Source organism: Actinokineospora sp. NBRC 105648, from assembly GCF_030269645.1.
Classification (GTDB): domain Bacteria; phylum Actinomycetota; class Actinomycetes; order Mycobacteriales; family Pseudonocardiaceae; genus Actinokineospora.
On the sequence record NZ_BSTR01000030.1, the window covers coordinates 1 to 92798 of the forward strand.

The 92798-nt window shown below is 69.4% G+C and carries 84 protein-coding genes; 37 read left to right on the plus strand and 47 right to left on the minus strand.

The features are described 5' to 3' along the window. Positions 1–244: 244 nt before the first annotated feature. Complete coding sequence (locus QSK30_RS23470; protein WP_285505827.1) at positions 245–784, minus strand: LOG family protein; 540 nt, start codon at positions 782–784, stop codon at positions 245–247. Further along, positions 781–1560, minus strand: a complete 780-nt coding sequence (locus QSK30_RS23475; protein ID WP_285505828.1) for an LOG family protein — start codon at positions 1558–1560, stop codon at positions 781–783. Before QSK30_RS23475 ends, QSK30_RS23470 begins: the two co-directional genes overlap by 4 nt. 52 nt (positions 1561–1612) lie before the next feature. Between QSK30_RS23475 and QSK30_RS23480 the strand changes: the two genes are divergently transcribed. Beyond that, positions 1613–2086: a hypothetical protein gene (locus QSK30_RS23480; RefSeq protein ID WP_285505829.1), complete on the plus strand. Its 474-nt coding sequence runs from the start codon at positions 1613–1615 to the stop codon at positions 2084–2086. 90 nt (positions 2087–2176) lie between these two features. Continuing rightward, positions 2177–2653 (plus strand): hypothetical protein, encoded by a 477-nt coding sequence (locus QSK30_RS23485; RefSeq protein ID WP_285505831.1) that lies wholly within the window; start codon positions 2177–2179, stop codon positions 2651–2653. 7 nt (positions 2654–2660) lie between these two features. On the opposite strand, the gene dapE is transcribed toward QSK30_RS23485, so the two are convergent. After that, complete coding sequence (gene dapE / locus QSK30_RS23490; RefSeq protein WP_285505832.1) at positions 2661–3728, minus strand: succinyl-diaminopimelate desuccinylase; 1068 nt, start codon at positions 3726–3728, stop codon at positions 2661–2663. A 45-nt stretch (positions 3729–3773) separates the two neighbouring features. Between dapE and dapD the strand changes: the two genes are divergently transcribed. Then, a complete protein-coding gene (gene dapD, locus QSK30_RS23495) occupies positions 3774–4760 on the plus strand; it encodes a 2,3,4,5-tetrahydropyridine-2,6-dicarboxylate N-succinyltransferase (protein ID WP_502871873.1) in 987 nt (328 codons plus the stop codon). Between the two features lie 27 nt (positions 4761–4787). After that, on the plus strand, positions 4788–5654 hold the full coding sequence (locus QSK30_RS23500; protein WP_285505836.1) for a CHAD domain-containing protein: 867 nt from the start codon (positions 4788–4790) through the stop codon (positions 5652–5654). A 10-nt stretch (positions 5655–5664) separates the two neighbouring features. On the opposite strand, the gene QSK30_RS23505 is transcribed toward QSK30_RS23500, so the two are convergent. The 8 genes from QSK30_RS23505 to QSK30_RS23540 all read right to left on the minus strand — a co-directional run bounded on the left by QSK30_RS23505 (position 5665) and on the right by QSK30_RS23540 (position 26709). Beyond that, positions 5665–7764 (minus strand): DEAD/DEAH box helicase, encoded by a 2100-nt coding sequence (locus QSK30_RS23505; protein WP_285505837.1) that lies wholly within the window; start codon positions 7762–7764, stop codon positions 5665–5667. After that, positions 7761–9083 (minus strand): BREX system ATP-binding protein BrxD, encoded by a 1323-nt coding sequence (gene brxD, locus QSK30_RS23510; RefSeq protein ID WP_285505838.1) that lies wholly within the window; start codon positions 9081–9083, stop codon positions 7761–7763. The genes QSK30_RS23505 and brxD overlap by 4 nt, the downstream gene beginning before the upstream one ends. Beyond that, a complete protein-coding gene (gene pglZ / locus QSK30_RS23515) occupies positions 9080–11749 on the minus strand; it encodes a BREX-2 system phosphatase PglZ (RefSeq protein ID WP_285505839.1) in 2670 nt (889 codons plus the stop codon). Before pglZ ends, brxD begins: the two co-directional genes overlap by 4 nt. After that, positions 11746–15534 (minus strand): DUF6079 family protein, encoded by a 3789-nt coding sequence (locus QSK30_RS23520; protein WP_285505841.1) that lies wholly within the window; start codon positions 15532–15534, stop codon positions 11746–11748. The genes pglZ and QSK30_RS23520 overlap by 4 nt, the downstream gene beginning before the upstream one ends. Then, positions 15531–19184: a BREX-2 system adenine-specific DNA-methyltransferase PglX gene (pglX, locus tag QSK30_RS23525; RefSeq protein ID WP_285505843.1), complete on the minus strand. Its 3654-nt coding sequence runs from the start codon at positions 19182–19184 to the stop codon at positions 15531–15533. Before pglX ends, QSK30_RS23520 begins: the two co-directional genes overlap by 4 nt. 19 nt (positions 19185–19203) lie before the next feature. Next, the gene (pglW, locus tag QSK30_RS23530; RefSeq protein WP_285505844.1) at positions 19204–23547 is read right to left on the minus strand and encodes a BREX system serine/threonine kinase PglW; all 4344 of its coding nucleotides are present in this window, start codon (positions 23545–23547) and stop codon (positions 19204–19206) included. 254 nt (positions 23548–23801) lie between these two features. Next, positions 23802–25028, minus strand: a complete 1227-nt coding sequence (locus QSK30_RS23535) for a type II toxin-antitoxin system HipA family toxin (RefSeq protein WP_285505845.1) — start codon at positions 25026–25028, stop codon at positions 23802–23804. After that, the gene (locus tag QSK30_RS23540; protein ID WP_285505846.1) at positions 25012–26709 is read right to left on the minus strand and encodes a DUF262 domain-containing protein; all 1698 of its coding nucleotides are present in this window, start codon (positions 26707–26709) and stop codon (positions 25012–25014) included. Before QSK30_RS23540 ends, QSK30_RS23535 begins: the two co-directional genes overlap by 17 nt. Positions 26710–26929: 220 nt before the next feature. Between QSK30_RS23540 and QSK30_RS23545 the strand changes: the two genes are divergently transcribed. The 3 genes from QSK30_RS23545 to QSK30_RS23555 all read left to right on the plus strand — a co-directional run bounded on the left by QSK30_RS23545 (position 26930) and on the right by QSK30_RS23555 (position 28255). After that, positions 26930–27148, plus strand: coding sequence for a hypothetical protein (locus tag QSK30_RS23545; RefSeq protein ID WP_285505847.1), 219 nt, complete (start codon positions 26930–26932; stop codon positions 27146–27148). A 150-nt stretch (positions 27149–27298) separates the two neighbouring features. After that, entirely contained in the window at positions 27299–27661 is a 363-nt protein-coding gene (locus tag QSK30_RS23550; protein WP_285505848.1) for an HPF/RaiA family ribosome-associated protein, read from the plus strand. Positions 27662–27790: 129 nt separating this feature from the next. Continuing rightward, complete coding sequence (locus QSK30_RS23555; RefSeq protein WP_285505849.1) at positions 27791–28255, plus strand: SET domain-containing protein-lysine N-methyltransferase; 465 nt, start codon at positions 27791–27793, stop codon at positions 28253–28255. A gap of 36 nt (positions 28256–28291) precedes the next feature. Here QSK30_RS23555 and dapC read toward each other — a convergent pair whose 3' ends face one another. Together dapC and fdxA are read right to left on the minus strand one after the other, a co-directional pair. Then, on the minus strand, positions 28292–29398 hold the full coding sequence (gene dapC / locus QSK30_RS23560; protein ID WP_285505850.1) for a succinyldiaminopimelate transaminase: 1107 nt from the start codon (positions 29396–29398) through the stop codon (positions 28292–28294). After that, a complete protein-coding gene (gene fdxA, locus QSK30_RS23565) occupies positions 29395–29715 on the minus strand; it encodes a ferredoxin (RefSeq protein ID WP_285505851.1) in 321 nt (106 codons plus the stop codon). Before fdxA ends, dapC begins: the two co-directional genes overlap by 4 nt. A 45-nt stretch (positions 29716–29760) precedes the next feature. Here fdxA and QSK30_RS23570 point away from each other — a divergent pair, with 45 nt between their 5' ends. Continuing rightward, entirely contained in the window at positions 29761–30585 is an 825-nt protein-coding gene (locus QSK30_RS23570) for a GNAT family N-acetyltransferase (protein ID WP_502871874.1), read from the plus strand. Here the strand turns inward: QSK30_RS23570 and QSK30_RS23575 are convergent. The 10 genes from QSK30_RS23575 to QSK30_RS23620 all read right to left on the minus strand — a co-directional run bounded on the left by QSK30_RS23575 (position 30570) and on the right by QSK30_RS23620 (position 41179). Next, positions 30570–31394, minus strand: coding sequence for a hypothetical protein (locus tag QSK30_RS23575; RefSeq protein WP_285505853.1), 825 nt, complete (start codon positions 31392–31394; stop codon positions 30570–30572). The genes QSK30_RS23570 and QSK30_RS23575 overlap by 16 nt on opposite strands. Next, complete coding sequence (locus tag QSK30_RS23580; RefSeq protein ID WP_285505854.1) at positions 31387–31791, minus strand: hypothetical protein; 405 nt, start codon at positions 31789–31791, stop codon at positions 31387–31389. The genes QSK30_RS23575 and QSK30_RS23580 overlap by 8 nt, the downstream gene beginning before the upstream one ends. Continuing rightward, positions 31788–32663 carry an N-acetyl-1-D-myo-inositol-2-amino-2-deoxy-alpha-D-glucopyranoside deacetylase gene (gene mshB / locus QSK30_RS23585; RefSeq protein WP_285505855.1) on the minus strand — a complete coding sequence of 292 codons (876 nt, stop codon included), beginning with the start codon at positions 32661–32663 and terminating at the stop codon, positions 31788–31790. The genes QSK30_RS23580 and mshB overlap by 4 nt, the downstream gene beginning before the upstream one ends. Before the next feature lie 129 nt (positions 32664–32792). Next, positions 32793–33839, minus strand: a complete 1047-nt coding sequence (locus tag QSK30_RS23590; protein ID WP_285505856.1) for an ABC transporter ATP-binding protein — start codon at positions 33837–33839, stop codon at positions 32793–32795. Continuing rightward, the gene (locus tag QSK30_RS23595; protein ID WP_285505857.1) at positions 33836–34987 is read right to left on the minus strand and encodes an ABC transporter ATP-binding protein; all 1152 of its coding nucleotides are present in this window, start codon (positions 34985–34987) and stop codon (positions 33836–33838) included. Before QSK30_RS23595 ends, QSK30_RS23590 begins: the two co-directional genes overlap by 4 nt. Continuing rightward, a complete protein-coding gene (locus QSK30_RS23600) occupies positions 34987–35916 on the minus strand; it encodes an ABC transporter permease (RefSeq protein ID WP_502871876.1) in 930 nt (309 codons plus the stop codon). Before QSK30_RS23600 ends, QSK30_RS23595 begins: the two co-directional genes overlap by 1 nt. A 16-nt stretch (positions 35917–35932) precedes the next feature. Beyond that, positions 35933–36931: an ABC transporter permease gene (locus QSK30_RS23605; RefSeq protein ID WP_285505859.1), complete on the minus strand. Its 999-nt coding sequence runs from the start codon at positions 36929–36931 to the stop codon at positions 35933–35935. A gap of 165 nt (positions 36932–37096) precedes the next feature. Then, positions 37097–38908, minus strand: coding sequence for an ABC transporter family substrate-binding protein (locus QSK30_RS23610; RefSeq protein ID WP_352231607.1), 1812 nt, complete (start codon positions 38906–38908; stop codon positions 37097–37099). A 240-nt stretch (positions 38909–39148) separates the two neighbouring features. Next, positions 39149–40837: an ABC transporter family substrate-binding protein gene (locus tag QSK30_RS23615; protein WP_285505860.1), complete on the minus strand. Its 1689-nt coding sequence runs from the start codon at positions 40835–40837 to the stop codon at positions 39149–39151. 132 nt (positions 40838–40969) lie between these two features. Then, on the minus strand, positions 40970–41179 hold the full coding sequence (locus QSK30_RS23620; protein ID WP_285505861.1) for a hypothetical protein: 210 nt from the start codon (positions 41177–41179) through the stop codon (positions 40970–40972). A 188-nt stretch (positions 41180–41367) separates the two neighbouring features. On the opposite strand from QSK30_RS23620, the gene QSK30_RS23625 reads away from it, so the two are divergent. Then, the gene (locus QSK30_RS23625; protein ID WP_285505862.1) at positions 41368–42243 is read left to right on the plus strand and encodes a helix-turn-helix domain-containing protein; all 876 of its coding nucleotides are present in this window, start codon (positions 41368–41370) and stop codon (positions 42241–42243) included. Then, a complete protein-coding gene (locus QSK30_RS23630; RefSeq protein WP_285505863.1) occupies positions 42240–42533 on the plus strand; it encodes a DUF397 domain-containing protein in 294 nt (97 codons plus the stop codon). Before QSK30_RS23625 ends, QSK30_RS23630 begins: the two co-directional genes overlap by 4 nt. 117 nt (positions 42534–42650) lie before the next feature. Here the strand turns inward: QSK30_RS23630 and typA are convergent, their stop codons facing one another. Beyond that, entirely contained in the window at positions 42651–44570 is a 1920-nt protein-coding gene (gene typA, locus QSK30_RS23635; protein WP_285505864.1) for a translational GTPase TypA, read from the minus strand. Between the two features lie 202 nt (positions 44571–44772). Here typA and QSK30_RS23640 point away from each other — a divergent pair, with 202 nt between their 5' ends. Both QSK30_RS23640 and trpS read left to right on the plus strand, forming a co-directional pair. Further along, positions 44773–44916 carry a hypothetical protein gene (locus QSK30_RS23640; RefSeq protein WP_285505865.1) on the plus strand — a complete coding sequence of 48 codons (144 nt, stop codon included), beginning with the start codon at positions 44773–44775 and terminating at the stop codon, positions 44914–44916. Positions 44917–45075: 159 nt separating this feature from the next. Next, positions 45076–46041 (plus strand): tryptophan--tRNA ligase, encoded by a 966-nt coding sequence (gene trpS / locus QSK30_RS23645; RefSeq protein WP_285505866.1) that lies wholly within the window; start codon positions 45076–45078, stop codon positions 46039–46041. Between the two features lie 291 nt (positions 46042–46332). On the opposite strand, the gene QSK30_RS36980 is transcribed toward trpS, so the two are convergent. Genes QSK30_RS36980 through QSK30_RS23660 form a run of 3 tightly spaced genes read right to left on the minus strand, consistent with a single transcriptional unit; the run spans position 46333 to position 49070 of the window. Next, positions 46333–46974 carry a (deoxy)nucleoside triphosphate pyrophosphohydrolase gene (locus QSK30_RS36980; RefSeq protein ID WP_352231608.1) on the minus strand — a complete coding sequence of 214 codons (642 nt, stop codon included), beginning with the start codon at positions 46972–46974 and terminating at the stop codon, positions 46333–46335. A 15-nt stretch (positions 46975–46989) separates the two neighbouring features. Beyond that, positions 46990–48339, minus strand: a complete 1350-nt coding sequence (locus QSK30_RS23655) for a sensor histidine kinase (RefSeq protein ID WP_285505867.1) — start codon at positions 48337–48339, stop codon at positions 46990–46992. Beyond that, positions 48336–49070: a response regulator transcription factor gene (locus tag QSK30_RS23660; protein ID WP_285505868.1), complete on the minus strand. Its 735-nt coding sequence runs from the start codon at positions 49068–49070 to the stop codon at positions 48336–48338. The genes QSK30_RS23655 and QSK30_RS23660 overlap by 4 nt, the downstream gene beginning before the upstream one ends. Positions 49071–49202: 132 nt before the next feature. On the opposite strand from QSK30_RS23660, the gene QSK30_RS23665 reads away from it, so the two are divergent. Genes QSK30_RS23665 through QSK30_RS23675 form a run of 3 tightly spaced genes read left to right on the plus strand, consistent with a single transcriptional unit; the run spans position 49203 to position 52152 of the window. Then, a complete protein-coding gene (locus QSK30_RS23665) occupies positions 49203–50276 on the plus strand; it encodes a LolA family protein (protein ID WP_285505869.1) in 1074 nt (357 codons plus the stop codon). Continuing rightward, on the plus strand, positions 50273–51283 hold the full coding sequence (locus QSK30_RS23670) for an ABC transporter ATP-binding protein (RefSeq protein ID WP_285505871.1): 1011 nt from the start codon (positions 50273–50275) through the stop codon (positions 51281–51283). The genes QSK30_RS23665 and QSK30_RS23670 overlap by 4 nt, the downstream gene beginning before the upstream one ends. Beyond that, entirely contained in the window at positions 51280–52152 is an 873-nt protein-coding gene (locus tag QSK30_RS23675) for an ABC transporter permease (RefSeq protein WP_285505873.1), read from the plus strand. The genes QSK30_RS23670 and QSK30_RS23675 overlap by 4 nt, the downstream gene beginning before the upstream one ends. 77 nt (positions 52153–52229) lie before the next feature. On the opposite strand, the gene QSK30_RS23680 is transcribed toward QSK30_RS23675, so the two are convergent. Beyond that, entirely contained in the window at positions 52230–53231 is a 1002-nt protein-coding gene (locus tag QSK30_RS23680; RefSeq protein ID WP_285505874.1) for an ABC transporter ATP-binding protein, read from the minus strand. Between the two features lie 25 nt (positions 53232–53256). On the opposite strand from QSK30_RS23680, the gene QSK30_RS23685 reads away from it, so the two are divergent. After that, a complete protein-coding gene (locus tag QSK30_RS23685) occupies positions 53257–53754 on the plus strand; it encodes an alpha/beta fold hydrolase (protein WP_285505876.1) in 498 nt (165 codons plus the stop codon). A 5-nt stretch (positions 53755–53759) separates the two neighbouring features. Here the strand turns inward: QSK30_RS23685 and QSK30_RS23690 are convergent, their stop codons facing one another. Together QSK30_RS23690 and QSK30_RS23695 are read right to left on the minus strand one after the other, a co-directional pair. Further along, positions 53760–55373, minus strand: coding sequence for an ABC transporter permease (locus QSK30_RS23690; RefSeq protein WP_285505878.1), 1614 nt, complete (start codon positions 55371–55373; stop codon positions 53760–53762). Continuing rightward, positions 55337–56386, minus strand: coding sequence for a thiamine ABC transporter substrate-binding protein (locus tag QSK30_RS23695; protein ID WP_285505879.1), 1050 nt, complete (start codon positions 56384–56386; stop codon positions 55337–55339). Before QSK30_RS23695 ends, QSK30_RS23690 begins: the two co-directional genes overlap by 37 nt. A 169-nt stretch (positions 56387–56555) precedes the next feature. Between QSK30_RS23695 and QSK30_RS23700 the strand changes: the two genes are divergently transcribed. After that, positions 56556–56852, plus strand: a complete 297-nt coding sequence (locus tag QSK30_RS23700) for a 4a-hydroxytetrahydrobiopterin dehydratase (protein WP_285505881.1) — start codon at positions 56556–56558, stop codon at positions 56850–56852. 353 nt (positions 56853–57205) lie between these two features. Here QSK30_RS23700 and QSK30_RS23705 read toward each other — a convergent pair whose 3' ends face one another. Both QSK30_RS23705 and QSK30_RS23710 read right to left on the minus strand, forming a co-directional pair. Beyond that, the gene (locus QSK30_RS23705; RefSeq protein ID WP_285505883.1) at positions 57206–57871 is read right to left on the minus strand and encodes a Clp protease N-terminal domain-containing protein; all 666 of its coding nucleotides are present in this window, start codon (positions 57869–57871) and stop codon (positions 57206–57208) included. Positions 57872–57903: 32 nt separating this feature from the next. Continuing rightward, entirely contained in the window at positions 57904–58725 is an 822-nt protein-coding gene (locus QSK30_RS23710) for an ATP-grasp domain-containing protein (RefSeq protein ID WP_285505884.1), read from the minus strand. Positions 58726–58838: 113 nt separating this feature from the next. On the opposite strand from QSK30_RS23710, the gene QSK30_RS23715 reads away from it, so the two are divergent. Together QSK30_RS23715 and QSK30_RS23720 are read left to right on the plus strand one after the other, a co-directional pair. Then, positions 58839–59141: a hypothetical protein gene (locus QSK30_RS23715; RefSeq protein ID WP_285505885.1), complete on the plus strand. Its 303-nt coding sequence runs from the start codon at positions 58839–58841 to the stop codon at positions 59139–59141. 38 nt (positions 59142–59179) lie between these two features. Further along, positions 59180–59338, plus strand: a complete 159-nt coding sequence (locus tag QSK30_RS23720) for a hypothetical protein (RefSeq protein WP_285505887.1) — start codon at positions 59180–59182, stop codon at positions 59336–59338. Between the two features lie 39 nt (positions 59339–59377). On the opposite strand, the gene ychF is transcribed toward QSK30_RS23720, so the two are convergent. Next, positions 59378–60457 (minus strand): redox-regulated ATPase YchF, encoded by a 1080-nt coding sequence (ychF, locus tag QSK30_RS23725; RefSeq protein WP_285505888.1) that lies wholly within the window; start codon positions 60455–60457, stop codon positions 59378–59380. A gap of 394 nt (positions 60458–60851) precedes the next feature. Here ychF and QSK30_RS23730 point away from each other — a divergent pair, with 394 nt between their 5' ends. Together QSK30_RS23730 and QSK30_RS23735 are read left to right on the plus strand one after the other, a co-directional pair. Further along, on the plus strand, positions 60852–64079 hold the full coding sequence (locus tag QSK30_RS23730) for a S8 family serine peptidase (RefSeq protein WP_285505889.1): 3228 nt from the start codon (positions 60852–60854) through the stop codon (positions 64077–64079). A gap of 133 nt (positions 64080–64212) precedes the next feature. Then, complete coding sequence (locus QSK30_RS23735; protein WP_285505890.1) at positions 64213–65682, plus strand: AlkA N-terminal domain-containing protein; 1470 nt, start codon at positions 64213–64215, stop codon at positions 65680–65682. A gap of 481 nt (positions 65683–66163) precedes the next feature. Here QSK30_RS23735 and QSK30_RS23740 read toward each other — a convergent pair whose 3' ends face one another. The 4 genes from QSK30_RS23740 to lanKC all read right to left on the minus strand — a co-directional run bounded on the left by QSK30_RS23740 (position 66164) and on the right by lanKC (position 72924). Continuing rightward, positions 66164–69127, minus strand: coding sequence for an AAA family ATPase (locus QSK30_RS23740; protein WP_285505892.1), 2964 nt, complete (start codon positions 69125–69127; stop codon positions 66164–66166). Beyond that, positions 69124–70266, minus strand: a complete 1143-nt coding sequence (locus tag QSK30_RS23745) for an exonuclease SbcCD subunit D (protein ID WP_285505893.1) — start codon at positions 70264–70266, stop codon at positions 69124–69126. The genes QSK30_RS23740 and QSK30_RS23745 overlap by 4 nt, the downstream gene beginning before the upstream one ends. Positions 70267–70355: 89 nt before the next feature. Then, positions 70356–70487, minus strand: coding sequence for a SapB/AmfS family lanthipeptide (locus QSK30_RS23750; protein WP_285505894.1), 132 nt, complete (start codon positions 70485–70487; stop codon positions 70356–70358). A 25-nt stretch (positions 70488–70512) separates the two neighbouring features. Then, positions 70513–72924: a class III lanthionine synthetase LanKC gene (gene lanKC / locus QSK30_RS23755; RefSeq protein ID WP_285505895.1), complete on the minus strand. Its 2412-nt coding sequence runs from the start codon at positions 72922–72924 to the stop codon at positions 70513–70515. A 140-nt stretch (positions 72925–73064) separates the two neighbouring features. Here lanKC and rmuC point away from each other — a divergent pair, with 140 nt between their 5' ends. After that, positions 73065–74009, plus strand: coding sequence for a DNA recombination protein RmuC (rmuC, locus tag QSK30_RS23760; RefSeq protein ID WP_285505896.1), 945 nt, complete (start codon positions 73065–73067; stop codon positions 74007–74009). Between the two features lie 465 nt (positions 74010–74474). Here the strand turns inward: rmuC and QSK30_RS23765 are convergent, their stop codons facing one another. After that, positions 74475–74603, minus strand: a complete 129-nt coding sequence (locus tag QSK30_RS23765; RefSeq protein WP_285505898.1) for a hypothetical protein — start codon at positions 74601–74603, stop codon at positions 74475–74477. 573 nt (positions 74604–75176) lie between these two features. Between QSK30_RS23765 and QSK30_RS23770 the strand changes: the two genes are divergently transcribed. Beyond that, on the plus strand, positions 75177–76379 hold the full coding sequence (locus tag QSK30_RS23770; RefSeq protein ID WP_285505899.1) for an MFS transporter: 1203 nt from the start codon (positions 75177–75179) through the stop codon (positions 76377–76379). Between the two features lie 165 nt (positions 76380–76544). Next, a complete protein-coding gene (locus QSK30_RS23775; protein ID WP_285505902.1) occupies positions 76545–77306 on the plus strand; it encodes a DUF6542 domain-containing protein in 762 nt (253 codons plus the stop codon). Between the two features lie 561 nt (positions 77307–77867). Here QSK30_RS23775 and QSK30_RS23780 read toward each other — a convergent pair. Beyond that, positions 77868–78839 (minus strand): 4-hydroxy-3-methylbut-2-enyl diphosphate reductase, encoded by a 972-nt coding sequence (locus tag QSK30_RS23780; RefSeq protein WP_285505904.1) that lies wholly within the window; start codon positions 78837–78839, stop codon positions 77868–77870. Between the two features lie 78 nt (positions 78840–78917). On the opposite strand from QSK30_RS23780, the gene QSK30_RS23785 reads away from it, so the two are divergent. The 7 genes from QSK30_RS23785 to QSK30_RS23810 all read left to right on the plus strand — a co-directional run bounded on the left by QSK30_RS23785 (position 78918) and on the right by QSK30_RS23810 (position 82656). Continuing rightward, entirely contained in the window at positions 78918–79604 is a 687-nt protein-coding gene (locus QSK30_RS23785; RefSeq protein WP_285505905.1) for a lipid droplet-associated protein, read from the plus strand. Next, entirely contained in the window at positions 79601–80845 is a 1245-nt protein-coding gene (xseA, locus tag QSK30_RS23790) for an exodeoxyribonuclease VII large subunit (protein WP_285505907.1), read from the plus strand. Before QSK30_RS23785 ends, xseA begins: the two co-directional genes overlap by 4 nt. Before the next feature lies 1 nt (position 80846). Next, the gene (locus tag QSK30_RS23795; RefSeq protein WP_285505909.1) at positions 80847–81257 is read left to right on the plus strand and encodes a sugar ABC transporter substrate-binding protein; all 411 of its coding nucleotides are present in this window, start codon (positions 80847–80849) and stop codon (positions 81255–81257) included. Continuing rightward, positions 81254–81454, plus strand: a complete 201-nt coding sequence (locus QSK30_RS23800; protein ID WP_285505911.1) for an exodeoxyribonuclease VII small subunit — start codon at positions 81254–81256, stop codon at positions 81452–81454. The genes QSK30_RS23795 and QSK30_RS23800 overlap by 4 nt, the downstream gene beginning before the upstream one ends. A 234-nt stretch (positions 81455–81688) precedes the next feature. After that, positions 81689–81856, plus strand: a complete 168-nt coding sequence (locus tag QSK30_RS23805) for a hypothetical protein (protein WP_285505912.1) — start codon at positions 81689–81691, stop codon at positions 81854–81856. 244 nt (positions 81857–82100) lie between these two features. Further along, positions 82101–82337: a DUF4258 domain-containing protein gene (locus tag QSK30_RS36985; RefSeq protein ID WP_352231609.1), complete on the plus strand. Its 237-nt coding sequence runs from the start codon at positions 82101–82103 to the stop codon at positions 82335–82337. Continuing rightward, positions 82327–82656, plus strand: coding sequence for a DUF2283 domain-containing protein (locus QSK30_RS23810; RefSeq protein WP_285505914.1), 330 nt, complete (start codon positions 82327–82329; stop codon positions 82654–82656). The genes QSK30_RS36985 and QSK30_RS23810 overlap by 11 nt, the downstream gene beginning before the upstream one ends. A 223-nt stretch (positions 82657–82879) precedes the next feature. Here the strand turns inward: QSK30_RS23810 and QSK30_RS23815 are convergent, their stop codons facing one another. Next, positions 82880–83443: a DUF4245 domain-containing protein gene (locus tag QSK30_RS23815; RefSeq protein WP_285505915.1), complete on the minus strand. Its 564-nt coding sequence runs from the start codon at positions 83441–83443 to the stop codon at positions 82880–82882. 133 nt (positions 83444–83576) lie between these two features. On the opposite strand from QSK30_RS23815, the gene glpX reads away from it, so the two are divergent. The 4 genes from glpX to QSK30_RS23835 all read left to right on the plus strand — a co-directional run bounded on the left by glpX (position 83577) and on the right by QSK30_RS23835 (position 86421). Beyond that, positions 83577–84638 (plus strand): class II fructose-bisphosphatase, encoded by a 1062-nt coding sequence (gene glpX, locus QSK30_RS23820; protein ID WP_285505916.1) that lies wholly within the window; start codon positions 83577–83579, stop codon positions 84636–84638. Positions 84639–84730: 92 nt separating this feature from the next. Next, entirely contained in the window at positions 84731–85399 is a 669-nt protein-coding gene (locus QSK30_RS23825) for a L,D-transpeptidase (RefSeq protein WP_285505917.1), read from the plus strand. Positions 85400–85579: 180 nt separating this feature from the next. Continuing rightward, positions 85580–86068, plus strand: a complete 489-nt coding sequence (locus tag QSK30_RS23830) for a hypothetical protein (RefSeq protein ID WP_285505919.1) — start codon at positions 85580–85582, stop codon at positions 86066–86068. Next, positions 86065–86421, plus strand: coding sequence for a hypothetical protein (locus QSK30_RS23835; RefSeq protein WP_285505920.1), 357 nt, complete (start codon positions 86065–86067; stop codon positions 86419–86421). The genes QSK30_RS23830 and QSK30_RS23835 overlap by 4 nt, the downstream gene beginning before the upstream one ends. Positions 86422–86462: 41 nt before the next feature. Here the strand turns inward: QSK30_RS23835 and QSK30_RS23840 are convergent, their stop codons facing one another. Next, on the minus strand, positions 86463–87854 hold the full coding sequence (locus tag QSK30_RS23840; protein WP_502871875.1) for a class II fumarate hydratase: 1392 nt from the start codon (positions 87852–87854) through the stop codon (positions 86463–86465). A 98-nt stretch (positions 87855–87952) separates the two neighbouring features. Between QSK30_RS23840 and QSK30_RS23845 the strand changes: the two genes are divergently transcribed. Further along, complete coding sequence (locus QSK30_RS23845) at positions 87953–88927, plus strand: NAD(P)/FAD-dependent oxidoreductase (protein WP_285505922.1); 975 nt, start codon at positions 87953–87955, stop codon at positions 88925–88927. Between the two features lie 53 nt (positions 88928–88980). Here QSK30_RS23845 and QSK30_RS23850 read toward each other — a convergent pair whose 3' ends face one another. The 5 genes from QSK30_RS23850 to QSK30_RS23870 all read right to left on the minus strand — a co-directional run bounded on the left by QSK30_RS23850 (position 88981) and on the right by QSK30_RS23870 (position 91961). Further along, on the minus strand, positions 88981–89619 hold the full coding sequence (locus QSK30_RS23850) for a PIN domain-containing protein (protein WP_285505924.1): 639 nt from the start codon (positions 89617–89619) through the stop codon (positions 88981–88983). Next, positions 89616–90434: an ImmA/IrrE family metallo-endopeptidase gene (locus tag QSK30_RS23855; protein WP_285505926.1), complete on the minus strand. Its 819-nt coding sequence runs from the start codon at positions 90432–90434 to the stop codon at positions 89616–89618. Before QSK30_RS23855 ends, QSK30_RS23850 begins: the two co-directional genes overlap by 4 nt. Further along, positions 90431–90769, minus strand: a complete 339-nt coding sequence (locus QSK30_RS23860) for a helix-turn-helix domain-containing protein (protein ID WP_285505928.1) — start codon at positions 90767–90769, stop codon at positions 90431–90433. The genes QSK30_RS23855 and QSK30_RS23860 overlap by 4 nt, the downstream gene beginning before the upstream one ends. 106 nt (positions 90770–90875) lie before the next feature. Continuing rightward, a complete protein-coding gene (locus QSK30_RS23865) occupies positions 90876–91133 on the minus strand; it encodes a DUF397 domain-containing protein (RefSeq protein WP_285505931.1) in 258 nt (85 codons plus the stop codon). Between the two features lie 15 nt (positions 91134–91148). After that, on the minus strand, positions 91149–91961 hold the full coding sequence (locus tag QSK30_RS23870) for a helix-turn-helix domain-containing protein (RefSeq protein WP_285505932.1): 813 nt from the start codon (positions 91959–91961) through the stop codon (positions 91149–91151). Between the two features lie 149 nt (positions 91962–92110). Here QSK30_RS23870 and QSK30_RS23875 point away from each other — a divergent pair, with 149 nt between their 5' ends. After that, a complete protein-coding gene (locus QSK30_RS23875) occupies positions 92111–92356 on the plus strand; it encodes a response regulator (protein WP_285505934.1) in 246 nt (81 codons plus the stop codon). On the opposite strand, the gene QSK30_RS23880 is transcribed toward QSK30_RS23875, so the two are convergent. Further along, entirely contained in the window at positions 92268–92693 is a 426-nt protein-coding gene (locus QSK30_RS23880; protein WP_285505936.1) for an EamA family transporter, read from the minus strand. The two genes, QSK30_RS23875 and QSK30_RS23880, sit on opposite strands and share 89 nt — an antisense overlap. Between the last annotated feature and the right edge of the window lie 105 nt (positions 92694–92798).

The window sequence follows — 92798 nt, forward strand, 5'->3', positions numbered from 1 at the left end:
TTCGTGCGGGGCCCCTAGAGCACCGCGGTGGAGAGAAAAGGGCAGGGTAAGGGCATCCCCACCCACGGCAAGTTTAGCGGCACTCTCCCCCCACACGAAGCGAGTCCACTAGATCGAGCATCCGTAGTGGGCGTTGCGTACCAGCGGGGTCGGCCTATCCGCTGCGGGAAGGGAAGGGAAGGGAAGGGAAGGGAAGGGAAGGGAAGGGAAGGGAAGGGAAGGGCCCCGCCGCTATGCTCGGTCCCTAACCCGCGCAAGCGTCCAAGGCCTCAGTCACAGTTCGGGCCACCACAAGACTGTCCACAGCGGCCTGGGTCGCGAACCCCCGGGACGCCAACTCCCGGACCCAGTTCAACATCCCCTCCCAGTGGTCGTCCGGGTCCAGCAGCACCACTGGCTTCGCGTGCATGCCCAGGTACCGCGAAGTCCACACCTCGAACAGTTCCTCGCAGGTCCCCAGTCCGCCCGGCAGCGCCAGGAAGGCGTCCGCGCGGTCGTCCATCTCGCGTTTTCGGTCGCGCATCGTGTCCACGACGATGAGTTCGTCTGCGTCTGGGTCGGCGTGCTCCAGCTCTACCAGTCCACGTGGGATGACGCCCAGGGTCCTGGCTCCCCCGCGTCGGGCCGCTCTGGCGACCGAGCCCATCATCGCCGCCGCTGAGCCGCCCCAGACCAGGGACCAGTCGCGGGCGGCCAGTTCTGCGCCGACCTCGTCCGCCAGGTCCAGGTAGCCGCGTGGGACGGCCGAGTTCGATCCACAGTAGACACACAGGGCCCGGCTCAATGTGCGTCGCTCCAAGCCTGGTAGGCGTTCTCCACGACGCTGACCGCCTCGTCGACGTCGTCGGTGAGGTGCAGCAGGCTCATGTCCTTCTCGCCGATCTTGCCGCCGGCGAGCACCGAGCTGCGCAGCCAGTCGTAGAGGCCGCCCCAGTAGGACGTGCCGAACAGGACGACCGGGAACTTCGTGACCTTCTTGGTCTGCACCAGGGTCAGCGCCTCGAAGAGTTCATCCAGCGTTCCGAAGCCGCCGGGGAGGCAGATGAACGCCTGCGAGTACTTGATGAACATCGTCTTGCGCGCGAAGAAGTAGCGGAAGTTGACACCCAGGTCGACCCACGGGTTCAGGCCCTGCTCGAACGGCAGCTCGATCCCCAGCCCGATGGACAGCCCGCCCGCCTCGGAGGCGCCGCGGTTGACCGCCTCCATCGCGCCCGGGCCGCCGCCGGTGATGGTGGCGAAGCCCGCGTTGGCCAGGGCGGCGCCGATGTCGCGGCCCAGCTGGTACTCGGCGTCCTCGCGCTTGGTGCGCGCCGACCCGAACACGGTGACCGCGCGCGGTACCTCGGCCAGGGCACCGAATCCCTCGACGAACTCCGCCTGGATCCGCAGGACCCGCCACGGGTCGGTGTGCACCCAGTCGGACGGTCCCCTGGAGTCCAGGAGGCGCTGGTCGGTGGTGCTGGTCTCGTCGCTGCGCTCCCGGCGGAGGGTGACCGGCCCGCGCTGGCGCTCGCGGGGGTTCTCGTCGGGTGTGTCCAAAGTGCGGTCGGTCGTCACGCCGCGAGTCTAGGGTGATCGCCGAGCGCGCGTCGGGACGAAGGAGCCGTCGATGACCGAGCCGGACCCGACCGAGGCGGCCTTGAACCGGCTGCGCAGGCGGATCGAGCGCCTGGAGGCCGACCGGCTCAGGACCAGGTCGAGCCTGGGGAACACGCTCTGGCTGGTCGCGCTGTCCGCGGTGCTGCTCACCCTGACGTGCGCCACCTGGTTCACCAGGGGTTCGGCGTCGCCCTACACCCTGTGGGAGCTGGTGGACCCGGTCGGCGGGCCCGCGCTGTTCGCGCTGGGGTCGGTGCTGGCGGTCGGGTTCGGGACGATCGGGCTGGCGACGTCGGAGTCGAAGTGGGCGAACCGGGCGATGGCCCTCGTCAGCGCGGCGGTCGTCGTGGCGGTGGGGGTGCTGGACTCCGGCGCGGGCAAGAACGAGGAGGTCGCCCCAGCCGGGTGGGCCGCGCTCGTGGTCGCCGGCGCGATCGGGTGCCTGCACATCGCCCGCACCCTGGACAAGCGCGCCTGGGCCTGAACCGTTGCCCGGTATCGCCAAACTCCCCTCGGCCCGCGCGCCGCGCCCCTATGGTGATCTTCGTTCGCACTTCTGGCGGAGGAGGACCCGGTGACCGACCCCGATCTCGTCGAGGCGAGACTGCGCTCCCTGCAGGTCCAGGTGGAGCGCATGGACGCCGAGCGGGCCGAGACCGCCAGGCGCCTGCGCGGCACGCTCCTGGTCACCGCCCTGTCCGGCGCCCTGCTCGCCCTCACCTGCGGCACGTGGCGCGAGAACTCCCGCGAGGTGCGCTTCACGCTGTGGGGGATGGTGGACAGCGTCGGGTTCGAGGCGGTGCTGGTCCTGGTGCTGGTGGTGGGGGTCGCGCTCGGGTCGGTCCTGCTCGCGGCGAGCCCGGCCAGAGCCACCGGGCTGCGCCAGCTCATGGGCGGGATCGCCGTGGCGACCACGGCCCCGATCCTCTACCTGAACGCTGTCCTGTTCGAGGGCACCCTGGACACGGCGGCCTGGGTGAGCCTGGTCCTGGTGGTCTTGGTGGGCTGCCTGAACATCGGCCGCACGCTGAAACCGGTCGACTGGACGTGACCGGGGGCTACGCCCCGACGAAGCGGCGCAGGACCTCGACGCAGCGGTGGATGTCGGCGATCGGGACGTTCTCCTGCTGGGTGTGCGCCAGCGTCGGGTCGCCCGGGCCGAAGTTGACCGCCGGGATGCCCAGCGCGGCGAAGCGGGCCACGTCGGTCCACCCGAGCTTGGCCACCGGCTCGCCGCCCGCGGCCTCGACCAGCTCGCGCGCGGCGGGCGCGCCGAGCCCGGGCAGGGCACCCGCGCTCGCGTCGGCCACCCGCACGTCGTAGTCGCTGAACACCTCGCGCAGGTAGGCCTCGGCGTCGGCGGGCGACCGGTCCGGGGCGAACCGGAAGTTGACCTTGAGCAGTGCCTCGTCCGGGACGACGTTGCCCGCGACGCCCCCGGAGACGTGCACCGCCAGCAGGCTCTCGCGGTAGTGGCAGCCGTCGATGTCCACCGAGCGCGACTCGTAGGCGGCCAAGATCGCCAACGCCGGGGCCAGGGCGTGGATCGCGTTGACGCCCATCCAGGCGCGCGCCGGGTGGGCGCGCTTGCCCGTGGTGCGCAGCTCGACCCGCATGGTGCCCTGGCAGCCCGCCTCGACCACCGCGTTGGACGGCTCGCAGACAACCGCGAGGTCGCCGCGCATCCAGTCGGGCAGCTCGCGCTCGACCCGGCCCAGGCCGTTGCGCGCGGCGTCGACCTCTTCGCAGTCGTAGAACAGGAAAGTGAGGTCGTGCCGGGGTTCGGTGACCGCGGCGGCGAGGTGCAGCATGACCGCGTCGCCGCCCTTCATGTCCACTGTGCCCAGTCCGTGCAGCACGCCGTCGGCGCGCCGGGACGGCAGGTTCCGGTTCTCCGGCACGGTGTCCAGGTGCCCGGCGAACACGACCCGGCTGGGACGCCCCAGGTTCGTCCGCGCCAGCACCGAGTTGCCCGAGCGCACCACCTCCAGGTGCGGGGCCTGCGACCGCAGCGCCCGCTCGACGGCGTCGGCGAGCACGGCCTCGTCGCCGGACTCGCTGGGCACGTCCACCAGCACGGCGGTCAGGTCGACGGGATCGGCGGTGAGATCGAGCTCAACGGTCACGGCCCGTAAGGCTACCCTCGGCCCGCATTGGCTACCGTGTCGGCTGTGAGCAGCGCAGAGACCACACAGAGCCGGGGCGCGCACGGCGTCGGGCTGGCGACCGTGACCCCCGACGGCACCGTCCTGGACACCTGGTTCCCCAGCCCCCGCCTCGGCGCGGCGGCGACCCCGGCGGGCACCCGGCGGCTGTCGGAGAACGAGGCGACCGAGGAGCTCGGCGCGGGCGTGTCCGCCCTGCTGGGCCCGGACACCGCGCGCGGGGTCGAGGTGATCGCGGTGCGCACCAGCGTCGACGACCTGGCGAGCCCGCCCGCCGACGCGCACGACGTCTACCTGCGGCTGCACCTGCTGTCCAGCAGGCTGGTGCGCCCGCACGGGCAGAACCTGGACGGGGTCTTCGGCCTGCTGGCCAACGTCGTGTGGACCAACCACGGCCCGTGCCCGGTCGAGGGCTTCGAGGTCACCCGGCTGCGGCTGCGGGCGCGCGGCCAGGTCACCGTGTTCGGTGTGGACAAGTTCCCGCGGATGGTCGACTACGTGCTGCCGACCGGGGTCCGGATCGCCGAGGCCGACCGGGTCCGGCTGGGCGCGCACCTGGCGGCGGGCACCACGGTGATGCACGAGGGCTTCGTGAACTTCAACGCGGGCACGCTCGGCGCGTCCATGGTGGAGGGTCGCATCTCGGCGGGCGTCGCGGTCGGCGACGGCTCCGACGTCGGCGGCGGCGCGTCGATCATGGGCACGCTCTCCGGCGGCGGCAAGGAGACGATCAGCATCGGCGAGCGCTGCCTGCTGGGGGCGAACGCGGGCATCGGCATCTCGCTCGGCGACGACTGCGTGGTCGAGGCGGGCCTCTACGTCACCGCGGGCACGAAGGTGACCCTGGCCGACGGCACGCTGGTCAAGGCGCGCGACCTGTCCGGGCAGTCCGGCCTGCTGTTCCGGCGCAACTCGGCCACCGGCCGGGTGGAGGTCGTCTCCCGCGACGGCTCCGGCATCGAGCTCAACACCGCGCTGCACGCGAACGACTGACGACGGGGCGGCGCGCGGGCCAATATGATGGCCGGCGTGACTGACCTCGGCGAACACATCCGGGCCCGGCTCGCCGCGCAGGCGGACGAGCTGGCCGACCGCACCGACGGCGCCCGCGAGGGCACCGATCCCGAGCACGTGCACCAGATGCGGGTGGCGGTGCGGCGGGCGCGGGCGGCGCTCAAGGCCGGGATGCCGTTGCCGGAGCTGGACGCCGAGCTCAAGTGGCTCGGCGCCTCCCTCGGCGCGGTCCGCGACCTCGATGTCCAGCTCGACAGCCTGCGCGAGCGCGCGGCGGGCTTCTCCGCCGAGGAGCTGGCCGCGGTCGAGAAGCTGTTGAACGCCCTGGTGGTCGAACGCCGAACAGCCCGCCGCAAGATGCTGGGTGTGTTGCGCAGCAAGCGGTACAAGGCCACACTGCGCGCCCTGCGGGCGGCTGCGGAATCGGGCACCATCGAGGTGGCCGAGGACGAGGAACCGCCCGCCCTGGTCAGCGTCGTGCACAAGCCGCACCGCCGGTTGATGAAGGCGGCCGCGGCCCTGGGCGAGGACCCGCCGGACGACGACCTGCACGAGCTCCGCATCCACGGCAAGCGCTTGCGCTACGCCGCGGAGATGGCCGAGGTAGCGGCGAAGAAGAAGGTCCGCGCCCTGGTCACGGCCACCAAGGCCTTCCAGGACATCCTCGGCGACCACCAGGACGCCTGCTTCGCCGAGGACACCATCCGCCGACTCGTGGCGGACCTGGGCGACGGCGTCGAGGTCGACGTGGTCTTCGTCGCGGGCAGGCTGGTGGAACGCGAACGGGCCCGCAAGGTCGTGTGCCGCGCCCAGTGGCGCCCCGCCCTGGCCGATGTCGACTCCGCGGCGGCGGTCCTCTTCAGCGACAGCTGACCCCGGTCGCCTATGCCTGGCGCTGAACGTGGACGAAGCTGTGCGGCTCCCGTAGCACGCGCTCAGCCCCGGGCAGATCCGCAAGTCGGGCCGCCAGCGTGGCCTCGGCGAGTCGCGGGGGCAAAGCGGCACTGAACTTGAGCCCCGCCAGAGCGCGGTCATCGACGTCAGGCAGGCACAGTCGACCCTCCAGCGCACGGATGCCCTTCGACCAGTGCGCCGGTGTCAGGTCGGATCGCAGCCTGATCGAGTGGTCGTCGACCTGTTGGCCCTGATCACCGAGATCACCGATGGAGGTCAGCAACGTCGCGTTGGCGCGGTGACCTGCCCAAGTCCACCATCGCAGGTCCGCACCGTCGACAGCCACCACATTCGCAGCCGGGTGCACTTGCCCGCGCCGCAAATCGCGGATGTCGGAGAGTGCGGCGGTCGCTCGCGGGGTCATGGACACCGGTGGTTCTTCACCCAACACGACCGCACGCATGGACCGGCACAACTCGAACGTCGCCCCACCGGTACCTGCAGACAGCCACAAGGCCTTGCCGACGCCGTCCGCGGGCTCGACAAAGCACCGCCGCCGTTTCCAGTCGACCCAGGTGACCCGCCAGGTACGACCGGCCAGCAGGATCAGTCGAGGACCCGCACAGGGTGCGACGAGCAGCATCGGATCGGTCCGTCCAACCTCCGCCCGCCCTGAGATCACCACGAACTGCGGGGGTGCGGTGAACACCGCCGTGAGATCCATGAAGTGGCGGTGGCCATAGCGCCGCTCTGCCTCAGGCCCGACGAAGAGCATTCCGTCATCCTGATCGAGAAACCCGTGCTCGACGAGGTGCCGAAAAATGGGATTCGCCGACGCGAACGGCCCCAACCCGTGCCACCAGTCCTGCCACGTCCGATCGCCTATAGTGCTTTCCTGGAGGCACAGGGCCAACAGCTGCTGGGCGACGATGTGCCGTGGATCGGGCGGAGGTATGACCGCCTCGACAAAGCCCCGCGACCACAGCAGCAACAGGCCCGCGGCAGCAAGGAGCTCGTCCTTGCGCACGGCGAGGAACAAGCAGTTGCGGGTGCCACCTGGCCTGCGCCCGGTCCGGCCCAGACGTTGCAGGAACGAGGCAACAGTGCCTGGCGCACCGATCTGGATCACCCGGTCGAGATCGCCGACATCAATGCCGAGTTCGAGGGTGGAAGTGGACACGATCACGCAATCGCGCGCTTCGGCGAAGGCCGTCTCGGCACGTCGCCGTTCGTCGATGGAGAGCGACGCGTGGGACAGGAACGTCGTCACCCCGTAGGCGCGCAGTGCCGCGCCGATCTCCTCGACGCGTGCGCGGGAGTCGCAGAACACAAGCCGTTTCTCCCCGCGGTGCAGAGCGGAGATCACACGGGCTGCGTTGTCGATCGTGCCGACGTAGTCGAGGTCGATCTCCGGCACGACGACGGCGGCATCGCTCACTGGAGCGACGACGCGGGCCGGGCGACGCCCAGCGCCCGAGCCCTGCAACCACGTCAGCAGGTCATCGGGGTTGCCCACCGTGGCCGACAGCCCGATCCGCTGGATCGGCCCGCCTGCGATCTCGGTGAGCCGCTCGAGCACCGCGAGCAGGTGCCAGCCCCGGTCGTCGGCCGCGAACGCGTGAACCTCGTCGATGACGATTGCCCGGAGGTCGGCGAAGAGCCTGCGGTGGTCGACCTTGGTGGAGACGAGCATGGACTCGATCGACTCTGGGGTGGTGAGCAGGATGTCCGGAGGATCGCGCAGGATGGCCTGCCTGCGCGGTTGGCTGACATCGCCATGCCACAGCGCCACCCGGCGACCAGTCCACCCGGCGTACGACTCCAGCCGGGGAAGCAAGTTGTTGAGCAGTGCCTTGAGCGGGCAGACATAGAGCACTGAGAGCCCACGGGAATGGCTCGCCTCCATGGCCGTGAGCAGTGGAAACACGGCGGCTTCGGTCTTGCCACCCGCGGTCGGGGCCAGGAGCACGGCGTCGTCACCGGCCAACAGGGGGGCTACGGACTCCTGCTGCAAGGGGCGCAGCGAGCGCCACCCCAGGGTGTTCACGATGTGGTGGGCCAGCACCGGGTTGAGCAGGTCGATGCTCACGGCAGATCCAGGTCGACGTCCTCGGCACGGGTAGCGGCGTTGCGCTCGACGTCAGTCATCTCCGTCGCGTTGACTGTGAGCGCGTAGTCGACGCGGGGATCGAAATCACCGAACTCGTCGACCCGGTCGAGTACGTCCTGCACCAGCTTGCGCAGGAACAGCCGAGGCGCGATCCCCACCTTCCCGCCGAGCCCACCGGTGACCGCGGTAGCCAGCTGGGCGATGTAAGCGTCGTCGACCACAGACTTGATCCGGTCGGGGTGGCGAGCCGCGCCCGCGTAGAGATCCCGTACAGCCCGGCCCAGCTCCCCCAGCTTCGCGAGGTCGAATCCGGTCAGACGCAGCTGCACGGCCTTGGGCGAGTCGAACCGCGGATCTGTCGACAGATCGGTCGCGAGGCGCTGTGCCAGCGGCGGCAGGCGCTGGACACCCTGCTGGCCGTCGAAGAACGCCGGTGTGCCGGTGATGACGAGGAACAGCCCGGGGAAGCGACCAGCGTCGATCTCGTCGAGCAGTTGACGGAGCGCGTTGAGCCCTTTCTCGCGCACATCCCCGCGGACTCGCTGCAGGGTTTCGATCTCGTCGAGCACGACGAGCAGGCCGGGATGGCCACAGTCGCGCAGCACCGTCAACAGACCCTGCAGAAAGCCGAGAGCACCGAAGTGGTCGAGGTCACCACGGACACCAGCGAGTCGGCGCGCACTCGCGGCCACCGACTTCTGGCCGCCCAACCAGGCGATTATGCCCTCTGAGTTGGCTGCGTCCCCAGCGGCTCGCGCGCGCCGGTATCCCCGCAGGGCCGCGGAAAAAGCCGGGGTGCTGCGGGCGACGCCCGCCAAGCGCTGCTCCATAAGCACGTCGACCGCTTCGGCGAGGGCTTCTTGGTCGGTCTCGTCGACCTCGCCCGCCTCGAGGGTTTCCTCCTCAAGGGTGTAGATCCAGGAATCGACCACGGCGCGCAGTGCGCTCGGCTGGTGCGTGGCCGTGGTGAGCCGCTCGGTCAACCTCCGGTAGACAGTCTCCAGCCGGTGCAGGGGTGTCTCGGTCTCGGAGATCTGGATCTCGGTGACGGCGAGGCCCGCGCGCTTGGCGCGCTCAGCCAGCCAACGCGCGAAGAAGGTCTTGCCGGAACCGTAGTCGCCGCGGATGGCGTGGAAGGCGGCACCGCCACCCGCGGCGGTCGCGATATCGTCGTCCATGGCCCGGGTGAAGCGATCCAACCCCACAGCGAAGAGGTCCAGGCCGCTGTGCGGCACGGTGCCCCGACGTAGTGCGTCGATCACCTCGCGTCTGCGAACCGCGCTGACCGAGGCAGTCATGGCATCTTCAAGGCGAACTGCTCGACGAGGAGAGCCTTGTCGAGTTGCACAGTCCGGCCCCCGTCGATCACGTTGAGCACCGGGTAGCCCTCTACGTTGAGGAGCCGTTGCAGCGTCGCGACGTAGCCCTCGGGATTGCGCCGCGCACGGCTATCGAACTCGGCCAGGGCGACTAGCGGAGTGGTCCCGCCGCTCGACAGGAGGGCATCGATGATGTCCGCCACGACCTTGTTCTCCGGTGGCTTGCGGACGAACGCCCGCTGTCCGCGGTACCCGTCCGTCGCGACCACCCGGACGCCCACGGAACCCGCGGCTTCGGCTACGTCCTCGAAGAGCGGCACCGCGTCGTTCGTGGGCTGCTCACGCCTGCGGGATGGTTTGCGAACGGCCGGAGCGGACGCGATGACCTGCTCCGCGTTCCACCAGCGGGGGGTGACGGCATCAACCGAAAGCACCCGCCAGCCCGCGGGCAGCAGATCCAATCCAGGCAGCAAGACCAAGACCGGCACGGTCATCTCCGCGAGCGCGGCACCACCGTGGTAGCCGGCGTGCCGGTTCACGTAGCGGATGTCTTCACGCCATGGCACGACGACACGGCCATCACCGTAGAGCACTCGTGGGCCTGCCAACTCCACTTCACCATCCGCCGCGGTGCCCGTCCGCCACCGAGCGGATTCCGTGCCCTCGGCCCGTCTAGGTCCGTCTCCTGGTGTCGACCGGTCGAGCACGTGGCCGTGGTCGGAGACCAGCACCACCGGCCGCCCGTACATCCTGGCTGAGTCGAGGAGTTCGGTCAGGTAGGTCACATCGCCGACTCGCCAGCCCGCCCGGTCGCCTTCCCTGCCGTGGTCGAGCGCGTCGTCGATGGTGTTGAGAACAACCCCGAGAACGTCTACTTCAGCCAGTGCTGCCACCGCGTCCGTGGAGAGCCGGTGCCCGCCCGCACCTGCCAAGTCCGCGCTGTGCAGCAGGCGCGCGGTACGCCGACGCGCAACCCAGAACGATTCGAACTGTGTTCGCTCGAACGCCTGGCGCCCCGTCGTCGGCTCGCCGCTCAGCAGGCTGGCCCGACTCCCGTTGGTCACCGATGGGACTGTCGCCACGGCGGCCAATCGCCCTTGGCCCTGCGGGGCGGCTTCGATCCAGCCCGCCCGGTTGAGTTCCGCGCCCAACTCCACCGCGACGGCGGCACTCATCCCATCCAACACGACGAGTAGTGGTTTCGCGTCCGCCAGCGGCTGCACGACTTGGTGCATGACCTCTTCGATCAGCAGACAGCCTGCGGGGGCCGCGGCCGAGGCGCCCACGGTCCACACCCTGAGCCGGTCCGCGAATGCCTCGTCAATGGCCTCCCGGCGATCGCGCGCGCTCTGGTGGACCCTGCGGTACGCGTCCGCGACGACCGGGTCAGGTGTCGGGTCGCCCGCCCACAGCAGGGTGCAAGCCCGATCGACCCAGCCCCATTGCGCCATCTGATCGCGCACGCCCTCCGCCACACTCGTGACCTGGGCCGGGGCCTCGCCGAGCCAGCGGTAGAGCCGCGCTGCCGCGTCGGCCACCCTGACTCGGTGGGGCAGCAACTGTGCCAGGGCGTGCTCGCGTACTCGAACGAGTGACGCTTCCATCCGTTCAGCGGACTTGGCACGACGCGGAGCGACCAAGCTCGCCGCGAGAGCACGCAGTCTGAATTGGAACGACGACAGCAGAAAGTCGCTGTCCACCAGTGCTTCCGGCAATGCCGGTTTGGTCGCGGCGATGGCATCGGCGCGGGTGGCGACCGCTAGTACGACATCTCGATTGGCCGGCTCAGTCGCCCATCGCCGCAGTGTCGCCTCCACGGCTTTGCCGAGCAGTTCCACGTCGGTGGACTTGACGATTCCGGCGAACAAGCCGCCGACGTCGATGATGACGTTGCTGGAGACACCGGGCCGTGTCGCCACCGCACCGAGCAAGCCCAACGGCAACACGTCCTCCGCGCGACCCGCCGCCGCGAGCGCCAGCACCGCGGGAGCGGCTCCGTCGACCGTCTCGCCGAGCCAACCCGCGATGCCCGAGCGCTCGGCTTCAGGCAGGTCGACGTAGCCTGCCGCACCCGGGGTACGAGTCCACGCCAGCAGAGCGGGCAGGTCGAGCGCGCCCTCACGAACCGTTCGGGTGCTCAGCCTGGCTCCGATGAGCGCGGCCACGGCCGCGTCGCGGGTGAGGACGCCGCCGACCCCCGGCCACCCGCCGACCGGCTCAGCGTCGATCAACGCGTCCAGCAACCAACCCTCACCACGCACCCGCGGGTCGAGGCCGATCGCCCCGAACCGCTGTCGGACGATCTCACCCCGGTCGATGTCGACGACCCGACCCGCGACGGTGTGCGCCCGCACGTCCCAGCCGAGGTCGTCCGTGGTCAGTGGCGTGGTGATCACGAGCAGGTCCTCGGCCCGGTCCGGGTCTTGCTCGTGTTCACGCCAGGCGTCGACCACGCCGAGCACGGATGCCACCTGGCGGATCCGGACCTGGCGCTTGCCCGCGGTCGTGCGGAGTGCGAACTTCGGGTCAACACCGTCGAAACGACCGTGCACCAACGCCAGCCGCGCGCCCCTGCGGTCGGGCAGGAGCCCGCCGAGCAGGGCCTCGATCATCCGGCGGTTGACCGACGGCGGCGCTGCCATCATCCCTCCGAGTCCTCATGGGCCGGTCCGGCCGGCCGCCACCGCACGTCGATCTCGATCCGCGAGTCCGGGTTGGCCGCGGTGTATGTCGCGATGTCGCGAGAGTAGTCGCGCAGGGCATCGATCACCGCACTCTCCACTCCGGACGCGGTAACCGTGCGAGTTCCACGCGATCGTGGCAGGTTCTCGAGCCCACCTTGCACCGGCGTATTCTCGGCCGCGGGCACCGGGTCGACAACCTCCACCGGACTCCGCGGCAGGGGATTGGCCCCGCCACCGGCTTGGGTGGCGGTCTTGGCGACATCGGTGATGAGCTCGATGACGCTCGCCCGGGCGCGATCGAGCACGGGTGCCAGCGCCCGGGTGAACTCGTGCGCGTTGGCCGCCGTACCGATCTCGTCGGTGAGGCGCTGCGCGCGGTCGCCGAAGCTGTCGGTTCGGGCGCGGTACCCGCGAACCGTGGTGAGTAGAGCCCACTCCACCCGGTCCAGCGCAGCCAGGACCGCGGGTGCCTGGGTCGAGGCCGAGGCCAACTCGGCGTCCGACGAGCCGTACTCGGCACCGGCCAACTCGTCGAGCAGTGCGGTGGGGTCGGCGTGGTCGACCAGGCCAGCGAGCAAGTCTGCCGCGTCCGTGGTGCTGGCGACCCGGTCGGCGTCCTCAGCGAGACCCAGCGCCGCCGCGTGGTTGTGCAAGGACTGGCGCACCCCGAGCACGGCGGGCTCCAGCTCCACCGCTTTGGCGCGCACTTCATCGGCGAGCCGGGCGACGTTGCGAGCCAGCAGAGCATCAGGCGCGTGCAGGCCGAAGATCGCTCCGGCGCGGGTCCTGGCCAGCTCGTAGCGTTGGGGCGTAGGCAGACGTTGGGCGCGCAGCGACCAACCGGTACCGATCTTTTCCAGCACGGGCGGCTCGGCGTTCGAGCTCTGGTAGAGCCACGCACGGTCCGCGAGCAGCGCGTAGACGGCGATGATGAGATTGCCGATGGACTTGTCGAGACCGGTGTAGCCGAGTTCCTCGATCCAGCGACGGATGTCCTCCACGCCGTAGTCGCCGGTGACGTCGTGTGCCGCGGCCTGCCGGTCGATGCGCCTGCGCCATTCCGGGCTCAGGATCAGCGGCCCGTCGTGCACCTCGCCGAGTTCAAGCGGGTGCACCACCCGCTTGACCAGGGCCAAGTCCTTGCGGTCGACCACCTCTCGGTTGCTGTTCTCCGCAGCCTTGGTGATCCAGCTCAACACCACCCGCAGCTCAGTCGGGCTGAGTGGCTTGCGGCTGCCCGACGGGTCGAAGTCAGGGTGTTTGGGGTAGAGCACCGCGTAGAGCTCGTCGGCGAGCGAGAGCATGTTGTACTCGAAGTCCGCACCGCCTTGCAGCCGTGGCCGGTGGCCCGGCTGCAGCGACATGACGTGCTCGCCGTCGGGCACCTCGGGCCCGACCTCATCGACCTGGGCGATGCCGTAGAGCTGGCGAAGGTACGCGATCAGTTGCGAGGTCAGGTTGTCGCGCTGGGCCTCCAACTGGTGGCGCACCCGGATGCGGTCATCCGCGGACAGGTGGCTGCCGTAGTCGTCGAGCCGGTCGCGCTCCAGCAGGTGCTGAATCTTGAGCAACCTGCCCAGCTGGGCGGACTTGCGCGAGTTGAGGAAATGCGGCAACCAAACGATGGTCGCCGCGCGGTGACCGGCACGCATCAGGCCGCGCACACGGTTAGCATCGTCGCTGGGGCCTCTGTCGTGCTCAGCATCGAACGGGTAGTCCAAGACGAACCGGATGCGGCCCTCGACGCTGGGTGTGAACTGCGCGTCCGCGAGCGCGTGGGAGTCGCGCACGTTGTCGAACACGAACTCCGCGACCCGACGGGTCCCCCGCCAGATAATCTCCCGCTCACACACGAACGAGCCGGTGTCGGTCACGTTCAACTCGGTCCACAGCTGGTTCTTGACCCAGATCCGCCGCGCACCGAGCCGGTCGATCTCGCCGACGGCGTCGAGCAGCGGCTCGATGTCCAGGTCGGACAGGTGCAATGCGAAGACCGGGTCCTCGGCACCGTCCGCACGCAGCTCGCCGAACTCTGCCTGCAGCTCGCGCAGCCTGCTGACCACCACGGCGCCCTCGGACGTGGTGCGCGAGCGGATCGAACCGTAGTTGAGTGCGGCCAACCGGGCTCCGGTGAGCCGAGCGAGTGCGGGGACGGTCGGCGCGAGCGCGGCCAGCATGAGTGTCTTGACGAGGCGGTCGTCAGCCTTGAACCGAGCGTCGTCGGCGCTCTCGTACTTGGCCAGCAGGTGTGCTTGGACCTTGGTGTGGAAGCGGGCCGCGGCTTCGGACTCGCGGCGCAGCTTGTCGGTGAAGGCCTCACCGGTCCCGTCGACGAGGACGTCCCACAGGTCGCCGAGCGGGAAGAGTTGCCCGAGGGTGAAGTCCGCACGCCGCCGGTAGAGCATCTCCTCCAGCAATTTGAGTCCTGTGCGCTCGCGCTGCAACGCGCCGGAGAGCGCGACCAGCACGTTGAGCAAGGCAGGCGAGAGCGGGTAGACCGAGCGGAAGTCATCCCAGTCCGCGCCGGTCACACCATTGGCGTCGAGCAGCACGTCCTTGACCGAACCCTTGGTCGAGTCGATGCTCGCAAACGCTTGCCTGAGCAGATCTTCCTTCCCCGGGAACGGTTTGAGGATCCGCTCCTTGATGATCGCGGGCAGGTTGCGGTCCTCCAGGCTGATCACGTCGACCCGACCCGCGAGGTAATTGACCTGCGTCTCGAGGTTCTTCACATCCGCGCCGGTGACGTCCTCGCCGACGAGCTTCGACAGGTCGCGCTGACGGGAGATGAACGACACGATCGGGACCGGCCGATCGGCCACACCGGACTCGATCAACTTGACCAGCTTGCTGACCTGCGTGTTGACGAACCGCTGGTTGGTGATATTGGCCTGCAGCCACAGGATCAGCTCGTCGAGGAACAACACCACGCCGTCATAGCCGAGGTCGCGAGCGTGGGTGCTGATGATCGACAGTCCGTCTTCGAGCGGCAGGAATGCCTTCGTGTCGCCGATCGCACCGCGCACGTAGCTCGACATCGGTCCGGACAACAACGCCGAGATCAGGGCGTCGCGGACCGGGTCCCCGGCAGGCGCGGCGAACGCGCGGTCGAGTTCAGTCGTGGTCCACGCCGACACGGCCGCGCCATCGATCGGCGCGAGGTCGTCTGGATCATGCACCGTGGGAAGGTCAGCGCCGGTACCGAGCCAGTCGGCGAACTTGGCATCGCTGCCCAGGAACTCGCGCTGTCGGCGCGCGTCGACCAGCATCGCGTCCGCCCGGTAGACAGGCGGCGTAGGCGAGTCCGGGTGCAACGCGCGAACGGTGGCAACGTACCCGCCGAGCAGTGCCGAGTCGAGGTCGGCTGCACCGACGAGGTGAAACGGAACCATGAGGAACCGCTTGTTGCGCAACCACTCGTCGTGCTCGGCGATCACGGGTTGCAATCGCGGCTTCGCCCGCGCGGCCGGATCGTTGTTGAGGATGGCGTGCAGAACGGTCAAGAAGTGGCTCTTACCGGCACCGTACGAACCGTGCAGGTAGGCAGCTTGCGAGTTGCCGTCTTTCAGTGCCGCACGCACCAACCGCATGGCCTTGCCCAGGGCGGTCTTGATCTGATCAGTGACGACGTACTCGGAGACCCGGGCGGCGGTGTCGGTGAACCCGCCGGACAACTCGATCTTGAAGTTGCCGGAGTGCACCGATTCCGGGATGTGGATGACATCCCGCAGGAACACCTCACTCACGAGCCCGCCTCCGTCATGTCGATCTGCTCGGCTTCGACCGTGCTCTTCCGGCTCCTGACTGCGGCCTTGCGACCCCGACTCACCTGGGGCCGCCACCCAGCGAGTTCGCCATCGGTGAGCCGGTGCAGGGCCTGCTGGTCGCGCAGGAACGCCTGGTACTCCTCAGCCGGGTCACCGTCCCACTCCGCGTCGTAGCCGGAGTGCCACTGCACCACCCAGGGCATCACCTCGGCCAGACCAGCCACCAATGGGGTCAGCCGCGCGGCGTCCCAACCGGACTGCTCGGTGCGCTCGTTGATCGTGTTGACCAAGGCCTGGGCCTGGTCCTTGTGGTCCCACCCTGCCCAACCGAGCAACAGCGTCGGATCGGACTCGGGACCCGCGTCGGGGTAGGAGATGAACCGCTCCTTGGGCACGTCGAGCTTGCCGCGGTGGCTCCAGTAGCTGACCTTGCGGAAGTCCGCGGTCGTGTACTTAGGCGGCACCGCGATGGCGAGCCTCTTGCCGGTGCGGTCTTCCTCGCGCTGCTGCTCCCAAACACGCTCCCACTGCGCCCGCTTGCGCAGGCCAGTGTCCTTATAGCGGAGAGCGGCCAGGTACGGCACGTGCTGATCGGCGACGATCACCTCCAGCACCTGGGCGAGCGTGACATCGCGCCGGTTGAGGTGATCGGCCGCGTAGAGCTGGGCGACGGAGTTGATGTCCTCGTCGTCGCGGAGCTGGTCAGCGAGCTGGTTCACGGTCAGCGTGCGGGGCTGCTTGAGGCCATCCCGCAGCGCGAACCAGAGGTCTTCACGCTCACAGCGGTCGAGCAGCCAGGACCGCAGGGCCCGCTCTTCCTTCTTCTCCCAAGACTCAGCCGACCAACGCCGCTTGCACTCCGGCCGTTCGATCAGCGCGATGTCCTTGCGCTTCTCAATGATGTCGATCCGCGCTTGAACGATGTCCTGATACCACTGCGGCCAGTGCGAGGGAATCTCAGTAATCGGCGTCGAGCCGTGTCGCGCAAACCAGGTAGTCTCCAAATCACCGGCCGCGATCTTGCGCGCGAGCACAATCTCAAACGCCCGCTCGCCAAGCGCGATCCCTGGAACTTCGTCCCGCTCCTTCACAACCAGGCGATCAGCCTCAGCAGTGGCGATCAGACCGTAGAGCCGGTAGGTGTCCCAGTCAAGTTCTTCTTGCAGGACAATCATGCGCGCCCTGATCCGCTCATGCTCAGACTTGGCCGCGTCCAACCGCGCTCTGGTCGGCACCGCCTGTTTTTCAACTGCAGCAGGCTCACACTTCGCCAGAGCTTGCGCTAAGCCGTCCAAAGCACGCCCATACTTCAACGGGAATTCTTCAGGCAACGGAAACTCTTGCAGCTTGGTACCGGTGAACTCGTAGAATTTTTCCCAATCTTCACTTGCTATCCCGCCTCCAATGCCTCCATTTCCCTTATCGTGACAGACTTGCTTAAGCCAGAAACTCGCCGTGGACGAGTTGAGCACCCCCAACAACGCGAGATGCTCGTCCTCGTCCACCGTGTCGGCCAATTTGATTACTGGCGCCGTTCGATTGAAGACCCGATTTCCTCTGTCCAACACGAAATGATTGCTCGTCGCCACAAACGGGAAGGCTATAGACAACTCAGAACGATAGGCCGAGGCGGTGTGTTGCATGTATTCCCACCAATGCAGACCAGAAGCTCTCATATCGCCTTGAAATGTTCGACGAGCCGCGAGCATTGTACGCCAAACCCATAGTTCATTCTCAAGAAGATCGGTATCTAGGTCACTGCGATACGGGTACCAGATTGCAACCGACGACCGGGTTTGCCAATCTCTAACATCCTCGCCAATCAGCAAAGGCATTATGGGGCGGGACGGAATACGGTTCTCCAGAAAGCGCGTTGGACGCGTGAAAGCCTCGTCCGCACCGGCCCGAATTCCTCGCCCAACCGAACCTTCCAGAAGTTGGCGGAGCTTGCACCTCTTGGTATCAACGATCTCGAAAACAGCGCTCGCCTCTCCACCACTAAGCGACCAAGGATGCTGTCGAAAGTCGGCAGACTGCACATCTCTAACCGAGACCCAGGGCGTATCCACAGGGTTCTTGTCCCAGTTGTCGACAATAGCCGACCACACGAGACCAGCCGACGGTACGTCGGGCTCGAACGGCTCACCTTGAACACCCAGAATGGCCCGTAGCACATCGGCGGTTCGCCCTGCACAGTTTCTTCCAGCTAGAATAACGGTCGGAGTTCCGTGGCCAGGAATATAGACACCTGACGTGTCGATCACATGAGTCAGAGAAACTGTATGGAAAAAGTCTTCCACAAGCTTCTTGCCAAACTCACGCTTCATGAACGAGTTGGCGGTGAGCTGTCCGACGAATCCAGAGTTGCGATCCTCCCCCTGATTTCGCTGAGCCAGTTTGAATGAACACTCAACGAACGGGACAGACAGTGCGTAGGTTCCCGAACAGGAATCATAGCCAGTGCGGTAGTTCTCGTTGTCTTGCTTGTCCTTAGGCGTGATATATGGCGGGTTGCCGACTACAACATGGTACGAGCTACGCCCCAGGAGGTCACATTTGGAGATGTAGTTATCGACGTCTTCCGTGCGATAAGTGAAGGGGTCTTCGTCTGCAAATAGTTCGCCCTGTTGCCACACAGGTGCGCCTCGCCCATGTAACAGCGAGTCCCCCACCGCGACGTTGATTGGGAACTTCTGAGCATGCAGGGTCTTGACCTCAGCAGCCTTGAGGGCCGCGATGAGCAGGCGGAAGCGGGCGATGGAGGCTGCAAAGGGGTTCTTGTCGCAGCCGTGGACGGACTCCAGGGAGCGTCGGATCAGGTCCCAACGTTCCGCCGCCGGGGACTTCTTCTGCCAGGCTTCGAACAGGCGGTGGAAGATGCCCAACAAGAAGTGGCCCGAGCCGCAGGCAGGGTCGATGGTGCGCAGGCCGTCGAGGCCGAACTCCTCGATGGCAGGCGTCAGCGTCAGATCGAGGATGAACTCCTCGACGAACTCCGGTGTCTGCAGCAGGGCGTACGTCTTCCGGGCCGCCTCAGACAGGTCCTGGTAGAGGTCACCGAGAAACCGAGTGTCCAACTTCGGGTCAGTGAAGTCGTGCACGATGACGCCGTCGGCACCGCGCCTGCGCCAGAAGCCGATCAATGCTGTGGCGGTCTCGAACGATGGAGTGATCTCCCACAATGGGTTGTATCGCGCATCAAACAAACCTGCGACGGTGTCGTTGGACTCTGCCAAGTGGTTGAACGCCTCGACGATCCAGTCGCGGTCGTTCTTGGCTGGGTTGGCGCGGAAGTACGCCTCATGCCGGTCTTCGGCGTCGGTCAGCCGCTCCCCCGGCCCAGCGAGGTACGGGTCATCGATCAGCCGGTTGTCCTCGCAGAACCGGACGAACACCGTCCCCAGTACCCAGGCGACCGCCACCTGGGTCACCCGCTCATCACGCCACGACTCGTACGTCGCCGCCGTTCGCTTGGCATCGAACGCGGTCTTGTACTCCTTAACCAACGGCTCCGCGAACTCGGCTTCCTCGCTGCGCCCGCGCAGGTCGTCCTCCAGTAGGACGACCTGTTTGCGCAGGTCCGCCAGCAACGCCCGCTGGTCGACTCCGCTCGGTACCGCCTCGGTCACGTTCCACCCTCTCCGACCGCTATGCGGCCGATGTCGCGCTCTTGAGCTGATCCATGAACCCGCGACCAAGCACCACCTGCTCGGCGGTGTCCTCGATCTCGACGATCCGACCGTCCAGGCGGGGAGTGGTGTTTGCCGCTTCGCCGGGGCACAGCAGCCACAGGCCGTGCGGCCGGTCGGGTGCGCGTCGCGCCGCTTTCTGCAGACGGACCAGCAGTTCCCGGCCGCCTGCCTCGAAGTACCTGGCCAGCAGGCCCGCATCGTGCACGAGCAGGACCTGGCGCTCGGCCGCGCGGGCGAGCAGCGCGGATTCCACTCGCTGCCATGTGTGGTCCACGTAGGACCGCAAGCCCTGGCTGAGGCGACCGGTCTCGGTGAACCGGGCGTCGATGGTGAGCACCTTCTCCCAGTCAGTTCCCTGCTCGGCCGCCAAGGCACGGAACTCGGTCAGGAACAGGGTGTTGAAGTCCACCGGGGACACCTCGTAGACCTGCGCCAGGGTCGCCGCGAGACCAGGCAGGTGGCGGCCGTGCAGGGTTAGCGCGCGGAATCCGCCGCGTTCGACGGCCAGCGCGAGTTTGCGGTAGGACGCGTCACCCAGCTCGGTGCTCATGATGGACAAGCTGGTATTGCTGAACTGCGATGATGAAGAGCGGGGTACTTCCGGCGCGGGAGCGCGGAAGACTCGCAACACCGTGTCGTACTCCAGTTCGAACCCGGCGGCGCGCAGTGCGTCCCCCAGCACCACGTGGGTTAGCCTGCTGGGCACGTTCAGATCCGGGAACCTGGCTCGCACCTTGGCGATCAGGTCGTGTGGACTGATGCCGGGATCACGTCGGACACCAGCGGCAGCCTGGGACAGGCGAAGCGCGCGGGCCAAGTCCAGCTCTCGGGGGTAGAGCTCCAACCTCGGCGACCCGGCCGCGTTCTTCGACATCCGGGCCGCGAGGCCGACCAGCCTGGTGTCGGCGAGCGCGGGCAGTCCTTCGGGCGGCGCGACCGCACGCAGTTCCCGAACCACGGCCACCGCACCTGGCAACGAGTCTTGGTCGGCGACCAACTGATCCGCGCGCTTGCCGAGCGCGACGGCGTAATCCGCCATCTCCTGAGCGCTAGGTACGTCGGTACCGTGCAGTGATTCCAAGGCGACCAGCACCCGACCCGCTCGGCGCAGTACCGCCAGTCGGGGATCGGACACCTCGTCGGCGTTCGCTTTGACCTCGGCTGCGGTCTCCGCTTCCACCGCGGCTCGGACCACGGCCAAGGCTCGCGCCATGACGAGTTCGCGAGCCGCGTCGGAGGCGCCGTGGCGGACGCGGATGGCGACCGCCAACTCGTCCACGGTGCACACCCGACCACGGGACTCTAGGACCCCGACCAGTTCGTCGCGCACGCCCACGAGCCAGTCGGTCCCCGCCCACTCCTTGGCCGCCGCGCGGTGGTGGGTGGACACGGTCGCCTGGGTGACGCCCAGCCGGTTGGCTACCTCGGCCTGGGTCGGCCACGTGGGTGGGATCTCGCCTTCGGACTCCGCGGGCAGCCCCAGTGTCAGCCGCACCGCGTCCGTCTTCTTAGACCTGCGCTTGGCCTCGGGCAAGAGCTGGGCAGCCATGTCGTCCACACTCATCGCGGCAGTGGAACTCGGTACTTCCTGCCGCCCGCGACCGCCGCCCAGCATGGTCGTCCACTGTTTGTGCCTGCGATTCAGTTCACGCCGTACCGAGGCGCCCGCACCTCGAACCCGCGGAATCTCGTAGGGGGGCACGTCGAGCAGTTCGCCCACGGTGTAGGCGTTCAGCGTCGCGGCAACGGACTGCGCCCGGGGCGACAGACCTGCGGCAACGAGAAGTGTGCCAGGGGTGACCGCCTGCGCGGCTGTGTCGCGCTGCTCCTCCAACGACTCGTCCGAGCCGTGATCGGTCTCCGGGGAAGAGGCAGGCGCTGTGGCATCCGCGACCCGGAAGACCCCTCGCCACGCCTCCTCCATCTGCTTGAGCGTGTCGAACCGCCGGTTGACATCGCGGTGCAGTGCTCGGTGGAAGAACGACGACAGGCCTTCGCGCAACGCGGGCTCGAACAGCTCGTCGACGATCTTGGGGGTCTCGTCGTCGATGGTCTTGGGGTCGGCGATGTCGTCGCCCCACCGGGGCAGCTCCCCGGCCGCCATCTGGTAGAGCGTCACCGCGACGGCGTACCACTCGGCGTGGTCGTCGAAGACCGGCCTGCGCCGGTCGCCCAGGAACGGGTCGAGGTAGCGGTGGGTACCGGCCTTGATGTCCTTGTCCGACACACCGGCGAGGGAGAAGTCGAAGAGCTTGAGCTGCCGGGAGCGGTCTGCCCTGCGCAGCACACCGAGGTTGTCCGGCTTGATGTCGCGGTGCCGGATCCCCTTGCCCGCCAACTGGTCCAGCGCGGTGAACAGGTCGCCACCGAACCGCTCGAGATCGTGGTAGCTCAGCCTGCCCTCGGCGCGCAACTGCATGCCGAGCGACTGTTCGCCGACGAACTCCAGGTCGAGCAGCATCCGCTCGCCCAGTTCGCGGAGCGGGCCGAGCAGCTTCACCACGATCCCGCCGCCGACCTGCTCCAACGCGCGGGCTTCGGCCGTCAGCCGAGCGTTGCGCGTGGCGTCGAGAGCGATCTTGAGGACCTTGCGTTCGACGCTGTCGGCGCCGTCGTCGTCAACACCCTGCTGGGTGACCAGCAGGGCACGAGCGGTCGCACCGGTGCCCAGCACGCGGTCGACCATCCAGTCACCGTCGATCAGCTGCCCGGGCGTGGCGGTCAGGGGATCGATGACGTGCGCCGATCGAAGCGGCTCGGTCAGTTCCTTCTCGATCTCGTCGAGGCCGTGCAGGAACTCCTCGACGCTGGGGAGCCGCTCGTTCCAGTCCGAGCGGGTCGCCTCGAAGACGAGGTGGTCCAGTGAGTCGACTATCCCGTCCGCGATCACCGAGGGGTGCAGACCACCGTCCCGAGCCACTCGCTCAGTCAGTTCGGTGCGCAGCGCCGCAGGCGGCTGACCGGTGAGGATCAGGTACGCGACCGCCCCGACACCGAAGACGTCGAGAGCGACCGGGTCGGCGAACTCCTGGAACTCCGGCGCCAGGTAGACCTGTGCTGAGGCTTCGATGTGGGCGTTGGTCAGCGGTTCATTGAGCGAGGTATGACCCGTGGTCTCGAAGTCACGGGCTGCGGCCTGCCAGTCGATGATCCGGATCTCGGCGGCCTCAGGTGCCGCCCCCGGGGAGACGTAGATCGAACGGGCAGCCAGCGCACGGTGGTAGAGCGCACGGTCATGCGCGTAGCGCACGGCTTCGGCGACCTGTCGGACCAGGTCGAGCCTGATCTGCGGGGTCAGGTCGGCAGCCCGCGCGGCGAGGTAGTCGTCGAGCCGGAGGTCTTCCGCTCGGTGCCGGAACAGGATGGCGGGACCACTCTGGTGGTCGCGGATCTGCACTGCTTGTGCGATCCCGCGGTGGGTGATGCCCTGGAGCACCTCGTACTCGCGGCGGGCGGCGCGCTCAACGGTCTGCTGCCGCTGCGGCGTGGCTTGGCGCTCGGTGAGGTAGAGCCTGACCCGACCTTGTTCCTTGACCGGGCCACTGGTGCGCCGGGCCAGCCGGTCCTGCCAGGTCGGGCCCTCGTCCAGTACGTCGTCCCGCATCCGCCAGTCATCGGCGAAGTCCAGGTGCGCCGTGGACGCCCGGACACCGATCTTCTCCAGCCACTTCGGCAGCAGACGAGCGAACTCGGCGGTGATGCGGTGCGAGTCGTGCTGCGGCGGCCTGCCGAGCAGATCGGCCCAGATGGCGGGCAGGCCGGTGTCGAGCCCGTCGCGGCCATACACGTGCGCGGCTTGCACGTGGTCGAGCTCCGAGGTCAAGTTCGGCGCCGAGAGGAACACCGCGGGCTGGATCCAGGGGAAACGGCGGTCGCGGGACCCGTAGCCGTCGGCACGGGCCGCCTGCTCGAGCCTGGACTTGAGCTCCTTGGTCTTGCGGTCGGTGAGGTGCAGCGGGTTGCGCAGGGTTCGCACCCGGCCGCTGTCCGGGTCGCGGAACGACCAGGTCTCGCCACTGTTGACGACGTGGCCGGGGTGTCCCTTGAGCTCCAGCAGGTAGAGCCCTGCCGGAACCGCCACGAACAGGTCGCACTCGTTGATCCGACCCGAGTTGGCGGTGAACGAGAAGGTCGCCCACGCGCGGAACGGCTCGACGTCGGGCAGCTGGGCCCGGACGTGGTCCAGCCCGGCCTGCTCCCACGGGTACTCCGAGACCTCGGCCTGGAACCAGCGTTTGACCGGGGACTTGCGCGGCGGTGGCGCGGGCTTGGGTACGGGCTTGCCTGCACTCTCCGACACTGCGATCCCCTCTCCCACGCCTGCTAGGCCACCTCCAGCGACAACCATGCTACGAGCGGGTGTTTTCCGACCAACCAGACGTCGCGGTCGCGCACCGTGACGTTACGCCATCCGGTAGGTCACCCCGAGCTTGGTCGAGTTGGTGAAACGCGTTCGCCGGTCCACGATCGGGTGGTTGTCCGACCCACGAGCGTACGACGGCCTAGCTCAGGTCGGCCCTCAGGACCGCGTCGCCTGCGGATCAGTCGTGCCCACTATCCGAGCAGTGTCGCGGCGCGGGCGCGGATGCTCCGGTCGATGCCGTCGACCAGGTGAGGGTGGCCCGCGATCGAGTCCGCCACCTCCGGCCACGCGGAGACCGCACGCCGGACCGTGTTGGCCACCGCCTCGTCCAGCCTCGCCCCCGTGGCACCCAGGCGCTCCTGCAACCGGGTGAACGAACCAACGGAGACACGGTCGAAGCGCTTGGTCCCGTTGAACCGAAGTCCAAGCGTCTCCAGGTCGCCGGTCTCCCGGTACACCTCGGTGGACACCAGGTCGTACGCCGGGGCGAGAGTGGGGATGCGGTGGTCGCGGTAGATGAGCGACCAGTTCTTCAGGTGCGCGTCACCGTTGGTGATCAGGACGTCGAAGGCCAACCTCCGGGCGAACTCGCGCAGGGCCGCCACGTCACGCCGCCGGTAGACGAGCGCGGCGGCTGTCTCGTAGGTGCCGTTGTACTTGTCATCAGGCCAGAAGCCACGTACCTGCGCCAAGTCCTCGATGTGGATGAGGCCGCGATCGGCACCTCGATCGAAACGCCGGACCGCAAAGGCCCACGACTCTGATTCCGGCCACGCGGTGGCGGGCAGGTCCGGCAGCTCGTCGCGGTGGACAAGCCGGATGTCCGGTACGTCGATCCCCGCCTTCGCGGCGAGGGACATCATCGCGTACTCGTTGTGCGGCACCCCGGCATGCAGGCGATCGGGCAGCTTGACGATCCAGTCGCCGCCCCTGCCGAATGCGGGGAGTGTCAACCGGTCACCTTGCTGGAGCATCGAGAACTTGAGCTGCACCCCCGCAAGTGAAAACCGCCACTCAAGTGCACCCGGTTTGCCCCTGTCCGCGGAAATCGCTTCCGCTACCGGTGTTTCTCCCGGCTCTGTATCCGCAGGCAGCACTCGAACGGCACCGGGAAGATCGTGCCCGACCTGGGCCAACAGCTCCATCTCGCGGTCCGCGGAAACACCCTTACCGTCGGCGATCCACTCGCGCAGGCGCCCCTCCAGCAGCAGGTTGGAAAACCACGGGTGCACGCGCATGTGCGAGGCATGACGCAGCAACAGTCTGTCCTCGAACCACAATCCAAGAACAGCGCGGTCTGGGTCCCGCCTATAGTCTTCACTGAACTCGAACCAGGTGTAGTCCCCGCGCTGGTTCAGCGTGCCGACTCGATCGTCGTAGAGCCAGACGCCGTAGGCGGCCTCACGCGGCGAAGTCATCGGGATCTTCCGACTCGTCGTCGAGGTCGAGTTCAGAAAGCGCGGGAGTGTCTTCGAAGCCCCACTCACACATGAGTTCCAGGAAGATTCTCAACCGCTCACGTAGCAGGCCATGTCGCTCGATCAGGAACTCGCGGTAGTTCCCAACGCGCAACATCGCCAACATCTGGTTGCTCAGGGCGTGCGAGTCGAGCACTTTGTCCAATTCATGTCCAACCAAGCCGTCCGGTGGCGCCAACAAGATTGGGGCAACCTCACTGTCAGCGGTCAACAGCGGCGGCATCAGCACGCGGTTCGCCGCGTACTGCCGCAGCTCCTCCGGGGTGTCGCGCCGCACAATTACACTGCGTACGGCCCCGGACGCGGTCCAGGCGTCCGTGAGGCAATCTGCCAGTGCCGCTTGGTCGAACACATCCCCGGTCTCCACTGAGCGCGGTTCCGCATACCACCAAGCACACAGAGTGATCTTCGTCCGCGCCTCGTTCGCTCGGAACCGGCGCAGGTCCGGGATGGGATGTGCGGTCGAGTCGACCAACGCGAGCATCCCAGCCAGAGACGCGGTCACCGCTCCGGGAATGACCGCGGCGCACAAAGCCCGGATCGCACCTGTGGTTCCACCCTTGAACCTCTCCGGACCGATGACCGCAGCGCGCCAGAACCATCGGCGCAGCAACCGTAGATTGTGGTGGCCAGGGTCCGGGTGATGTGCGAAGAACCTAGCGAGCACGATCAGCAAGTTGCGGTACGGCAGCATCGCGACGTGCGGGACATATGCGTGCTCCTGGAGGAACTCGACCGCGAGCAACAGAGCGTCCTGAGCTCGCTCGTAGGCGGTGTCGCGATCCTCATCGGGAAACTCGATACCAGCCCGGCCAGCGAATTCGTTTCGAATGTCACGCAACACGTCCGAATTTCGACGAGCGAGAATCGCCTTGAGGATGGAGTCCCCATCCAAGACTCCAAAGGCGCGTTCCGCACTGACATTTTCGGCGATGAGCGGAATGGTTAGCTTTCCATCTGCGGTGTCCTCAGCGCCCGCGTTGAGCGCGGTGAAGATCTCAGCTTTACTCAGCCGTTTGCCATAGTTGTTCAGACGGTCGAAGATGTCTTGCAAGACCGCCACGTCGTTCTGCTCGACCTGGTAGGCGGGCACCTTGAACTGGCGAATCGTCCTGGCGACGGACGTAGCGTGCTTGAGCTGTGGAGCCATCTCGGGCCGATCGTGAAACCACTCGATGAGCCGCTCCAAGTCGAAGAGCACCGGAAGCGGGACCACGGCTGGATCAGCGGCCGTGGTGAGGCGATTGAAAGCCTTGTTCTCCAGGTCGTACCCGAGCGCGAACTTGGGATCAGTGGCCGCTTTCGGATGCAGGGCATTGGCCAGACTCGTGATGCGCTGCTGGCCGTCGACAACCCACAACGCGCGCTCGACTTTCGGCGCGTCGATGTGCAGGTTACCCAACACGAGGCGCTGAGCAGGAGCCGATCTCAGCCACAACAGCACGCTGCCGATCGGATACCCCTTCAGGACACTGTCGAACAGCCTGGCCACATCGTCCCGTCCCCATCTGAACGGGCGCTGGAAGTGCGGGATCCGGATGTGACCGACCCAAGCCTGCTCGACCAAGTCCTCCAGGTCGAAGGTGACGGCGTTGGGCTTGGTGTCCAGGCCGGCGCTCATCAGGTCGTCCTCACCTTCCAGTTGACCCAGCTGTGCAGATCCACGACGTCACCTCCAGCTACATTGTCGGCCACCGGCGGCTGCCGCCACCGACCGCCACGCGGTTCGCCGATACAGCGACTCGCGCCCGACGGGGCGGAGCCGCTCAACAGGCCGACCGGAGTGCCCGCGCGTAGCGTGCGTGATCCACTGCATCGTTGAAGATCGTTGGAGGGCGCACATGCGGATCCAGGTCAACACCGACCACGACGACGGCGAACGGCAGGCCCCGCCCGCCACGCCCGAGCCGGACTCCGGCCAGTCGCGGTTCGAGCGGTGGTTGACCAGGGTCGAGGTGCACTTCAGCGCGGAAGCCTTGGGCGTCAAGGATTCCCGCGCGCACGACCTCGACACCCGCCTGCCCGCGGCTGTCGAGGTCGGCCCAGAACTACCGGCCTAGTCCACAAGGGACAATGCAGCCCGTTGACGTTTCCATAGAATTGATGTGACCCCCACTCACCAGGCACAACGCACCGTGTACGGGTCGTGCGGCGCCGGGGTGAAGATCGTCGACAGGCAGCGGCGGGCGGGTGGACGTACGGTGGCTGGCATGCAGATCCTGGTCAACACCGATCACAACATCCACGGCAGCGCGAAGCTGGTCGAGCACGTCGAGGCCGAGGTCTCCTCGGCCCTGGAGCGGTTCGGCGACCGGCTCACCCGGGTCGAGGTGCACCTCAGTGACGAGAACGCCGATCGCGAGGTGGGCGAGGACAAGCGCTGCGTCATGGAGGCTCGGGGGGCTGGGGCGGCGCCGGTGGCGGTCACCCACCACGCCGGGTCGGTGGAGGACGCGTTCACCGGGGCGGCGCACAAGCTCGCGCACCTGCTCGACAGCAAGTTCACCAAGGCCGCCAACCACAAGGGCGCCGAGACCATCCGGCGGATGGCGGCGGACACCGGGCTGGTCTGAGGGGGGTCGCTGGGCTGTTCGCCGGGTCCCGCGCGTGTGCGACACTGCGCCTGCGACGACCCGGCGGCAGGACCATCCGCACCGCTGGGCCTCCACTGAGAGGCGCACACAAAATTGCATAACGACGGCGTGGAACTACTACTGAGCACCGCGGGCATGGGTGACGGCGTACGGGCCGTCCGGCACTTCCGGTTCCGGGAGGTGGTGGTGCGGGGGCACATCGAGGCCGAGCTCGCCGCCAACCACTCGCACGCCTCCCAGATCGGTGAGCACCGGTTCGTGCTGCACGGCGGGCTCAGCTCCAAGGTCAACCACTCGTGCGAGCCCAACTGCGGGATCAGCGTCAACCTCACCGGGGCGCACGACCTGGTGGCCCGGCGCGACATCGAGCCCGGCGAGCAGATCTCGTTCGACTACGCGATGCGCAACCACACGGTCGACCACTTCACCGAGTCGTGCCAGTGCGGTCACCCCGACTGCCGCGGCCTGATCACCGGGTGGAAAGACCTGCCCGCCCAGCGCAAGACCGACTACACCGGGTTCATCGCCCCGTACCTGCTCGACATCGACACCAGGTTGACCAGTCCCCGCTAGGACCCCGGCGCGGTCACGGACCCGCTCAGCCTGGACCTAGCTGACGGGCACCGGGGCGTCGCGGTCGCGCAGCCGCTCGACGGCGGCGTCGATCCGCTCGTCGGTGGCGGTGAGCGCGATGCGGACGTGGCGATCGCCCGTCGGACCGTAGAACGTCCCCGGAGCGGCCAGGATCCCCCGCTCGGCCAGCCAGCGCACGGTGTCCCACGCCGACTCGTCGCGGGTGGCCCACAGGTACAGCCCCGCCTCGGAGTGGTCGATCCGGAACCCCGCCTCCAGCAGCGCCGGGCGCAGGACCGCGCGCCGGGCCCCGAAACGGGCCTTCTGCTCGGCCACGTGCGCGTCGTCGGCCAGCGCCGCGGTCATCGCCGCCTGGACCGGCCGGGGGACGATCATCCCGGCGTGCTTGCGCACCTCCAGCAGGCCCCGGACCAGCGCCGGGTCGCCCACCACGTAGCCCGCGCGGTAGCCCGCCAGGCTCGAGGACTTCGACAGCGAGTGCACCGCCAGCAGCCCGGTGACGTCCCCGCCGCTGACCGAGGGGTGCAGCACCGACACCGGGGCGGTCTCCCAGCCCAGCGTCAGGTAGCACTCGTCGGACACCACGATGGTGCCGCGTTCGCGGGCCCACTCGACCACCTTGCGCAGGTGTTCCACGGGGAGCACGCGCCCGGTCGGGTTCGACGGCGAGTTGAGCCAGATCAGCGACGGCGCCGCTGGCCCGAGGGCCACCAGCCCGTCCGAGCGCACCAGCGTGGCCTTGGCCAGCCGGGCGCCGACCTCGTAGGTCGGGTACGCCAGCTCCGGGATCACCAGCGACGTGGCACCCAGCAGCGTCGGCAGCCAGGCCACCAGCTCCTTGGAGCCGATCGTCGGCAAGACCGCGTCCTGGTCTATGCCGACGACACCGTGGCGCCGCTCCAGCGCCGCCACCGCGGCGGCGCGCAGCTCCGGGATGCCGTGCGTGGTGGGGTAGCCCGGCATCTCCGCGGCCGCCCCCAAGGCCGCCTGGACGAGCGGCGGCACCGGGTCGACCGGGGTGCCGACCGACAGGTCGACGACGCCGCCCGGGTGCGAGCGCGCCCGGGCGGCGTGGTCGGCCAACAGGTCCCAGGGGAAGTCCGGCAGGTCGGGGAAGGTCATTCGCCCCGCGGGTCGAGCGCCTTCACCCAGTCCGGGTCGGCGCTGACCTTGCCCGCCTTCGACGCGCCACCGGGCGAACCGAGGTCGTTGAAGAAGTCCACGTTGGCCTTGGTGTAGGCCGACCACTGCTCGGGGACGTCGTCCTCGTAGTAGATGGCCTCCACCGGGCAGACCGGTTCGCAGGCACCGCAGTCCACGCACTCGTCGGGGTGGATGTAGAGCATCCGGTCGCCCTCGTAGATGCAGTCGACGGGGCACTCCTCGATGCAGGCCTTGTCGAGAAGATCGACGCAGGGCTCGGCGATCACGTAGGTCACTGCGCTCTCCTGCTCCTTCATGGTGTTCGGCGCGCACTCGGGAAGATGCGCGACAGCCACCAGTATCGCCCGTCCGCTCTGGGGGCACGCACCCGGTGCCGCATAGCTCACATACCGGTACGGCCTGATAGGGGGTGTCGGCAGACTCCGGGGGTGGGCAGTGTTGACGTTCTGGAGCAGGTGTGTGCGGACGCGTGGCCGCCAGTGGTCCAGCGCGCGCTCGGCGGGTGGCGGTTGCGCGCGTCGGGAGGCTACACCGGTCGCGCGAACAGTGCGCTGACCAGCGGGGATCCTGGTCTGCCCGGCCCGGCGGCGCTGGCCGAGGTGATCCACTTCGCGCGGCGGCACGAGATCCGGCCGTACGCGCAGGTCGTCGTTGGTTCACCCTGGGAGAGCGTGCTGTCGCAGGCGGGTTGGTCGGTGAATCTGGCACACCCCAAAGGCGCAGAGTCGGCAGTGCTGTCGGCGCCTCTTAGCGCTGACGGCTGCGGGGCGACCGTCTACGACAATCCGCCGCCGGGCTGGCTCGAAGTAGCGGTGCGCGGTCCGGTTTCGGAGAACCAGCGCCAGATCCTCACCGGAGGTCCGAAGGTGGGGTTCGCGTCGATCGCTTGCGGCGGTGAGATCGCGGGAGTCGCGCGCGGATGCGTGGTCGGTACCTGGCTGCACATCGCGGTGTTGGAAGTACGGCAGGAGTACCGCCGCCGGGGTCTTGGCCGTCAACTGCTCTCGGACCTGGACACCTGGGCAGCGCAAGAGGGCGCTACCGACAGGGTCTTGCAGGTGTCCGTGGACAACGAGGTAGCGCTAGGGATCTACCAAGACCTCGGTTACGCGGAGTCGCACCGGTACCGCTACTGGGCTCCGTGAGCGTCCAGCCACTTGCGGCCCTTCTTGGCTGCGCGCTTCAACGCGCTGCGCTCGCCGAAGTAGTCCGCGGCCATCCCGACGACCGGCAGCACACCGATCGCCTTGTGGTAGAAGCGACCCTGCGGCCGCTTGTCCAGTTCCTCGCCCAGGCCCCACAGGGTGCGGCCGAAGCGCAGCAGCGTGCGGCCCGCGGCCTTGACGGTGATCTTCCCGTGCCGCTTCTCCGACTCGTCGAGCTCGGCCGTCAGCTCCGCGGTGGCGGCGTCCTCCTGCTCGTCGGTGAGGTCGTCGCCGTGGCCCGAGGCCAGCCGCAGGTCGATGTCGCGGTCGAAGAGCACCTTGGCGATCAACTGCACCCGAACGGCGTTGTCGGTGACACCGTGCTCGGCGGCCAGCGCGGAGAGCACGAGGCCCTGACCCGCGGTGGCCAGCGTGTCCTGGATCGGCAGCCGGTCGGCGAGCGCGCCGCCGAGGCCGGGCACCGAGGCCAGCAGCACGGTGAACCGGCCGACCCGGTTGACCCACCAGTCGTCCCGGGCGGCGACGCTCATCGAGTTCCACGCCGTGGTGCCCGGGACCTTGACGCTCTCCAGCCCGTCGAGCAGCTTCTCGCGCAGCGACCGGTCGACCTTGGCCAGCTCGACCGCGTCCTCGGTCTCGGCGGGCGACTTGTCCGCGTGCGCCGGCAGCACCCGCCGGACCAGGCCGAACGGGTCGGACGTGCGCAGCGCGCCGAGCATCGGCGTGGTGGCCCGCACGAACGGGCGCAGCACGGTCACCACCTGCCGGTCGGTGATCGACTCAGCCATCCTGGCCCTCCTCGGCGGTCAACGAGCGGGCCAGCACGTCGCCGATCTTGACCGTCGCCGGGAACGCCCCGGCGGCGAGCAGCAGCAGCGTGCGCCAGTCCGCGATCACGACCACGTCCCCGCCGGGCCCGACCACGACGAAGACGAACAGCGTCGCGAGCCACACGTACAGCGGTCCGCCCGCGAAGGCGGCCTTGGCCTTGATCCGCCCTGCTCTTACCACCAGCCAGGGGAGGGTGAAACCGGCGAGCAGCACGGTGATCGGGAACTGGATGTCGCCGAGCTTGGGCAGCACCGTCCCGTCCAGGCGCAGCGGCAGGTAGAACAGCTCGACCAGGGCGAGCGCCACGCTCGTCGCCAGCAGCCCGGCGTAGCGCAGGCGCTCGCTGGGCGTCACCGGTCAGCGCCCACGTGCTCGACCGGGGCGAGGCCGCCGAAGACGTCCGACTCGATCGACTCCGCGGGGCGCTCGCCCGCGAGCACGTAGTACTCGTGGTCGACCACCGGTTGGGCGATGCCGTTGGACAGCGCGTAGCTGTGCCGCCCGTCCTGGCCCTGCCAGACGGTGACCTGGGTGGCGTGCGCGCGCAGCGCCCGCAGCTTGGCGGGCAGGTGGTCGCCAATGGCGACCGAGGTGGTGATCCCGCCGTCGTCGACCACCGGCAGCTCACCCGGCGTGGGCAGCCGCCAGGGCAGCCCGGCGGTGTGCGCGAGGTCGGCGACGCCCGCCTCGACGGCCTGCTTGGAGACCACGGCGTAGTAGAGCCGGGCGACCTCGGGGACGCGCGTGACCGCGGCGGCGGTGATCTCGTGCGCGCGGATGTGGTCGGGGTGGCCGTAGCCGCCGTCGGGGCCGTAGGTGACCACGACCTGCGGGCGGACGTCGTGCAGGATCGCGGCGAGCGCGTCGGTCTGCTCGGCGAGCGAACCCGAGGCGAACGCGCGCGGGTGGGCGTTGGCGGCGGTGTCGACCATGCCGGAGTCGCGCCAGCGGCCCATGCCGCCCAGGTAGCGGTGGTCGGAGACGCCGAGCGCGGCGCACGCGGCGCGCAGCTCGCCCACCCGGTAGCCGCCGAGCTGGTCGGCCGCGGCCGCGCCGAGCTGGGCCAGCGAGTCGGGGATGATCTCGCCCTCCTCGCCCAGGGTGCAGGTGACCAGGGTCACCTGGACACCGGCGGCGGCGTAGCGGGCGATCGTCCCGCCGGTCCAGAGGCTCTCGTCGTCCGGGTGGGCGTGCACGAGCAGCAGTCGTGGTGGGGCTGTCAGCATCTCGGGTTCAGCCTAAGCACGAGTAGGGCGATGCCGGTGCGCGGGCCAGGCCGCGCACCGGCATCGTCAGGTCCATGACGGGGCACGGGCCCCTGGCGGACGAACCCTACTACGACGCGGATCACACCTTTACGGCAGAACGCTGCGCTCCTCGGCGAAGTGGCACGCCGAGGCCGTCGCGCCGTGGCGCACCAGCGGGGGCTCCTGCACCGCGCAGATCTCCTGCGCCTTCCAGCACCGCGTGCGGAACCGGCACCCCGACGGCGGGGACACCGGGCTGGGCACGTCGCCGGTCAGCACGATGCGCTTGCGCTGCCGCTCCTGCCGCGGGTCGGGCACCGGCACCGCGGACAGCAGCGCCTGGGTGTACGGGTGGCTGGGCCGGTTGTAGATGGCCTCCCGCTCGCCGATCTCGACGATCTTGCCCAGGTACATCACCGCGACCCGGTGCGAGATGTGCCGCACCACCGACAGGTCGTGCGCGACGAACAGGTACGCCAGACCCAGCCGCTGCTGCAGCTCCTCGAGCAGGTTGACCACGCCCGCCTGCACCGAGACGTCCAGCGCGGACACCGGCTCGTCGAGCACGATCATCTTCGGGTCCAGCGCGAGCGCCCGGGCGATGCCGATGCGCTGGCGCTGACCGCCGGAGAACTCGTGCGGGTAGCGGTTGCGGTGCTCGGGGTTGAGCCCGACCAGCTCCAGCAGCTGGTCGACCCGGTGCTGCACGGCCTTGTCGTTCTCGCCGACGCCGTGGATCCGCAGCGGCTCGGCGACCACGTCGTTGACCTGCCAGCGCGGGTCGAGCGAGGCGTACGGGTCCTGGAAGACGATCTGCAGGTCGCGCCGCAGCGGGCGCATCTGGTTCGCCGAGAGCTTGGTCAGCTCGCGGCCCTCGAACCGCACCGAGCCCGAGGTGGGCTTGTGCAGCTGCAGGATGGCCCGGCCGGTGGTGGACTTGCCGCAGCCGGACTCGCCGACCAGGCCGAGCGTCTCGCCGCGGCGCAGCTCGAAGCTGACCCCGGACACCGCCTGGACCTGCCCGACGGTCCGCGGGATGATCCCGCCGCCGCGCACCGGGAACTCCTTGACCAGCTCCTCCACGGCGAGCAGCGGGACGTCCCGCTCGGGGGCGGCGTGCCGCCCCGGCTCGGGCGCGGTGTGGGTGTTCGTCATGAGTGGGGGCCTTCCTGCACACGCAGCTCGACCGTGTGCGCGTCGGCGGCGACCGGCATGTCCGGGTCCGCCTCGACCAGCGCGGCCGGGTTCTCGATGACGCCGATCTCCTCGTGCTCGAACAGCGACTGCGGCCTGCGCAGACCGGCCAGGTGCTGCCAGCGGTGGCACCGGGTGGTGTGGTCGCCGCGCTCGGCGGCCAGCAGCGGCGGCTCCGCGGTGCGGCACTGGTCGACCACCAGCGGGCAGCGCGGGGAGAACGCGCAGCCGGTCGGCAGGTTGATCAGCGACGGCGGCGTCCCGGTGATCGGGGTGAGCCGCTTGCCCAGGCTGGCCGGGTTGGGCAGCGAGCCGAGCAGGCCGACGGTGTAGGGCATCCGGGGGTGGTCGAAGACCTCCTCGACCGGGCCGGACTCGACCACGGTGCCGCCGTACATGACCTGCACCCGGTCGACCATGCCCGCCACCACGCCGAGGTCGTGGGTGATCATGATGATCCCCGCGTCGGTCTCGTCGCGGATGGTCAGCAGGGTCTCCAGGATCTGCGCCTGCACGGTGACGTCGAGCGCGGTGGTCGGCTCGTCGGCGATGATCACGTCCGGGTCGTTGATGATCGCCATCGCGATCACCACCCGCTGCCGCATGCCGCCGGAGAACTCGTGCGGGTACTGCGAGGCGCGCCGGTCGGGCTGCGGGATGCCGACCAGCTCGAGGGCCTCGATCGCCTTGGCCCAGGCCGCCTTCTTGGAGACGGCGTGGTGCGCCCGGTAGGCCTCGGAGAGCTGCCAACCGATCGTGTAGACCGGGTTCAGCGAGGTCATCGGGTCCTGGAAGATCATCGCCACGCCGTTGTTGCGCACCGACATCATGTCCTTGTAGGACAGCCCGACGAGCTCGCGGTCGCGGTAGCGGATCGAGCCGGTGACCTTGGCGCTGCCGGGCAGCAGGCCCATCACCGCCATCGAGGACACCGACTTGCCGGAGCCGGACTCGCCGACGATGCCGAGCACCTCGCGCGGGCGCAGGACGTAGGAGACCTCGCGGACGGCGCGCACGTTGCCGTCGTCGGTCGGGAAGGTCACCGAGAGGTTCTCGACCGAGAGCACGGCGTCGGTGCGCACGGGCCGCTGCTGGATCGCACTGCTCATCAGGCACGCACCTTCGTCTGCCTCGGGTCGAACGCGTCGCGCAGGCCGTCACCGATGAAGTTCACCGCGAGCGAGAGCAGCACGATGATCACGAACGGGCCCCAGAACAGCCACGGCCGGTTGGTGATCTGCGAGTAGTTCTCGTTGATGATCAACCCGAGCGAGGTGTCCGGCGACTGCACGCCGAGCCCGATGAACGAGAGCGCGGCCTCCGAGAGCACCGCGGTGGCCACCGCGAGCGTGGTGTTCACGGTGATCGTGCCGACCATGTTGGGCACCAGGTGCCGGAAGATGATCCACCGGGTCTTGGCGCCCGCGGCCCGGGCAGCCTCGATGAACTCGCGCTGGGCCAGCGAGAGCGTCTCGCCGCGGGTGATCCGGGCGATGGTCATCCAGGCGAACGCGGCGAGGATGAACGCCACGGTGTACCAGCTGCCGCTGAGCGCGCGGACCAGGATGGCGGCCACCGCGATCTGCGGGATGATCAGCATCAGGTCGGTGAACCGGCTGATCACGCTGTCCACCGCGCCGCGCAGGTAGCCCGCGAGCGCGCCCAGCACGACCCCGACCAGGGTCGAGCCCAGGGCCACGACCAGCGCGATCTGCACCGACAGGCGGGTGCCCACGATGAGCTGGGCGAGCATGTCCTTGCCGGTCTGGATGGTGCCCAGCGGGTGCGCCCCGCTCGGCGGCAGGTAGCCGCGGCTGCGGGTGTCCTCGACCGAGACGGTCCAGAACAGCGGGCCGAGGAAGCCGAACGCGCAGATCAGCAGGAACACGACCAGCGCGGCGACGGCGAGCCGGTGCCGGAAGAACCGGCGCAGGATCAGCGTGCTCTGCTTGCGGGCCTTGGTGGCGTCGAACTCGCTGCCCTTGGCGACGGTGGGGGATCCCGCGGCGGGCAGCCCGGTGGGCTGCAGCGGGTTCAGTACGGGGGACGGGTCGCTAGGCAAGGCGGATCCTCGGGTCGAGGAAGCCGTACATGATGTCGGCCACCAGGTTGAACACGACGACCAGCGAGGCGGTGACCATCAGCCAGCCCATCAGCATGTACGGGTCGAAGGTGCGGATGGACTGCACCAGCAGGTTGCCCATGCCCTTCCAGCCGAAGACCGTCTCGGTGATGATCGCCCCGGAGAACAGCGCCGCGGCGTTGATCGAGAACAGCGTGCTCACCGGGATCAGCGCGTTGCGGAACGCGTGCCGGAAGATGACCCGCCGCTGCGAGATGCCCTTGGCCCGCGCGGTGCGCACGTAGTCGGAGTTCAGCGTCTCCAGCATCGAGGCGCGCTGGAAGCGGCTGTAGGCGGCGAAGCTGATCAGGGTGAGGCTCAACGTCGGGAGCAGGTAGGTCCCGGTGTACTGGAACACCTGCTCGCCGAAGGAGCCCTTGAACCCGCCCGCGGCCGGGCTCACGGTGCTCAGCCACCGGTCCAGGCCCATGCTCTCGAGCAGGTTGTTGAACTTGATGCCGTAGGTCTTGAGGATGACCGCGACGCACACGATGGGCATCGAGAACATCAGGAAGGCCGTCGAGGTGGCCAGGTAGTCGAAGATCGAGTACTGCTTGACCGCGGCCAGCACGCCGACCGAGACGCCCAGCACGATGGCCAGCAGCTCGGCGCCGACGACCAGCCGGGCGGTGATCCACAGCGCCCGCATGACCGAGTCGAAGATGTCCACCTTGGCCTGGCCGAGCGCGATGCTCTGGCCCCAGTCGCCCTGCAGGAAGTCGACCAGCCACTTCCAGTACCGGACGATGATGGGCTGGTCCAGCCCCAGGCTGATCTCCAGGTCGCGGATCTGCTGGGCGGTCACGCCCGGCTTGGCCCGCAGCTCGCCGATCGGGTTGCCCGCGGCGGCGACGAGGAAGAACGCGGCGATGCTGCCGATCAGCAGGATCGGTATCGAGATCAGCAGCCGTCGAATGATGTAGCGAATCACGAAGAGCTCCTCGGTGGGGTCCCAGGCTGCCTGGTGGGCGGCGCGGTGTTCCCTGATCCCGCCAGTGTGCCTCCGGCGTGCTCAGGTACCCAAGCGAAGGGGCCGGACTCCTGGTCCGGCCCCTTCGCTTGTCGACCAGTCAGCCGCCTGGCGCGGCAGGGCCGATCAAGAGGTCTTGACCCACTCGTTGGCGTTCCAGAGTGCGCCGTTGTAGGACTGGAAGAAGACCTTGTCGATGCCCTTGAACGCCCACATGTTGGGCAGCTGGTAGAGCGGCAGCGAGTAGTTGTCCTCAGCCATCAGCTTGTCGGCCTCCTGGAAGGACTTGCGGGCCGCCGCCTCGTCGAGGTTGCTGACCGCGTCCTTGTAGGCCGCGTCGACCTTCGGGTTGCCGTAGTTCGACCAGTTCTGGCCGCCACCGGTCGAGTAGATCGACTGCTGGCTGGACTTGAACGGCGCCGAGGACCAGGCGAACAGCGCGATGTCGTAGTCGCCCTGGCTCACCCGGGTGTCGAGGAAGTTCGGGTCGGTGTCGTCGACGATCTCGATGCCCGCGCCCTTGCACTGCGACTGGATGAGCTCGACGGTCTGCTTGCGCCGCGGGATGTCGGTGTGGCTGATCTTGATGGTCAGCTTGGCACCGCCCTTGGTCGCGAACCCGTCGCCACCGATGGTGTAGCCGGCGCCCTCGAGGGTCTTCTTGGCCTCGGCGGCGTCGCCCTTGTACTGGACGTAGTTGTCGTTGTAGCCCTCTTCGGCCTGGAAGAACACCAGCGAGCCGAGCGGCTTGGCCGTGTCGAGCACCGGCCGGATCAGCTTGTCGGCGAGCTCGTCGCGGTTCACGCACTGCATGAACGCCTTGCGGACCGCGGCGTCGGAGAGGAACTTGTTCTTGAAGTTCAGGTCGAGGTGCTCGTAGGACAGGCCGTTGGAGGCACCGAAGGTCACGCCCTGCGAGGACAGGCCGCGCAGCCGCTCGGCGGCGTTGGCGTCGGGCTGGGCCATCGAGTTGACCTGGACCTCGCCGTTCTCCAGCGCCTGGGCCTGGGCAACCTGGTCGGAGATGCCGCGCAGCACGATCTTGGCCGGGCCGCCGGGCTTGCCCGCCCACTTCGGGTTGCGCTCCAGGGTCACCGAGTTGTTCTGCTCGAACGCGGTGAGCTGGTACTGGGCCGAGGACGGCATCAGCTTCGCGTCGAAGCCGTTCCACTTGGTCTTCCAGAACTCGGCGACCTTGGCCAGCGCGGCCTGGTCACCACCGGTCGGCGTCAGCTTGGTGACGTCGGCGACCCCGGTCTCCTTCTCCAGGATGTGCGCGGGGAGCACGTCGCTGGAGACGCCGAAGAGGCCCTTGTAGTCCGGGTACGGCGTGCCGAAGGTGGTCACGACCTGGGTCGGGGTCTTGCACTCGACCTTGTCGATGAGCTCGTAGCCGGTGGTGCTCGCGGCGGTGAACAGGTCCTTGCCGTCGGCGCCCTTGGCCTTGCCGGTGGAGCTGAGCCAGTCCAGGTAGAAGTCGTCGCAGTCCCACGGCTCGCCGTCGGACCAGGAGATGCCCTGCTTGATGTTCCAGGTGACGACCTGCGGGGACTTGCTGGTCACCTCGACGGAGTCCATCACGTCCTTGTTGAGCAGGACCTTGTTGTTGCCGTCGAGCTTGTAGGCGCCCGAGAGCACCTGGCCGAGCGCGAACGTGTTGTACGAGTTGTTCGCGTCCGAGGTCTGGTTGTTGTACGCGGTGAAGGGGTTGTCGGTGGACACCACGAAGGTGTCGTTCGACTGGGTCACCTCGGGCGAGGTGTAGTTGTCGCCCGATTCGCCCTTCGCGATCGCCATGGCCGCGATGTCGCCGGTGGGCTCCTTGGCACCCGTGCTGCCGCCGCCGCCGTCGCCAGTGGAGCCGCCACAGGCGCTCAGCACGAGCGACATCCCGGCGATTGCCGCGATTGCCGTCAGTGAGCTCTTCTTAATTGACACGTGCCCTCCTAGCACAGGGCGTGCCGCAGCCGATCCGGCTGGGACTGCACCCGTTACCCATCACGCCCCCAACGACCGTTGGGTGGCGCACTAGGTGGGCACGCTAGGAACGAAGCGGCGTCCCGGTCACCTCTGACAGGTCGATCGTGACCAAAGGGTGACAAGCAGGCAGCCACAAGCAACGCGACTGTTACCAGCAGGTACTCGACGGTGATGATCGCTAACGGAGAGTGATCCAGCTCACCCGGCCATCCGCCGCCACTGGGTGGCCCCGGCGAACGGCCCCGCCCACGGCGGCCCGACGGACACACCGGACATCTCGCGCCGCACCACCAGGGTGTCGGCCTCCTGGTAGAGCGGGATCGCCACCGCCTTGCCCCACAGCGCGGGCTCGACCGAGGTCAGCGCGTCGGCGAACGCGGACTGCCCGGTGAGCGCGGCGTCGATCGACTGCTGGACCGACTGGTCGCAGAACCCCAGCGGGTTGGCCGCGGTGGTGACCGCCCCGTCGGTGGTCTCCTGGGCGCAGCCGAAGCGACTGGCCAGCACCGTGGCCGGGTCGCCCGCGGCGGGCTCGGGGGCGACCACCAGGTCGATCTGCTCGGCCGGGGCGGCGGCGTCGGGCGGGCGGGGCGCGAGCAGCGAGGTGAACAGCTCGTCGGCGGCCGGGGTGAGCAGGCGCGACTGCACGCCCCCCGCGGAGAGCTGGCGCTGCAGCTCGCGGGCCATCTCGAGGTAGGCGGTGCGGCCCGCGGGGGCGGCGATGACGAGGTTGAGCGGGACGTCGGCGAGCTGCCAGCTGCCGTTGGGCCGGGTGTAGCCGGCCTGGGTGAGCAGGTTCTCGGCGAGCGGCAGGTTCGGCGTGACGCCCGAGGGCGCGGACGGCGCGTACCCCGGCGCGCTCGGCGCCAGGACCTGCGCGTTGGCGGGCAGCGTCGCGCCGGGACCGCCGCCGGTACCCGCCTTGACCAGCGAGTCCCGGTCGACCAGGGCCGCGACCGCGGAGCGGATGCGCGGGTCGGTCATCGCGGTGCCGACCGGGCGCAGCAGGACGGTGGCCACGGTGGGGCGCGGCACGGTCTTGGTGGTGGTCGTCTGCCCGAGCGCGGTCAGGGCGGTGAGACCGGTCGAGTCGGGCGCGGTGAGCGCGAGCTGGTTGTGGCCGGAGCGCAGGGCACCGGCGATGCCGTCGGCGTCGCCGCGGCGCAGGATGATCCGGTCCAGCGGGACGGGGGCGGCCCAGTAGCGGTCGTTGCGCTCCAGGACGACCTCGCCGCGGTCGCGGTCGAGCCCCTTGACCGAGAACGGGCCGCCGGTGACCGGGAAGGTCTCCTTCAGGACGCTGGCCCAGCCGCCGGGGATGTCCTTGAGCAGGTGCGCGGGCAGCAGGTCGGCGAACAGCGAGCGCCACCCGGGGTAGGGCTTGCTGAAGTTCACCTCGACGACCCGGCCCGCCTCGCGGGCGGAGATCTTGGAGATCAGCCGGTAGCCGGGGCCGTCGAGGACGCCGGGCTCCTGGCGCAGCTGCTCCCAGAGGTAGACGAAGTCCTCGGCGGCGATGGGGGCGCCGTCGGACCAGGACGCCTCGGGGCGGATCCGGTAGGTGACGGTGTAGGGCTCGGCGTTGGTGACCTCGGCGGAGACCATCAGGGTGCGGTCGAGCGCGGGGGTGCCGTCGGGCGCGGGCCGGAAGACCGAGGGCAGCAGGACCTCGGCGAGCGCGGTGGTGATGGTCGACTGGTCGGCGAGCTTGTGCGGGTTGTAGCCGCCCAGGACGCTGTCCACGCCGACGACGGCCTCACCGAGGTCCATCGGGCGGGTGGACTCGGTCCGGGCGACCTCCGTGGTCACCAGGGGTGGCGGCGGGGCGTTGGTGCAGCCGGTGAGGACGGCGACCGCGAGTAGGGCGCATCCCAGCCTTGCCTTCACGCACACCTCCCCAGGCGATTCGGTTGGCACATGCTGTCAGAGCGGGCGGCACTGGTTTGACACACCCAACCGCATGACGCACGGGCCGTACCGAAGGTTCCGGACACGGCCCGTGTGATCCTGCTCCCCCGTTCAGGGGTGGGTGGCGAGCTCGGCTTGGCAGAGCTCGACGAACTCGGTGAGGGCCTCGCGGGAGAAGAGCATGGTGAGGAGGTCGTGGGCACCGGCCCCGTCGAAGAACACCTCGAGGTCCGCGCTGTCGTCGTCTACCTTCCGAACGCGCACGGACGCCCCATCGCGGACGTTCACCCATGCTCCGACCTGCAGATTGTCACTGGCCATGGTTCGCTCCCAACCCTTGTCAAGCCCCTGTGGACAACTTCGCGCACCCAACCCCACCCAGTGACTAATCTGTCACCGCAAGCAAGAATGAATGGGTACCTGTAGGTCATAGATTCTGACTTACATGTATCCCTGCCGAGTAGTCCCCCGATCGAGGGAACTCGGCTGAACTCAGGAGGCGAGCGCGCATGGGCAAGGGCGTGGCGACCATGCCGCGGGTGTTCCTCGGGGAGGCCCTGCGGCAGCTGCGGGCGGACTCCGGGCACTCCCTGGAGGTGGTGGCGGCCCACATCGGCAAGTCCAGACAGCGGGTGATGACCCTGCTGGAGGGCCGGGCCACGCTCACCGCCGAGGAGCTGACCTCGGTGGCGACCTTCCTGGGCGCGGGCGGCGAGCGCCTGCGCGAGCTCGAGGCACTGGGCGCCGAGGCCCGCAAACCACCGACCGGCGACCCCTACACCGACCTCGGCCCGGAGTCCTGGCGCCGCGTCGCCTACCTGGAAGCCAAGGCCACCACCATCCAGTCGTACGAGAACGGCGTCTTCCCCGCGCTCATCCAGAGCGCGGACTACGCGGAGGCCCTGATCAAGGCCACCGAGGGCATCTGGCAGGACCCACTCGACGATCACGTCCGGACTAACCGGGCCGCGTTCCGACTCAGCAGGCAGAGCCACGTCTACGAGTCGGCGGAGCACAAGACGGTGCGCCTGTTCTTCACCGAGGACACCTTCAACGCGCCGGTCGGCACGCGGCGGGTCATGTGGACCCAGTGCCTGCACATGCTCGATCTAGCCAACCGGTTCGCCCACCTTGAGGTCAGGATCGTGCCAACACCCACGTGGGACAACCCTGCGCAGAATGGCGCGCTCGCGTTGTTCGGTTTTGGCGAACTGATCCGGCCGATCGGCTTCCTGCCGGTGCTCTACGGCCCCTCGACCTACCTCGACACGCCAGAAGACACCGCTCGGATGGCCCGCGCCTTCGATCGACTCAGCAACCTCGCTCTGCCTCAAGATGAATCTCTGGCGATGATCGCCGCACGACTGGAAGGGTTCGGCACATGACAAGGGGTCCCCGGGATACCGGCTGGTTCAAGAGCAGTTTCAGTGGCGGGGCCAACGACAACTGCGTTGAGGTGCGCTGGACCAAGAGCACCTTCAGCGGTGCCGCCAACGACAACTGCGTTGAGGTTGGGTGGGTCAAGAGCAGCTTCAGTGGTGCCGCCAATGACGACTGCGTTGAGGTGCGCTTCTCCGAGAGCACCATCGCGGTGCGGGACTCCAAGAACCCGGGGCCCCGCTTCTCGGTCTCCCCCACCGCCTGGTCCCAGCTGATGGCCGCCATCACCCGCTGAACGCCCGCTGGAACACCCCTGCAACACGGATGGGGCACCGGCCGCGGCCGGTGCCCCATCCATCACAGCTCAGTTCAGCTCAAGCCCAGTGCAGCTCGAGCTCAGTTCAGCTCAAGCTCACTTCTGGTCGCGGGCCTTGTCGCGGGAGCGCTGGCGGCCGCGGGTGGTCGCGTCCAGGATCACCTTGCGGACCCGGACGACCTCCGGGGCCACCTCGACGCACTCGTCGTTGGCGCAGAACTCCAGGGCCTCTTCCAGGCTCAGCTTGCGCGGCCTGGCCAGCGTCTCGAACACGTCGGCCGAGGAGGACCGCATGTTCGTGAGCTTCTTCTCCTTGGTGACGTTCACGTCCAGGTCCTCGGCGCGCGGGTTCTCGCCCACGACCATGCCCTCGTAGACGTCCGCGCCCGGGTCGACGAAGAACGTGCCGCGGTCGGCCAGCTGGGTCAGCGCGTACGCGGTGACCGGACCGGTGCGGTCGGCGACCAGGGAACCGGTGTGCCTGCCGCGGATCTCGCCCGCCCACGGGTGGTAGCCCTCGAAGATCGCGTTGGCGATGCCGGTGCCGCGGGTCTCGGTCAGGAAGTCCGTGCGGAAGCCGATCAGGCCGCGCGACGGGACGATGTACTCGACCTTGATCCGGCCGCTGCCGTGCCCGCCCATGTGCTCCAGGCGGCCCTTGCGGCCCGCGAGCAGCTGGGTGATCGCGCCGAGGAACTCCTCCGGGGCGTCGACGGTCAGCCGCTCGAACGGCTCGCACAGCTTGCCGTCGATGTGCCGGGTGACGACCTCGGGCTTGCCGACGGTCAGCTCGAAGCCCTCGCGGCGCATCTGCTCGACCAGGATGGCCAGCGCCAGCTCACCGCGGCCCTGCACCTCCCAGGCGTCCGGGCGCTCGGTGGGCAGCACCCGCACGCTGACGTTGCCGACCAGCTCGCTGTCCAGGCGGCCCTTGAGCATCCGCGCGGTCAGCTTCGTGCCGCCGTTGCGGCCGGCGAGCGGGCCGGTGTTGACGCCGACGGTCATCGAGATCGCGGGCTCGTCCACGGTGAGCCGGGGCAGCGCGACCGGATTCTCCAGGTCGGCCAGCGTGTCGCCGATGGTGATCTCCGGGATGCCTGCGATGGCGACCAGCTCGCCCGCGCTCGCCTCCTCGGCGGGGACGCGGTCGAGGGCCTCGGTGACCAGCAGCTCGGTGATCCGGACGTTGGACACCGTGCCGTCCTCGCGCATCCAGGCCACGGTCTGGCCCTTGCGGATGCGGCCGGTGTGGATGCGGCAGAGCGCGATGCGGCCCAGGAAGCTGGACGCGTCGAGGTTGGTGACCAGGGCGCCGAGCGGGGCCGAGGCGTCGGCCAGCGGCGCCGGGACCTTCTCCATCAGCAGGTCGAACAGCGGGTCGAGGTTCTCGCTGTCCGGCAGGCCGCCGTCCTCGGGCTGGTTCAGGCTGGCCCGGCCGGCGCGCGCGGAGGCGTAGACGACCGGCAGGTCGAGCACCGACTCGTCCAGGTCGTCGAGCTCGGAGGCCAGGTCGAGCAGCAGGTCGTGGGTCTCCTCGACGACCTCGGCGATCCGGGCGTCCGGGCGGTCGACCTTGTTGACCACGAGGACGACCGGCAGGCCGGAGGCGAGCGCCTTGCGCAGCACGAACCGGGTCTGCGGGAGCGGGCCCTCGCTGGCGTCGACCAGCAGCAGCACGCCGTCGACCATGGACAGGCCGCGCTCGACCTCGCCGCCGAAGTCGGCGTGGCCGGGGGTGTCGACGACGTTGATGACGATCGGGCCGTCCGGGGTCTGCCTGCGGACGGCGGTGTTCTTGGCCAGGATGGTGATGCCCTTTTCGCGCTCGAGCTCACCGGAGTCCATGACCCGGTCGACGAGCTCGGCGCGGGCGGCGAACGCCCCTGACTGGCGCAGCATGGCGTCGACCAGGGTGGTCTTGCCGTGGTCGACGTGCGCGACGATGGCAACATTGCGCAGGTCGTTGCGGCGTAGCTGGGTCGTGGCCTGCTCGGCGGTGGCGGTCGCTGTGGGCACGCGCGTGCTCCCGGTTCCTTCTCTGTCGGTGAGGGCAGCCCGGCGGAGTCGACGCTGTGGGGCGCCCATTGCAGCTCAAGCGCTGCTGATGGCTCGTTCAGGATACCTGGACCCATCGTGTGACCAGCACCACGCAGGGTATTCGGCGAGGTTAACCTCCCTAAGTCCAATATTCATCAGCCGGATCGCGGGACGGGGTGGCATGGGCGGCAAGGGGAAGCGGACACCTGCCGAGGCGGTCCAGCGGCTGATGAAGAAGGGCAAGGTCAAGAAGAAGTGCTGCAAGTCCAAGCCGCTCTGCGGCAAGTGCCCGGTGCTGGCCTTCAAACGATTGAAGGCGGCCTGACCGGTGCGCTACCGTTCGCCGTGATGCTTACCCGCAACGTCACCCAGTGGTGGGCCGCCGACCGGCGGTCCTGACGTAGCGCGTCCACAGGCCGCCCCACCCCGGGCGGCCTGCACTGTGTCCGGGGACGGCGGCCCCGAACCCAGGAGCACACCAGCGATGACCCGTCTGTCGGCCATCACCCCGTCCGGCCACGCCCACATCGGCAACCACCTCGGCGCCATCCGGCGCTGGGCGCGCGAGGGCGGCCCGGGGGACCTGTACTTCGTCAGCGACCTGCACGCGATGACGGTCTCCTACAACCCCACCAGACTCCGCAAGCTCTCCCGCGAGCTGCTGGCCGTGCTGGTCGCCGCGGGCATCGCCCCGGACCGTGTGTTCGTCCAGTCCGACCTCGTACGCGAACTGGGGGCGCTGAGCTGGTTGCTGGAGTGCGCCTGCTCGTTCGGCGAGGCGTCCCGGATGACCCAGTTCAAGCAGAAGGCCGAGGGCCAGGGCGTGGTCCGGCTCGGGCTGCTGACCTACCCGGTGCTGATGGCGGCGGACATCCTGCTGCAGCGGGCGACCGAGGTGCCGGTCGGCCACGACCAGACCCAGCACGTGGAACTGGCCAGGAGCCTGGCCCGGCGGTTCAACTCGACCTACGGCGAGGTGTTCGCGGTGCCCCGGGCGGTGGTGGCACCGATGGCGTCGCGGGTGATGGACCTTTCGGATCCCTCGCGAAAGATGTCGAAGTCGACTCAAGGGGCGGCCGGGACAGTGTTCGTCTTGGACGATCCGGATCTGGTTCGGCGGAAGATCCGGTCGGCGGTGACGGACGGGGATGCCCGGTTGGAATACCGGGTTGCGGAGCAGCCTGGATTGGCGAACCTGTTGGAGATATTGGCCGGGTGCACGGGGAAGTCGCCGGTGGAGCTGGCGGAGTCCTTTGATTCTTATGGGGCGGTGAAAGAGGCGGTGGCGGAGGCTTTGATTGAGGAGCTTCGGCCGTTGCGAGCGCGGGCGCTGTCGTTGCTGGCTGACCCTGCGGAGCTGGACGCTGTTCGTGCTGCTGGGGCCGCGTTGGCGCGGTCTCGGTCTGAGCACACGTTGGCTTCTGCGCTGCGGATGGCCGGGGTGGGGTGAGGTGACGTCTTCGGCTTCGGCTTCGTCTTCGGCTTCGGCTTCGTCTTCGGCTTCGGCTTCGTCTTCGGCTTTGGCTGGGTTGGGTGGGCGGGGCTGGATTGGGTGAACCTGTTTTGTCTGGGACCCCTAAGAAAAGAGGCGCGGTGGGTAGGGCGGGTGGGAAAGGGATACCCACCGCCGGACTAGGCTAGCGCCTCTTTTCTCCCCAGACAAAACAGGTTCACCCAATCCAGCACTTCCAGCGCTATCTGCACTGCGACTGCTTTTCTCTTCCTTAACAGCCCTGGCCGTTTAGAGAATCCTGCTCAGGTGGGGTAGCAGGATGCGGTCTGCTGGGAGCCACGGGACTGTGGACAGGGCGTCGTTCTCCAGCCAGCGGGTGGTTCGGTGGTCGTTGGCCTCCGGTTCGCCTGCGGTGAGGGTGGCGGTGTAGGTGCGCAGGACCATGTGGTCGGAGAGCGGGACGTCCGGACCGACTGGTTCCTTGGCGATGACCGTGCAGCCGAGTTCTTCCTGGCACTCCCTGGCTACCGCGTCCACATCGGACTCCCCCGGTTCCACCCGGCCGCCGGGGAGTTCCCACAGGCCTGCCGCCTCCGTCGGATAGGCGCGTTCCTGGGCCAGTACCTTGCCGTCCCGGACTATCGCCGCTGCTACGACCACTCGGGCCTTGGCGAGTTGGGTCGCGCGCTTGTCGAGGCGTTCCAGGAGTCCTGGTGGGACTGGGCCGGTGCAGGTCACCAGGGTTTCCAGGCCCTGAGGGGTGGCAGTGATCGTCAGGTCGCCGATGTGCAGACCGTGTTCGTCCGCTGAGGTGACGATGCCCCAGGACGTCTCGTCGCCGATGGCCAGCAGTGGGCAGGGGGCGTCGACGCCCAGGACAGCGGACTCGACCAGGGCAGCCGTGACGGCGCGTGGTGGGGCGGGGATCACGGGGAGGATCCTGCCTCAGGTCAGGCTCGACGGTGTCGCCGTGGTGCGCCAGGCGACCAGGAGGCGGGCGCCGCCCTCGGGGGACTCGCCGACGCGGACCGTGCCGCCCCGGCGGCGGACCACCTCGGCGACCAGGGCCAGGCCCAGGCCGGTGCCGCCGCTGCTGCGGGCCCGGTCGTCCTGGACCCGGTAGAACCGGTCGAAGACCTTGGCGCGGTGTTCGGCGGGGATGCCGTCGCCGTCGTCGTCGACCACGAGCCTGCCGACGGTGCCGCCCGCCAGGACCGTGACCGTCACCCGGGTCCTGGTGTGCCGGAAGGCGTTGCGCAGCAGGTTGTCCAGCACCAAGTCCACTTCGGACGGTGCGGCCAGCACCCAGCACGAGCCCGCCGGGGCGTGCACCACGACCGCCGGGCCGTCGTCGGGGCAGCGGGCGGCGGCGTCCACGGCGGCGGCGCTGAGGTCGACCGGTTCGGCGGTCGGCAGCTCTCCGGCGTCCGACCTCGCGAGCGTCAGCAGGCCGTCCACCAGGGCGGACAACCGCTCCGACTCGCGCATGACGTCGGTGAGGACCTCCTGGGCCAGGTCCGGGTCGGGGTGGGCGACGGCGACCTCGGCCTGCACCCGGATCGAGGCGACCGGCGAGCGCAGTTCGTGGGCGGCGTCGCCGGTGAACCGGCGCAGCCGGTCGGCGGCCTCGTCGCGGCGGGCCAGCAGGGCGTTGAGGGCGCCCGCCAGCGAGCGGAGCTCGTCGTGGGACTCCGGCAGCGGCAGGCGCTTGCCCGCGCCGAGTTGGGCGGCGGCGGTGCGCATGCGCTCGACCGGGCGCAGGGCCGAGCGGACGGCCAGGTAAGTGGCCAGGGCCGCCGCCAGCGCGGCGATGCCCGCCGCGACCAGGAGCCAGCGCAGGGCGTGGCCCTGGGCGGCGGTGTAACCGGCCAAACCGGTTCCGACGACCACGAGCCGCTGGGAGCCGTCCGGGGCGGTGACCACCGTGCCCTGCCAGCGCGCGGGTGGTGAGTCCCCGACCCGCAGCACCGGCGTGCCCGCCTTCAGGACCCGCACGTCAGCGGGCGCGAGTTGCGGCGCTAGGCCGCCGTCGACTGGGGCGCCCGCCGTGTCGAGGACGTGCACCTGGATGTTCGGTGAGCCGGACACGGTCACCACACCCCGGGTGACCTGCGCCGTCGCGGCGGAGAGGGCCGGGCCCAGCTCGTCGTCGGCGGACTGGACCAGCAGGCCCGCGATCATCCGGCTGCTGAGCAGGGCGATGCCGAGCAGCACCGCGAGCGTCACGGCGGTGGCGATCGTGGTGATCCGGAAGCGCATCGTGCGCCGCAGCCAGAGGCCGCGCGGTCGGATCACCTCGGTGGCACGCCCGCCGGGTCGAGCGCGGCGTCTATCTCGTTGGTCGACGCCAGGTACCCGTGCCCCCGCACGGTGCGCACGATCCCGTCGGCGCCGGCCGCGTCGAGCTTGCGCCGCAGGTAGCCGACGTAGACCTCGACGGCGTTGCGCGTCGCCGCCTGCTCGTCGCCCCACACCGCGCGCAGCAGCTCGTCCTTGGTGACCACCGCGCCCGCACGGCCCGCGAGGGTGTCCAGCACCGCGAACTCGCGCGGGCTCAGCGCCACCGGCACCCCGCCGAAGCTCACCTCGCGGGTCCCCCGGTCGACCACCAGCTGACCGAGCCGCAGCCGCCTGCCGCTGCCCTCGTCGGCGCCCCGGCGCAGCACGGCGCGCACCTGGGCCACCAGCACCACGAACGAGAACGGCTTGACCAGGTAGCCGTCGGCGCCCAGGTCCAGGCCGTCGGCCTGGTCGACCTCGCCGTCCTTGGCCGAGACCAGCAGCACCGGGGTGCGCACACCCTCGCCGCGCAGCCGCTCCAGCACCCGGTAGCCGGACAGGCCGGGCAGCATGATGTCGAGCAGGATCACGTCGAAGGTGCCGGTCAGCGCGATGCGCAGGGCGCTGGGCCCGTCACCGGCGACCACGACGTCCATCCCCTCGGCGGTCAGCCCGCGCTGCAGTGCCCGGCGCACGCCGAGCTCGTCGTCGACCACCAGCACCCGAGGCTTCACGAGTGCCATCATGGCGCCACCGGCAGTCCCGTGGGGGTCACTCTCAGCCGACTCTCAGCAGCGGCGCCGCTCTCAGCGCCATCTCAGGTCGTGGGGAGCAGTGTTCTCGGTGCGGGAACGACGACGGTGACACAGGGGAGAACAATGAACAGGAAGCGGACGGCACTGGCCGTCGCAGCGGCGGGGACGGCCACCGGGGTGGTCGGGCTGGTCCTGATCGCGAGTCCGGCGGGGGCCAACGAGCCGCCGCCCGCACTGCCGCCGATCAGCTCCGAGGCGCTGGTCCAGTCGGTGCTGGACAGCAAGGTCCCGGCGCTCTCCGGCGCGGTGGCGCTGCAGAACAACCTCGGCCTGCCGGTGCCCGGCCTGCCGCAGAGCTCGGGCAAGGAGGCCTTCGCCCGGGTCTACAGCGACGGCACCGGCCGCGCCCGGCTCTCACTGGGCCAGGGCACCGCGGGCGAGCGCACGATCGTGCACGACAACGGGACCACCTGGTTCTGGAACTCCGCCGACCGCTCGGTGGTCAAGTACACCGGCGGCGCCGAGCACGAGTCGGTCGAGGACAAGCTGGCCGACCCGGCCACCGCCTCGCGCACCTTCATCGAGGCGATCAAGCAGGACAGCGTGGTGACCGTCGACGGCACGGCCCGGGTGGCCAACCGCCCGGTCTACCAGCTGGTGCTGACCCCCAAGCCCACCGAGCGCACGCTGCTGCGCGAGGTCCGGGTGTCGGTGGACGAGGCCACCCGGCTGCCGCTGCAGGTCGAGGTGCTGGCCAACGGCCAGTCCGAGCCCGCGCTCAAGCTCGGCTTCACCGAGTTCAGCACCGGCGCGCAGGACGCGTCGCTGTTCAGCTTCACCCCGCCCGCCGGGGCGAAGGTGACCGAGCCCGAGGTCGGCGACAAGCCGACCGAGAAGCAGCGCGACGACCTGTTCGCCGCGCTGGACCTCAAGGTCGTCGGCGAGGGCTGGGACACCGTGCTGACCGGCAAGATCCCGGCGGGCGCGCTCGACCAGCAGATCCCGCAGGGCCAGGGTCGCGGCGGGGTCGACATCACCAGCGTGCTCAAGCAGCTGGGCAAGCCGGTCAGCGGACCGTTCGGCACCGGCTACGCCATCTCGACGAACGTGGGCACCGCACTGGTCACCACCGACGGCCGGGTCGCCGTCGGCGCGGTGCCGCAGCAGGTGCTCGTCGACGCGCTCGGGCAGAAGTGACCGGGTTCTCCGAGCAGCGGGCGGTCGCGGCCTCAGCCGCGACCGCCCCGCCCGCGGCCCGCACGCGGGGTCTGCGCAAGGTCTACCGGGGCACGGTCGCGGTGGACAACGTGGACCTCGAGGTGCCGATGGGCTCGGTGCTGGGGATGCTCGGCCCCAACGGATCCGGCAAGACCACCACCATCCGGATGCTGCTCGGCCTGGTCACGCCCACCGCGGGCGAGGTCGAGCTGCTCGGCCACAAGATGCCCGACGGCGCGGCGCTGGCGCTGCCCGACGTGGGCGCGCTGGTGGAGGGACCGGGGTTCCACCCGTTCCTCTCCGGCCGGGAGAACCTGATGCGCTTCGCCGCGGCCGAGCCGCTGCTGGCCACCTCGGCGATCACGACAGCCGTGGGTGAGGCGATCGAACGGGTCGGGCTCACCAAGGCGGCGAACCGGCGGTACCGGGGGTACTCGCTGGGGATGAAGCAGCGGCTCGGGCTGGCGTCCGCGCTGCTGGTGCCCCGCCGCTTCGTCGTGCTCGACGAGCCGACCAACGGCCTGGACCCGGCGGGCACCCGCGAGGTCCGCACCGTCATCGCCGACCTGCACGCGGCGGGCACCACCGTCCTGGTGTCGTCCCACCTGCTGGCCGAGGTCGAGGCCACCTGCACGCACGTGGCGGTGCTCAACCAGGGCAACGTCGTCGCCCAGGGCGAGCTGGCCGCGCTGCTGGAGGCGGGTTCGGCGAACCTGCTGGTCAGCACGCCGGAGACCACGCTGGGCCTGGACGCGCTGCGCGAGCGCCGGATCCCGGCCCGCCCGGTGCCCGACGGCCTGCTGGTCGACCTGACCGCCAGCACCGCACCCGCCGTGGTGGAGGTCCTGGTGCGCGCCGGGGTGCCGGTGCACGAGGTGCGCAGGCAGCGCACCGGCCTGGAGGACCTGTTCGCCCGGCTCACCGAGGACAGCGCGGTCACCGAGCTGCCCGACCTCGACACCCTGATCCCCGAGGAAGCCCGATGACCACCACGGCGGACCTGCCCGCGACCACCACCACGTCATCCCGCCCCCGGCGCGCGCCGCTGACCCGGCTGCTGCGCTCGGAGCTGCGGATGGTCCTGCGCCGCCCGCGCACGCTGATCGGCCTGGGCCTGCTGGGCCTGGTGCCGGTGGTCATCGGCATCGGCATCGCGATCGCGACCAGCTCGTCGGACGGCCAGCCGATCGGCGAGGGCATCGCCGCGCTGGTCGCGGGCAACGGGCTGCTGCTGCCGATCTTCGCGCTGGTGGTGGCGCTGAACATGCTGCTCCCGCTCACCGGGGCGATGCTGGCCGCCGACGCGCTGGCGGGCGAGGCCTCGCACGGCACCCTGCGCGGGCTGCTGATGGCCCCGGTCGGCCGGGCCAGGCTGCTGGCGGTGAAGGCGTTCGGGGTGGCCACGGTCAGCCTGATCGCGGTGACGCTGATGGCGGTCACCGGCATCATCACCGGCACCGCGCTGCTGGGCGGCGACGGCATGCTGACCTCGTCCGGCACCTCGCTGTCCTTTGTGGATGGACTGGGCCGGGTGGGGCTGACCGTCCTGCTGGTGACGATCCAGATCTGGGCGCTCGCGGCGATCGCGCTGGCGGTCTCGGCCTACACCGAGCACCCGCTGATCGTCGTGGTGGTCGCACTCGGCCTGGTGATCGTCTCCGGCGTGCTGAGCGTGATCCCGGCGCTGGACTGGCTGCAGCCCGCGCTGATCACCACCAGCTGGGAGTCGGTGGCCGATGTCATCCAGGACCCGCTCTCCTGGGACCCGTTGGTGAACGGGGTACTGCGGGCCGCCTGCTACCTGGTCATCGGCTACTCGATCGCGCTGGCCCGCACCCTGACCAGGGACGGCTGAGCCAGGTCGGCGGGCTGGGGGAGGTCCGCCGATCCGCACAACGCCCCCCGACGGCCGTCGGGGGGCGTTGTGGCGTTTCAGGGGGTGGGACCGACCACCGCGATGCCAGCGGGGTCTAGTCGAAGCGAAACCCCAGCCCCCACAACGGGTGCGTCTCCGACGCCGGACACCGCGTCCACCGTTCGGGAGTCCACCTCGACGCTCAACCGCACGTGGTCCCGTCGGTGCACCCGCGCCACCACCGTCCCGCGCACCGGCCCCTCCCCGACGACCAACGCGGTGGGCCGCAAGGCCAAGACCACGTCTCCTTCCGGCGCCCAGGGCAGTGCGGCGACACCGAACTCCGTGGTCACCACCCCGTCGGCCACCGCGGCCGGTACAACAAGACTCGCCCCCAGGAAGTGGGCCGTCTCGGCGTCCACCGGCCGCCGCCAGACCTCCTCCGGGCGCCCCACCTGCACGATCCTGCCCGCCGACATGATCGCCACGCGATCGGCCAGCGTGAACGCCTCGTCGTGGTCGTGGGTCACCACCAGCGCGGTGGCCCCGGACGCGCGCAGCACCCGGGACAGGTCCACGGCCAACTGCTCGCGCAGCGCGCGGTCCAAAGCGGACAGTGGCTCGTCCAGCAGCAGCAACCGGGGATTGGGCGCCAGCGCGCGGGCCAACGCCACCCGCTGCTGCTCACCGCCGGAGAGCTCGGTGACCCGCCGGGCGCCGTAGCCCGCGAGCCCCACCAGGGACAACAGCTCGTCGACCCGGTCGAGCGGCTTGCCCGCCATCCGCAGCCCGAAGGCCACGTTGCCCCGCACGTCCCGGTGCGGGAAGAGCTGCCCGTCCTGGAACACCAGGCCGAAACCGCGCTTGTGCACCGGCACGTCGCCCAGGTCGCGCCCGTCCCAGGACACCGTGCCCGCGTCCGGTCGCTCCAGGCCCGCGACCGCGCGCAGCAGGGTCGACTTGCCGCAGCCCGAGGGCCCGAGCAGCGCGACCACCTCGCCGTCGGCGACCTGGATGTCCACATCGGACACCGCGGTCACCCCGCGGTAGCGCACGGTGAGCCCGTCAACAGCCAGCATGGCCGCTCCTTGGATACTGGGTGCTGTGCTGACTGTGCTGCTTCCCGGGCGTGCGTACCCGGCCACCGGTCCCCTGCTCGCCTACGCGGGCGAGGCCGCCCGCAGGCACGGCGCCGAGGTGCGGGCCGTGACCTGGCCCGAGGGGACGACGTCCGAGCAGGTGGTCGCGGTGGTCCGGGAGGTGATCGGCGCCGACCGGCCGGTGCTGATCGGCAAGTCGCTGGGCAGTTTCGCCGCGCCGCTGGCCGCTGAGCTGTCGCTGCCCGCCGTGTGGCTGACCCCGGTGCTCACCGATCCCGCTGTCGCCAGCGCCCTGCGCGCGGCCACCGCGCCGTTCCTGCTGGTCGGCGGCACCGCGGACAAGCTGTGGGACAGCCTGCTCGCCGAGTCCCTGACCCCGGACGTGCTGGAGATCCCCGAGGCTGACCACAGCCTGCTGGTGCCCGGCCCGCTCGGCCTGTCGGCCGGGGTGCTCGGCACGGTGGCGACCGCCGTCGAGTCGTTCCTGGCGCGGGTCGGCTAGCCGCATCAGAACTCCCCCACCGAGGCGACGCGCAGCCGTTCGATCAGCGCCACGACGGCGATGGTCACCAGCATCAGCAGCGTGCACGCGGCGTAGGCCATCTGGTTGTTCAGCTCGCCGGGGCGGGCGACGAGCCTGCCGATGACCACCGGCAGGGTGGCCGAGTCCGGGCGGGCGAGGAAGCTGGTGGCGCCGAACTCGCCGAGGGCCACCACGTAGCCGAAGGCCGCCGCGGCCAGCAGCGACCGGCCCGCGAGCGGGATGTCGATCTCCCGCCAGACCCGCCACGGCGAGGCGCCCAGGGTCGCCGCGGCTTGGCGGAGGCGGTCGTCGATCGAGCGCAGGACGGGTAGCAGCATGCGGATCACCAGCGGTGTGACCACGAGCGCCTGGGCCAGTGGCACGAGGGTGGCGGAGGTGCGCAGGTCGCCGGGCAGCGCGTCGAGGGTGATCAGGTAGCCGAAGCCGACCGTGACGGCGGAAACACCCAGGGGCAGCATGAACGCTGTGTCCAGGGCGTCGACCAGCCCAGGTCTTGCCTTGGTCCGCGCCAGTGACACCAACGCGACGGAGGCCAAGACGCCCAGCACCAAGGCGAGCAGCGTCGCGTCGGTCGCCGCCCGGAGCGAGTTCTCCGCCGCTTCCCAGCCCGATACCTGCAACGAGCCCCGGTAGCCGGTGCCCGCGAGCGCGCGGTAACCCGCCAGCCCCCAACCATCCACAGTGGACAGCGAGCGGACCACCAACGCCGCGATCGGCACCAAGAGCAGCGCCACCACGGCGTAGGCAACCGCAACCACGGCCCACTCACCACCGACCGGACGGCGCGCCGTCTCCGCGGTGCCGCGCATCCGCGCGGCGGCCTGTCTGCGGCGGGTCACCGCACCGATCACCAGGACGGCGAACACCGCCGCGACCTGGAGCAACGACAACGCCGCCGCGCCGGGCAGGTCGAGCAGCTGCACGGTGCGCAGGTAGATCTCGGTCTCCAGCGTCGAGTACTCGCCGCCGCCGAGCAACAGCACCACACCGAAGCTGGTGGCGCAGAACAGGAACACCACCGACGCGGCCGACCCGATCGCGGGTCGCAGCACCGGCAAGGTCACCGACAGGAACGTCCGCAGCCGTGACGCGCCGAGCACCCGCGCGGCGTCCTCGGCTCGTCTGTCCACATGCGACCATACGCCCGCGACCGACCGCGCGACCACCGCGACGTTGAAGAACGCGTTGGCCAGCACGATCGCGACCACACCACCCTCGGGCAGCAGCGACCGGAACGCCAGCCCCACCACGACCGTCGGCAGCACGAACGGCACCAGCACCGCCGCGCGGATGAAACCGTTGCCGCGCAACGAGGTCCGGGCGAGCAGGAACGCCACCGGCAGACCCGCGACGACCGCGACGGCGGTCGCCGCGGCCGCCTGGCCGACGGTGAAGCCGACCAGGCCCCAGGTGTCCGCCGAGGCCAGCACCGCGCCGACCCCGTCGCCCAGCAGGCCGAGCCGGATGATCGCGGCGACCGGCCAGAGGAAGAAGACGACCAGGAAACCCAGCGGTGGCAGGGCCGCCAGCAGTGCCCCGGTCAGCCCCGGACGGCCGTGCGCCACTGCGTGATCCACCGCTCCCGGTTGGCCTGGATGTCGCCCGCGGCCAGCGTCGCCGGGCTCTGCGGCAGCGGGGCGGCCTTCTGCCAGGCGTCCGGCAGCGCGACGCCCTCGCGGGCCGGGTAGACGTACATCTTCTCCGGAACCTGCTTCTGGAAGGGCTCCGAGAGCAGGAAGTCGACGACCTTGCGGGCGTCGTCGGTGTTCTTGGCGCCGTTGAGCACGCCCGCGTACTCGACCTGCCGGAAGCAGGTGTCGAGCAGCGCCTGGGTGCGCGGCTTGCCGTCGTCGCCGATCTCGGCGGAGGGCGAGGAGGCGTAGGACACCACGATCGGCCGCGGGCCCTTGCCCGAGGAACCCGAGAACTCCTGGGTGTAGGCCTCCTCCCAGCCGCTGACGACCTTCACGCCGTTGGCCTTGAGGCGCTGCCAGTAGTTGACCCAGCCCTGGTTGCCGTAGTGCGCGACCGTGCCGAGCACGAACGCGAGCCCGGGCGAGGACGTCGCGGGGTCCTCGACCACCAGCAGGTCCTTGTACTTGGCGTCGGCCAGGTCCTCGAAGCTGGCGGGCACCGGCAGGTTCTTGGCGGTGAGCGCGGCCGGGTCGACGTTGACGCACACGTCGCCGACGTCGACCGCGGAGAGGCGGTTCTTGTCGTCGACGCTGTAGCGCTGCGGGCCCTTGTCGGCCTCGGGGCTGCGGTACTCGGCGAAGACGCCCTCGTCGAGCGCGCGCGAGGCGAAGGTGGTGTCGACGCCGAAGGCCGCGTCACCGAGCGGGGCGCCCTTGGTGAGCACCAGCTGGTTGGTCAGCGCGCCCGCGTCGCCGCTCTTCCGGACATCGATCTTGATCCCGGTGTCGGCGCGGAACTTCTCCAGCACCGCGGCGTCGGCGTCGAAGGAGTCGTGGGTCACCAGGACGACGGTGCGCTCCCCGGTTTTCGCCTCGCCCGAACCGCCGCCCGAACCGCCGGTCGAACACCCGGCGGCCAGCACGGCGGCCCCGGCCAAGATCGCGATACGGCGCATGAGATCCCTTCCTCGCAGCGTGCGCACCACGAGGCCCTCCCTGCGCCGGCATGATCCGGATCAGGTGTGGACGGTCGAGGGCACGCGTGCCCTCCTCTCAGCCCGGCGCGTGTCCGGACTCCCGTGGCGGTGCCGAGCGTACGCGCCCGCCGCGCGGGAGGATGACACCATGGCTGAACTGTTGAGCGAACAAGACCTCGGCAAGGCACTGGGCACCCTCCCGGACTGGAACCTGGACGAGGGCGCCCTGGTCCGGACGGTGGAACTGGCCGACTTCCCGCAGGCGATCCAGGTCGTCAACCGGGTCGCCGAGATCGCGGAGAACGACAACCACCACCCGGACATCGACATCCGCTGGCGAACCCTGACGCTGCGGTGCAGCACACACTCGGCGGGCGGGATCACCGCGCTGGACGTGTCCCTGGCCCGCGAGATCGACGGCGTGGTCGACGCGATCCGGTCGTGAGCAGTCGCGGCGCCCGTGAACCTCCGGGCGCCGCACCGCCGCTCCACGCGGCCGGCCTCAGCTCCGCACGACGCCTGCGGATTCCGGGCGCCACACCGCGCTGCCCAGCCTCGGCTCCGCACGACGTCCGAACTCCGGGCTCCACACCGCGCTGCCCAACCTCAGCTCCGAACGACGTCCGTGAACTCCGGGCGCCACACCGCGCTGCCCAGTCTCGGCTCCGCACGACGTCCGAACTCCGGGCTCCACACCGCGTTTGCCTCGGCTCTGCATGACGCCTGCGGACTCCGGGCACCGCAGCTTCCTCGGCGCCCCTCACCGCGCTCGCCCGGCCGCCGAGCCCACGCCGGCGACTACTCGGTCCTGGCGCGTACCCGGGCCTGGACGCCGTCCCGATCGAGCCCCAGCGCGGAGATCTGCGGCTCGTCCGGGACGCCGAGCACGCCGAGGAGCAGGTGCTCGGGCCCGATGTGCTCGTCCTGCAGGCTCAACCCCGCGCGGTGGGCGAGTTCGAGCACCTTCTTGCTCGCCCCGGCGAAGGGAATGTGCCCGACGAGTTCGGCGTCGCCGGTCTCCAGCCCGCCCTCCAGCGCCGCCCGCGCGGCGGCCACGTCGAGCAGGTCAGCCAGCGACTCGTCGCGGAGCAGGGCGAGGAGCAGGTGCACCGGCTTGATGTCGCCGGACTTGGCCCGCCGGGCCACCTCCTGCGCCTCCACGATCGCCGACCGGGCGGCGTCGTCGTAGCGGGCGAAGACCCGCAGGTCCCCCTCGGCGGTGGCGGGTTCGCTTGGCACGAAACGCTTCTGGGCGGCCTGCTTGGTCACGCCCATGCTCTGCCCGATGTTCGTCCAGGAGGCACCGGACCGGCGCGCGCGGTCGACGAAGTGGCCGATCAGGTGATCGGCGAGCTCGTCGAGGTGCTGCCCGAGCACCACCGCGTCGGTCAACTGGCTGAGCGGGTCGTCGTGCCGGTTCTCGATGGCGGAGATGAGGTCGTCGAGCCTGGGGGTTGCGGTCATGCCGTCAACTCTAGGTTGACGCTCGCTCAGCGTCAACCCTCGGTTGACGCCAGGCTCGCGGCGACCGCACGGGCGTAGACCTCCCGGGCGCGCCGCTCCCCGTCCGGGCTGTGCTTGCCGAAGCGCTCCAGGCAGACCCCGCTGTTGACCTCCAGCACGCGATCCCCACCCGGCGTACCGACGATGTCGACGGTGGCGAACCGCAGTCCCAGCGCCGCCATGGCACCGCGCCCGAGCGCGGCCAGACGGTCCACTTCGGACTGGTCGGTGCACACCACCGGCACGGCCCCGTGGTGCAGGTTGTGCCGCCACTCGTCCGGATTGGTCCGCACCTTCCGAAAGGCGAGCAACATCTCCCCATCGAGGAAGACGGTGCGGTATTCATCGGTGACATCCAGGAATGGCGACCAGGCCAACGCAGGATAGTCGGGAACCAACTCCGCCAACGCCTTGTCGAGTTCATCGAGCGTGCGCGCCCGGTGGACGCCGCGCCCCGCCGACCCGACATTCGGCTTGACCACCACGGGCAACTCCCGCAGCCAGTCCACCTCCGGCGACCCACCCCACCCGGGCCGCAACAGGTGGTGCTCCACGCGCTCGACACCGGCCCGCCCCAACACAACCGAGGTCGCGACCTTGTCGTCGGCCACCTTCGCCGACGCCACGTTGTTGAGCGGGAACGCGTACCCGATCACGAACCGGCGCACCGGACCGAGGGAGATCTCGGCCACCCAGTGCCCGCTGTGCCACTCCACCCGCCCACCGAGCCCGGCCACCGCCGAGTCCACATGCCGAACGAACTGCCTACCACTGATCGCGTCGGCACCCACGACCCCGCCCAGCGCGTTAGTCACCACAGCTCCTACCTGACGACAGCTAGCCCCGCGTCAGCCTAGATCGTCCAGTCCCGATGTAACAGAAGGCAACTGTGAAGCGACTCGGTGACACCAAAGACAAAAGGAGCGCCATGAACGTGACCATCTCCTTCGATCCCGATGTAGACGACCTGGACGCGGTGCTGACCGCCGTATCGGGAACGTTTGACGTACCCGCGCCCGAAGACTCGGCAGTGGAACTCGACGACGAGGTAACCCCGCCCATTGTGGCTGAAGGCGACTGGACTGCCGCCCGGGTTCGCAGGTACCTCCCGAACCTCGCTGCCGAGGCGCGGAGCCTGGTCAGCCTTGTCGCCTGCGCGAAGTCAGGCACGCTTACCGCCCCCACCCTCGGGGCATTCATCGGCCGTGGCCCGGAGCAGATCCGAGTGTGATCGGATCCCTGGGGAAGGCTGCAACACGGACGTGGGGCGTGCCGAAGAGCGCCCGGCCATTCGTCCGTCGCGACGGACGCTACGTGATCGCGGAGGACGCTCGGGTTCTCTTCCTCGCCCGGTTGGAAGAACACCACGGTGAACTACTCGAAGCAGCCCGCGAGTACCTCAACGACAAGGGCGTTGATGCCCACTGACCAGCGCGCCTGGTAAACGACCCAGGTCCGCGAGCCAGCTCAGACGTTGAAGCGGAACTCGACCACGTCGCCGTCGGACATGATGTATTCCTTGCCCTCGATGCGGACCTTGCCCGCCGACTTCGCCGCCGCCATTGAGCCCGCTTCGATGAGGTCGGTGTACGAGACGACCTCCGCCTTGATGAAGCCGCGTTCGAAGTCGGAGTGGATGACCCCGGCCGCCTGCGGTGCGGTGGCGCCTTGCGGGATGGTCCACGCCCGCGCCTCCTTCGGGCCCGCCGTCAGGTAGGTCTGCAGACCCAGCGTGTGGAAGCCGGCGCGGGCCAGGGCGTTGAGGCCGGGTTCGGTCTGGCCGACCGACTCGAGCAGTTCGCGGGTCGACTCCTCGTCCAGCTCCAGCAGCTCGGACTCGACCTTCGCGTCCAGGAACACCGCGTCGGCGGGCATGACCATCTTGGCGAGTTCGGCGACGCGCTCGTCGTTGGTCAGCACTGCCTCGTCGGCGTTGAAGACGTAGAGGAAGGGCTTGGTGGTGAGCAGGCTCAGCTCGCGCAGCAGCGACAGGTCGAGCTCGGCCTGGGCGGCGAACAGGGTGCGGCCGCCGTCGAGGATGTCCTTCGCCTTGACGGCGGCGTCCAGGGTGGGGCGGGCCTCCTTGCGGGTGCGCGCCTCCTTCTCCAGCCGGGTGACCGCCTTCTCCAGGGTCTGCAGGTCGGCCAGGATCAGCTCGGTGTTGACCGTCTCGATGTCGGCGAGCGGGTCGACGCGGTTGTCCACGTGCACCACGTCCGGGTCGTCGAAGACCCGGATGACCTGGCAGATCGCGTTGGCCTCGCGGATGTTGGCCAGGAACTTGTTGCCCAGCCCGGCACCCTCGGACGCCCCCTTCACGATGCCCGCGATGTCCACGAAGGACACCACCGCCGGCACGGTCCGCTCGCTGGCGAACACCTCGGCCAGCTTGTCGAGCCGGGGGTCCGGCAGGGCGACGATGCCGACGTTGGGCTCGATGGTCGCGAACGGGTAGTTCGCGGCGAGCACGTCGTTGTTCGTCAGGGCGTTGAACAGGGTGGACTTGCCGACGTTGGGCAGGCCGACGATCCCGAGGGTCAAACTCACGGTTGCCGAGTCTACGGACCGGTCGGCGGCCGGGGTCGGTTGCCTGCCTTAGCGGCAGCGAGTGACCGTGGATCAGCACATCGTCGGGATCTAGACCCGGACGTGTGCGAAATAGTTACCAACACCGTTCCCAGTTTTGATTACTAAACGATGTATGTCGGGGGCTGTACATACGCAGCACAGCACCCATTCGCTTGGTAACAAGCTGACCCCTTGCGGCGATGCATGCACACTCCGTGCCAAAGAGTCTAGATCTCCCCGCAAGGATTAGCCCAAATGGACGCTAGTCACCAGGTCACCCGCAAACAACACTCCGTGAGCGCCCTGCTGTCGTCCGCCAACCGGAGGTTCCAGGCGCGCGCCCAGCTCACCCGCTGAGGAAGAAGGAAGTGGGATGACTCAACCCCAACGCCGCTTACGTGGCCGGATCGCCCTCGGCATGGCGTTCACCACCGCGGTGGCAGGCGTCATGCTGGCGACGATCCCGTCCGCCACCGCCGCCCCCGCCCCGGCGGCCCCCTCCGAGGAGGGCGGCCCCGGCATCGGCAAGCACGACCTGGAGCTGTTGACGAAGGCGCAGCAGGCAGGCGAGAAGACCGTCAAGGTCCTCATCTCCACCAAGGAGGGGGACAGCGCCAAGCACGTCGACGAGCTGTCGAAGGCGGGCGCCAAGGTCGAGTACCGCGACGACGACATCGGCTACGTGCGCGCCGAGGTCCCGGTCGACAAGGTCAAGAAGCTCGCCAAGCTGCCCGGTGTCTCCGCGCTGGACCTCGATGAGAACGTCCCGCTCCCCGACCCCCGGCCGACCGGGGCCGTGGACCCGACGCCGCAGCCCGCGCCCGGGCCGTCGACGCCGCGGGTCAACCCGTACATGCCGACCGGTGACACCAACGCCGCGCAGTTCGTCAACGAGCACCCGACCTGGGACGGCCGCGGCACCACCGTGGCCATCGTGGACAGCGGCGTCGACCTCGACCACCCGTCGCTGAACAAGACGAGCACCGGCGAGCGCAAGATCACCGACTGGGTCACCTACACCGACCCGACCTTCACCAACGGCGTCAACAACGACGACGACCCGACGTGGATCCAGATGTCCACCCCGACCACCGGCCCGGCCAACGGCCTGCCGGGCGAGTCGGGCGAGCTGCGCTACGGCGTGTTCAACGAGCGCGACGCCCGCCTCGGCGGCGAGGTCGGCTCGGACGTCGACCGCGACGGCAACCCGGCGGGCAGCAGCGGCCTGTTCGGCGTGCTGTGGAACCCGACCACCGGCACCGTCTGGGTCGACACGAACCAGAACAAGAACTTCGGCGACGACAAGCCGATGACCGACTACAAGGTCAAGTACGACACCGGCACCTTCGGCAAGGACAACCCGGCCACCCCGGTCCGCGAGTCCATGCCGTTCGTCGTGCAGACCGACGTGGCCAACAACGTGGTCAACATCGGCATCGTCTCCGGCGCGCACGGCTCGCACGTCGGCGGCATCGTCGCCGGTAACCGCCTCTTCGGCGGCACCGTCAACGGCGCGGCGCCCGGCGCCAAGCTGGTCTCGGTGCGGGTCTGCCTGTTCATCACCGGCTGCACCAACCACGCGCTGCTCGAGGGCATGATCTACGCCGCCCGCGACGCGAAGGTCGACGTGATCAACATGTCGATCGGTGGCCTGCCCGCGCTCAACGACGCGAACAACGCGCGCGCCGAGCTCTACGACAAGCTGATCGACACCTACGACGTCCAGATGTTCATCTCCGCGGGCAACTCCGGCGCGGGCGAGAACACCGTGGGCGACCCGTCGGTGGCGAACAAGGTCGTCTCCGTGGGCTCCTACATCACCAAGGAGACCTGGAAGAGCAACTACGGCTCCGACCTCGGCCGCAACGAGAGCCTGCACGGCTTCTCCTCGCGCGGCCCGCGTGAGGACGGCGGCTTCAAGCCCGAGATCGTCGCGCCCGGTTCGGCCATCTCCACCGTGCCGACCTGGCAGCTGGGCCAGCCGGTGGCGGGCACCTACCCCCTGCCCCCCGGCTACGCGCAGTTCAACGGCACCTCGATGGCCTCCCCGCAGGCCGCGGGCGCGGCCGCGCTGCTGGTAAGCGCAGCCAAGGCGAAGAACGTCTCGCACTCGGCCGCGCAGATCCGCACCGCGTTCAAGTCGACCGCGCGCTTCATCGGCGGTCTGGGCGCCTACGAGCAGGGCAACGGCCTGATCGACACCAAGAAGGCCTGGAACCTGCTCAAGAGCAACCCGGCCACCACCGACATCACCGCGTCGGTGCCGGTCAACACCGCCCTGTCGTCGTTCCTCAAGACCCCGGGCGTCGGCGTCGGCATCAACGACCGCGAGGGCGTCAAGGCGGGCGACCGCTACACCCGCACCTACACCTTCACCCGCACCTCGGGCCCGAACTACCCGGTGACCTACTTCGCGAACTGGGTGGGCAACGACGGTACGTTCAACTCCCCGCCGGTGGTCACGCTGCCCAAGGGCAGCGCGGTCAAGTACACGGTGAACGTCAACCCGCGCGACACCGGTGTGCACTCGGCGATCCTGAACCTCGACAGCCCGCTCACCTCGGGCATCGAGACGCAGACGCTCAACACCGTCATCGCGGCCGAGGACTTCACCGCGGCGAACAACTTCACCGTCCGCAAGGGTGGCCAGCTGGGCCGCAACGAGGTCGTGAAGTACTTCTACCGCGTCCCGGCGAACACCCCGGCGTTCAAGGTGGACCTGCAGGGCGGCGGCACCGGTGCCGGTGCGGGCCAGCTGCGCTTCCTGCGCTTCCACCCCTACGGCGTGGGCATCGAGGCCAACGCCTCGACCAACTGCTACAGCCCGCCGGTCGCCGGTTGCGACCTGGGCAGCCCGACCAGCCGCACGCTGAGCAACCCGCAGGCGGGTGTCTGGGAGGTCGTGGTCGAGGCCCGGCGCACGTCGGACACCGCGTTCGCGCCGTACACCCTGACCGCCTCGGTCCTGGGTGCCTCGGTGAGCCCGAACCCGGACACCATCGCCACGGCGACCGCCGGTACCCCGGTGGCCCGGTCGTACACGCTGAAGAACCTCTTCGGCCCGTTCACCGGCAAGGCGACCGGCACCTCGCTCGGCTCGGCCAAGCGCGGCCAGCTCAGCATCGCCGCGGATGAGAACCAGCAATACCCGGTCGTGGTGACCGCCGGTTCGACCTCGCTGCGCGCGAAGATCGGCAAGACCTCCGACGCCGGTGCGGACCTGGACCTCGCGGTCTACAACTGCACCAGCGGCTCCTGCGTGCTGGCCGGCCAGTCGGCCGACGGCGACTCGGAGGAAGAGGTGACCATCGCCAACCCGGCGGCGGGCACCTGGCTGGTCCTGGTCCAGGGCTACGCGGTCCCCGCGGGCACGACGACCTACGACTACCTGGACGTCTTCACCAACAGCGCGTTCGGCTCGGTGTCGGTGACCGACACCAACGCCAACCGCGCCGCGGGTGCCCAGTGGACGGTGCCGGGTTCGGTCACCGCCAACATCGCACCGGCCGCCGGCCGCGTGCTGCTGGGCAACGTCGAGGTCCGCACCGACGCCAACGTGCTCGTCGGCTCGGGCGACGTGGTGGTGCAGGCGGTCTCGTAGCGCCTGGAACACCACGCTCATCGAAGTAGCGGGGGCCTGCCGTTCGCGGCGGGCCCCCGCCTCTTTTGCCGGTCCCGAACCACATGTCTCTTTCCTGCCAGATCTTCCGGACGCGCGCCGGCAGCATGGTCGGGTGTTGATCGACCCGGAGCAGGGATACCGCGCGGTCGTCTCCCGCGACGCGCGCTTCGACGGTCAGTTCTTCCTCGCCGTTCGACCAACCGGGCTCTACTGCAGGCCTTCCTGCCCGTCGATCGCCCCGCGGCGGCGCAACGCGGAGTTCTTCCCGACGGCCGCCGCGGCGCAGCAGGCGGGCTACCGCGCGTGCCGCCGGTGCCTGCCCGACATCGTCCCCGGCTCCCCGGAGTGGGACCTGCGCGGCGACCTGGCGGGCCGCGCGATGCGCCTGATCATGGACGGAGTCGTGGAGCGGGAAGGGGTTCCGGGCCTGGCCCGCCGGGTCGGTTACTCCGAACGCCACCTCACCCGGGTGCTCACCGCCGAGCTCGGCGCGGGCCCGTTGGCGCTGGCCAGGGCGCACCGCGCGCACACGGCCAGACTGCTGATCGAGACCACCACGATGTCGGTGTCCGATGTGGCGATCGCGTCCGGCTTCGCCAGCGTCCGCCAGTTCAACGACACCATCCGCGCCGTCTTCGCCACCACCCCGTCAGAACTGCGCGTGGCCGCCCAACGAGCGGGCCGAGCCCGCCAAACCGCGACGGCGGGCCGCGTGACCCTGCGCCTCCCCGTCCGAACCCCCTTTGACGCGGCCGGAATACTCGCCTTCCTCACCGCCCGCTCCATCCCCGGCGTCGAATCGAGCCGCCCCGGCCGCTACGCCCGAACGCTGCGCCTCCCGCACGGCAGCGCGACCGCGCACCTGCGCCCGGCAGGCACCCACCTCGAATGCACACTCCGCCTGGCAGACCTGCGAGACCTGTCGACAGCGGTGTCCAGACTCCGCCGACTGTTCGACTTGGACGCCGACCCAGCCGCCATCGACGGCGTCCTGGCCACCGACCCAGCCCTCACCTCAGCGGTGGCGCTGACACCGGGGATCCGGGTCCCCGGCAGCGTCGACGGCACTGAGACGGTGGTCCGCGCCCTGCTGGGCCAACAGGTAAGCGTCGCCGCCGCCAGAACAGCCACCCGCCGCCTCAGCGACGCCATCGGCGAACCCCTCCCCACCCCCGAAGGCGACCTCACCACCCTCTTCCCCTCAGCGGCGGCAGTGGCCGAGCGAGCATCGGAAATCCTCACCGGCCCAGCAAGAAGAGTCGAAACAATCCGGTCGGTCTGCGCGGCAATCGCGTCCGGCGACATAGAACTCCACGTGGGAGTCGACGCGGAGGCATTACGCAGCAAGCTCCAAACCTACGCGGGCATCGGCCCCTGGACCGCGGGCTACGTAGTGATGCGCTTACTGGGCGATCCAGACGTCCTACTCCCCCAGGACGTGGCACTGCGAAACGGCGCCAAGATCCTCGGCCTCCCCTCAGGCATGGAGACCCTGGCGGAACACTCCAGAGCATGGAGACCCTGGCGCTCCTACGCCGGAATGCACCTCTGGCAAGCAGCCGCACGGGCAATCCCACAGTGACGATCAAGAGCAAACTCAGAGTCAGAGCGAGAACCTAAAGATCAACGAACCACCATCGGCACAACCACAGCATTCGCGAACCCCTGGGCAGACCCCCGCTCCCAGACCGAAGTTGAATCCACCCACCAAACCACGGCGGATAGCCCCCCTCCCTCCACACACACACGGCCCCGGCTGGTACGCAACAGGATCCCGACCACGCTGGTACCGGCGGCCCCGCTACGGATGCTCGATCTAGTGGACTCGCTTCGTGTGGGGGGAGAGCACCGCTAAACTCGCCGTGTGGTGGGAATGCCCTTCACCCGCCCTTCTTTCCCACCGCGGTGCTCTAGGGGCCCCACACGAAGCGAGTTCACTAGATCGAGCCCCGCTCGAAAATCGGGCAACCCAGAGCCGCAAAACCCACCAGACCGAGCCCACCCTCGCGACCCGCGCAACGAAGACAGCAACACCGAGCCCACACCCAAACCAAGAGCAAGAATCAACCGCTGATAGCCAACGAGGACCCACCCCGAGCCTTCGAAACCAGCAACCGAGTAGGGATCCGCTGCCGCATCTCGTCCACATGCGACACCAGCCCCACCACCCGCCCCCCATCCCGCAGGTCGTCCAAGATGGACATGACCTCGTCCAGCGTCCCCGAGTCCAGCGATCCGAACCCCTCGTCCACGAACAGCGTGTCCAGCAGCGCCCCGCCCCCGCTCTCCGCGGCCACCACGTCAGCCAACCCGAGGGCCAGTGCCAGTGAGGCCACAAAGGACTCCCCGCCGGACAGCGTCTTCGCCGACCGGGTCTGCCCCGAGTAGTCGTCCAGCACGTCCAGCCCGAGCCCGCCTCGGGTCCCCCGTGCCCCGGCCTCGGCGCTGTGTTCGAACGCGTACCGCCCCTGCGTCATCAACCGCAGCCGCTCCGTGGCGGCCACCGCCACTTCCTCCAATCGCGCGGCCAGCACGTACGACCGCAGCGACATCCGGGTGCTGTTCTGCCCCCGCCCGTTGACCACGTCGGTCAGCGCGTCCAACTCGGCGAACTCGGCCTCCAGCGGCGCCAACGACTCCCAGGCCGCCCGCAGCCGCCCACCCAGCTCGACGACCTCCCGCACCCGCCGTCCGGCCTCGTGGGCCACGCCCGCGGCCCGCCGAGAAGCTTCCTGCGCCACCAGCACCGCCTCGGACAGCGGCGCCAGGTCGACCTCGAGATCAGCCTCGATGCCGAACAGCTCCGGATCGGCCAACGTCGCGCGGTGCTGCTGCGAAGCCGTGTCGGCCTCGTCCAGTCGCTCCCGCAGCTTCTCGATCACCGTGTCCGCCCGCGCCGCCCCCAACGCCTCCGCCAGATCACCGAACCCCGCGGTGGAAACCGCGTCCGCCAACGCGTCCCGCTGCTCCAGCACCCGCTCCCGAGCCACCCGCGCGGCCTGGTGCCTGTCGATCAAGGCATCAACAGCGGTGACGACCGTCAACAGGTGCACCCGCCGAGCAGCCACATCGGCATGACCGCCCCGCGCAGCGTCCAAAGTGGACTGCCGAAGCTCGATGGTCGCGCGCAGTTCGGCGGCCTCCGAACCCAGCCCCACGGTCTCCCGCTCCAGTTTCGCGTGCGAGTCCCGCAACGCCTCGAGCTCGCGCTCGATCCCGGCCAGCCCACTGGCCAACGCGTCGTGCCGAGCCGCGAGATCGTGCGCCGCCCGGAACTCCGCCAACGCCCGCGCGTGCACAACCGCCAAGTCCTGGCCATCCCAGGCCACCAACCGCTCGGTCACCACTGAAACGGCGGTTCGAGCCTGATTCTCCTTCTCCAGAGCCAAGTTCCGCGCTCGCAACGCCCGCTGCTCAGACGCCAGGGCCGTGCGTTCGTCCGCCTCGGTCGCCGCGGCCGACACCGCGTGCGCGGGCGCCGGGTGCTCCACCGACCCGCACACCGGACAGGCCGCGTCGTCGACCAACCCGGCTGCCAGCTCGGCCGCCATCCCATCAAGCCGCCGCTGCCGCAACTCCTGCAACAGATCCCGGGCCGCTTGGTGCGCGTCGACCGCCCGCCGGTGCTCGGCCTCCGCGCCTCGCAGCGCCTCGGCCTTGCCAGGCAGCGCGCGCTGGTCCTTCAACGCGCTGTCGAGTTCGTCCCGCCGCACCCGCAACCCGTCCAGGGCAGCCCGCGCGGTGGCCGCCCGCGCCAACTGCTCCCGCGCGTCCGCCACGCGATCCGGGAACAACCGCATCCGACCGGACGCCTGTTCCGCCTGTGCGGCAACAGTTTCCGCCCGCTCGACCAGCACAGATAGCCGCCGCTTGTCGGCCGACTGCCGCTCAGCCTCAGCGACCAGGGCAGCCAACCCGCCCGCCTCTTCACGCAGCTGCCCAACCTGCTGGCGCAGCAAGGGCAACGGAACGTCCGCGGACTCGAACCCCTTGGCGGCAGCCGCGTCCACGCGCTCACGCACTGCCTGCTCGGCCCGCTCCTCCGCCTGCTCGAACTTGCGGAGCAGATCTTCGGCCGCCACTACGGGGATCGCCTGCTGGGCGGCCAAGAGCTCGTCGCGCCACAGCGCCCGCTCACCCGCCTGCGTGGCCAGCTCGGCGAGCCCGTTGACCGCCCGGTGCACCCGGTCGACCCGCTTGACCAGGTCGCGGCCGTCGTCGAACGCCGCCGTCGCCTTGCTCAGCCGCACCCTCGTGTCCGCCTCGGCGTTGGCCGCGTCCTGGTCCGCCTTCTCAGCGGACTGGACGATCCCGTTGAGCCACAACAGGTCCGAGTCCTCAGGCGCCTCCACCCCGGCGGCCTGGACGAACCGGGCCAGCAGCTCCCGGCTGTCGTAGCGGGTCTCCTCGAGCACGCGCCTGCACTCCACCCGGCGCTCGCGGAACCACTTCTCCACGCGCTCGAAGTGCTGGGTGCCGAACAACTTCTCCAGCAGGTGCTCGCGCTCCTCGGTGGACGCCCGGAGGAAGCGGGCGAACTCACCCTGCGGCAGCAGGACCACCTGGAAGAACTGGTCCTTGGTCATGCCGAGCAGCCGCTCGACCGTGCGGGCCACCTCGTCGATGCGGGTGACGCCCTCGGACCGGTGGCCGCTGGGCGGGGTCCCGACCCAGGTGAGCGACGCCTTGGCGTTCTGCTTGGTGGTACCGCCGCCGCGGCGCTTGGGACGTTCGTACTCGGGACTCCGGGTCAGCCGCAGCCGGTGCCCCTGCACGGTCAGCTCAAGGGTGACCTCGGTATGCGTATCCGGGTCCGCGTAGTCGCAACGAAGCCTCTTAGCCTCGGCGCGCGCTCCCGGGACAGCGCCGAAGAGGGCAAACGCCACGGCGTCGAGCACGGTGGTCTTACCGGCGCCGGTGTCGCCGTGGAGGAGGAAGAGGCCCTCAGCGGCCAAGCGGTCGAAGTCGACCGTCTCGTGCCCAGCGAACGGTCCGAACGCGGACAGCTCGAGGTGGTGCAGCCTCACTCCGGCTCCTTCCCGGCGACAGCAGCCAGCGCTTCCCGCAAGAGGGCACGCTCCGCGTTGGTGGGTGCGCTCTTGCGGGCGTCCTCAACGAAGCAGCACGCGACCTGCTCGTCGGAACGACCGCGCACCGCCTCGGTGTACCGGCGAGCGACAGGCCTACCGCCCTCCGGACGCCAGTCGAGGTGAACCGCGTGCGGGAAACGCTCCTGCAACCTGCGCATGGCGTCTATCGGGCGCACCGGATCGGTCAATTCGACTGAGAGGAACTTCTCGACGAGGTCTTCGTACCGCGGCTCGGTAAGCAGCTCTTGTAGATCGCCCCGCGCGGTGGCAAGAGCCCGCGGCACGGGCAACTCGCGGCGTTCGACCCCCGCGAGACCGGACTCGTCCAGCTCGACCAACCACACGGACTTGCGGTGACGCGCTTCGGAGAACGAGTAGGCGAGCGGGCTGCCCGAGTAGCGCAAGTGCTCGGCGAGGACCTGCGGGCCGTGCAGGTGCCCTAGAGCGGCATAGTCGATGCCGTCGAACAGCGACCCTGGCACGTGCGGCACACCGCCCACGGCGATCGTGCGCTCGGAATCGCTCGTTTCGCCACCGATGACGAACGCGTGCGCTAGCACTACCGACCGGCTCTTACGTGTCTGGAGGTCCTCTTTGACCCGCCGCATGGCTTCACCGAGGACGGCCGCATGGCCGCGCAGCTCCAGGTCACCCAGGACGTGCCGAGCAGGCTCTGGTTCGAGGTAGGGGATGCCATAGAAGGCGACCGGCCCGTGCTCGTCCGGTAGCACTACCGGCTTGTGCAGTTCGGCGATGGTGGTCCGCAGGTGCAACCCGCCTGCCTGCGCGAACCCCGCGAACGCCCCGAGCCGGGGGGCGGAGTCGTGGTTGCCGGGGGTGATGATGATCTGCGCGCCCGCCTCGGCGATCTGGGCGAGGATCCACGCGCACGCCTCGACGGCCTCCGCGGACGGGACCGCGCGGTCGTAGAGGTCGCCGGACACCACGAGGACGTCGACCCGCTCGTCGGAGACCAGGTTGGCCAGGCCCCCGAGCACCGCCTCCTGCTCGGCGAGCAGGTCGCGGCCGTGGAACGTGCGCCCCACGTGCCAGTCGGAGGTGTGCAGCACCCGCATGGCGGGCCACGGTAGGCCGATCTTGCCCCCGATCGGGGGAGGCACGCCGTTCGAACGCCCGTTCGGGCGGGTCGACGTCCGGGCGGCCGCTAGCAGAGCAGCAGGGACACACCGCTCGCGTCGCAGCTGACGAGCAGGCTGAGCTGGCTCCCCTCGGCCGCGGTGAGCGCGTCGAGGTCCGGGTCGAGATCGAGCGCCTGGAGGGCGAGGACGGCTTCCATGAGGATTCTCCTTCGGTGTTGGTGATCAGGTGAGGAACGGGAGACCGGGGCGGCCCGCGTCGAGCGCGGTGGCTGTGGATATGGATATGGCTGTGGCGGTGGCCAGCAGCACGCCCGCGGTGCCGGTGGCCAGGTCCATGGACAGGCGGTGCAGCTGATCACCGGGGAAGGCCGTGCCGCCCGCGTGCGCCACGGCGTGCCAGGCCAGGCTCGTCAGGTCGACGGGCCGACCCGCCAAGGCCAGCGCGGTGACCAGCCCCGCCCGGCCGAGGTGCAGGCCGGACTGGACAACGAACTCGGCCGCGCAGGCGTCGAGGAGGGGGTCGAGCCGGGTGACCGGTGCGTGCCTGGCCAGTCTGGTGAGCACGACCGCGATACCGGCGCTACCGATGGCCAGGTAGGGCAGGGTGCGGGTGCCGTCGCGCACTTGGAGCGCGCCGCCGGGGGTGGGCACGCACTCGTCCAGGTCGCGGTTGAGGGCGGTGTCCGCGAGATCGAGCCAGCCGCTGTCCCCGGTTCGCTCGAAGAGGTGGATGAAGAGCAGCGCGGGGCCGGACCAGCCGTGCAGCAGCCCCGCTCGGCCCTTTCTGCCGGGCGGGTCGGCCGCGGGAAGCGCGGTGGCCAAGTGATCAGCCAGGGCGATCGCGCCCGCGAGGTCGCCGAAGTGCAGCAGATTGAGGCCGATGCCCGCCAAGCCGCTGCCCAGGGTGTGGTCGTCCATCGGCGGCACGGCGCGCGCGATCAACTCGGCTGCCTCTTCGCGGTAGCCGAAACGGTGCAGGACGTGCGCGATGCCGTGCGCGCCGTCGAAGAAGCCCGGACGTTGTGGTGGGTGGCGCTTCAGGTAGTCCAGGAGCCATCGTTCGTGCTCGGGGTAGCGCCCGGCACCTGCGGCATCCAGCGCATAGAGGACCCCGGCAGCACCGTGCGCGAAGGTAGCGCCACCGGTTACGAACTGCTCTATGTCGCCGGGGAACAAGCGGTCCGCGCGATCAGGAGTCGCGCTAGCCAAGATGGCCACCGCCATGCTCTTAGCCAGATCGTCCATGTCCGGCTCTATAGCCGTTGCTGGTATCGCTCGGCGAATGCGGTCGCCATAGTCTGGGGGCAGTGGGAATCGGCGCTCGATCGCCGTGACGTGGCCGGGCAATTTACCGGGGGCGAGGTCGAGCAGTGTCGTCAGCGGCAGGAAGATCCACAGCCGGAGCGCGGCGAGCGCGTGCTGGTCGATGGCGATGCCGCGCCGGTCGGCAGGAGCCTGGAACCCCGGTGCGCCGAGCGCGGGCCTGCCGTCGTGGTCGGTCGGGAGTGCTAGCTCAAAATCGATGAGGCTGACCGTATCGCCGTCTACCAGGATGTTGCGGGGATGCAGGTCAGCACAAACGATGCCGCGTTCGTGCACCTTCGCCACAAGCGCCTCTATGCGGTCGAGCAGTGCTACCGCGCGGATTGTGTAATCAGCGACCTCTTGCGCTGTCGACTTCCTGGTAAGCGGGTAGTTGCGCGCCAACCACTTCCCCAGGGGGATACCCGGGCGGTGCTCCATGGCGACATAGTGGTGCTCCCAGACGTGGAAGTGTTCGTACACCTCAGGAACACCCTCGATGCCCGCGAGCCGGGTGAGCACCTCGTACTCGTGGCGCAGGCGGGTGACGGCGTCTACGCGGTCGCGGTCAAGTCCGCAGTGCGGACGACCCTCCTTGAGCACAACCTGCCTGCCGTCGCGGGTGGCCAGGTAGACGCCACCACCGTTGGAGAAGTGCAGCGCTCTGTCCACTGTGTACGGGAATGGCGGCCCGCCGCGCTCCGCGTAGTGCGGGCGCAGGCAGTCCGGAAGATCCACCCATTCGGGAAGGCAGAAAATCGGTGCGCGCACGTCCGGTACCAGGCTTCCGTCGGGCGTGGTCACCGCGAGCACCCGGGCGCCCTCGTGGGTGATCCACTTCTCGGTGAAACCGCCGTAGCGCACGTACAGCGGGCCGTCGCCGACGCGGAGGTCGCTGAGGACGTGCGGACCCGGCTCACCGACGAGAACCTCGCCCAGCGCGGCGAGGGTGTCGGCCAGCTGGCGCTCGTCGGCGGGGTAGATGGCGATCAGTTTGCCGCTGGCGGCGCGGGCGGCGTACTTGGCGTTTCGCCGGTGCTGGACCGCCGCGGAACGCAGGTGCTTGAACGGGATGGCGTTGTCGACGCAGTAGCGCGCCACCGCGCGCAACACCCTGGGCGCGTTGCCCAAGGTCGCCGACACGTGGATTTTCCAGCCCTGATCAGGAAGTTCCGCTCGCGGTGGTAGCACCATCCGCCAGTCGCCCGTGCGGTGTTCGAGCCAGCCCGCGGGCAGCGGGACGACGAACTCGGCCGCGACGGGGACCGCGGGCCGGTCGTAGAACAACCGGTCGGCGAGGCAGAACGGCTCGTAGCGACCGATGCTCGACACGCGGCGAGCCCATCACATCGGCCCTGATCACGCGCGCCACGTCACCGGATTGACTGATCTTGTCGGGCCGGGCGTTTACGATCTGTCCGCGCAGGGTTCCGTTTCGTGATGGGGGACTCCCCCGTGGTTGGAGGCTGCCGGTGACCGCCGTGCTCGGCACGATCGTCGCGGTGCTCGTACTGCTGCTGGTAGCGGCGGCGGGCCTGTTCTGGCGCCTCTACACCGACGCGCTGCGCCGCGCCGACACCGCGCGCGCGGAGGTCGCCGCCGAACGCGGTCGCTCGGACGCGAGCCAGCTGGCGCTGCGGCGCTACGAGGTGGCGTTCGCCTCGATCAGCGGCCGCGGTGAGCTGGGCGAACAGGTCCTGGTGGAGACCGCCCGGGCACTGGGGCTGCGCGAGGGCCTGCACTACACCCTCCAAACCGACGTTGCGGGCGGCGGCTCGGTGCGCCCCGACCTCCTCCTGGTCGTCGGCGACGACCGCCGCGTCCCGGTCGACGCCAAGATGAGCATGGCCACCTGGGCGGAGGCCGTGGAGACCGACGACGCCGACGAACGCCTGGACGCCCTGCGCGTGCACGTCCGCAACATCCGCTCAAGAGCGGCCGAGCTAGCCGGAAAGGGCTACCAGCGCTGGGCAGACGCGATCTACGGGACGGTCATGTTCGTCCCCTCCGACGCCGCCGTGGTCGCCGCCCTGGACACCGACCCCACCCTGCTCACGTGGTTGCTGGACCGCCGGATCTTCCTCTGCGGCCCAACCGGCTTCGCCGTGATCGCCTCGGCGGCGATGTTCGCGGCCACCGAACGCACCATCGTCGCCGACGTAGCCGCTGTCCGCTCCACGGCGGAATCAGCCCACCGCGCCGCCTCCTCAGCGATCGACGCGGTCAACCTCTCCAGCACCCACCTCCAACGCTTCCTCTCCGCCCGCCGCCGTGAACTGGACGCGCTGGAACAGTTCCGCTCCAACGTGTCCCCCCTCAGCGAGGCCGCCGCCACACCAGCCCCGTTGCCCGCGTTGCGCCGAGCGGAGGAGACAGCCGTATCCCCCAACGGCCACGACCAAATCCCCTTCGAGTAGCCGACCGGGGCTTGATCAGGACCACCTCACCGAGCCCCACCCCCGGCCGGCCAGGTCGACGCCGCCCAGCTCACCAATAACCTCCACCCGGCCAGCCCTGCCAGGCACCTCGACTCGCTTCCAGCCCGGCCAACCAGCTCCGCCTGGGCTGCCCCTCGCCGCCAGCCACTTCTACCCGACCAGGACGGTCCTCCAGCCCCACCCGCCAGACCAGACGCCCACCCAACTCCAACCATCTCCACCCGGCCAACACCTTGACCAGTCCCGCCGGACCACCTCGACTCGCCCCAGCCGTGCCAGCCGGCTCTGCCTCTATCCCCCTGGCTGCCAAGCTCGGCCAGCCCTGCGAGCTCCTAGCCCGGCCCGCGAGACCTGACGCCCACCCCAACTCCAACACCACCAACCATCTCCGCCGACCCGGTCGGGCGGACATCCCGGCAAGGGGAAGCCCACCCCACCGGTGTTCTAGCCCGCGGGAGCGTGCGTGGGCTGCCGTGCGGCGGCGAGGTAGGCATCCTCGACCTCGACCAGCACCCAGTGCCGGGCGCCGACCCGGTTGGGCAAGCTCTGCCGGGCCAGCTCCAGCTCTACCAATCAACTCTGTGCGGCGCAGACCCGTCCCAGCCGCGCCGGGGCCTTGCGCGGCTCGGCCTAGCTCAGCCGGCTCCTGCCTCCCCGCCGCTTCCGGCCAGCTCCAGCCGACCAGCCGTGTCTGGCTCGACCTGTCCACCCGATCAGCTCAGCGTCCCCGCCCGACAGCCTTACCCGGCCGACCAACACTTCGGCCTACATGGCCGCCCGGCCAGCTCGGGCCCACTCGCTGCTCAACCAATCCGCCTTTCCCCACCAACCCGGCTTGCCATGCCAAAGCCGTCTCGCCCTGCCCTCAGCTTGCCCGCCCACTGCCCCGCCGGTCGCCAAGCCAGCCTTACCCCGCCGCCTGACCGGCCCAGGCCCGCCGGCCGCCCACCCAATCCCGCTCTTCCCCGCTAGCCAGCTTGCCGCGCCAAGGCCACCTCGCCCTGCCCTCGTCTTGCCCGCCTGCCCCGCACCACCACCACCGGTCAACCCACCCACGATCTTCCGCGCCGCCTGGCCGATCCCCTTCCACCCCGCCCAGCCGTCAATCCGCCAAGATCGAGAGCACGTCCACCACTCGAGGAAGCCATGAGCCCAGCCGATCCCCGACCCCGCCGCTCGTCGCCACTGCTGTTGGTCGCCCTCGGCGTCGACAACTTCGGCTCGGGTCTGTTCCTGCCGCTCCCGATCCTCTACGCCATCCAGGTGATCGGCCTGCCCCTGGCCACCGCGGGCACCGCGATCACCATCGGCACCTTCCTCGGTGTCTGCGCCCCACCTCTCGCAGGCAGGCTGGTCGACCGCGTTGGTCCGCGTCGGGTGGTGATCGGCGCCCAGCTCCTCCAAGCCGCGGGCGCGGGGACCTACCTGATCGCTGGTAGCGCTATCCACGTCCTCTTAGCCGCGGCACTCCTGGCGATGGGGCAGCAGACGTTCTACAGCGCTGTGTTCGCCTTGATCGCCGACAGCGCGGGTCCTGGGCCGAAGGACCGGACCTTCGCCGTCGCGAGCATCGTCCGCGGCGCGTCGTTCGGCCTCGGCGCGTTCAGCGCGAGCCTGCTCACCAACTACAGCCTCGCTATCGCGATCGACGGGATCACGTTCCTCGCCGCAGGCGCGTTGCTCCTCTTCCTGCCGGAAACTCCCCCGCACCCCTCGACAGACGTGCCGGTGAGTGTCTGGCGCAACCGGCCGTTCCTTGCCTTGATCGGTGTCACGGCCCTCTTCGGACTGACCGTGGACTTCTTCCTGGTCGGCATCCCCGTCTACGTTGTCGAGATCTTGCACGGACCCGCCTGGCTGCCTGGCGCCATGCTCACGTTGCTCACCGCCGTCGGCACTCTTACCGCGACGCTAGCGATCCGGTTGACCCGCAAGCTCTGGCGTACGACGTCCATGGCCATCGGGGCTGCCCTCTACCTCTTATGGGCGTTGGCCTCCCTAGCGGCTCTTGCGCTACCGGCCGCGTGGCGTCCCCCGTATCTCCTAGCCGCCACCTTGGTGCTGGTCGCGGCCAACGTGATCAGCGCGAGAGCCAACGCACTTGCTGAAGCTGCCGCCCCGCGCGCAACGCGCGGGCGTCACCTCGCCGCGTTCCAGTACGCGTTCACCGCCGCCGGGATAGCCGCTCCCGGTGTGGTCGCCCTCTTCGCGGTCGCGACGTGGTTGCCGTGGATCATCGTCGCCGCGACCGCCGCCGCGGCTGCCGCCGCCCTGCCGTGGCTGGCCCGCAAGCTGCCCCGCCACGCCGTCACCGGGGAAGACGCGAATCTCACCACGGGCAACCGGTAGCCCACCTACGGCGTTTGATCAACCCGGGAGCATCCCACGATCGGGCTAGATCCGGACAAACACCCCAACAATCCGTCGTCGATGTCAGGCCAACGGGTGGACCCGACCGCGGGTTGGGGACAACGGTGGCGGGCCAGGCCAGGTGACGGACTAACGTGTACCGGCGTGACCGCGACACGCGATCGCCGGAGCGATCTTGACGATGACCACGCCGATCCCGCGTGGGACGAGCGCCCGATCCTCGGCAGGTCGCGTGGACTGCCTTGGTGGGGCGCGGTACTGCTGGCGTTCGGGTTGGCCGCCGTCGCGGCCGTGATCGACATCCAGCTGAAGGACACCCTCGGCACCATCTACCAGGGCTCGTACCTGGTCGGTTGCGTCGCGGCGATCTGCCTGGTGCGCAGGCGGAACCTGTTCGGCCCGATGGTGCAGCCGCCGCTGGTGTTCGCGGTGACCGCGATCGGGTCGCTGGTCCTGCTGGCGCCGGGCAAGTCCGGCAGCGGGCTCAAGCAGCTGATCTTCTCGGTCGCCTTCCCGCTGACCAGCAACTTCCCGACCATGGCCCTGGCCACCGGCATCACGGTCGTGCTCGGCGTCGTGCGGCTGTTCATCCAGCGCGACCCGAACCCGGCTGTCCGCAAGCGCCCGGTCGGCGAGCACAAGCCCGCCGCCCGCCGCCCCGCGGCCGACCGGGCGGGCAGGGAGGGGACGGCCGCCGCGAAGGACCGCGCCCCCGCCAAGGACCGCCCGGCGGGCGAGCGCCCGCCCAAGGAGCGCGTGAGCTCCGACCGCCCGGCCAAGCCCCGCGACCCCGCGCGTTCTCGCGAGGGCGGTCCCGCGGACCGCGAGCCCCGGACGGGCGACCGCAAGCCCCGCGACCCCAACCGCAAACCCCCGGTGCGCCGACCACGCCCCGACGACCGCTGAGGCCCCCCAGAACGGCCGCTGCGCGACCCGATCACGCCACAGGCAGCTGAACTCGATCACCGCGGACATGTGCCCGTGCAGCCCCGACGAGCGGCCCGAGCCCCCCACGCGACGGCATGTCAGGCGCAAACGGACACCATCGCGCCGCAGCCGACCGCTGGCCCAAACAGTGTCGCCACCGTCAAGACTCCCGCCGATACCGATGTCACCACGCGAAAGTGGCTCTGCGCCAAGGACCTTGCCGGCTGGCCCGGGTGCGCCCCTTCGGACCGCTCCCGCAGTGGAGCGCACCGATAGCGACAACCCAGGCCGACCGGTGATCACGCAGGCCGCGTGATCACGACGCCGCACCGCCTCGTCCTCTCAGCGCGGACAGGGGAGCAGCACGTGGCCACCGCCCTCCGGGAACTCGGCGTCCACTCCCGCCCTCGGAGCAGTGATCGCCCACCTCCCTGATTCTGATCCGCCCCAGAACGCGCCCGCTGAGGCGGACTGGCCGGGCGTTCTACACGAGACCGGCCCCCGTCCACCAGGGACGGGGGCCGGTCTCGGCGTTCCAGCTCAGGCCGGGTTCTCCTTGCTCGCCTTCAGGTCCCTGCGGAGCTCGGGCGGGAGGGCGAAGGCGATCTTCTCGTTCGCCGTGGTCACCTCGTCCACATCGGCGTACCCGCGCTCGGCCAGCCAGGCCAGCAGGTCCATCACCAGCGTGTCCGGCACCGAGGCCCCACTGGTCACCCCGACCGTGGTCACACCCTCCAACCAGGACTCGGACACCTCGTGCGCGTAGTCCACCAGGTACGACGCCCGGGCGCCGGCCTGCACCGCCACCTCGACCAGCCGCTTGGAGTTCGACGAGTTCTGCGAGCCCACCACCAGCACCAGCTCGCACGCGGGCGCCATCGCCTTCACCGCCACCTGCCGGTTCTGCGTGGCGTAGCAGATGTCGTCCGACGGCGGGTTCTGCAGCCCCGGGAACCGCTCGCGCAGCTGGTCGACGCGCTCCATCGTCTCGTCGACCGACAGCGTCGTCTGCGACAGCCAGATGACCTTGGCCGGGTCGCGCACCACGACCTTGTCCACGTCCTCGGCCTTGTCGACCAGCTGGACGTGCTCGGGTGCCTCGCCCGCGGTGCCCTCGACCTCCTCGTGGCCCTCGTGCCCGATCAGCAGGATGTCGTAGTCGTCCTTGGCGAACCGCTTCGCCTCGAAGTGGACCTTGGTGACCAGCGGGCAGGTCGCGTCGATCGTGCGCAGGTTGCGCGCCGCCGCCTGCTCGTGCACGACCGGGGCCACCCCGTGCGCGGAGAACACCACCAGCGCGCCCTCGGGGACCTCGTCGGCCTCCTCGACGAAGATCGCGCCGCGTTCGCGCAGGGTCTCGACGACGTGGCGGTTGTGGACGATCTCCTTGCGCACGTAGACCGGCGGGCCGTAGGTCTCCAGCGCCTTCTCGACGGTGATGACCGCCCGGTCGACACCGGCGCAGTAGCCACGCGGCTTGGCCAGCAGGACGCGCTTGGTGGGGGCACTCATGCCGTCCAGGGTACGGCGCGGCCCGGTGTGGCCCGGGCCTCGCTGTGCAGAACGCCCGGACTCAGGCAGGCTAGGGGCATGAAGTCTCTCCCCCTGCCGCTGCGCGTGGCGGCTGGGCTCGCCGTCACCGCGGTCGAACGCGCGCGCGACCTGCCGACCCGGATCGCGGGGCTGCCGGTGACCGTGGCCAGCCAAGCCCTGCAGGTGTCGATGCGGGTGCAGCAGCACGTCACCGAGCTGGCCATCAAGGGCGACGAGGCGCTGGCGGCGCTGCGACCGGCCGACGAGAGCCCGGAGTGGGCCACCTTCGACGAGGACTCCGAGGACACCGAGACCACCGCCGCCGGCTACGACGCGTCCCGCCCGGCGTTCGACCGGGTCACCGAGGACGACCTGGCCGACTTCGACGAGGACCTCGAGGACGAGACCGACCCGGCAGGCGAGACCGCTGTCTTCGACGACACCGATGATGCTGATGACACAGACGAGATCGCGCGATTGAGTGAGCCCGTCACCGAGGGTGGCGTGACCGAGGTCGTAGTCGACGTCGCCGACCCGTGGGAGCAGGAGGGCGAAGCGAGCACCGCGCCGGACTCCGTGCCCAACTACGACGAGCTCTCCCTGGCCCAGCTGCGCGCTCGGCTGCGCTCGTTCTCCGCGGACACCCTCGAGGACCTGCTCGCCTACGAGCGCGCGGGCGCCAACCGCCCCTCGTTCGTGGGAATGCTGACCCGCCGCATCGCCACGGTGCGCGACCAGACGTGACCGGACCGACCGCCGAGGAACCCTGGCCCGTCCGCACCGTCGCCCGCAAGATCGCCGACTGGGTCAACCGGCTCGGCACCGTGTGGGTCGAGGGCCAGCTCACCCAGATCTCCGCCCGCCCGGGCACCGGCACGGCGTTCCTGACGCTGCGCGACCCGGCCGCTGACGTGTCGATGACGGTCACCTGCTCGACGCAGATGCTCCGCAGCCACGAGCCGCCGCTCACCGACGGCACCCGGGTCGTCGTGCACGCGAAGCCGACGTTCTTCCTCAACCGCGGCACGCTGAGCCTGCGCGCCGACGAGATCCGCGCGGTCGGCATCGGCGAACTGCTCGCCCGCATCGAACGGCTGCGCAGGCTGCTGGCCGCCGAGGGCCTGTTCGACCCGCGCCGCAAGCGCCGCCCGCCGTTCCTGCCCGCCAAGATCGGCCTGATCACCGGCCGCGCCTCGGCCGCCGAGCGCGACGTGCTGGTCAACGCCAAGGCGCGCTGGCCCGCGGTGGACTTCCGGGTGGAGAACGTCGCGGTGCAGGGCGCGCTGGCGGTGCCGCAGATCTTGGACGCGCTGTCCGCTTTGGACCGCGACCCCGCCGTCGAGGTCATCGTGATCGCCCGCGGCGGCGGCAGCGTCGAGGACCTCCTCCCGTTCTCCGACGAGGCGCTGTGCCGCGCGGTGTCCGACTGCCGCACCCCGGTGCTCAGCGCGATCGGCCACGAGCCGGACACCCCGCTGCTCGACCACGTCGCCGACCTGCGCTGCTCCACCCCGACCGACGCGGGCAAGCGCGTGGTCCCCGACGTCGCCGAGGAGTCCGCGCGGGTGCGGCAGCTGCGCGACCGGGCCCGGCGGGCACTGCACGGATGGGTGGACCGCGAGGTCCGGCTGCTCGCGCAGCTGCGCAGCCGCCCGGTCCTGGCCGACCCGCTGACGCCGCTGCTGCGCCGGGGCGAACAGGTGGATTCACTGGTCGAACGGAGCCGTCGGGCGCTGCTCGGCAGGCTCGCCGAGGAGAAGGCGGCGCTCACCGCCACGCGAGCCCGCTTGACGACCCTCGGGCCAGCCGCCACTCTTGCCCGTGGGTATGCGGTCGTACAGCACACCGATGCCGATGGGACTCCCCGCGTTCTCCGCTCCACCGAGGACGCGCCGGAGGGTGCCCGCCTGCGCATCCGGCTCACCGACGGCGCCCTGCACGCGGTCGTCACCGGCGACCGGGAACCGGCTGCCGAAGGGAGTTAGCGTGGCCAGGCCCGCCAGGGAACCCACGTTCCTCCCGCTGACCCTGTCCACCGTCGGCACCGTGTGCCGCCAGACCGGCGGCGCCGAAATGGTCCAGGCCATTGCCCGCCGAGCGGACGCGGCGGCGGCCGAGTGCTGGGCGGCGCTGCTCGCGGGCTGCGACGCCCCGGGCAGGCACCAACTGCCGAACCGGCTGCGCGAGCTGTCCCGAGCGACGGCGGCGTTCGCGGGCGAGCAGTGGTGGCAGACGACCTGCCACCCGGCCCGCATCGACGGCGCCCGCACCGAGATCGAGGAAGCGGTCGCCGAACGCGACGGCGCCGACTTCGCCGAGGCCTTCATCGGCTACGACCAGGCGGTCGCCACCGCCCTGGTCCGAGCCCACAACCGACTTGGGAGCCCGACCCGGTGAGCGAACCCGGATACGAACAGGCCCGCGACGAACTGGCCGCGGTGGTCGCGAAGCTGGAGGCGGGCGGACTGTCCCTTGAGGACTCCCTAACCCTGTGGGAACGCGGCGAGGCCCTGGCCAAGATCTGCGACCGCCACCTGGCAGGCGCCCGCGAACGAGTCGAGACGGCCCTAGCCGCCGCCGAAGCCGAGGACTGACCCCGCCTACCGGCACTAGTCGCATCCGCCGTTGGCCCGATGCGCTGCGGACAACACCCTTGTTGATCGCCCGAAGACTCGGCAGAGTCGGCGGCCGGGCGCGTCGTGATTGGTGAACACGCCACAGAGTCGATCACCGTCGCGCGATCACAGCGCGTTGGTCACGGGGTGTGCGCTCTGGGTAACACCATCCCGGCGAAGACAATACGCAGTACGCCTGAGAGAGGGACAGCCGTGGCAAGCCTCGACTTCGCGATGTTGGCGGAATTCGCCGAGTTGGACTCCGCCGGTCTGCTCACAGTCGTCGGCGGCGGCTTCGATCGCATCGAGGTCAGGTCGCCCGGCCTGGTCCAGCAGGTGCACTTGGTCATGCGTTTCGAACTGGGACAGGGTAAGACATAGGTCAGCTTCGGGGTGCGTGTCGTCACCCCGAGTGATGACGATCTGAAGGTGGAGATCTCTGGCCTGGCCACGACCGGGCTGCTCGAGACCGAGAACCCGGGCAAACGGTACGCCCCGACGGTCCTCCCCCTCGGATTTCAGGTCTCAGTCTCTGGCTCGTGCAGCATCGATGTCGAGCTCGACGGCCACACCGTCGGCTCAGTGCCATTCGATGTTCGTGTCGCGGCTGGGGGTGTGGGTTGAGATGCACCTGTTGTTCTCGCAGCACGCACGCAGACGCATGCGCCAACGGAATATCACAGAGGGTGAAGTAAGGGCCTGTCTGACCGACTATCGGACTCGCATCGTGGGAGTCACCAGTTCGGTCTGCATTGCCGACGCTGGAACACGTAGTCTGAAGGTCGTTGTTGCAGCGGACAGGGATGGCGACACCGAGAGATTCATCATCACGACCGCGTGGAGGGGCGACGATGACAACTAGCCAGCGCATCTCGCTGGAGATCGATCAAGAGGCTGGTGCCGCATACCTTCAGTTCCTTGACTCCGCGGTCACCCGGAGCGTTGAGTTCAGTGACAGCATCGTCGTCGACCTGGACGAGCACGATGTGGCCGTGGGTATCGAGGTCCTCGATCTGAACATCTCCGTGCCGCTGGACGAACTAGCCGCGAAGCACCACATCCGGACCGAGTCCCTCGCTGTCCTGGTGCAGGCCCTGAGGTCGTCGAGCCCAGCCAACACCTATGCCGCGGGCTCGCATGCCGGCCCCGGACTGCCTCAACCGCGCATCCTGACCTCGTAACTGCGGCACGCCCGCCACAGGCCGTTGGCGACTCCCAACGGCAGCACCTATCGCGGCGCGGCTACCGTTCCCGAGCGCACAGAGGCTTCCCTGCGGTCAACGACGTGCCAATCCGAGCTCACGCGGGCGGACTGAGCGCCAGCACCAGCGCACACCAAGCACACGCCACAGCTCACCCCCAAGGGCCAAACCGCGACACGCCAACGGGTTGCGCCATTCAGGTTTACCGCTTCACAGGCGCGGCAGCCAGATACGCCCGCGCCAGCGCCCGGAACTCCTCCTCGTCCCCGGTCCCGGTGATCAACACCGTCGCCCCCGACACCGACGTCGCCCACGCGAGCTCCGAGCGCCGACCCGGGTAAACAGTCCACTGTGTACCGTCGACGTCCACCACCCCGCTGGACCCCGACGAGGCACCCGTCTCCGCCGCCACCAGTTCCGGTACCGAGGCCGCCGACTGGCTCAGCTGCACGAACCGCCCCGGGGTCAGCCAACCGGCTCGGACCACCACCGATACCGGTTCGACCCGGCCCGTGGAGGACGAGTTCGCTCGCCACGGGGCGGGCACCGCGGGCACCCGGACCGGGAAGTCCACCACCGCCGCCGCGCGCTGGAGCGAGTCCGCCGCGTCCACCGACGGGGCGGTCGACGGGTCCGCCGTCGGCGTCCCGGGGCTGAACGCGCAGCCGCGGTTGGCGAACATCAGCGCGCCGATGATCAGGAGCAGCGCGACCAGCGAGAGGACCATGTCGCGCGGGCCCTGGTTGAGCCGGGATTTGGCAGCCACGCCACCCATCGTCGCAAATGCCCCGCCGTGACGAGCGGCACGGCCGCGGTCGTACCCAGGTATACGGCCTGATCTGGGAGGATGCGGATTGGTCTGCCACCAAGGCAGGCCGCCCGCCGATCCGGGAGGCTTTATGAGCACGTCCACCAGCGCCAACGCCGCGCGCCGCCGGGAAGCACCCGACCGCAACCTCGCGCTGGAACTGGTACGCGTCACCGAGGCCGCCGCGATGGCCGCGGGCCGCTGGGTCGGCCGGGGCGACAAGAACGGCGGCGACCAAGCCGCCGTCGACGCCATGCGCAAGCTGGTCGGCACCGTGTCGATGCGCGGCGTGGTGGTCATCGGGGAGGGCGAGAAGGACGAGGCGCCCATGCTCTACAACGGCGAGGAGGTCGGCAACGGCGACGGGCCGGACTGCGACGTCGCGGTCGACCCGATCGACGGCACCACGCTGATGTCCAAGGGCATGCCCAACGCGATCGCGGTGCTGGCGGTGGCCGAGCGGGGCGCGATGTTCGACCCGTCCGCGGTGTTCTACATGGAGAAGCTCGCCGTCGGCCCGGAGGCCGCCGACGTCGTCGACATCACCGTCCCGGTCGCGGAGAACATCCGCCGGGTCGCCAGGGCCAAGAGCACCGACGTCTCCGACGTGACGGTCTGCATCCTCGACCGCCCCCGGCACGACGGCCTGGTCAAGGAGGTCCGCGAGGCGGGCGCGCGGATCCACTTCATCTCCGACGGCGACGTCGCGGGCGCGATCTCCGCCGCCCGCCCGAACACCGGTGTCGACCTGCTGCTGGGCATCGGCGGCACCCCGGAGGGCATCATCGCCGCGGCGGCGCTCAAGTGCATGGGCGGGGCCATCCAGGGCAAGCTGTGGCCCAAGGACGACGCCGAGCGCGGCCGGGCCATCGACGCGGGCCACGACCTCGACCGGGTCCTGCTCACCGACGACCTGGTCCGCGGCGACAACGTCTTCTTCTGCGCCACCGGCATCACCGACGGTGACCTCCTGCGCGGCGTGCACTACCGATCGGGTGGTTGTACGACGCAGTCCATCGTGATGCGGTCCAAGTCCGGCACAGTGCGCATGATCGATGGCTTCCACCGCCTCACCAAGCTGCGCGAGTACTCCTCGGTCGACTTCGACCGCCAGGGCGACACCGAGGACGACGGCATCCCGCCGCTGCCGTAGGTAACGGTTGGGTCGCGCGGGACAACCTCGCTCGCCCCAGGGGCGTCACAGCCATCGACGGGTATTCCCCTGGGGCAGGCGAGGAGCCGTATATGCAGGTCAACAGGCTGATCCTGGGCGCGGCGGTGGCCGCGACCGCGCTGCTGTCCGCGTGTGGCACGAGCGAGGGCGCCCCCGCGGCGCAACCCGCGACGTCCACCACGACGACGACCACCAGCGCGGCCCCCACGACCATGGTCCAGCCCACGACCACCACGGTCGAGCCGACCACGACAACCACCACGGTCGCCCCCACCACCACGCGGCCGACGACCACCACGACGAAGCCCAAGCCGACCACGACCACCACGAAGCCGAAGCCCAAGCCGACGACCGCGACACCCAAGCCCCCGCCGCCCCCGGCCATCGCCGGTGTCCCGTGCGCGAGCACGGTGGACGCGTGCATCGACCTGTCGGCGAACAAGACGTGGCTGCTCAAGGACGGCAAGGTCGTCTACGGCCCGGCCCCGATCACCAGCGGCCGCCCCGGCTACCTGACCCCGCCGGGAACCTTCCGCGTGCAGTGGAAGGACATCGACCACAAGAGCCGCGAGTTCAACGACGCGCCGATGCCGTTCTCGGTCTTCTTCAACGGCGGCATCGCCTTCCACCAGGGCAGCCTCAGTGCCAAGTCGCACGGCTGCATCCACCTGTCGGCCGCCGCGGCGAAGACCTACTACAACGCACTCGCCGTCGGCGACGTCGTGCAGGTCGTGCCGTAACCACCAGCGGCGGCTCAACTCCCCGGCTCGGACATCGCAAGGCTGATGTCCGAGCCGGCGCCGTTTCAGGAGGGCCATGACCTGACGACTTGGGTGGACTGCCCCGAACGCCTACCTGCCCAGTTTGCTCGCCGGGGAGTTCGGATGACAGCGGATCGAGTTTCAAGGTACCTTGCAACTATGTCCAGCGCCGCGTCCGAGATCAACTTCAGCGACCTGTCGAACAAGCCCGCGGACTCCGTCCGCAAGCTCCAGGAGTCGCCCAGCCGGACTCTGCTCGTGCACCGCCGTGGTGACGAGGAGGACTTAGTACTCACCACCGCGGGCAGGGCGCAGGAGGTGCGCGAGGTCGTCTCGACCACAACGGCGCTCTTCGTGGCTCTGATGCAGCACAGCGACAGCGTTCGGGACCTGGTGACCGACGTCATGCCGACAGCCTTTCCGTGGGTTCGGTTCCTGCCACGGGAAGACCTGCGCGCGTTCGTCGTCGACCTCGTGCAGACCCTGGAAGCCGCCGACTCGCTGGGCAGTCCGGCTCCGGTCACCCGACTTATCGCGGCGTGGCGGCACACTGCCGAGGTCCACGCGGATCCACGACTTCTCGCGATCCTCCAGCAGGACGGCGAGGACCTCGGTGACGTTCCGGCCCCGGAGGAAGCCATCTCGTGAGCCCGAAGAAAGGAGACCCGGTCGCCCCGCCGACCATCGCTGAGGAGTGGCACATTCGCTACTGCACGAATGAAGCGATCAAGGGTTGGCACGACCTGGAAACCCGCGCCGGAGGGAACTTGCGCAAGGCCTGGGAGGTCATGCGCGACAGTCCAGGCCCGGGATCAGGCAAGCCCTGCAGTCGTCATAGCCAACTGAAGGGCTGTTTGGCCTCTGGCACCCACGGCGGGCGGGAGTTGCCGCGCTGGCAGATCGAGGTCACCGGGGGCGACCGGATCTGGTATCTGCTGGACGTGGACGGACACACGGTCTGGGTTCAGTACGCGGGGGGCCATCCCAAGGCAACTGACTAGGCCCGGGCGCGGATGGTGGGGCCGGTCGGTGACGACCGGGGTCAGTGTCCGCCGCGGGCCATGCGGAGGACGTCGAGGGCCTGGTCGAGCTGTTCTTCGGTGAGTTTCCCGGACGACACGTGGCCCCGTTCGATCACGACCTCGCGGATCGTCTTGCGCTCCTTGAGCGACTGCTTCGCGATCGACGCCGCCTCCTCGTACCCCAGGACCGAGTTCAGCGGCGTCACGATCGACGGTGACGACTCCGCGTGCTCGCGCAGGCGGTCCACGTCCGGTTCGACGCCCTCGATGACCTTCGACGCCAGCAGTCGGGCCACCGCCGACAGGAGGCGGGCGGACTCGAGGATGTTGCGGGCGATCACCGGCAGCATCACGTTGAGCTGGAAGTTGCCCTGCGTCCCGGCGAACGCCACGGCGGCGTCGTTGCCGATGACCTGGGCGACCACCATCATCGTGGCCTCGGGGATGACCGGGTTGACCTTGCCGGGCATGATCGACGACCCCGGCTGCAGGTCCGGCAGCGCCAGCTCCGCCAGGCCGGTGCGCGGGCCCGAGCCGAGCCAGCGCAGGTCGTTGGCGATCTTGAACAGGGAGACGGCCACGGTGCGCAGTTGGCCGGAGGCCTCCACCACGGAGTCCTGAGTTGCCTGGGCCTCGAAGTGGTCGCGGGCTTCGGTCAAGGGGAGGCCGGTAGCGCTAGCGAGTTCTGAGGACACGGCAGCACCAAAACCGATAGGTGCGTTAAGACCCGTGCCCACTGCGGTACCGCCGATAGGCAATTCCCCAAGACGCGGCAAGACGGACTGCACGCGCTCTATGCCGTACCGCACCTGCGCGGCCCACGCGCCCGCTTCTTGTCCCAGCGTCACCGGGACGGCATCCATCAAATGGGTGCGTCCGGACTTCACGATGTCCGCCCACTCCCCCGCGCGAACCTCGATCGCCGAGGCCAACGCCTCGAGCGCCGGGACGAGGTCGGACACCAGGGCCTCGGTGGCCGCCAGGTGCAGCGTGGTCGGGAACGTGTCGTTGGACGACTGCGACGCGTTCACGTGGTCGTTCGGGTGCACGTCCCGACCGAGCGCGCGGGACGCCAGGGTCGCGATGACCTCGTTGGCGTTCATGTTCGACGAGGTGCCCGACCCGGTCTGGAACACGTCGATCGGGAACTCCGCGTCGTGGTCGCCCGCGGCCACGGCGTCGGCGGCCGTGGCGATGGCCTCGGCGACCTCGGCGGGCAGCACCCCCAGTCGGGCGTTGACCCGGGCGGCGGCCGCCTTGAGCAGGCCCAGCGCCCGGATCTGGGCGCGCTCGAGGCCCCGGCCCGAGATCGGGAAGTTCTCCACGGCGCGCTGCGTCTGCGCCCGCCACAGCGCGGCGGCGGGCACGCGGACCTCGCCCATGGTGTCGTGTTCGATGCGGAAGTCGCCCATGTGCACCAGTCTCACCCCGTTCGGGGACCTGGGCATGGTCAGGTTCCCCACATAGGGTGGTTCATGGACGCCCACCACATGCGTGAGAGCAGGTACCGATGACCGAGGTCGACCTACTCATCGTCGGCGCTGGCCCCACGGGCCTGTACGCCGCCTACTACGCCGGATTCCGCGACCTGACCACCGCCATCGTCGACTCGCTGCCCGAGCCCGGCGGTCAGGTCACCGCGATGTACCCGGAGAAGATGATTTTCGACGTCGCGGGCTTCCCCGCGGTGAAGGGCCGCGACCTGGTCTCCGCGCTGGTGGAGCAGGCCGACCAGTGGAAGCCGACCTACCTGCTGGGCAGGCGCGCCCAGACTCTGTCCCAAGTGGACGGACGGTTCATCGTCGACCTGGACGGCGGGGTCACGGTCAGCGCGGGCGCGGTGCTGATCAGCGCGGGCATCGGCGAGTTCACGCCCCGCCCGCTGACCGCGGGCGACGGCTGGCTCGGGCGCGGGATGGTGCACTTCGTGCCCGCGCTGGACGTGCACCGCGACCAGGACGTGGTCATCGTGGGTGGCGGTGACTCGGCCTTCGACTGGGCGCTGGCACTGCACCCGATCGCCACCAGCGTCACGATCGTGCACCGCCGGGCCAAGTTCCGCGCCATGCCCGCGACAGTCCGCCAGGTGACGAACCTGGGCGTCCGGATCATCACGGACGCGGAAGTGACGGAGATGATCGGCGACGACGAGAGCCTCCGACAGGTGACTCTTAGCGTGAAGGGCGAAGACGCGCCGGTAGTGCTACCCGCACAGGCAGTGGTAGCGGCGCTGGGGTTCACGGCCGACCTGGGACCGATCGAGGCGTGGGGCCTGGAGATCGACCACCGGTCGATCTCGGTGGACTCGACGATGCAGACCGCGCGGCCGCTGGTCTACGCGGCCGGGGACGTGGCGGCCTACCCGGGCAAGGTGAAGCTGATCGCGACGGGCTTCGGGGAGGCGGCGACAGCGGTGAACAACATCGCGGTGGCGCTGAACCCGGAGGCCCACCTGTTCCCGGGCCACTCGAGCGCGGCGGAGTAGAGATGGTGGTGGCTGCGACGGTTTCGGTCGCAGCCACCAGTGCCGAGCAAGACTCACCGCTGCTCGATCTGATTCCACACCGACGAAGTGAGCAGGTCGGTCTGGTCAATGGGTGGTAGGGCTGCGTCTAGCGGACGCATGGCTCCGTAGATGCGCCTCATGGTGCTCTTGTCAGGCAGCTGCGGACTTCCAGCGGCGCGCAGAAGGACAGTCTCCGAGTTCCACACGCGGATGGAACCGCGCCGCGGAGCCATGCGGGCGAATCTGGCGGCTTCCTGCTGAGCCATGGCCGTGCCGTCCCGCTCCTGGATGAGGACCGTGACATCCCTGCCCGCATCGGCGAGCACGACGGCGTGCGCGATCACCATCAGCTCGCCAAGATCCTTGCCTTGCTGCATCCGTTGACTCATCGGGAGGTGGCAGAGGCGCTGGACGGCGACTGAGAGTTCCACGGACTCATCGTCGGAGAGCACCTCGATGCGACCAGCGTTCTCCAGCATCTGCCACTGGTTCGCGGCCGAGCCCAACAAGCGTTGCTTCTCACGGCTCTTGCGCATCACCTCGGTACGCACGATCTCCGGCGCGGCAAAGCCCCCACGCAGCCCCTGGAAGAGGACACGCGTGGTGTCCTTCCTGGCCAGGAACGTGAGGGCGGGTCCCGCGTCGACGACAGTCCCGGTGCAGGTGGTCACTCGTCCAGCCAAGAGAGGTCGATGAACTCACCTGCGTCCCGGACGTCCCGGTCAGCCGGATGTGCGACAGCGCCGCGGACTCGGACGCCTGCTTCGGTGAGTTCGGTGGCGAGGTCGGCCGCTGGGATCCCGCGGACACCGGCGAGGGTCTCGATCGTCACCACGCCCGCCGCGTAGCCCGCGACCGCGCGGGCGAGAAGGCGCTGTGGTGATCGCCGCTGACTGGACTCCACCTGCAGGGCGCGGTACTGGTCCATCCACCCGAACCGGGCCGCCAGCGATGGCGTGAAGGTGCCTGCGAACAGGTTGAGGTCGCCTTGGTCGCGGTACCCGCTGTCGCGCAACTGGATCGCGGCGATCTTGGGCGAGATCTGGAAGCGCTGCACCAGGTCCGAGAACGTGGCGAGGTCGAGCGCGCGCCGATCGGCCATGAACTGGCCGACGGCCTCGACGGGGAGCAGCAGGTGCCGGGCGAAGGCCTGGGCGCGGCTCTCGACGGTGGCGTTGAAGACCAGGGACCCGGACTCGCCCGCGTGGTGGTCGTCGAAGACGAGGTGCCCCAGCTCGTGGCCAAGTGTGCTGCGCCAGCGCATGGGATGGAGGGAACGAGCCACCCCGACGATGGTGACCCCGCGCGCTGGGTCGATCATCGTCAGCCCGTGTTCGTCGCTGTCCTCGACGTCGAGGACAGCGACGTCGACATCGCGGGTCTGCTCGATCAGCGTCACGACGTCCGCGATCGGGGCGATGCCGAGTCCGTTCTCGGAACGGAACTCCCGAGCCGCGACCATGGCGGACTTCTCGTACTCGGTCACGGTCGCGGGACGCCCTGCTCTTCCAGGTAGGCGTCGAGTTCGAGGAAGTGAACCAGCTCCCGACGAAGGCCGGCCATCTGGTTCTCGGCGTTGCGGTTCTCGGCCCGGGCGAAGCAGACGACGCGGTCGCGCACGGGGGAGTGCTCAGAGATCTCCGAGAGCGAGCACCCGAGCGCACGAGCCAGTGCGACCAGTTCCGGCATCTTCGGCTTGCGAGCCCCGAGCTCGACGCGGTTCAGCGTCGCTTGGCTCAGCTCCGCCCGGTCGGCGAGCGCCCGCTGGCTCAACCCGACCCGCTCCCGGGCGGCTCGCACCCGGTCACCCGAGGTCATCATCTGAATCACTCCCCCACTCAGTGATTCAAGTGTACGCGCTCGGCGAAGCCGGAGGAAGTGTCGCGACCCACGACGGGGGTGTCGTCGCAGGTCACGACACCGGTCGCTACCTGACGGCGGTGAGCAGGGACTCCAGGGCGGTGGCGGGCAGGAGCAGAACCGGCCCGGACACGTTCTTGGAGTCGCGGATGCCCGCGACGGTCGAGCCATGCGCCAACTCAACGCAGTTGCCGGTGTTGGTGCTGCGAGAACTCTTGCGCCACTGCGCCGGAGCATCGATGTGTGCCACCTCCACACAGTTGGCCTGGTTGGTGCTGCGGGAACTCTTGCGCCAGCGGGCGGTTTTCAGGTCCAGCGCGGACATGCTGCGTTCCTCTTCCTAGGCGGTCATCTCGGCCACGGTGGCCGAGAGCCACTCGGCCGTTGCATCGGGTGCAAGGGACACGTTCAGAATATTGCGGAGCGCAAGGCGATACCCGGCGAGATCTACCTCTTCCTCTTGGAACATCGCCGTGTCCTGGTTCTCGGCGTAGACCAAGGCTGGTTCCTCAGCAAACTCCAGGATCATGAAGGGGCCTCTGAGGCCCGCAGTCGCTCCCGCCGAGGTGGGCAGCATCCGGACGCTGATGTTCCGGTACTCGCCTAGCTCCATCAGGCGGCGCAACTGGCGGACCATGACGCCCGCTCCCCCAATCGGCACGCGGAGCGCCGCTTCGTGGATCACAGCCAGGAACTGAGGTGCGTTGGACCTGGTCAGGAGTGTCTGCCGAGCGATCCGCGAAGCCACCAGGTTGTCCAACTCCACCGGGGAGAGGGTCGAGTCCAAGCCCTGGAGCATCGCAGCCGCATACTCTCCGGTTTGCAAAAGCCCCGGGACAACCATGTTCTCGTAGTTCTGGATGCGTCTTGCCTTGTTCTCGAAGTCGATCACGGCGCGCCAGATGCTCGGGAGGTTGGCTTGGCGCTCCCACCAGCCCTTCTGGTCGCCCCGCCGCAGCAGGTCCAGCAGTTCGGTGCGGCGAGCGGCCGGGACCTTGTAGAATCCCAGCAGGACAGCGACATCCTCATGTTGCAACCCACTGACACCGGTCTCCATCCTGCTGATCTTGCTCGCTGAAACTCCAAGTTGCTCGCCTACCTCGGCGCAGGTAAGTCCTTTGACCTCACGGAGTTTGCGTAGTTCGGCGGCCACAGTCCTAGACCGGACCGAAGTGTGCGGGTTTCCAGGCATGGGGGCATGCTTTCGGAAACAGTCCCGCAACACAATCACACGATCGGGCCATGGCGTGCAGCAGTTGCAACGAGAAAGAGTGGTCCTAACCGTTCCAACTGGAGGACACAATGGACCAACCGAACCTCGCCGAGCTGCACCGCCAGGTTGTGGAGCGCATCCCGGAGGTCAAGACCTGGACCATCGAGCAGACCGACGAGACCGGCCCCGCGATCATCTCGATGCGGATGCCCGACCTCGTCATCACCGACGCCGACGGCAGCAGCATCACCCTGAGCCTGCGCCAGTGCCTGCTGGTGATCCGGCACATGAGCGATGTGACGGACTGGTTCGAGGAGTTCGAGGAGAAGGTCTGAGAAGTCCGACAGCACAACCGATCCCGACCACCGCCACCCCGGCGAGTGCGACCACCGTCAACTCTTGTGCCCCCATCGCCACCGACACCACCAGGCCCGCCACCGGCATCACGCCGATCAGCACCCCGGCCCGGTCGGCGCCCAGCACATTCACCGCTAGGTACCAAATCACGAACGCCACAACCGTTAGCACTGCCACTACTAAGAGGGCTACCGACTCCCTCTTAGTCGGAATGCGCCACGGGTCAACGAGAACCGCGAGCACGCTGCCAACACCTGTCGCCAAGAGGTGTGCCCATAGCGCTACCGACAATCCCCCTAGTACGGCAGCCGCCATTTGTTAGCTGACCTGGGTGTTCTCGATGTCGCGGGCGAGTCTGGTGCGTTTGTGGAACCAGCGTGAGCGTGCTTGGTGGGTGCGTCGCCAGTTCACCCAGTGGGT

Excerpts from the sequence above, each read along its gene's own strand:
- QSK30_RS23480 (WP_285505829.1), top strand. The coding sequence starts at position 1,613 with ATGACCGAGCCGGACCCGACCGAGGCGGCCTTGAACCGGCTGCGCAGG.
- QSK30_RS23500 (WP_285505836.1), top strand. The coding sequence starts at position 4,788 with ATGGCCGGCGTGACTGACCTCGGCGAACACATCCGGGCCCGGCTCGCC.
- brxD (WP_285505838.1), bottom strand. The coding sequence starts at position 9,083 with ATGACTGCCTCGGTCAGCGCGGTTCGCAGACGCGAGGTGATCGACGCA.
- pglZ (WP_285505839.1), bottom strand. The coding sequence starts at position 11,749 with ATGATGGCAGCGCCGCCGTCGGTCAACCGCCGGATGATCGAGGCCCTG.
- QSK30_RS23535 (WP_285505845.1), bottom strand. The coding sequence starts at position 25,028 with ATGACTTCGCCGCGTGAGGCCGCCTACGGCGTCTGGCTCTACGACGAT.
- QSK30_RS23540 (WP_285505846.1), bottom strand. The coding sequence starts at position 26,709 with ATGAGCGCCGGCCTGGACACCAAGCCCAACGCCGTCACCTTCGACCTG.
- QSK30_RS23545 (WP_285505847.1), top strand. The coding sequence starts at position 26,930 with ATGCGGATCCAGGTCAACACCGACCACGACGACGGCGAACGGCAGGCC.
- QSK30_RS23550 (WP_285505848.1), top strand. The coding sequence starts at position 27,299 with ATGCAGATCCTGGTCAACACCGATCACAACATCCACGGCAGCGCGAAG.
- dapC (WP_285505850.1), bottom strand. The coding sequence starts at position 29,398 with ATGACCTTCCCCGACCTGCCGGACTTCCCCTGGGACCTGTTGGCCGAC.
- QSK30_RS23570 (WP_502871874.1), top strand. The coding sequence starts at position 29,761 with ATGCGCGACAGCCACCAGTATCGCCCGTCCGCTCTGGGGGCACGCACC.
- QSK30_RS23575 (WP_285505853.1), bottom strand. The coding sequence starts at position 31,394 with ATGGCTGAGTCGATCACCGACCGGCAGGTGGTGACCGTGCTGCGCCCG.
- mshB (WP_285505855.1), bottom strand. The coding sequence starts at position 32,663 with ATGCTGACAGCCCCACCACGACTGCTGCTCGTGCACGCCCACCCGGAC.
- QSK30_RS23590 (WP_285505856.1), bottom strand. The coding sequence starts at position 33,839 with ATGACGAACACCCACACCGCGCCCGAGCCGGGGCGGCACGCCGCCCCC.
- QSK30_RS23595 (WP_285505857.1), bottom strand. The coding sequence starts at position 34,987 with ATGAGCAGTGCGATCCAGCAGCGGCCCGTGCGCACCGACGCCGTGCTC.
- QSK30_RS23620 (WP_285505861.1), bottom strand. The coding sequence starts at position 41,179 with ATGGCCAGTGACAATCTGCAGGTCGGAGCATGGGTGAACGTCCGCGAT.
- QSK30_RS23625 (WP_285505862.1), top strand. The coding sequence starts at position 41,368 with ATGGGCAAGGGCGTGGCGACCATGCCGCGGGTGTTCCTCGGGGAGGCC.
- QSK30_RS23630 (WP_285505863.1), top strand. The coding sequence starts at position 42,240 with ATGACAAGGGGTCCCCGGGATACCGGCTGGTTCAAGAGCAGTTTCAGT.
- QSK30_RS23640 (WP_285505865.1), top strand. The coding sequence starts at position 44,773 with ATGGGCGGCAAGGGGAAGCGGACACCTGCCGAGGCGGTCCAGCGGCTG.
- trpS (WP_285505866.1), top strand. The coding sequence starts at position 45,076 with ATGACCCGTCTGTCGGCCATCACCCCGTCCGGCCACGCCCACATCGGC.
- QSK30_RS23660 (WP_285505868.1), bottom strand. The coding sequence starts at position 49,070 with ATGATGGCACTCGTGAAGCCTCGGGTGCTGGTGGTCGACGACGAGCTC.
- QSK30_RS23665 (WP_285505869.1), top strand. The coding sequence starts at position 49,203 with ATGAACAGGAAGCGGACGGCACTGGCCGTCGCAGCGGCGGGGACGGCC.
- QSK30_RS23675 (WP_285505873.1), top strand. The coding sequence starts at position 51,280 with ATGACCACCACGGCGGACCTGCCCGCGACCACCACCACGTCATCCCGC.
- QSK30_RS23680 (WP_285505874.1), bottom strand. The coding sequence starts at position 53,231 with ATGCTGGCTGTTGACGGGCTCACCGTGCGCTACCGCGGGGTGACCGCG.
- QSK30_RS23695 (WP_285505879.1), bottom strand. The coding sequence starts at position 56,386 with ATGCGCCGTATCGCGATCTTGGCCGGGGCCGCCGTGCTGGCCGCCGGG.
- QSK30_RS23700 (WP_285505881.1), top strand. The coding sequence starts at position 56,556 with ATGGCTGAACTGTTGAGCGAACAAGACCTCGGCAAGGCACTGGGCACC.
- QSK30_RS23705 (WP_285505883.1), bottom strand. The coding sequence starts at position 57,871 with ATGACCGCAACCCCCAGGCTCGACGACCTCATCTCCGCCATCGAGAAC.
- QSK30_RS23715 (WP_285505885.1), top strand. The coding sequence starts at position 58,839 with ATGAACGTGACCATCTCCTTCGATCCCGATGTAGACGACCTGGACGCG.
- QSK30_RS23730 (WP_285505889.1), top strand. The coding sequence starts at position 60,852 with ATGACTCAACCCCAACGCCGCTTACGTGGCCGGATCGCCCTCGGCATG.
- QSK30_RS23745 (WP_285505893.1), bottom strand. The coding sequence starts at position 70,266 with ATGCGGGTGCTGCACACCTCCGACTGGCACGTGGGGCGCACGTTCCAC.
- QSK30_RS23750 (WP_285505894.1), bottom strand. The coding sequence starts at position 70,487 with ATGGAAGCCGTCCTCGCCCTCCAGGCGCTCGATCTCGACCCGGACCTC.
- QSK30_RS23770 (WP_285505899.1), top strand. The coding sequence starts at position 75,177 with ATGAGCCCAGCCGATCCCCGACCCCGCCGCTCGTCGCCACTGCTGTTG.
- QSK30_RS23780 (WP_285505904.1), bottom strand. The coding sequence starts at position 78,839 with ATGAGTGCCCCCACCAAGCGCGTCCTGCTGGCCAAGCCGCGTGGCTAC.
- QSK30_RS23785 (WP_285505905.1), top strand. The coding sequence starts at position 78,918 with ATGAAGTCTCTCCCCCTGCCGCTGCGCGTGGCGGCTGGGCTCGCCGTC.
- QSK30_RS36985 (WP_352231609.1), top strand. The coding sequence starts at position 82,101 with ATGCACCTGTTGTTCTCGCAGCACGCACGCAGACGCATGCGCCAACGG.
- QSK30_RS23810 (WP_285505914.1), top strand. The coding sequence starts at position 82,327 with ATGACAACTAGCCAGCGCATCTCGCTGGAGATCGATCAAGAGGCTGGT.
- glpX (WP_285505916.1), top strand. The coding sequence starts at position 83,577 with ATGAGCACGTCCACCAGCGCCAACGCCGCGCGCCGCCGGGAAGCACCC.
- QSK30_RS23825 (WP_285505917.1), top strand. The coding sequence starts at position 84,731 with ATGCAGGTCAACAGGCTGATCCTGGGCGCGGCGGTGGCCGCGACCGCG.
- QSK30_RS23830 (WP_285505919.1), top strand. The coding sequence starts at position 85,580 with ATGTCCAGCGCCGCGTCCGAGATCAACTTCAGCGACCTGTCGAACAAG.
- QSK30_RS23840 (WP_502871875.1), bottom strand. The coding sequence starts at position 87,854 with ATGGGCGACTTCCGCATCGAACACGACACCATGGGCGAGGTCCGCGTG.
- QSK30_RS23845 (WP_285505922.1), top strand. The coding sequence starts at position 87,953 with ATGACCGAGGTCGACCTACTCATCGTCGGCGCTGGCCCCACGGGCCTG.
- QSK30_RS23860 (WP_285505928.1), bottom strand. The coding sequence starts at position 90,769 with ATGATGACCTCGGGTGACCGGGTGCGAGCCGCCCGGGAGCGGGTCGGG.
- QSK30_RS23865 (WP_285505931.1), bottom strand. The coding sequence starts at position 91,133 with ATGTCCGCGCTGGACCTGAAAACCGCCCGCTGGCGCAAGAGTTCCCGC.
- QSK30_RS23875 (WP_285505934.1), top strand. The coding sequence starts at position 92,111 with ATGGACCAACCGAACCTCGCCGAGCTGCACCGCCAGGTTGTGGAGCGC.
- QSK30_RS23880 (WP_285505936.1), bottom strand. The coding sequence starts at position 92,693 with ATGGCGGCTGCCGTACTAGGGGGATTGTCGGTAGCGCTATGGGCACAC.